Origin of the sequence: Limnohabitans parvus II-B4 (assembly GCF_003063455.1) — a bacterium.
In the GTDB taxonomy this organism is placed as follows: domain Bacteria; phylum Pseudomonadota; class Gammaproteobacteria; order Burkholderiales; family Burkholderiaceae_C; genus Limnohabitans_A; species Limnohabitans_A parvus.
On record NZ_NESN01000005.1, the window covers coordinates 116,476 to 228,894 of the forward strand.

Genomic DNA, 112,419 nt, shown 5'->3' on the forward strand with positions numbered 1-112,419 from the left:
TGTCCACACTGGTACGTGCATTGCGTGCCAGTGTCAGCAAGTCAATGCCTTGTCCGTAGAGCAAGCGAAACGTGATGCTTGAATGGCGTAGGCTGTACAAGCTGCGCTCTTGTCCATGCGCACCCAGCTTTAATCCAGTGCGTGCCAATACCCAGTTGAAATAAAAGCTCAGCACCCAGTGCGCATAGGCGCGGTCACGCAGGTGCGGTAGAAACAAGTAGTCGTCTGGTGCAGCAAGGTTCCGTGCGCTGTGGTGTTGGGTCAGCTGCTGGTAAATGCGAACAGCAGGTTGTAGCGTGACGATGGGACGAGTGTGGCTTTTGGTTTTGGGTAGGTTCAGGCGCAGGTAGGTATTGCCGTTACGCACCACTTCCACGTGTCTGTGCTTGAGTGTTTTGAGGTCGCTTGGGCGTATGAAGCTGTTGACCATAAAACCTATGACCCATGCAACATCTGGCGGCATGGTGTACTCAGCTGAGCGCAAGCGATAGCTTTTGCGCAGTGTGCTGTCGCTGTCAGGGTGTCGTGTGTTTTGCAGCTTGCGAGCAGTGCGCATGATCTGCCAGTACTCTGTGGGCGTGAATGCGCCGCGCGAGTTGGTTTGCACTCGAACTTTGGGAAACTCTGGCAACTTGTCCAGCGCATTCACTGCCACAGCCAGTGTCAATATTTTGCGCACTGCAACCAAGTACTGGCTGACGGTGATGGTGGAAAAGCTCTTGCTCAGGTACTGCGTGAATGCCAGCAGCTGTGCGTGGTCAATGTCCTCTGGTCGTTGTTTACCCCAGCGCGGCAAGATGTGTGCATCCAGTCTGTTGCGCAGAACTTTCAAGCTGCCTGAACTAAACTCGCCGCGCTCAACACGGGCATGCTCGTTTGTGAGCATCTGCGCTGCCATTGCAGCAAAGGTCAGCTGTGGTTTGACTGCGGTGATGTGAGAAACGACACAGGATGTTGATGTTGGTGTTGGCTCAGTGCGCAAACTGGCAGACTGCGCTAGCAATTGTTCATAAAAGTCACGTGCAAAGCTTTGTGCCATGCGCAGACTTTGCGTTTGTGTGCTGCGTCTGTGTGTACGTCCCGCAATCCAGCAGCGCACTTGCCAAAACTTGCTGGCAGCTATTTTGAACACTGATAGTTTGCGGGGATAACCTGGCACTGGTGTGATGGTTGTAGGAATGGGCACTGTGCGCTCACGTGCTTGAGTGCGCAGAACTGGGTCGTTGGCTGCGGCTGCGGTAAAAACGGTATGCATCACTCAAGCGTACTGTTGTACATCGCAAATGCAACCGCGCACAAAAACGGTTGATGCGTTTTACAGGCGCAGTCTTGCCGTGTCGTTGCCGTGCTGCACCGTTCGCATCCACATTGATAAAAAGACATGCAGCACACTTGCAAGTTGTACGCCAGCAGGTGTGCAACAAGCGTCACTTTTAGGTTGGAAAAACCTTGGCGTGCTCTTGCGAACTTTTCGGATGCTCTAAGGAAAAATTAAGCTTTTGTTGCTCTGGCTGTTTTGACAGCTTCTGGCATTTCTTTCGCTCAATCTTCCGTGAGCATTTACGGTCGCCTTGATGTTGGCATGAACAACCAAAAGACAACTGGTACCACCACTATTGGTAGTGCTTCAACTTCTACCTTTTACAAAGGCAACAACCTTGTGAATGAAGACGGTCTGTCGACAGGTCTCCTGGGCTTCAAGGGCACTGAAGACTTGGGCGGTGGCTTGAAGGCCAACTTCGTCCACGAAATGGACTTGGACTTGGACGTTGGCGCACTGGGCGTTGCCGCTGGTCGTGATTCAACTCTGGGCTTGTCTGGTGGTTTCGGCGAAATTCGCTTGGGCCGTTCATACACGCCTTTGTACTCCACCATTGGTGCCTCAGACGTTTTTGGCACAACAGGTGCTGGCACGGTCAACCAGTTCGGTATGGCAGCTAATGCAGTTCGTGCTTCCAATGCATTCTTCTATGCATCACCTTCATTCAGCGGTTTGACCGTTCGCTTGATGGCCCAGCAAAACAATGCACAAACAAACGCATCTGTTGGCGGAGCTGGTAAAACATCTGGCAACGGTTTTTCTGTGACCTACGCAGCAGGTCCTTTGATGTTGGCAGCAGCTACAGGCACTGAAAAAGGTTCTTCTATTGACCGCGCTGGAGCCTTGTTCGCAGCAACTGCTGCAGCTGCAACTACAGCAGGAACAGCAACAGCAAACGCTAATGCCAAGTACACAGGTTCTGCCATTTCTGGTCAGTACGACATGGGTGTTGCCAAGTTCTTTGTTGGTTACACAACCACCAAGGATGACAACGACACGTCCGTTGCTGGCGGCGAGTTGACTATGAAAGAAACCAACTTTGGTGTTGCCGTACCAATGGGTGCATTGACATTGATGGCTGCTGTTGGCAACAACAAAGGTTCTATGGCAGGTGAACCAGTCACTGCCAAAGGTACTGACATGGCTGTTGGTGCAACCTATGCTTTGAGCAAGCGCACCACTGCTTACTTCAAGACTGGTACTTACAACAAGTACAAAGCTTCTGATGTTGGTGGTTCTGAAGAAGTTAAGACAACCCGTACCAGCGTTGGCCTGCGTCACCTTTTCTAATCCCCTGCTGTCGTAAGACAGCTTGAGATTTCGAAGAAATAAAAAACCCACCGTGGCAACACGGTGGGTTTTTTTGTTGCACATGCTGGCGCAGTCGCCACGAAACAACTGCACACAAGGGCAAACACTGATGCAGTGCTTGTGTCGCAACTGATAAATTGACAGTATCAAACATCACAATCTGGAGTTGAATATGTCGGCAGAAAAACTTGATCCACGTGCAGCATTGGCAAAGATGGAAGCGGACGAAAAGTTGGCACGTGATGCTGCAGAAAATTTAAAAGTAGAAAATCAAAAGAAACGGAAAGAGTTGTTGGCGAGTTTGAAAGAAGCGGACTTGGCTGATGTGCGTGAGAAATGTAAATTGCACGGATTCAACGCAACAGACCTGCGCGGCTATTTGAAAGTAAAGGGGGCTAAAACTGCAACGCCTCGAAAAAGTACAGCAAAGAAAACCACAACTAAAAAAGCTTCATAACCAGTACGATGTTTTAGTTGAACAATACACTACGCAAAATCTCGTGCGTAGTGTGGTTGCGAGAATATTGGAACTTGAATACATCAACTACAGCATTCCACAACGCTTTGACACAGCAACTGACACGGTAGAAGACAGCAACGGGCTTCGTGTGTGGATTGATTTTGAAGCAGAGCAACGTGCTGCAGACAGCGAAGTAGCAGATGAAGTAGCCGCTGCTGCGCTGACATGGCAGTTCAAGGATGAACTAACTGCTGATGAGTACAACAGGCTCGCGCTGCTGAACAAACTGCTGACGCAGCAACTGAACGGCAAGACTGTAGGCAAAGCTACGATTGAACGAGCACTGATGGGAGGTGAGTTTGCTGACTACGAACACAGTTTGACGCAGCCAATTACATCAGCAGAGTTGCTCTACGCTGAAGGCGTGCCTGATGTGCTCAAACGCTACAACATCAAGTTGCGTGAAGCAGACTTCCAGTACAACAAGTACGAGCGGCTGGCAGACTTGAAAAGTGTTGGACGTGCGAATTACAAACGCGACACACTATCTAAAACGTACAACAAGTCAGAACACTTGTATGAACTCGCACTGGAATACTTGCAGGAGCAGATTGAGCTGTCGCAGCAAAATGGAGAAGGTGACAGGTTGACGCGATGGCTTGACCGTGACGTTGACTTTACTACGGCAGGAAATCTTGGTATTGATGTTGACGGAGTGCCGCGAGTTAAAGGCAGCACCAGTCACTACGCACTTGACGCTGGTTTGCCCAAGCTCAGTGTGCGCTTAAAGCGTGAACAATGTGTGCTGCAGAGCTTGCTGCGTGCCGCAGTAGCGTGTGCGTATGTGCCAGAAGTTGTTGCAGTGGTGCAGGTGCAGCCAAAGTTGAAGACGCTTGACATGAGCAAGCTACATCCAGAGCGTGATTAAACCAACTCAACAGCACGGCGTTTGACGTCATCGTTGACTGAAACATAACGCTGCGTTGTTGTGATGCTCTTATGCCCCGCCAGTGCAGCAAGTACGAACACTGACACGCCTTTGCCAGCCAATGAAGTCAGGAAAAATTTGCGACCACTGTGTGAACTTGCACCTTTGATGCCTGCATTCCTGTACATCCAGTAAAAATACTGTGTCAATGTGTTGGCACTGAATGGACGGCGTGGACCGCGATGTGTTGTGAACAAGGGCTGCTCAATGTCAATCCATTTGCGTGAGTGAATATACGCAGCAAGTTCAGTGCACAGCAGGTTGTTTAAGAACACAGTGCGAGCGTGTCCGTGTTTGACGCGATGTGCTGCCAGTAGAACTTCGCTGCGCAGCGTGCCATCGTTGTCCAGCACATCGCTCAGTTTCAAATCAGCAACTTCGCTCACACGCATGCCTGCGTTGGTTGTGAGTAAGAACATCATGCGATTGCGTACTGCGTTGGCGTTGACTGCGATGTACGCAAGTGCTCGTTCAATTTCTGCATGTGTCAATGATTTTGCTGCTGCCATGTTGTTCTCCAAATAATGTTGCTGATTTAAGTATGTTGTCTTTGGTGCTGGTTGGACAAGAAAAACCTGATGTATTGGCGGTGTATTGGTGATCTGTTGAATAACAAGCGGTTGTTGTGCCGTCCACACAGTTCATGCATTCTCTTATCTCGTGTATTTATTCATCGCACTGTGCAGTTGAGCAGCGTTTGACGTGCAAGCAGGTGCAGACTGCGTAAAACGCCCTACAGCGCACTGACAGCAGCGCCAGCATCGCAACGGGCAAGGCGCACCAAACGAACGCTTGTGCGTTGGATTTGACGTGCTGCTGCGTGTTGCTGCCCAAATCTCATCTGCTGCCACAAAAAATCTGCTGCGTAATTTCTGCGTGGTTGCGAGATCTCGATTGTTGGTGATTTGCTCTAACACTGGTGTTGAACAAGAGTGTGGTCATACTTTCGTATGACCTGTGTTGTTCTGTGCTGTGTAGAGCGAACTTGACGTTCGCTTGTGTGTCGCTTGTCGCTCACACAAGTTGCTTCGCATTCGTGTGTGATAACTGAACTGATGAATGAAAGCCGAACAGCACGAAGTGATGTGAGGGGTATTGGGTTGATTTAGATTGAACGAGCGCACGACGGCTATAGCACGAGAAAAAATCTTGGTGCTATTAGCCGCCGTTTCGCATAGTTTGATTTGAGTATCACTTCACTACACGACTGCAATAGAGTTTCTTGGAAGACTGATGTATTGAAACTTCCAGTTGCATCACGCAACTACTCTGTGGCATCACCTATGGATCACACGCTATTGCAACAACGTGTGTAGGGCAGGGTCATTAGCCGTCATATTCCCCCCTGCGTTTGTTCCCTTTGTTGGCAAGTGGATAATCTTGCGTTGAATGTGTGTGTGAATGCTGCTGTTAAACAGCTTGACGCTGGCGTCTGCGCTGTTTGTACAAGCCACGCTTGACACGTGCGCAGAGATTGAGAACGCTGTAGCACAGACCGTCCGTGATCTTGCCACGCTTGTTGTTGTCCGCGTAGCAACGCCTGAAGTGTTCCAGCAGCCGTTTGCTTGCGTTGTCCAGTTGCGCACTGTGTTGCTCAAGCAGGTGCGTTGCCGCTTGTTGTGCCTGTAGCGTTTTGGCGTTGGTGCTGGCGAATGTTTGTACGTTGATGCCGTTGTCACGCAGCCAGTCCGCTGTAAGTCCGTCATCTTTGAAGTTCTTGTAGTTGTTCATGCAGTTATTTAGCATCGACAAAAGAAATGCCTGCAAATAATGGCTGAATATTTGGAGAGAACAAGTTGCTGGTAAATACAGTATGCGGATCAATGAAATCATCAACACCATCAAGCCCAAGCCACCCATGACGCCAGCGCAGTCAAGACTAAACAGTTTGAAGCAAGGGGTGCAGCGCAGTCAACAACAACTGCAAGCAGAGCGTGAGCAGCAAAGGCAAAAGAAGGCGAGTGAAAAACAAGCGGATCTGACACGTCAAGCCGCAACACTGTAAGCATGATCGATGTTGAAACCAGCTAAAAGCGTGGCCAGATCATGAAAATATCATGCAAAAAATAAATGGTAGACAACACGCATGACAGGCATAGCAAAAATACATTGACCAATACACCGCCAAAAGATCGGTGCATTCAGCAGCGGTTGTCCAAGATGCAGTGTGAACATAAAGTTGTGGCTGTCAAACGCACACAAAGGAGAAAGCAATGACAGCGATCATGAGCACATTGAAGTTGACAGCGGCACGCAAAACACGAGCACTGCCAGATGTTGTGAAACGCAGAAATAAACTGCTGATGAAACTGGGTGAGCAGCGCATGTTGGCAGCTGCACAAGCGCAAGGCGAGCACTACACACCCACTCGACTGCGTTCGTACAAACATGCAGACACTGGAATACGGATCATGAAAGAAGTGCCTGTTCGCATCAAGCCGTGGTATTGGACAGGAGAAAAAGGTGAGATGTTGCTGGCCATCAACTACGGCAGCAAACAAATTGAGTTGCAAAAAGGCAAGACAGCGATTGATGTGGGTGAAGCTGCAAATCTGTGCAAAGTGTTGGACACCGTGATTGATGCGGTGCGTAATGGTGAATTAGACACGCAGATTGAAAGTGCCAGCGTCAAGTTGCGTGAAGGCTTTAAGAAATAACAACTTCAAGACGCGGGCAGCTGACGGCTGCGTCTGCTTTGCAGCATGCCAATGTTTTGCTCGCCAGTGACAGTGCTGGCGTAGTGCTGGTTGATCATGTCAACACTGGTTCGTGCGTTGCGTGCCAGTGTCAGCAAGTCAATGCCTTGTCCGTACAGCAAGCGAAACGTGATGCTGGAGTGACGCAGGCTGTACAAGCTGCGCTCTTGTCCGTGTGCACCCAGTTTAAGTCCTGTCTTGGCCAAAACCCAGTTGAAGTAAAACGCCAAGACCCAGTGTGCGTAGTGACGATCTTGTAAATGCGGCAAGAACAAGTAATCGTCTGGCTTGGTTAAATCTGTTGCGCTGTAGTGTTTGCACATCTGCTGGTAAATGCGAACAGCAGGTTGCAGCGTGACAATGGGTTTGGTGTGGCTTTTGGTTTTGGGCAAGTTAAGACGCAGGTAAGTGTTGTCGTTCCGTACCACTTCAACGTGTCTGTGTTTGAGCGTCTTTAAGTCGCTGGGTCGTATAAAGCTGTTGACCATGAAACCAATGCACCAAGCAACATCAGGTGGCATGGTGTTTTCTGCAGCACGTAGTCTAAAATTCTTACGCAGTGCAGTGTCACTGTCTGGATGTCTGGTGTTTTGCAGTTGACGTGCAGTGCGCATGATGCGCCAGTATTCTGTGGGTGTAAATGCGCCGCGACTGTTGGTTTGCACTTTGATCTTGGGAAACTCTGGCAGCTTGTGCAGTGTGTCAACTGCAACAGCCATGGTCAGTACCTTGCGAACTGCCACCAAGTACTGGCTGACAGTGATGGTGGAAAAACTCTTGCTCAAGTACTGCGTGAATGACAAAAGCTGTGCGTGATCTACGGCAGAAGCTGGCATCGTGCCCCAGCGCGGCAGTATGTGTGCATCCAAACGGTTGCGTAGCACTTTGAAACTTCCAGCACTGAATTCACCACGATCAACACGTGCTTGTTCATTGGCCATCATCTGCGCTGCCAGTGCTGCAAATGTGTGTTGTGGTTTGACAGTGCGTGGTGTGTGCTGCACATCTTCAAGTTTGTTGGTGACAGATGGCGGCAAACTGGCGGACTGCGCTAGCAGTTGTTCATAAAACGTTCGCGCATAACTTTGAGCCATACGCAGGCTTTGTGTTTGAGTGCTGCGCCTGTGTGTGCGTCCCGCAACCCAGCAGCGCACTTGCCAGAACTTGCTGGCAGCGATTTTGAATACTGACAATTTGCGGGGATAGCCTGGCACAGGTGTGATGGTGGCAGGAATGGGCACGGTGCGTTCGCGTTGTTTGCTGTGCATGAGCGTGTCGTTTGCGGCTTGTGCAGTAGAAAAGGTGTGCATTGCTCAAGCGTACTGTTGTACATCGCAAATGCAACCGCACACAGAAACGCTTGACAGGATTTACGGCTGCAGATTTGCCGTGTCGCTGCCGTGCTGTTCCGTTGCGTGCCGTACAGAAAAACAGTGCAGCTGATGCATGAAAAGTTGTACACCTGCTGATGTGCAACAAGGGTCAGTTGCAGTGTGGTTGTACCTTGGTGCGCCCTCGATAACCTTTCGGATACTTGATGGAAAAATAAAACATTGTTTGCTCTGGCTGCTGTTGCTGCCACTTCCGCTTTCGCTCAATCCACCGTGACTATGTACGGCGTGGTTGACGCTGGTATCACTAAAGGCGCTACTACAACCACCTTCACAGGCGGCGGTATCAACGCTACTCCACGTCTGGGTTTCAAAGGCGAAGAAGACCTGGGTGGCGGCTTGAAGGCTGTGTTTCAAGTCGAAACAGGTCTGAACAGCGGCAAAGAAGCTGCTTCTTCCATCGGTGACCGTGGCGCCTTCGTGGGCTTGACTGGTGCTTTCGGTACCGTGACCATGGGTTCCAGCGTCCTGACACCTTCGTTTTACGCTCGTGCTGCAACTGACCCATCTACAACCAACAACTACAGCATTGTCAAGTACGCTGGCGCTGCTCGTTTGGACAACAGCATCAACTACACCAGCCCAGTTTGGAATGGTTTGACTGTGCGTGCCTCGATGGTGCAGAAAAATGACAACACTGCAAACAGCGCAAGCAAAGGTGCTAACGACATTTCTGCTGTGTATGCAAACGGTCCTTTGACATTGGCTGCTTCTGCTTCTAACAGCGGTTACGACAAGGGCAACTTCGTTGGTGCTGCTTATGATCTGGGCATGGTTAAGCTGTTTGCCAACTCGGTAAAAGTTGCTGGTACTGCTGCTGTAGCTTACGTTGCCAGCAACATTGCTGACGACACAACAGCTAACACAGCTGGCTCCGAAGATGTGGCTGCCACAGCTTCTGCCAAGTACACCAGCTACGGCGTGTCCGCACCTTTCGGCGCTTGGACTCTGCAAGCCGACATGCGCACAAAGAAAGGCGCAGCTGATGACACATACGTTTTGTCCGCACAATACGCTCTGAGCAAGCGCACCAGCTTCACCGCCTACACAGCTAAGACTGAAGGCGCAAAAGCTGCACTGGGTGCTGGCGTTCGCCACAACTTCTAATTCCCCGCTGGCGCAAGCCAGTTGAGGTTTAAAAGACTAAAAACCCACCGTGGCAACACGGTGGGTTTTTTCTTGCCTGCATGCTGTGCTGCAGTCAGCAAAAAAGCTCATCGTCCTGTTGCTGGACGTTCAGTGTGTGAGCCGCATCAAACAGTGGCTGCCACTGCCCAGCAGCCACAGCCTCTTCCATGCGCTGCTGTTGAACTGAACGCCAGACCATGAGCTCAGTCATGGGCGGAACACTTGGGAATGTGCCCACAGCTGCATTTTGAGCAAGGTGGTTCGCCCGTACCAGCATTCGTGACACTGCCACCTTCATGCCATTCACACGCGGGAGGGTGTGTTGGGGGCCCTTCTCCGATGGCGGCTTCTCTCCCGATTACTGCAGGGGTATGCCCGCCCGTTGAATCACATCGCTCCAGCGTTTGATGTCACTGTCCAGCAACTGCGCCAATTGCGCAGGTGTGCTGGCTTTGGCTTCGACGTTGAAGCCTGCCAGACGCTGGACCATCTCAGGCTCTGACAGCACTTTGGCCATTTCGGTGCTCAGGCGGTCGACGATGGCTTTGGGGGTTTTGGCGGGCGCAGCCAATGCGTTCCACGACGATACGTTGAAATTGCTCAGCCCCGGCAGTTCTCGCACCACCGGCACTTGCGGCTGGTCTTTGGGCCGCGACGCGCCCATCACCCCCAGCAGGCGAACCGCTTTGGCGTTGATCTGCGGCTTGAGCGGTCCCAGAATTTCAACCACCGCATCGACTTGACCACCGCGCAAGGCATTGATCACTGCGGGCGTGCCGTTGTAGGGAATGATCTGAGTGATCAGATTGGCTTGGCTGCGAAAAAGCTCTGCCGCCAGGTGTTGGGTGCTGCCGATGTTGATGGTGCCGATGTTCAGCTTGCCCGGATTGCCCCGCCCAAAACTGACCAGCTCGGCCAGCGTTTTGTGCGGTGACGACTCGGGGACCACGATGGCGATGTCGAACAGGCCCAGCAAGGAAACGGGTGCAAAGTCGGTGCGCGGGTTGAAGGGCAGTGTCTTGAACAAGCCCGCACTCACTGCCGTGCCGTTGGACATCAGCAGCAAGGTGTGGCCGTCGGGTGCGGCTTTGGCCACCAGTTCGCCTGCCACGATGCCGCCCGCGCCAGGCCGGTTGTCAATCACCACAGCTTGCCCCAGGCTCTCGGACAGTTTTTGGGCCACGGCGCGTGCCGTCAGATCGGCCACGCCGCCAGCGCCAAAGGGCACCACGATTTTGAGCGGCTTGGAAGGGAAAGCTGATTGAGCCTGTGCCCAGCCTGCAGGCAGTGTGCTCAAAGCCAAGGATTGCAGCAAATGACGGCGGTTGAACATGGAGATGCTTCCAGAATGAATAAATTGAAAAATGAATGAAAATTGATATTCAATGCAAGACGCCATTGTCTTGCATCGGTGTTGAGGGAGCATTCATGGTTTTTACGGGGTCATGGGGCTGGAGTGCTGTAGGCGTGCTGTGCCTTGCTGTTCTGAGCGGATGCGCCAGCCATGGCGTAAGTGATAGAGCGTCTGTACCTGAGGCTTCGATGCCAGCGTCAGGCGGCTTGCATTTTCGCCCGCAAGACAAAGCGCAATGGGAGGCAGTGTCTTTGCCCGGCAAGTTGCGCACAGCGTTCAAGCTGGAAAAACATGGCCATCGCCACGCGCTGCAAGCCCATGCGCAATCCTCGGCCAGCTTGATGCGACAGCGCGTGAATGTGGCACCAGAGAAGTTGGGGCGTCTGCAGTTTGAGTGGCAAGTGGACAACCTGATGCCTGGCGCTGACATGGCCGAGTCGGGGCGTGGTGATTCCCCGGTGCGTTTGATTTTGGCCTTTGACGGCGACCGCAGCCGTTTTTCAGCCAAGAATGCCATGCTCAGTGACTTGACCGAAGCGCTCACAGGCGAGCCATTGCCCTACGCCACCTTGATGTATGTGTGGTCCAACCACCACCCGATAGATTCGGTCATCGTCAACCCGCGCACCGACCGTGTGCGGAAAATGGTGGTCGAGTCTGGCGGCGCCAGACTCAAACAGTGGCTGTTATACCAACGCGATGTAAAGGCTGATTTTGAAAAAGCGTTTGGCGAAGCGCCCGGCGCTTTGGTGGGGGTGGCCATCATGACCGACTCTGACAACACCCGCAGCAATGTGCGGGCTTGGTACGGCGACATCCGTTTCGACTGAAATCGCACCAGTCTTGTGCGCGACACCTGATTTGGGGGAATTCCCTCTCCCTGACGCGGGCGTGAATGTTGCATAGTGTTCACCTTTGAACAACACAATTCACGATCAAGGTGACTTTGATGAAGAATGCTTCAAGTTTGACGATTCGCACCAGTGCGCTGGTGCTGTCTTTGGGTTTGGCTGGCCTGATGGCGGCCACGGCGGTACAGGCCAAACCCTTCAAATGGTCCAGCGCCAGCGACATCCCGACGCTCGACATCCATTCGCAAAACAACGCATTGGGCAATGGCGTGCACGCGGCCATTTTTGACTCGCTGGTGTACTACAACAGCAAAACTTTCAAGGTCGAGCCGAAATTGGCCACATCCTGGAAAGAAATGTCGGGCACGCAGTACCGTTTCAATTTGCGCAAAGGCGTCAAGTTCAGCGACGGCTCGGCCCTGACGGCCGACGATGTGGTGTTTTCTCTGGAGCGTGCCCGCGCCAAGACTTCCAACTTCAACGTCTACACCCAAGGCTTCAGCAAAGTGGTGAAGGTGGACGCCAACACGGTCGACATCCTCTTGAGTGGCCCCAATCCGGTGCTGCTGAACCAGCTGACCGAGTTGCGCATCATGAGCAAGGCCTGGGCAGAAAAGAACAAGTCGGTTGAACCCAAAGACTCCAAGTCCAAGGAAGAAAACTTTGCCCACCGCAACGCCATGGGCAGCGGGGCGTATATGGTCAAAGAGTGGCAGCCCGACCAAAAGCTGGTGTTGGTGAAAAACCCCAACTGGTGGGGTTGGGCAGATGCTGCCACCAACGTGACCGAGGTGATCTACACGCCTATCAAAAACGAGGCCACACGCGCTGCGGCTTTGTTGTCGGGTGAAATCGATTTTGTGCTGGACCCCAGCCCTCAAGACCTGGGCCGCATGCGAACCAACGCCAATCTGAAGGTGATTGATGGGGTAGAGAACCGCACCATCTTTTTGGGCATGGACCAAAACCGTGCCGAGTTGCCCGGCTCCAACGTCAAGGGCAAAAACCCGCTCAAGGACGTGAAAGTGCGCAAAGCGCTTTACCAGGCGATCGACATTGACACCATCCACCGCGTGACCATGCGCGGCTTGTCACAAAACACGGGGGCACTGGTGGCACCTCAGGTCAATGGCTGGACCGAAGGGGTGAACAAGCGTTTCCCGTATTCGCAAGAAGATGCCAAAAAACTGTTGGCCGAAGCCGGTTACCCGCAAGGTTTTGAAGTCGACTTTGCTTGCCCCAACAACCGCTATATCAACGACGAAGAAATCTGCCAAGCCATCACCGCCATGTGGGCCAAAGTGGGTGTCAAAGCCAAGCTGCGCACGCTGCCGTTGGTGACTTATTTCCCCATGATTCAGCGCTACGAAGCCAGTATTTACATGCTGGGATGGGGCGTGCCCACTTTTGACGGCTTGTACAGCCTGCAATCGCTGGTGCGCACCGTGGGCACCGGGGGTGACGGCAACTACAACGTGGGCCGCTACACCAACCAGCGCATGGACTATGTGGTGGACCGCATCAAGACCGAAACCGATTTGCCCGTGCGCAACCGCCTGCTGACCGAAGGCCTGCAACTGCAAAATGACACGGTGGCGCACATCCCGCTGCACAACCAAGTGATCCCTTGGGCCATGAAGAAAAACGTCGAGGTGGTGCACCGCCCCGATAACCGCCTCGACTGGACGCTGATCAAGGTCAATTGATGTTTGCTTTTATTTTGCAGCGGCTGATCCAGGCCGTGGTCGTCATGGTCACGGTCGCCTTCATCGCCTTTTTGCTGTTTCAGTATGTGGGTGATCCGGTGGTGTTCTTGCTGGGGCAAGACGCGACGCCCGATCAGATCAAGGAATTGCGACAGGGCTTGGGCTTGGACCAGCCTTTCTTTGTGCAGTTCTGGCACTTTTTGTCCAATGCGGTGCAAGGTGAATTTGGCTTGAGCTTGCGTCAAGGCTCCAAGGTCTCGCGCCTGATCGCCGAGCGATTGCCTGCCACTTTGGAATTGGCCTTGGTGGCCGCCACGCTGGCGCTGGTCATTGGCATTCCCATGGGGGTGTATGCGGCCTTGCGCCGAGGCACTTGGGCCAGTCAGCTGCTCATGACGGTGTCGCTGCTGGGGGTGTCCTTGCCCACTTTCTTGATCGGCATTTTGCTGATCTTGGTGTTTGCGGTGATGCTCGGCTGGTTCCCTAGCTTTGGTCGGGGCGAGGTGGTGCAGATGGGGTGGTGGTCGAGCGGCTTGATGACGGCCAAGGGCTGGCACCACATCGTGCTGCCCGCCGTGACGCTGGCGATTTTTCAGCTCACGCTCATCATGCGTTTGGTGCGTGCCGAGATGCTGGAGGTGCTGCGCACCGACTACATCAAGTTCGCCCGCGCCCGCGGTTTGTCCAACCGTGCCATCCATTTTGGTCATGCCCTCAAAAACACCTTGGTGCCGGTGCTCACCATCACTGGTTTGCAATTGGGCGGCTTGATCGCATTTGCCATCATCACCGAGACGGTGTTCCAGTGGCCCGGCATGGGTCTGTTGTTCATTCAGGCGGTCACGTTTGCCGACATCCCGGTCATGGCCGCTTATTTGTGCCTGATCGCGCTGATCTTTGTGGTCATCAACCTGATCGTTGATTTGCTTTACTTTGTGGTTGATCCGCGCCTGCGTGTGGGCAAACCTGGGGGGCACTGAGCATGGGCGCTTCTTTGCAATCGGTCTTGGGGCGGGGTGCTGCGTTTGCCCGCATCGCCCAGTTCCACCCCGAGCTCACGGCGTTTCGGCGTGACCTGCACGCCCACCCCGAGCTGGGCTTTGAAGAGGTTTACACCTCGGCACGCGTGGCCGAAATGCTCAAGGTCTGCGGCGTGGACAGCATCCACGCCGGCATTGGCAAAACAGGTGTTGTCGCTTTGGTCCACGGACAAGGCCGCTCGGCCAGCAACCCGGGCCGCATGATCGGTTTGCGCGCTGACATGGACGCGTTGCCGCTGACCGAGTTCAACGAATGCACCTGGAAATCGGGCACACCCGGTCTCATGCATGGCTGCGGCCACGACGGCCATACCGCCATGCTGATGGGCGCGGCCCGTTACCTGGCCGAAACCCGGCGCTTTGACGGCACGGCGGTGTTGATTTTTCAGCCCGGTGAAGAAGGCTACGCGGGTGCCCGTGCCATGATGGAAGACGGCTTGTTTGAGCGCTTTCCGTGCGAGCAGGTCTATGCCCAGCACAACTCGCCAGAAACCCCCTTGGGGGTGATCGGCATCACCCCCGGCCCTATGCAGGCGGCGGTGGACCGGATCGAAATTTTGATTCGCGGCAAAGGCGGTCATGGCGCACGGCCTCACCAAGCCATCGACCCCGTGTTGGTGGCGGGGCACATCATCACGGCGGCACAGAGTGTGGTGTCACGCAGCTTGTCGGCGTTTGACCAAGCGGTGGTCAGCATTTGCTCCATGCAAGGCGGCAACCCCGGTGCGATGAGCGTGATCCCCGGAGAGGTGACTTTGGTGGGCACGGTGCGCACTTACAGCGAGACCGTGCAAGACCAGATCGAAGACCGATTGCGTTCTTTGTGTACCGGCATTGCGCAAGGCTTCGGCGCATCGGCCGAATTGACGTATGAGCGCACTTACCCCGCCACCGTCAACACGGTGCGCGAAGCTCAATTTGCCTGCGATGTGGCCGCTGGCCTGGTGGGCGAAGACAAGGTTTGGCGCAACATGCTGCCCAGCATGGGGGGTGAAGATTTTTCTTTCATGTTGCAGGCGATTCCCGGTGCATACATCCGCATTGGGCAAGGCTTGCCGCATGGCCCAGGGCCGCACCCTCTGCACAACAGCCGGTACGACTTCAACGACGATATCTTGCCGCTCGGGGCGGCATTGCACGCCAGTTTGGTGGAGCAGGCCTTGCCTCTTGCGGCATGATGTTTGGATGTATTTCAGTGAGTTCATTTAACAAGGAGATTTCCATGGCTTTCAAACTCAACCCTCTCGTGGCCACTTTGGCCGCCGCGCTGGCCTTGACGGCGGTGTCGGCTTCAGCCGTGACTTTGCGGGTAGGCAACCAAGGCGACGCCTTGTCCATGGACCCGCATTCGCTCAATGAGTCCTTGCAAATTTCTGTCGTTGAAAACGTCTACGAAACACTGGTTTCACGCGACGCCAACTACAAGCTCACCCCTTTGCTGGCCACCAGCTGGAAGCAGACCGCCCCCACGGTGTGGCGTTTTGAGTTGCGCAAAGGCGTCAAGTTCCATGACGGCACGCCTTTCACCGCCGATGACGTGATCTTCAGCTACGAGCGTGCCAAAGGCGACGGCTCCGACATGAAGAGCTATGTGGGTCAATTCAAAGAGATCAAGAAGATCAACGACCACACCATCGACATCATCACCAACGCTCCGTTCCCCATCGTGCCCGAGTTGATCACGCACTGGGCCATCATGAGCAAGAAGTGGTGTGAAGACAACCAAGCCACCAAGCCTGTGGATCGCCGCAAGGGCATTGAAAACGCCGCCTCTTTCCGTGCCAACGGTACAGGCCCTTTCCGTGTACGTGAGCGTCAGCCCAGTGTGCGCACCACTTTTTCGCGCAATGGCAACTACTGGGGCAAGATCCCAGGCAACGTGGAAGAGGTCATCTACAACGTGATTGGCAACGATGCCACCCGAGTGGCGGCCATGATGTCGGGTGAGCTCGATGTGATGGAGCCTGTGCCGGTGCAAGACGTTGATCGCATCAAAGCCAATGACAAACTCAAGGTGCTGCAAGGCCCTGAGTTGCGTGCCATCTTTTTGGGCATGGACCAAAAACGCGATGAGCTGCTGTTCTCCAACGTGAAGGGCAAGAACCCTTTCAAGGATGTGCGTGTTCGTAAGGCCTTCTACCAGGCCATCGACATCGAAACCATCCGCACTCGCGTGATGCGCGGTGCCGCCACACCGTTGGCACTGATGATGCCTCCTCAAATCAATGGTTTTCCTGCCGACTTGGCCAAGCGTTTGCCTTATGACGTTGAGGCCTCCAAAAAGCTGCTGGCCGAAGCGGGTTATCCCAATGGTTTTGAAGTCAAGATGAACTGCCCGAATGACCGTTATGTCAACGACGCAGAAATCTGCCAGGCCGTGGCCGCCAACTTGGCCAAGGTGGGTGTGAAGATCAACCTCGAAGCCGAGACCAAGGGCACTTACTTCCCCAAAATCTTGAGCCGCAACACCAGCTTTTACATGCTGGGCTGGACGGCCAGCACGGTGGATGCCCACAACGTGATGTACCCCATCTTGTCGACTCCAGGTGATGGCGGTCGTGGTCAGTTCAACTTGGGTGCTTACAGCAACCCCAAGGTGGATGAGTTGACCGCGAAAGTGGCCTCTGAAACCGACCAGAAAAAGCGCAACGAAATGATCCGCGAAGCCATGAAGATCCACCAAGACGATGTGGGTCACCTGCCTTTGCACCAGCAAGCGCTGAACTGGGCAGCCAAGAAAAACATCGAGTTGGTGCAGTTTCCGGATAACGGCATGGCTTGGAAATTCATCACGGTCAAATAAACCATGAACGCACTGAAACGTTGGCTGAACAGCGACGTCGGTTACAGCTTCCGCCAATCGCCCACGGCGATGGTGGCGGCTGGCATCGCCTTCGTGTGTCTTTTTTGTTCGGTCTTTGCCGGCTGGGTATCGCCGACCAATCCGTTTGACTTGGCCACGCTGGAGCTGAGCGACGCCCGCCTACCGCCTGCTTGGATGGAGGGGGGGACGACCAAGTTTCTGCTCGGCTCCGACGATCAGGGGCGCGACATTTTGTCGGCCCTGATCTACGGCTCGCGCATCTCTTTGATCGTGGGTTTGGCCTCGGTGGTCTTGTCGGTGGCGGTGGGCGTTGGCCTGGGTTTGCTGGCAGGCTTTAAAGGCGGTTGGATTGACGCCTTGCTCATGCGCTTGTGCGATGTGATGTTGTCCTTCCCTGCCATTTTGGTGGCCCTGTTGATCGCGGGGGTGGGGCGAGCCTTGTTCCCCAACGCCAACGAGTCACTGGCCTTTGGTGTGTTGATCATCTCGATTTCGCTCACTGGCTGGGTGCAATACGCACGCACCGTGCGCGGCACGACTTTGGTCGAACGCAACAAGGAATACGTGCAGGCCGCGCGTGTGACGGGGGTGGCCCCTCTGCGCATCATGGTCAAGCATGTCTTGCCCAACGTGATGGGTCCGGTCATGGTGCTGGCCACGATCCAGGTGGCCACGGCCATCATCACCGAGGCCACTTTGTCTTTCTTGGGCGTGGGTGCACCGCCTACCTCGCCTTCGCTGGGTACGCTGATTCGCGTGGGCAATGACTATTTGTTCTCGGGTGAGTGGTGGATCACGATTTTTCCGGGGCTGATGCTGGTGCTGATCGCCCTGTCGGTCAACTTGCTGGGTGACTGGTTGCGCGACGCGCTGAATCCGAGATTGCGATGAGTCTTTTACAAGTCAAAAACCTGGTGGTGGAGTTTCCCAACCGCCACGGCACCTTGCGTGCGCTGGACGATATTTCTTTCGACATCGCGCCTGGCGAAATCCTGGGCGTGGTGGGCGAGTCGGGTGCAGGCAAGTCGCTCACGGGCGCGGCCATCATCGGCTTGCTTGAGCCACCGGGCCGTGTGGCCAGCGGGCAAATTTTGCTGGAAGGTCAGCGCATCGATCACTTGAATGCCGACCAGATGCGCCACATCCGGGGCCGCAAGATTGGTGCGATTTTTCAGGACCCACTCACATCGCTCAATCCGCTGTACACCATTGGCAGGCAGCTGACTGAAACCATCTTGGCGCACCTGCCGGTGACGCCCCAAGAGGCCCGCCAACGTGCCATTGATTTGCTCAAGGACACCGGCATTTCGGCCGCCGAAGAGCGCATTGACCATTACCCGCACCAGTTTTCGGGCGGCATGCGTCAGCGTGTGGTGATTGCGCTGGCCTTGGCTGCCGAGCCGCAGCTCATCGTGGCCGACGAACCGACCACCGCGCTCGATGTGTCGATCCAGGCGCAGATCATCAGCTTGCTTAAAAAAGTCTGCAAAGACCGTGGTGCGGCCGTCATGCTGATCACGCACGACATGGGCGTGATCGCCGAAACCTGTGACCGCGTGGCGGTGCTGTACGCCGGGCGTGTCGCCGAAATCGGCCCGGTGCATCAGGTCATCAACCACCCCGCACACCCTTACACCGCAGGCCTGATGGCCTCGATCCCCGACATGGACAGTGACCGCGAACGCCTGAACCAAATTGACGGTGCCATGCCCCGCCTGAACGCCATTCCGCAAGGCTGCGCTTTCAACCCGCGCTGCCCGCAAGCCTTCGACCGCTGCCGCCAAGAGCGGCCCGAGCTGGTGCAAGCTGGCGTCAATCAGGCCGCTTGCTGGCTGCACGATGGGAGCGCAGCATGAGCGACCACAAGAAGCAGCCCTTGGTTGTTGCGCACGACTTGGCCAAAACCTTTGACGTGTCGGCCCCATGGCTCAACCGCGTGATCGAGCGCAAACCGCGCCAAATGCTCAATGCTGTTGACGGCGTGAGCTTTGAGATCGAGCGCGGCAAGACCTTGGCCTTGGTCGGCGAGTCCGGTTGTGGCAAAAGCACGGTGGCCCGTTTGCTGGTGGGCCTGTACGAGCCCACGCGCGGCGGCTTGACATTTGACGGGCAAGACGCCCATGCGGCCTTCAAATCGAACGATGCCAAGGCGATGCGCCAACGCATCCAGATGATTTTTCAAGACCCCTATGCCAGCCTGAACCCGCGCTGGACGGTGGACGACATCATTGGCGAGCCACTCAAAGAGCACGGTTTGATCAGCGACGCCGAAGAGCTCAAAGCCCGCGTGGCCGAATTGCTCCAATCGGTGGGCCTGTCGCCGCTCGACATGGTCAAGTACCCCCACCAGTTCTCAGGTGGCCAGCGCCAGCGCATCTCGATCGCGCGAGCACTTGCCACCGCGCCAGAGTTTTTGGTGTGCGACGAGCCGACGTCGGCGCTGGACGTGAGCGTGCAGGCGCAGGTGCTCAACATCATGAAAGACCTGCAGCGTGAGCGGGGCCTGACCTATCTGTTCATCAGCCACAACCTGGCCGTGGTGCGCCACGTGAGCGACCAAGTGGGCGTGATGTACTTGGGCAGACTGGTGGAGCTGGCCGACAAACACACCTTGTTTGCCAACCCGCAGCACCCGTACACCAAGATGCTGTTGGACGCGATTCCAAAAATGCACGACACCGGCCGCGCCCGCACGCCCGTGCAAGGCGAGGTGCCCAACCCGCTGAACCCCCCAAGCGGCTGCACCTTCCACCCGCGCTGCCCGCAGGCCACCGACATCTGCCGGTCAGAGCGCCCGCCGTTGCGCGATTTCAAAGGCATCAAGATCGCTTGTCACGCGGTGGTGTGATTCTGCGATATATTTTAATGCTTGAGATTTCAATCACTGCTCCAGTAAAATGGAGCAATGATGGAATTTTCGGACTTTAATTTCTCTTCGGCGGATGAAATATCACTGGCTTTGGCGCAGCGATTGAAACGCCTGCGGATTCAAAAAGAGATTGCCCAAGCCGAGATGGCCGAGCGCATGGGCGTGTCTCGCAGCACACTCAACACGCTCGAAAACACGGGCAAAGCTTCGGTGATCGCCTGGATCAAACTGGTCCAGTGCCTCGGTCAAGAGGGGCAATTGCAGCCCTTGTTCAAACCTGTTGTCGCGTCCATTGCGGACATGGCACAACAACAAAAACCGGCTCGCCAGCGTGTCTCTCGTACGCGCCGCATTCCGAAGGACAAGCCATGAAAAAGATCCAAGTCCGCTACGAGGGATGGGGCGAAAACTGGCTTTTGGGCACATTGGCCGACGATGGGCACCATCTGCTTTTTGAGTATTCGCCACAAGCCTTGGCCGAGGGGCTGGACTTGTCGCCAAGGTATTTACCCTTGCAAAAACAGGCCATTGGGAATTTCCCAAGCCACCTTTGGCGCTTACCCGGCTTGTTTGCAGATTCTCTGCCAGATGGTTGGGGCATGTTGCTCATGGACCGGCTCTTCAGAAAGCAAGGGCTTCGCCCGGAACAGTGTTCCCCGCTGGACCGCTTGAGCTTCATTGGTCATCGTGGGCTGGGGGCACTCACCTATGAGCCTGACACACAGGGCGATGTTGTGCCCGACGCGGTGGATCTGGTTGCCCTGGCCAACGAGACAGCGCTGGTTTTGCAAGGCGAAGACACTCAAACCCTTCAAAAACTGGCCATGCTGGGCGGCTCCCCGCAGGGGGCCAGGCCCAAAGTTTTGGTGTTCTATGATCCGGTCACGTCTCGCATCAGCACGACCCCCATGTCAGCAGGGTCAGGCTGGTTGGTCAAATTCCAAGCCTTGGGTGAGCACAAAGAAGTGTGTGCCATCGAGGCGTTTTACGCGCAACTGGCCAGCGCCTGTGGCCTGGATGTGCCCGCCACACGGGTGTTCGATTTGAGCACTCAACACGCGGCACTGGGCATTGAACGCTTCGATTTGGCGCAGGGCTTGCGTGTCCCGATCCATTCACTGGCCGGTTTTCTGCACGCGGACTTCAGAATCCCGTCGGCGGTGGACTACACCACTTTTTTGCGTGCCACACGCATGATCACGCGCGATGAGCGGGAGGTGCAAAAAGCGTTCGAGCGTGCGGTCTTTAACGTGCTGTTTCACAACCGGGATGACCATGCCAAAAACCTGGCCTACCGCATGGATGCGCAACGGCACTGGAAGCTGGCACCGTGCTTTGATCTGACTTACAGCGAAGGTCCCGGCGGTGAGCACCAAATGGACGTTTGTGGAGAAGGTCTGTACATCAAGCGAAGCCATTTCACGAAATTGGCACAGCAAGGCGGGCTCGATGCAAGGTGGGCCGCGCAAAGGCTGGATGCCATGCTCGAAGTGGTGGATCAGTGGCCCACACTGATTGAGTCATTTGATCTTCGGCGAGCCACACGCCAGAAAATGCATGAGGCTGTCATCCGTCAGCGCGAAGCATTGATGCACTGAGCCCATTGAACTTCATGGGTGTCATGGTCAGCGGCCGTCTGGTGGAATTGGCCGACAAGCACACTTTGTTCAGCAACCCGCAGCACCCCTACACCAAGATGCTGCTGGACGCGATTCCCAAAATGCACGACACGGGCCGAGCCCGCACCCCCGTGCAAGGCGAGGTGCCCAACCCGCTCAACCCACCGAGCGGCTGCACCTTCCACCCACGCTGCCCGCAGGCCACAGACATCTGCCGCGCCGAGCGTCCACCGTTGCGCGATTTCAAAGGCATCAAGATCGCTTGCCACGCGGTGGTGTGACGCAGACTCGAGCGCCATTGCTTTGCAGTGAGGGTGTCCTTATACTACCTAATATATTTTGGGAAGTATAAGAATGCAAAACGGGTATCAACACTTGCCGGCCTCTGCACAGGCAGCCTTTGCCAACTTGGTGCCCGCCGCTCAGTCCATCAGTCTGAACCGCACGGTGGCAGATTTGCCGGGCGGATTTACCCAAAAGAAGCTTGGGAAAATGACCTATTGGTATTATCAATTCAAGTCTTTAGATGGAAAAACCAGACAAATTTACCTGGGCAATGACTCGGAAAGCTTGAGGGGCTTGATGGCCGACTTTAAAAAGCAGCCCTCTCACACCGAAGCATTGGCACATCTGGGCCGTTTATGCCGCTCCGCCATTGAGCTTGGCGCAAACGCCATTGGCCGCACCCATTACCGGATCCTGCAAAGATTGGCTGACCATGGTTTTTTCCATGCCGGTGGCATCCTCATCGGAACGCATGCTTTTTTAGCGTATCAAAACCACTTTGGCATCCGTTGGACAGAAGGCAATCAAACGCTGGACATTGACTTTGCCCATCCTGGTAACAACCTCTCCATTGCGATGCCCGATGGGCTCAAGATGGATGCACGCAGTGTGATCGAGTCTTTGGAAATGGGTTTCATCCCCAACGTATCGCAAACGACATTCACCAAACAAGATGAGCCCGATTTGCAGCTGGATTTTGTGACGCCCAAGGTCAACACCACCGATGCCCCCATCCGTGTCCATGCCCTTAACTTGAGCATGCAGCCACTTCAATTCATGAATTTCTCAATGGACGCCACCATGCAGGCCGTCTTGATTTCACGCAATGGTCCTGTTGCCATCAATGTACCCAAAGCTGAACGTTATGCTTTGCACAAATTGATTGTTTTTGGAGAGCGCCCGCCCGAGCTGCAAGTCAAAGCCCAGAAAGACATCGCACAGGCAGCCAGCCTGATCGCTTACCTCCAGGAGAATGAACCCGACGCCTTGGAAGAGGCTTGGGAAATGATTCAGCGCAGCGGCAAAGGCTGGATCAGTCGGTGTATGCGCGGCGCAGAGTACCTGAAATCACGGTATCCAGACATCGAATTGGATTTCATCAAAACATGATGCTGTGGTGAGGGACAGTACATCAACCGCTGCCATCTGACTCAACTGGCGCAGCTAGGCGTGCCCTATGCAAGGTGGGTCGTGCAAAGGCTGGATGCCATGCTCGAAGTGGTGGATCAGTAGCCCACACTGGTCGAGTCATTTGACATTCGGCGAGTGACACGCCAGAAAATGCATCAGGACTTTATCCATCAACGCGAATCTTTGATGCGGTGAGTCAAGTTCTCCAACCTTGGGTGTACGCATGACTGGGCTTGTGCCGTCCATCGTGAATGTATGGCGTCATGGGTTCAGAAATCGACTGGGCTAGCAGATGTTGTTCGCTCATAAAAAAAACCCACCGTGTTGCCACGGTGGGTTTTTTAAGCTTTTAACTCTCAGCTGGCTTGCGCCAGCGTCAAATTAGAAGGAGTGGCGCATGCCCACGTTGAACAGTGTTGGGTCAGCTGGAATAGCACCCAACGCAACAGCGTTGCTGGTAGGTGCGGTAGCAGCCTGTTGCACAACACCTTTTGTCATGCCGTAGTTAGCATACACAGAGGTGCGCTTGCTCAAAGCATAGTTGGCAAACAATTCTGTTGCTTTTGTCTTGTTCTCTGTGTTTTCTCCGTATTGAACGCCCACGGTCAAAGCGCCCATGGGAGCCGATGCACCAATGCCCCAGCCCTTACCACCGATTGCGCCTGCTGCACTGTGCCAACCAGTTTTACCAACATAGCTGGCTGCAGTTGCACCTGTGTAAGCAACGATATTGCTACCGCCTTTGGCTGCGTTTTGGTTGTAGCTGGCAGAAACCTTGGCCACGCCGAGGTCATACGAAGCGCCCACAGCGTAGGCATCACGGACAGCTTGGGAATCAGAGTTCTTGGTTTCGTACACGGCGCCAATGCTCAGAGGACCTTGATCGTAGTTGGCACCAATGACGAAGCGGTCTTTGAAGTTGGCAATGGTTGGGGCTGCTGCACCAGCAGACAAAGTAGCTGCGGTACCACCAAAAGTGTGGTCAGTGCTGGCATCGCCTTTGGCGATGTAAGAAACACGAGCGGTCAAGCCATTGACGGCGGGTGCTGTGTACTCGATTTGATCGCTGCGACGTGAAGAGGCATACCAGTTCACAACGTTTGCACCCAACACGGCAGTTGGGGAAGCACCAGAAATACCGTTCAGGTCAAATTTACCCATCACGCTGGTGGCTGTGCTGACAGAGCGACCGAACTTGAAGTTACCAGCGCCAGTTTCCAGGCCCAGGTTGGCTTCACGGCTGAAAGCCAGAGCAGGGTTGCCGTTGGACAGATCCAAACCGCCAGTTTGCAGGTTGAAGGTGGCCTTCATGCCACCGCCCAGGTCTTCCACGCCGCGGAAGCCCAGCACGCTGGTAGACAAGAAGCTCTTGCCCACGGAGTTGGTCAAGCCTGTAGCAGCTTGCGAAGCTGGCACAGCGTAGTTGATGCCGTTGTTGACACCGAACTCACCGCCTTTGAGTTTGCCAGCGCTGACATCCAAATTACCGTAGATGGTCACGGAAGATTGAGCGAAAGCGGTGCCCGAAACGGCTGCCAATGTAGCCAGAGCAGCTACAATGAAATGATGATCTGCGTGGCGTCCATTACAGACAAATTTATCAGTCTGTCGTAACGTAGCCTCATGATTGCTAGATCTATAAATGCTAACCAAATGATTGGTTTGCGAGAATTTTTAACTGATTCCATGAATTTGGTGGATCAGTGTGGTGAATCGCCACTCTTGGTTTTGCACGACAACAAACCCGCTTTTTACGTTTTACCAGCCGATTGTTGGGATCTCATTTGCGCGAGCATGGGGCAGGGCCATTTGCCAGTCTTGAATGCGACTTTGCTGGCTGGCAGTCCAGAGCCAATTGAAGCAAGCCAGCCACAGCAGGTTCGCGCTGCGCCTGTCAAAAAGTACGTTGATCCCAACCCTGGCTTTGAAAAAAAGAACAACTTCCAATTCATCGCTGAAAAACTCTTGGATCAAGAGTGGGAACGTGTGGAGCGTGGGGAGTTGAGTGCAGGCTCTGTCGGCATACAAAAGAACAGGCTCGAGGCCCATGTCCTGCCCTTTTTCAGGTACGTCGCGCCGACACAGGTGACCCATGTCGATTTGGAGGGGTTTGTTTCGCGGTTGACACAGCATCAATTGAGTTCCACCACGGTGTCTCAATACCTTGTGCTGGTCAGGAAACTGCTGAAGGTGGCGGTGCGCAGTGGCTTGTTGAAAGAGGTGCCTGAGTTTCCGCGCATCAAAGTGTCTACACAACCACGGTCGATGTTGTCCTTGGACGAATACCGCCAGTTGGCACGCACGGCCCTGAAAATGTCTCGCTCAGGCATTCAGGCACCGCCACTCAAATCGACCGATGGCCATCGCGACCGGTTTTGGGTTGCGCCGAGAAACATGTTGCTGGCACCGGACATGTTTTGGGTGATCCGTTTCATGGTCAATGCATTTGTTCGGCCAGGTGACTTGCGGGAACTCAAAAACAAACACGTGACGGTTGTGCGGGGTGAATCCGTTTATTTGCGATTGAATTTGCCTGAAACCAAGAAGCACGATAAACCGATGGTCTCGATGCAAGCGGCCGTGCATGTGTATGAGTCGACCTTGCGCCATGCCCGGGCGCAAGGGTATGGTGGCCCCGAGGATTTTGTTTTTCTGCCTGCAGAAAAGGACCGCAATTACGCTTTGGCGGTGCTGGGGTTCTGGTTCAAATGGGTGATGCGTGAGGCCGGTTTGTCCACAACGGATGAGATGAACCGTCCACGAACGCTTTACTGCTTGCGCCACACTGCCATCATGTTCAGGCTGCTTTACGGACAAGGCATCGACATGTTGACGCTGGCCCGCAATGCCCGAACCTCTGTGCAAATGATTGAGCGCTTCTACGCTTCATCGCTCGATGGTGAAATGAATGTCGCCATGATTCAAAGCCGCCGTCCTGGGAAAGGGCGAAAAACATGAAAAAAGGCCTGTCCGCTGGACAGGCCTTTTGCTTTTTGAAAGCCCAGACTCAAGACCGCTTGAGCGTTTTGTAGAGTGGCGGCACGATCAAGAGCAGGGCCGCTACGGCCATCAAGCTGCCTGACAGCGGCCGCGTGAAGAAGGTTGACCATTCGCCTTGGCTGATGGTCAGGGCTTGGCGCATGGATTGTTCGCCCAGTGGGGCCAGGATCAAGCCAACGATCAGTGGGGCAGCGGGGAAGTCAAAGCGGCGCATGATGTAACCCAGCAAGCCGAAGACAAACAACAAGCCCACGTTGAACACCGAGTTGCCTGCGCCGTACACACCCGCTGTCGAGATGACGATGATGCCGGCATACAGCCAAGGCGGCGGGATCTTGAGCAGTTTGACCCACAGGCTCACCAAGGGCAGGTTGAGCACCAGCAAGATCACGTTGCCGATGTAGAGGCTGGCGATCAGGGTCCACACCAAGCTGCCTTGTTGGCTGAACAATTGTGGGCCCGTCTGGATGCCATAGCCTTCAAAGGCCGACAGCATGATGGCTGCCGTGGCCGAAGTAGGGATGCCCAAAGTGAGCAAGGGCATGAGCACACCCGCTGCGGCGGCGTTGTTGGCGGCTTCAGGTCCGGCTACGCCTTCGATGGCGCCGTGGCCAAATTCTTCGGGGTGTTTGGAGAGTTTTTTCTCGGTGTAATAAGACAAGAGGGTGGGCAATTCAGCCCCGCCTGCGGGCATGGCGCCGATGGGGAAACCAAAGAAAGCGCCACGGAACCAGGCTTTCCAAGAGCGGGCCCAGTCTTGTTTGCTCATCCACAGGCTGCCTGTCAATTTCATGACCTCGCCACCTTTGGACTCGCGGCCTTGCCAGGCCAGGTACAGCGCTTCGCCCACGGCAAACAGGCCTACGGCTGCCACCGTCACTTCAATGCCATCGAGCAGTTCCGGGCGGCCGAAGGTGAAGCGGGGTTGGCCGGTTTGCAGGTCCACCCCCACCATGCCCAAAAGCAAGCCCAGGCCGAGCGCCACCAGGCCGCGCAACATCGAGTTGCCCAGCACGGCTGACACCGCGACCACCGACAAAACCATGAGGCTGAAATATTCGGCAGGGCCAAAGGCCAGAGCCGCTTCGACCACCCAAGGGGCCACAAAGGTCAGGGCCAAGGTGCCAATGGTGCCGGCCACAAAGCTGCCGATGGCGGCGGTGGCCAGGGCTTGGCCAGCGCGACCTCGGCGAGCCATTTTGTTGCCTTCGAGCGCGGTGACGACCGCCGCAGACTCGCCCGGCGTGTTGAGCAAGATGGAGGTGGTGGAGCCCCCATAGGCCGCGCCGTAGTAAATGCCGGCAAACATGACGAACATGCTGGTCGCGGGCACATGGTAGGTCAGGGGCAGCAGCAGGGCGATGGTCAGCGCGGGGCCGATGCCGGGCAAAACGCCGACCAGCGTACCGACAAAGCAGCCCACGAAGCCCCACATCAAGGTGGTGGGTTGCAAGGCAATGGCAAAGCCACCCATCAGGGCGTCAAAAGCTTCCATGGGGTATCCGATCGAAAAACGTGAAAACTGGCGGGCACTGCGCGGACGAGGTCCGCGTCAGATCAACCAAGGCAGTGCCGGGCCCAAACCCACACCCAGCAATTGGGCAAACACAAACCAGAAGGTGCTGGCAATGGCACAGCAGATCAGTGCTGACTTGAGGTTCAGCGGGGCGTCAAAAGCCCTGGCCACGCCCATGCCGCACAACGTGCCGGGAATGACAAAACCCAGGGGGATCACCAGCGCGATGAAAGCCACACCGCCGCCCAGCAAGCTGAGCATGCGCGTGTTGGCACCAGGCAAAGCCGACTGGTCAGGTGCATGGCTTTCATCGGTTTGGCGACCACGCCAGGCACTGATGCCGTACAAGACGGCAAACAGGCTGAGCGCGGCCACGATCACGCCCGGAGCCAGCACAGGGCCCACGGTCATCTGCATCAAAGATTCAGGAATGACCGTGACCTGCCAAGCGGCCACCCCGCACAGGGTGACCAACAAGAGGGCGACACGCAGCGGTGTCATGCCAGACCCAGCTCTTTCATCAGGACGACTTTTTCTTCGATGTCCTTGGCCAGGTCGCGCTCAAATGGGCGTTCGGTCATGAAGGCGTCGGTCCACTTGCGTGTTTCCAGTTCTTGACGCCACTGGGCAGAAGCGTTGAGCTTGGTCACGAAGTCGATCATGGCTTCGCGCTGGGCGGCCGAGATGCCGGGGGGGGCAAACACACCGCGCCAGTTGGATTCGGAGACGTTCACGCCCAGTTCGGTCAGGGTGGGTACGCTCACGCCGGGAATGCGGCGTTTGCCCGAGACGGCCAGCGGGATCATGCGGCCGGCTTTGATTTGCTCTTCGAATTCGGAGTAGCCCGAAATGCCAGCGACGACTTGGCCACCCAAAATCGCGGCATTGGCTGGACCGCCGCCAGCAAACGCCACATAAGCGGCTTCGCGAGGGTTCTTGCCCAGGGCCTTGATCAGCATGCCCAAAATCAGGTGGTCTGTGCCGCCAGCGCTGCCGCCAGCGACCGACACGGCCTTGGGGTTGGCCTTGATGGCGGCTTCCAGTTCTTTCCAGGTTTTGATCTTGCCGTTGGCGGGTACCACGATCACACCCGCTTCTTCGGTCAGGCGTGCAATCGGGGTCACGTCCTTGATGGTGACGGGGCTCTTGTTGGCAATGCCGGCGCCGATCATGACCGATCCGCCCACCATGAGGGTGTTGCCTTGGCCTTTGCGTTGGTTCACAAAACGGGGCAGACCGACCATGCCACCCGCGCCGCCCACGTTTTCAAATTGCATGGTGCCCACCAGACCTGCGGCCTTGGCGGCACGCTCCATGGCACGGGCGGTGCCATCCCAGCCGCCGCCGGGGGCAGCAGGCACAAACATGTTCATGTTGGCAATCAGGGGTTTGGCCTGGGCCCATGCGGGCAGGGCCATGGATGCACCTGCGGCAGCGCCGAGGGCCAAAAAGTCGCGTTTGGACATTTGCATTTCAGTCTCCTGTGTAAAAATCAAAGCACCACTGCCAAGCAGGCTGGCAGACAGCCACCATTCTGAGCTTGGGCACGGCCCCAAGCTGTCAATCACCTGTCAATTTCGTTCAGTGAATACCCTAAAGCCCCGGATCCTGTTGGTCGAAGACACGCCAGACATCTCGTTGTGGCTGGGCACGGCTTTGCGCCAGGGCGGTATGGCAGTCAGTTTTGCCACCGATGGAGTGCAAGCTGACCAGTGTTTGCAGCCGGGGCATGGGTTTGATGCGGTGTTGCTCGATTTGCAGTTGCCCGGGCGAGACGGCTTGAGCGTGCTGCAAGCTTTGCGCGAGCGCGGGGACAGCGTGCCGGTCTTGATTTTGACGGCCCGGGCCAGCGTGCCAGACCGGGTGTTGGGCCTGAACATGGGCGCCGACGACTATTTGCCCAAACCGTTTGATTTGAGTGAATTGGAGGCTCGCCTACAGGTGTTGCTGCGCCGCCATGGCCGCGTCAAGCCTGCGGTGCTGCGTTGCGGACCGCTGGAAATGCAGGCGGAAAGCGGTGCTGTCCAGCTCAACGGCCAGCCCTTGGCCCTGACCAAACGCGAAGCCGCTGCGCTGCGGGTGTTGCTGGAGTCGCCGCAGCGCACGGTGAGCAAAGAGCAACTGCACACCGAGGTGTTTGCCGACGAGGCCACCGGGCTGGAGGCGGTGGAGGTGCTGATTTACCGTTTGCGCAAGAAATTCGAATCGGCCCTTGCAACGTCTGCTGAACCGCCGGAAGTCACCATCACCACGTTTCGCGGCATGGGCTACATGCTGACCCTGTCTGCTGGGCAACCCACTTGAGCCTGCACCCCACGCCCACCGGCCAGGCGCAGGCGGTCGCCTCTTTGCGCAGGCGCTTGCTCAGCTGGATCTTGTGGCCCTTGATGGGCTTGATCGGGGTGAACGCCTGGGTGGGCTATGGCAATGCGGTGCAGGCGGCCAATGAAGCCTATGACCGTTCTTTGTATTTGGCGGCCCGCACCTTGGCCGAAGAGCTGGAGTGGCGCGATGGCCGTCTGCAGCTGGACGTGCTCCGGGCAGCGGGCTATCTGTTTGAAAACCACACGGGCTCGCGTCTTTTTTACAAAGTCACCTCGGTGGGGGGGGCATGGTTGGCGGGCGACGCCGCACTGCCCAGTGCGCCTGTGCGTGAAAAATCTGCCGTCAAGTACTTTGCCTTGGTGCAGTTTGACGATGGCGTGTACCTGAACCAGCCCGTGCGCCTGGCCGAGCTGACGCACGTCATGGAAGATGCGGGGCCTGCCGATGCGCTCATCAAGATCACGGTGGCCGAAACCATGGAGGCGCGTCAGCAACTCATTCAGCACATTTTGTGGGACACCTTGGGCAGCCAAGGTTTGTTGCTGCTGGCCGCTGCGCTGTTGGTGGTCTGGGGGGTGCAGCGCGGCATTCGCCCGCTGGAGGCGTTTAGGCAGCAATTGGCGCACAAAGCCGATGACGATTTTTCGCCCATCCAGCCGCCGGATTTGCCGCGCGAGTTGCGGCCCCTGATCGAGACACTCAACAGTTACCTGGAGCGGCTGGGGCGCTTGATCGACATCCGCAAGCGCTTTTTGGACAACGCCGCGCACCAGTTGCGCACGCCCCTCACGGCCCTGAAAACCCAGCTGGCGCTGGCGCAGCGCAACGCCGAACCCGAGCAGGCGCAGGCCTTGCTGTCGGCGGCACGCCAAACCACCGATGACGCGGTGCGCTTGACCGAGCAACTGCTGGCCATGACCCGCGTGGAGCACGCCCGCGAAATGCACAGCCCACACACCGTGGATTTGGTTGACCTGGCCCGACGCGTGACCCAAGAGCATTTGTTGCGTGCGCACCAAGCGGGCGACGACTTGGGGCTGGAGGTGCAAGTGGCCCGCAGTGAGGTGCAGGGTGTGGCCTTGCTGTTGCATGAGGCGTTGAGCAACCTGATCGACAACGCCATGCACCATGGTCCGGTGGGCACCCACATCACGGTACGGGTGGGGGCCTCTTGGGTCGAGGTCGAAGATGACGGGCCAGGGATCGCGCCTGAGCACCAGGCGCATGTGTTCGAGCGCTTTTACCGCGCCGCGCCAGCCGGGCTTTCGGGCAGTGGTTTGGGCTTGGCCATCGTGAAAGAAATCGCCAGCCAGCACGGTGCCGAAGTCAGCGTGCGCAGCCCGGTGCACGGTGGCTGCGGCACAGCGATACGCCTCAGCTGGACATAACGCCCTCGCCGCGTATGGATACCCGGTCGAGCCGGGTAAGACAATTTGTCACCCCCGACCTGATCGGGGGTCTATGCCTTCGTCAGCCATGGATACCCGCGTGCGCGGGTATGACAAAACTCTCGTCACCCCCGACCTGATCGGGGGTCTATGCCTTCGTCAGCTATGGATACCCGCGTGCGCGGGTATGACAAACTCTCGTCACCCCCGACCTGATCGGGGGTCTATGCCTTCGTCAGCTATGGATACCCGCGTGCGCGGGTATGACAAACTCTCGTCACTCCCGACTTGATCGGGGGTCTATGCCTTTGTCAGCCATGGATACCCGCGTGCGCGGGTATGACAAATCGGTAGGGCTACGTCCAATGCCCGCTCAGGTGTAACGCTTGCTGCGCAGGTTGTTTTTCATGTCCCGCAGATTGGGCTGCAGTTCCTCGCCAATGCGCAGGGCCACGGTGGTGGCCAGGATGTCGATGATCAACAGGTGCAGCAATCGCGAGACCATGGGGCTGTATTTGTCGTAGCCCTCGGGGTGGTCGGCCGTCAGGTGGATGTGCCCGGCGCTGGCCAGCGGCGAGCCACTGGCGGTGATGACGATCGTGGTGGCGCCTTGTTTTTTAGCGATGTCGCAGGCGTCCATCAGGTCACGGGTGCGGCCGGAGTTGGAGATGATCACCGCACAGTCGCCCGGCTTGAGCATGGATGCGCTCATGACCTGCATGTGGCCGTCGCTGTAGGCGATGGCATTCACGCCCAGGCGGAAGAATTTGTGCTGAGCGTCCTGCGCCACGATGCCGGAGTTGCCCACGCCATAAAACTCGATGCGGCGGTTGGTTTTTTGGGTGGCCGCCAGCGCTTGCGCGGCGTGCTCCAGCGCGAACGAGCTGGCGTCGTTGCGGTACTTCAAAAACGCCGCCACGGTGTTGTCGATCACTTTGACCGCGATGTCGCTGGTCTTGTCGTCCACGTCCACGCTGCGGTGGATGAAGGGCACACCCTCGCTCACGCTGCCGGCCAGCTTGAGTTTGAAATCCGACAAGCCGTCGTAGCCCATGCTGCGACAAAAGCGCACCACGGTGGGCTTGCTCACATGCGAGCGGTCAGCCAATTCTGTGACCGGCAAGTTGGCAAAGGCTCTGGGGTCTGCCAGCACGAGCTTGCCCACGCGTTGCTCGGCCGGGGCCAGAGAGGGCAAAGAAGCCTTGATTCGTTCGAGCATGGTGTGCCTTTCGTGGAAATTAAGTTGCCATCCTCGGGTTTGAGCTGAGGATTTTTCAGGTTTGTCATCCGCGGGTTTGAGCTGAGGAATTTTCAGGTTTGTCATCCGCGGGTTTGAGCTGAAGATTTTTCAGGTTTGTCATCCTCGGGCTTGACCCGAGGATCCATGGATTCCCGATCAAGTCGGGAATGACATTTCTAGGGTGAGTCGGGAATGACATTTCTAGGGTGAGTCGGGAATGACATTTCTAGGGTGAGTCGGGAATGACGCTTCCTGCTGCAGGCCGGGGATGACACTTCTTGGGGCATGGCGGGGGTGGCATTCGGGCGAATCAGATCTCTTCACTCCAGCAAAACCCGTCGCGCGCAATCATGGCGCTCGATGCACTGGGGCCCCAGGTGCCAGCGGCATAAGGTCGGGGACCGATGCTGTCGTTTTTCCAGTGCTGCAGGATCGGCTCGACCCAGCGCCAGGCTTCTTCTTGTTCGTCGCTGCGCACGAACAGGTTCAGGCGGCCGTCGAGCACGTCCAGCAGCAGGCGCTCGTAAGCGCCCACGCGTTGGCTGCCAAAGCGCTTGTCAAAGTCCAGATCCAGGTGGACCGGGCTCAGGGTGGCGCCGCCGCTGCCTTCGCCGCGCTTGCTCTGGCCTTGCGCAAACAGGTGCAGCTCCAGGCCGTCTTTGGGTTGCAGGTGGATGACCAGTTTGTTGGCGTGGCCCACGGGGCTCTTGAAGATTTCGTGCGGTGTTTGTCGGAAGTTGATCTCGATGTGCGCCTCGCGCGAAGCCATGCGTTTGCCCGTGCGGATGTAAAACGGCACGCCTGCCCAGCGCCAGTTGGCGATCTCGGTGCGCAGCGCGACAAAGGTTTCGGTGCTGCTGCTGGGGCTAACGCCTTGTTCTTCACGGTAGCCTGGCACAGCGTGGCCGAACACATTGCCGGCGCTGTACTGGCCGCGAATCACGTGCTGGCTTAGGGTTTCGGGCGTCCAGCGTTTCAAGGCGCGCAGCACCTTGAGTTTTTCATCGCGGATCGCATCGGCGTGGGCGTTGATGGGGGGCTCCATGGCGATGGCGCACAGCAGTTGCAGGGCGTGGTTTTGCACCATGTCGCGCAGTGCGCCGGTGGTTTCGTAAAAGCCGCCGCGCTTTTCCACGCCCAGCTCTTCCGACATGGTGATCTGGATGTTGGCGATGTGTTCGCGCCGCCACAGCGGCTCAAACAAGGCGTTGCCAAAGCGCATGGCAAACAGGTTTTGCACCGCGGGCTTGCCCAGGTAGTGGTCGATGCGGAAGATTTGCTGCTCTTTGAAGACCTTGCCCACCGCCTCGTTGATGCTGCGGTTGGAGGCCAGGTCGTGGCCCAGCGGTTTTTCGAGCACGATGCGGGTCTTGGCGGTGTTCAAGCCGTTGGCCGCCAGTTGTTCGCAGACGGTGGTGAAGAGGCTGGGTGCGGTGGACAAATACATCACCACGGTGTCGGTTTCGCGTTCGGCCAGGCGGGCAGACAACGCGGCATACGACTCGGGTTTGGACAGGTCCATGCGCACGTAGCACAGCAAGCTGGCAAACCGGGCGAACTCTTCGGGGTTGGGGCGCTTGTCGCCTTCGACTTGTTCAAAGCGCGACTGGATTTGCTGGCGGTATTGTTCGTCCGTCAGGTCGTCGCGGCCCACGCCGATGATGCGGCCGCCCTCGGGCAGGGTGTCGTGACGGTAAGCCTGAAACAAAGCAGGCATGAGTTTGCGCCAGACCAGATCGCCCGTGCCGCCAAAGAAAACCAAATCAAAAGCCATGATGTTCTTGAGTTACATGAAAAATTGATTTGTAATGTAACTTTGTTTCACTGATAATTCAAGCCAGCTTTCAAATCGCGGGTAAATATTTCAGCCGAGGGAACGACGCGCTGCTGAAACGGCATCCACCCCAATGAATGCCTGCCAGCACAATGAATGCCTGCCAGCCCAATAAATGTCTGTCACCCTGATAAATGTCTGTCACCCTGATAAATGTCTGTCACCCCGGACTTGATCCGGGGTCCAGCTTGTTTCAAGCAGGGATGCCCGATCAGCTCGGGCATGACAGGCCAGGCCATCCGACTTTGTGACTACTTTTGCAACTTGTATAAAACGCCATGAACCAACTTGACGCCCTCAAACAATTCACCACCGTGGTCGCTGACACCGGCGATTTCAAGCAACTGGCCCAATTCCAGCCGCAAGACGCGACCACCAACCCGTCGCTGATCCTCAAAGCTGTGCAAAAGCCCGAATACGCGCCTTTGCTGGCCGAGACCGTGGCCGCCCACCGGGGGCAGCCGCTGGACGTGGTGATGGACCACCTGCTGGTGCGTTTTGGTTGTGAAATTTTGAAGACCATTCCGGGCCGCGTGTCGACCGAAGTGGACGCACGCCTGAGCTTTGACACCGCCGCCACCGTGGCGCGTGCGCGCCGCATCATGGGCCTGTACGAAGCGCAGGGCATCCCGCGTGAGCGCGTGCTGATCAAGATCGCCTCGACTTGGGAGGGCATTCAAGCCGCCGCCGAGCTGGAGCGCGAGGGTATCCGCTGCAACTTGACGCTGCTGTTCGCGTTTTGCCAGGCGGTGGCTTGCGGCCAAGCCAAGGTGCAACTCATCTCGCCATTCGTTGGCCGCATTTACGACTGGTACAAAAAGACCGCTGGCGCTGCCTGGGACGAAGCCGCCAAGGCCGGGGCCAATGACCCGGGTGTGCAGTCGGTGCGGGCCATCTTCAACCACTACAAAAAGCACGGCATTGCCACCGAAGTCATGGGCGCGTCGTTTCGCAACATCGGCCAGATCACCGCGCTGGCTGGCTGCGATTTACTGACCATCAGCCCCGAACTGCTGGCGCAGCTGGCCGCCACCGACGCGCCTTTGGTTTTGTCGCTGGACGCGACTGCTGCCCAAACCATGGACTTGCCTGCCGTGGCCTATGACGAAGCGGCGTTCCGCCTGGCGCTGAACGAAGACGCCATGGCCACCGAAAAGTTGGCAGAAGGTATCCGTGCCTTCTGTGCCGATGCCGTCAAGCTCGAAGACCTGATGCAGAAAGCCTGAAATCTGGGTGTGTCTTGGTAGGTCGGACCTTCAGGTCCGACGTGTGTGGACTTGGCACAGGTCCATGTCGGGGCTGAAGCCACCGACCTACCCCTCGCTCGCACTGGAATCAAGTCCTTCCCCGTGGCCTGATTCTTGTGTGAGCGAGCCCTTGCTCGCGAATGACAAAACCACCAGAAGCCTGTTTTAGATCAAATCCATTGAAAGATCCCCATGCGTTGTGACCAAACCCCGGCCTGGAAGGCCTTGACGGCCCATGCCGAACACACCACTGGTTTTGACTTGCGCACGGCCTTCGCTGCCGATGCCCAGCGTGCTTACACCCTGAGCCAGCAAGCCCCATACGTGTTCGCTGACCTGTCCAAAAACCATGTGGACACCGCGACAGAAGCCTTGCTGCAAGAGCTGGCCCGCCAGACCGGGCTTGAATCCCACCGCGACGCCATGTTTCGGGGTGAGGCCATCAATCACACCGAAGACCGAGCCGTGATGCATTGGCTGCTGCGCCAGCCCGAAGGCAGTCTGGGTGGTGCGCTGGCCGAGCCGCTGACGCTGGTGCATGGCACCTTGGCTCCCATGTTGGCCTATGCCGAGCAGATCCGGGCCGATGCGCAGATCACCGACGTGGTCAACATCGGCATCGGTGGCTCTGATTTGGGGCCGCAAATGGCCGTCCTAGCCTTGCAAGACGTCGTCATCCCGGGCAAGCGTTTTCACTTCGTGTCGAACGTGGACGGCCATGAGCTGGCAGGTGTGCTCAAGGGCCTGAAGGCCGAGAACACCCTGTTCTTGATCGCCTCCAAAACCTTCACGACCACAGAGACCATGACCAATGCCCGTTCGGCTTTGCAGTGGTTCAAGGCGCAAGGTGGCGTTGATGTGGCTCGCCACTTTGCGGCTCTCACCACCAACGTGGCTGCAGCCGCCGAGTTCGGTATCACCACCACCTTCGGTTTTTGGGACTGGGTGGGCGGGCGTTACTCCATGTGGTCGGCCATTGGTTTGCCGGTGGCGATCGCCATCGGCGCGCAGGGTTTCAAAGACCTGCTGGCCGGGGCGCACGCGATGGACCAGCACTTTCAGACCGCGCCGCTCGAAGCCAATTTGCCGGTGCGTCTGGGCCTGCTGGACGTCTGGTACCGCAACTTTTTGAATTACACCAGCCGCTCTATTGCGCCTTATCACAGCGCTTTGCGCAGATTGCCCGCGTATTTGCAGCAGCTCGAGATGGAGAGCAACGGCAAGCGCGTGGACCGCAACGGCCAGGCGCTGCCGTACGGCACCTCGCCCGTGCTGTGGGGCGAGCCGGGCACCAACGGCCAACATGCTTATTTTCAGATGCTGCACCAAGGCACCGACATCGTGCCGCTGGAGTTCATGGCCGTTAAAAAGCCCACGCACAATTTGGCCGACCACCACGAGCTGCTGCTGGCCAATGCGATCGCGCAGGCACAGGCGCTGATGCTGGGCCAGACTGACGCAGGCGGGCACAAGCACTTCACCGGCAACCGGCCCAGCACCTTCTTGCTGCTCGATGAGCTGACGCCCGCCAGTTTGGGGGCGCTCATCGCCTTGCAGGAACACCGCGTGTTTGTGAGTGGCTCGGTCTGGGGCATCAACAGCTTTGACCAGTGGGGGGTGGAGCTGGGCAAGGTGCTGGCCAAAGACATCCATGCCCGAATGGCCTCTGGCGATGTCACCGGGTTGGATGCTTCAAGTGCTGGACTGCTCGAGCGCATTCGTTGAAGCCCTGAAGACATCGCCCTGAGGGCAGGGCGCCCCAATAATGCAAGACAACACAGCCCAAGCAGGGCGGGCTCAATGCTTGTGCGCGCTGTGGTCGTGAGCCTCCTGGGCCGCCTGAACACTTACCGTTCCCCGCATGCCCGCCTCATAGTGACCCGGGATCAGGCAGGCCATTTGCAAGCGTGTGGCCTTCGAAAAGGTCACCACCAATTCGCCGGTTTCCCCGGCAGCCACGCTGATGGCTGCACCTGTGCTGTGGTGGTGAGCGCTGTCACTTGCTGCACCTTTTGCGGCAGCCTGTTTCATCGCCTCTGAGTGGGCGCTGATGTCCTCGTCGCTGCCCAGTACCATTTCGTGCGCTGTGCGTCCCGAGTTGCTGACCACAAAACGGATGGTTTCACCGGCTTGCACCTCGATTTGGCTGGGCGTGAAGCGCATTTGGTCGTCCATGTTCACTGCCATGCTGCGGGTGACCACTTGGGCCAGAACTGGGTCGTGTGGCCCGGTTGCGGCCAAGGCCCCTTGGTGCTCGTCTGCTGCAGCGGCCTCGCCGTGGCTGTGCCCACCCGTGGCGGCCCAGTCGGGGTGGCGTTCCAACCATTGCCAGGCGGCCCAGCTGCCCGCCGTCACGGCCGTGCCCAGCACCAGCACATACACCGTGGCAGCCCTTGGCCAATGGCCAGGTGCACTCAGCCCCAAAGCCAGGACCGAGATGAAAAAGCCCAGCGGCACCACCCATGCGCTGCGGGCGGGTGAGTCTGGAAAGTGCTGCAACCCACCCGTGAAAAACCCCAGGCCAATGGAGAGCAAAGTGCCCAGCACCAAGGTCTGCAGCAAACCTGTTCGTGGTGTGTCAGTGTCTGCTGGGCCCAGCCGGTGTTCCAGCCAAGCCCCCAGCACAAACAAAACGATGCCAATGGCCGCCGTCCAAAGGGAGCGTGTCCCGCTGAAAAAGCCGTGGTTCACGGCCCCTGAAATGAAGCTGATGCCCGAATACTTGAGCAGCATCGCCCCGTGCTGTTGTTGAAAAGAAGAAGTCATGCGTCCATCCATGCGCGGCCTTGGGCTGCGCGTTGAAAACCATCTGCCGCGCAGGACTTGGCCCGCGCAGAACGTGAAAAGAGGGGTAGCGCGTTCAGGCGATGGGTGGGCGCAAGACAGGGCGCAAACTGGCGCTTTGCCAGCCCCTTGGGGTAGGCATCGGGTGCGCGGATGGCGCTGTGTTCAGCGCCAAGCCTGTCCATTGGCCCAACCCCATGGCGCAGCACTGGTGACAGTCGGCATGGTCTGCACAGGGTGTATGGGGGTTGCCCGAGTTGGGACTGTCCAGGGTGGCAGGCTTATCCGCAGGATGGGCGGTATGACCGTGGCAGTCAGGCCCGGCCAGAAAGGCTTGTGGCGCTTGAGCAAGCGGATGGCCATGGCTGTGTTGCACGGCCTCCGCCTCAGGATGCGCTGTCGTCCAAGAGGCATGCATCGGGGTTGTTGGCGAATGCGTTTGCGAAGCCGATGAAACAGGCATGGCCATGGCCGAACCCAAGCTCAGCTTGAGCACCAGCAGCCAGATCCAGATCCACGAACAACTGCGCATGCCAAGATCTTATCGGTTCATGGGGTGCAAGCGCGAGCACGCAACAAAAAAGCCCCGCAAGGCTTTCACCTTGCGGGGCTTTGTGCTTGGCCGGGTGAGGGCCTAAACCCTCAGTCCAGACGGCGGGGCCATTACATGCCCATGCCGCCCATACCACCCATGCCGCCCATGTCAGGCATGCCGCCGCCCATGGGGGCGTCGTCTTTCGGGGCTTCCGAAACCATGCACTCGGTGGTCAGCATCAAAGAAGCCACAGAAGCGGCGTTCTGCAAAGCAGTACGGGTCACTTTTGTAGGATCCAGGATACCCATTTCGATCATGTCGCCGTAGGTGTCGTTGGCGGCGTTGAAGCCGTAGTTGCCTTTGCCAGCCAACACAGCGTTCACCACAACGGATGGCTCGCCACCAGCGTTGTAAACGATTTCGCGCAATGGGGCTTCGATGGCTTTCAACACCAGTTTGATACCAGCGTCTTGGTCAGCGTTGTCACCTTTGATGGTGCCAGCTGTTTGACGTGCACGCAGCAATGCCACGCCGCCACCAGCCACGATGCCTTCTTCCACAGCAGCGCGTGTAGCGTGCAGAGCGTCTTCAACGCGGGCTTTCTTTTCTTTCATTTCGACTTCGGTGGCAGCGCCGACCTTGATCACGGCCACACCGCCAGCCAACTTGGCCACGCGCTCTTGCAGCTTCTCGCGGTCGTAGTCAGAAGTGGCTTCTTCGATCTGCACGCGCACTTGCTTGACGCGGGCTTCGATGTCGCCAGCAGCACCTGCGCCGTCGATGATGATGGTGTTTTCTTTGCCCACTTCGATGCGCTTGGCTTGGCCCAGATCGGCCAAAGTCACTTTTTCGAGGGTCAAGCCCACTTCTTCAGCGATCACTTTGCCGCCGGTCAAGATGGCGATGTCTTCCAACATGGCTTTGCGACGATCGCCAAAGCCTGGAGCCTTGACAGCCACCACCTTCAAGATGCCACGGATGGTGTTCACCACCAAAGTAGCCAAGGCTTCGCCTTCAACTTCTTCGGCAATGATCAACAAAGGACGGCCAGCTTTTGCAACGGCTTCCAATGTAGGCAACAAGTCGCGGATGTTGCTGATTTTCTTGTCGAACAACAACACGAAGGGGTTGTCCAGCAAAGCAGCTTGCTTTTCGGGGTTGTTGATGAAGTAAGGCGACAGGTAGCCGCGGTCGAACTGCATGCCTTCAACGACGTCGAGTTCGTTGTTCAAAGACTTGCCGTCTTCCACAGTGATCACGCCTTCTTTGCCCACTTTGTCCATGGCGTTGGCGATGATTTCGCCGATGCTGGTGTCGCTGTTGGCAGAGATCGAACCGACTTGGGCGATTTCTTTGCTGGTGGTGGTGGCCTTGGTGGCCTTCTTCAGCTCTTCGATCAAAGCAGTCACTGCTTTGTCGATGCCGCGCTTCAGGTCCATCGGGTTCATGCCAGCGGCCACGTACTTCATGCCTTCGCGCACGATGGCTTGGGCCAACACGGTGGCAGTCGTTGTACCGTCGCCAGCGTTGTCAGAAGTCTTGGAAGCCACTTCCTTGACCATCTGCGCGCCCATGTTTTGCAACTTGTCTTTGAGTTCGATTTCCTTGGCCACGGACACACCGTCCTTGGTCACGGTGGGGGCGCCGAAAGAGCGCTCCAGAACCACGTTGCGACCCTTTGGGCCCAGAGTCACTTTGACCGCGTTGGCCAAAATGTTCACGCCTTCAACCATGCGTGCGCGGGCTTCGCCGCCGAAAATTACGTCTTTTGCTGCCATTTTTAAGCTCCTAATCTTGAATGTCATTCCCGTGAAGGCGGGAATCTACGGGTTGGCGGGTCTGCGCTTGCGCACGGAGGACCCACCAGGGGTCAATTACTCGACAACTGCGAACAGGTCTTCTTCTTTCATGACCAGCAGCTCGTCGCCACCGACCTTGACGGTCTGGCCGCTGTACTTGCCGAACAACACGCGGTCGCCGACTTTCACGCTCAGGGCTTTGGTCTCGCCTTTGTCGTTGGTCTTGCCTGGGCCGACGGCCAAGACTTCACCTTGATCAGGCTTTTCAGCAGCGGAATCGGGGATCACGATGCCCGAAGCTGTTTTGGTTTCGCTTTCGATACGCTTGACGATCACGCGATCGCCCAAAGGACGCAGTTTCATGGAATCTCCTGGATTTGAAACAAGGGTTGAAAAACAAAAGCACCTGAAAAAACGGGTGCTGCTGAAATCTGAGGGGGAATGACTGTTAGCACTCCCTGCCTTCGAGTGCTAATGATAAGGGCATTTGGCCTTGTTTCAAGTGCCCGGCACTTTTTACTGGCTGGTCGGGCGGTGTGTGGCGTCGTTGCTGACGTGGGCACTGCCCAGCATGTAGCCATAGACCAGATCGGTGCTGATGTCGCAGTCAAACAGGTTGAGTTTTTGGGCCAGATGCAGGGGGCTGCCCGAGGGCAGGTGTGTGCTGTTGTAGACCACGATGTGGGCGTTTTGCATCAATGTGTCTTGCAGGTGCAGCGGCGCATTGTGCAGCCAGGGAATCCGGGCATCGATGAAGAAAGTGCCCACATGTTGCTGAATGCCCATCAAATCCAGGGGGTGGGTGATGAGCTTGACATGGTCCCACTGCCCCAACTGCCCCAAAGCTGGCGGGACGTGTGCGCTGTCGTGCAGGATGCAGATCAGTGGTTTTTCGGGTGTGGCCTGCGGGCCTGAAAAGCCTTGTTGTTTGCAATACTGGGTGAGGGACGACGACAGGATTCGCCGGTGCCCGCCTTGGGTGACATAGGCCTTGAAGATGCCGTTTTCCACCATGCGCTGGACAGTGCCCACTGACAGGCCCAGCATCTTGGCAGTTTGGCTGGTGCTGAAGTAGGCTTGGTTGATGTTGCTGTTTTTCATCGCGAATTCCTCAAGAGGGGCACAGAAGATCGGGTTTGAATTTTTTGGGCTGTTTGGATGTTATGGCCCGTTTGCCAGCCGTGGCGGGGTGTGAACTGGTAGTTGGGTGAACAAAAACAGGTAGACCCGCCACGAGGGCCAGGGTGGCGGGGCGACATTTGTCTGGTGTCCCCCTCTTTCTTGTGCCTTGTTGCGGGGTCGTGTGCCAGTTCAGGGCAAAATCACCCCCCATGTTGAGTTGGTTCCGCTTTTTTTCCCGTTGGCCTTTGTGGGCTTTGCACGCTATGGGCAGCGTGGGGGGCTGGCTGGCCTGGTGTTTTTCGGGGCGTTACAGACGCAGGTTTCTTGACAACGTGCGTCAGGCCGGCCTGGGATGGCGCGCCGTGCTGGGTGCGGTTGGACAGGCAGGGCGCATGTCGGCCGAGCTGCCACGCTTGTGGCTGGGCCGCACGCCACACTTGGCGTGGGCCGATGACCGCGCTGCCGTGGAGGCTTATGCCAGCGGTCAAGGTGTGTTGTTCCTGACGCCGCACATGGGGTGTTTTGAGATCACAGCCCAGGCGCTGGCCTTGCGTTTTTCTGCACAACATGGACCTTTGACGGTGCTGTACCGTCCCGCCCGCCATGCCGGTTTGGGTGAAGTCATGAGCTTGGCGCGCCAGCGCCCGGGCCTGGAAGCGGTGCCCACCACCTTGGCGGGTGTGCGGCAAATGATCAAGGCCTTGCGTTCAGGCCGCGCTGTGGGGTTGTTGCCTGACCAGGTGCCGCCTGAGGGCATGGGGCAGTGGGCCCCCTTCTTTGGCCAACCGGCCTACACCATGACCTTGGCTGCCCGGCTGGCTTTGCAAACCGGTGCCCGGGTGGTGCTGATCTGGGGCGAACGCTTGTCTTGGGGGCGCGGTTACCGCTTGCACACCCAAGCGCTGGGCCATGCCCTTTCAGCCGATCTGGACACCGCCGTGGTGCAGATCAACCAGGCCATGGAGTCCTTGATCCTGCAGTGCCCATCGCAGTACATCTGGGGTTATGCCCGTTACAAACACCCCCGACCCGCATCGGACTGATCTGTTGAACACATGGTGAATTTGCTGATTGCTGTCATGCGCCTGTTTGCGCGGCTTCCTTTGTCTTGGGTCAGGGCGCTGGGGGCTGGGCTGGGCTGGTTGTTGTGGCATTTGGCGCGCAAACGCAGGCACATTGTCAGCGTCAATTTGCGCTTGTGCATGCCCGAGCTGACCGAGGCAGAGCGTCAGGCCCTGGCTTATCGGCACTTTTTGGCCTTTGGGCAGTCGGTGCTGGACCGTTCATGGCTGTGGGATGCGCCGGAGGCGGTGGCGCGGGGCCGGCTCAGGTATGTGGGCGATTTGACCGCCTTGACCGCCCCAGGTCCGCTGGTGGTTTTTGCCCCGCATTTTGTGGGACTCGATGCGGGGGGCTTGGCGGTGGGCTGGTGTGTGCCTCGCAACGTGGCCTTCATTTTTGTCAAACAGTCCAATCCCAAAGTGGAAGCATGGGTTCGGCATGGGCGAGAGCGCTCAGGCAACGCGCGACCTTATTTCAGGCACGAAGGGGTGCGACAGATTTTGGCGGGCCTCAAGAAGGGCGAGCCCTTGCATTTGTCACCCGATATGGACTTTGGTCGTGGCGAGTCGATTTTTGTGCCTTTCATGGGGGTCGAACAAGCGGCCACCGTGCCCTCTTTGTCGCGGTTTTCAAGGGTGGGTGGTGCGCGTGTCGTGCCGGTGGTCACGCGCATGACGCCGCAGGGCTATGACATTGAAGTCCATGCGCCGCTGGTCGACTTCCCGAGCGCCGACCTGGCGCAAGACACGGTCCGCATGAACGCCTTGCTGGCCGGCTGGGTGCGCACCATGCCCGAGCAGTATTACTGGGTGCACAAGCGCTTGAAGACCCGGCCCGAGGGTGAGCCTGGTGTTTACTGACCGGGGGGCGTCAGAAAACCGGTGATTTCGCGGATCACTCGCCCGGGCTTTTCATGCACCACCCAGTGGCTGGCTTTGGCAATGGGCACGAGTTTCAAATCAGGCACATGCAGCGCCAAACCTTCGGTCAGGCAGGGCAACAAAGCGACGTCGTCTTGCGCCCAGAGCACCAGTGTGGGCACGCCGATGTGCAAGGCTTCCGGCGGAATCTGAACCACCGATGCGCCCGGGTCTTGCGCCGTGGCGGGACGCAGGGGCGAAGCCCGGTAATAGTTGAGCCCGCCTTGCAGTCCGTGCCGCCAGACCTGGCGGTAGCGTTCTTTGACTTCGGGGGTGAGCCAGCGGGCGGGTTCAGGCGCGTGCGCAGCTTGCGGCTGCGTGAGTGAGGGCAGTTCGCTGTCATGACCATCCAGAAAGTCCAGCAATCGTTCATAGTCGTTGGCGGCCAGTTGCGCTGCGGCATCGGGCTGGACCAGGAAGTTCATGTAGGCGCTGGCGGCTTGTTGCGCCGGGTGGCTTTGCAATGCCTTGAGGAAGGGGCCAGGGTGGGGGGAGTTGACGATGACCAGCTGGCGCAGGCGTTCGGGGTGTTGGTTGGCCAGGCTCCAGGCCACAGCGCCGCCCCAGTCGTGGGCCACCAAAGCGGCCAATGGGGCTTCGCCTGATGCCACGTCGATCAAGGCCACGATGTCCTGCACCAGGTGCTTGGCCCGGTAGGCCTTGACGTCTTCTGGGGCGCTGGACCGTTCATAGCCACGCAAATGGGGGGCCACGCAGCGGTAGCCGCCGTTTTCGGGTTTTGAAAAGTGGACCAGCAATGGGTCCCAGACCCAAGCGGCTTCAGGAAAACCGTGCAGGAACATCATCACGGGTCGCCCTTTGTCGCCACATGCGCGGCAGCTCAGTGTGATGCCGTGAGGCAGATCTTGCTGCCAAGTTTCGATGGCGGGAGGAGCGTTTTGCACGGGCGGATCACTTCTTGTAAGGCGGTGATCCGGTGCCTTCAACGGCTCAGGCTCACTCGTCCAGGGCTTCGGGTTCTTCTTCGGGTGGTTCGGAGGAAACGGGTGCAGGCGCTGCGCCTTCGGCTGGGTGGGTCCAGTCCCACAGCAGCTTGGCCACCTCGTCCACGCCTTGTTTTTTCAAGGCCGAAAAGAGTTTCACCTCGCCGCCACCGGCTTGCAGTCGCGCAATCGACAAGGCTTTGGCCTGCTCGGCTCGGGTCAGTTTGTCGGCCTTGGTCAGGATGATCAAAAACTTCAAGCCTTCTTCGACCCGCGGGCGGATCACTTCGAGCAGGATGTCGTCGAGCTCAGTCAAGCCGTGGCGTGGGTCGCACATCATCACAATGCCCTTGAGGTTTTCGCGACTGACCAGGTAATTGGCCATGACTTGCTGCCAACGCAGTTTGTCCATCTTGGCCACAGCGGCATAGCCGTAGCCAGGCAAGTCAGCCAGCACGGCGTCGGTGATGCCTTGTTTGCCTAAAGCGAACAGGTTGATGTGTTGTGTGCGGCCGGGCTTTTTAGAGGCAAAGGCCAGCTGCTTTTTCTGGGTCAGGGTGTTGATGCAGGTGGATTTGCCCGCATTGGAGCGGCCCACAAAGGCGATTTCGGGGGTGTCCATCGCGGGCAAATGGTGCAGTTGCGCGGCGGTGGTCAGAAAGCGTGCGGTGTGCATCCAGCCCATGGGCGTGACCACTGGAGGGGTGGCGGGCGCGGGTTGGGGCGAGGGCTTGGAAACGCGGGGGCTGGAGCTCATAAATCAGGGGGCCTTGGGTCGTCAGGAAACTGACGCAGACCTCATTGTAGAATCCTTGAGTTTTGCGCCCATTCTTCCAACTTTTGGACGACGACCATGAAGTCAATTGTTTCTCTCCTGATGTCCGCCACCTTGTCCGCTTTTGTGGCGGGCTCTGCATTGGCCGCTGGCCCTGCGCCGGTGGTGGCCAAACCCGATTTGGCCAAAGGCGAAGCCGCTTTTGCCATGTGCGTGGCCTGCCATGCCGCCGACGGCAACTCGACCACCCCGGTCAACCCCAAACTGTCGCAGCAACACCCCGAATACCTGATCAAGCAGTTGCAAGAATTCAAATCGGGCAAACGCGCCAACGCCGTGATGAGTGGCATGGTGGCCGGTTTGAGCGACGACGACATGCGCAACATCAGCTACTGGCTCGCTTCCAAGCAAGCCAAGCCTGGTTTTGCCAAAGAAAAAGACACCGTGGCATTGGGTGAGCGCATCTACCGTGGTGGCATTCCAGACCGCCAGATCGCCGCTTGCGCCAGCTGCCACTCGCCCAACGGCGCTGGCATGCCTGCCCAATACCCCCGCATTTCAGGCCAGCACGCCGACTACACCGCCGCCCAGTTGGTGCAATTCCGTGATGGCGTTCGCAAGAACAGCATCCAGATGACCCAAGTGGCCGCCAAGATGAACGACCGCGAAATCAAGGCCGTGTCCGACTACATGGCCGGTCTGCGCTGAGCGCGGTTCAGACCTCGCCTAGGGGTTATCCCTTGGACGCATGAGGTCTTCATTCGGCCTTCAGCAGGCTGAGCCACAATCGGGTCCCCGGCTGTGACGTGACCCATCAAGGCCGGATATCCGGCCTTTTTTGTTTGTGGCGGGCTGTGGCCCGCTTTTGTTTGCCTGTGGACACTTCTGCACCATGACGTCTGTTGCTTCCAGCCCCGAATCCGAACGGGGCTCACCCCGCTGGCAAGCACTGCTGGAACTGTTGTCGTCCATGCGGTTTGCGATCTCGCTGCTGACGGTCATTTGCATTGCCTCGGTCATTGGCACGGTGCTCAAACAAAACGAACCCGCCTCGAATTACGTCAACCAATTCGGGCCATTCTGGGCCGAATTCTTTGCGGCCATGAAGCTCAACTCGGTGTACAGCGCCTGGTGGTTCTTGCTGATTTTGGCGTTCCTGGTGCTGAGCACCAGTTTGTGCATTGCCCGCAACACCCCCAAGATCTTGGCCGATCTCAAAACTTACAAAGAAAACATCCGTGAGCAAAGTCTCAAGGCTTTTCACCACAAGGCAGAAGGCACGCTGCACGAAACGCCCGAAGCGGCGGCGAATCGCCTGGGGGCTTTGTTGGCTACGGGCGGCTGGAAGGTGAAGCTGCAATCGCGCGAGACCCCACAAGGCACCGGCTGGATGCTGGCGGCCAAGGCGGGGGCGGCCAACAAGCTGGGCTACATTGCCGCGCACTCGGCCATTGTGCTGGTGTGCGTGGGCGGCTTACTCGATGGCGATTTGATCGTGCGTGCCCAGATGTGGTTTGGCGGCAAGGCTGTTTACAGTGGTGGTGGCCTGATTGCTGATGTGCCTGCGCAGCACCGCCTGTCGGAGCGCAACCCCGCGTTTCGGGGCAACCTGATGGTGGCCGAAGACACGGCCTCTGCCACTGCCATCCTGAGCCAGTCCAGTGGCATCTTGTTGCAAGAGCTGCCCTTTGCCATTGAACTCAAGAAGTTCATTGTCGAGTACTACTCGACGGGCATGCCCAAGTTGTTTGCCAGCGACATCGTGATCCACGACAAAGCCACGGGCGAGAAAAAGGAAGCCCGCGTCGAGGTCAACCACCCGGTCAGCTTCAAGGGCATCGAAATTTACCAATCCAGCTTCGATGACGGTGGCTCCAGCGTCAAGTTGCAGGCCGTCCCCATGACGGCAGCCACCCGCGCTTTTGATGTGGATGGCACGGTTGGCGGCAGCACCGAGCTGACCAATGGCCCCGAAAAAATGAGCTTGGAGTTCACAGGCCTTCGCGTCATCAATGTGGAGAACATGTCGGGCAACGGCCCACAAGGACAGGGCGTCGATGTGCGCAAAGTCGATTTGCGCAGCGCCATTGACCAGCGCATGGGCGCGGGGCATAAGACCACCCAAACCAAAGAACTGCGCAATGTGGGCCCAAGCGTGAGCTACAAACTGCGCGATGCCGCGGGCCAGGCCCGTGAATACAACAATTACATGCTGCCTGTGGATGCAGGCGATGGGGTGCCCGTGTTTTTGCTGGGCATGCGCGCGAGTCCCGCTGAGCCTTACCGTTACCTGCGCCCCCCAGCCGATGAAAACGACAAACTGGACGGTTTTGTGCGTTTGCGCGCCGCCTTGGCAGACCCCGCGCTGCGTGAGCGTGCGGTTCAGCGCTACGCCCGCAAGGCGGTTGACCCGAAGCGGCCAGAGTTGACGCAGCAATTGGCCGGTTCGGCGGCCCGTGCTTTGGGCCTGTTTGCCGGACAGGAAGAGGTCAAAGGCAAAAAAGTGGCCGGCTTGCAGGCCTTGGCTGACTTTTTGGAAGCCAATGTGCCTGAGGCCGAGCGAGCCCGTGCGGGCGAGATGTTTGTGCGCATTTTGAATGGGGCCTTGCTGGACCTGGACGCCGTGGCGCGTGAGCAAGCAGGGGCCAAGCCATTGCCAGCAGACAAGGTGCAGGGCTTCATGTCGCAGGCGGTGCTGGCGCTGTCCGATGCGCCTTTCTATCCCGCGCCCATGACGTTTTTGCTGAAAGACTTCAAGCAGGTCCAGGCCAGTGTGTTCCAGGTGGCCAGAGCCCCGGGCAAAAATGTGGTCTATCTGGGTTGCTTTTTCCTGATCCTGGGTGTTTTTGCGATGCTCTATGTGCGCGAGCGGCGCTTGTGGGTGTGGCTGGCTCCACAAGCCAAGCAGCCAAGCGAGGGCACGCAGGTCACCTTGGCCCTGTCGTCTAATCGCAAAACCATTGACATGGACCGTGAATTTGACCAACTGAGTGCCCGTTTGCTGGGACGTCCCGAGAAAAACCAATGACGACTACTGTGACTTTGAACCCCGGTTACTTCTCTCGCCGCAGTGCCCTTGACTGGGGCTTTGCGGTGCTGGCGCTGCTGGGCATGCTGTTTGCCTTCAGCCGTTACAGCCAGGCGATGGACGTGTACGAGCAAGGCATTTTGGTGGCCAGTGTGCCGGCTGCCGTGGCATTGGCCTGGTTCTGGCGTCCCTTGCGCACCCTGATGCTGGTGGTGGCGGGCTTGTCCTTGTTCGCCATCAACGCCTACCAAGGCGATTTGGCCCAGGCCGAGCAGGTGTTCTGGCTCAAGTATTTTCTGTCCAGCCAATCTGCCATTTTGTGGATGAGCATGGTGTTTTTCATCAGCACCGTGTTTTACTGGGCGGGCATGTTCATTCGTGGGCAGGGCGACACCCTTGAAACTTTGGGCAGCCGCATGGCCTGGGTCGGCGTGGCTCTGGCCTTGATCGGCACCATGGTGCGCTGGTACGAGAGTTACTTGATCGGGGCCGATGTGGGCCATATCCCGGTGAGCAACCTGTACGAAGTGTTCGTCATGTTTTGCTGGATGACGGCGGGCTTTTACCTGTACTACGAAGACCATTACCGCACCCGCGCTTTGGGCGCTTTTGTCATGCTGGTGGTCAGCGCGGCGGTTGGCTTTTTGCTTTGGTACACCCTGGTGCGAGAGGCGCATGCCATTCAGCCTTTGGTACCCGCTCTCAAGAGCTGGTGGATGAAGCTGCATGTGCCCGCCAACTTCATTGGTTATGGCACTTTTGCGCTGGCGGCGATGGTGGCGTTTGCCTACCTGATCAAGCAAACAGCGGGTGAAACCCGGTGGTACAAGCTCGCACCCCTTTGGCTCTTGGGCATCGTCTTGTGCTTTGAGCCTGTGGTGTTCCGCAAGTCACCCACCGAAGGTGGCAGCGGCTATTGGATGGTTTATTTCGGCATTTCGGCCTTGATCGTCGCAGGCATTTTGTTCGGTCGCCGCCGCATTGCCGAGCGTCTGCCGTCTTTTGAAATCCTGGACGATGTGATGTACAAATCCATCGCCGTGGGTTTTGCCTTCTTCACCATCGCCACAGTGCTGGGTGCCTTGTGGGCGGCCGAGGCCTGGGGTGGCTACTGGAGCTGGGACCCGAAAGAGACCTGGGCCCTGATCGTTTGGCTCAACTACGCAGCCTGGTTGCACATGCGGCTCATGAAGGGCTTGCGTGGCACGGTGGCTGCCTGGTGGGCGCTGATGGGTTTGGTGGTGACGACCTTTGCCTTCCTGGGCGTCAACATGTTTCTGAGCGGCCTGCACAGCTACGGCACGCTGTGATGCACCTGGCCGACACTGCGTCCTATTGCATCAGGGCGCTGGCTGGCCGGTCAGGGTTTGGTCAATCACCGTCAGCATCTCCTGGGTGTTGAAGGGCTTCCACAAAAAGTGCACTGCGCCCAAACTGTTGGCGGCTTGTGTTTCATGGGCTTGGCTCTCTCCGCTCATGAAGATGACAGGAATGTCGTTGCCGCTTTCCTTGAGCTTGGCGTGCAACTCAAGACCACTCATGCCCGGCATGCGCACATCCAGCAGCATCACATGCGGCGCGTCAGAAGGTGGCGAGGCCAAATAAGCCGCACCGCCGTCATGGAGGCAAACGGTGTAACCCTGGCTTTCGAGGACCAAGGCCAGCATTCGACGGATGTCCGTGTTGTCATCCACCACATGGACCAGACCTGGTTTGCGCATTTTGAAACTGTATAAATTGCCAATTGTAATTTTTGCCGTGCAGGTTTGCACGGGTGCTGCAGCGTTGTCTTGACTTTCAGGTCACGGGTTCTGAGGGCCTCAACCACAACTCAATCCATGCGCCAGTTCCTGTGGGGGGCGATAAATTCCGCATGGCTGTGTGTCCTCCCCAAAGCCGGATCATGCTTTGCGTGAGCAACAAACCCAGTCCGGAGCCTTGGGCTTTGCTGGAGGCCACGGGCCCCGTCAGTTGCCGTAGCAATTCGTCGGGCAGACCGGGGCCGTTGTCCTGAATTTGCAAAACCACCCAGTTCTTGCCGTCTTTGGCCTGCTGTTGAAGCTCGATGGCGATGCCAGGGCGCAGCGGCTTCAGTTCGCTCAAGGCATCCATGGCATTGGCGACCAGGTTGAAGACGATCCGCTGCAGCATCACTTCGTTGGCTTGCACCGAACGGGTTGGGGGCAAGTGGCTGGAGAGCCGAATGTCGATGTTTCGCTGAGTGGCTTCGCCTTGCAAAATCGGGAAAACAGCTTGGATGGCTTTGTGCAAATCCACATCGTCCATTTGGTCTTGCCCCCGGATCATGAGGCGCCGCAAGCTGCTGACCATCTCACTGGCTTTGCCAGACAGCACCATCAGCTCGTCAATGCGGGGTTTGAGTTGAGGGGCTTCCTGTAGGGGCAAGAGTCGGCCTTGCAGGTCGTACAAGCCCAATTCCAACGCTTGCAGTGGCTGGCTGATGTCATGCACCAGCATGGCCGAAAAAGAAGACAGGCTGCTCAAGGCCGACACCCGGGCGTTGAGCATCAACAACTGGTCACGCTCTTTGACCAGTGTGCGCATGGCCTCGCTTTCTGCCATCGCTTCACGTTGACCTTGCTGCGCGTATTTTTTCTCTGCATTCGATTTTTCGAGAGAAAACCCCCAGTAACCGAAACAAATCAAGGCCATGGCGAGGATGGTGGACAAGGTGACCAGATTGCTGACCCATGAAAAAGAAAAAACATTCAAATACTCCAACTGGCCAGTGGATGCATATTGGGCAAGGCGGTTGAGGTAGGCGGCTGCATGGATGGCAAAAGCCCCTTGAATCATGACCAAACTCCGGCTGGGGAAAGTGCGCCTGAGTTGCCAGACCAGGCGAGACAGCACCACATTCAAGCCCAAAAAAACAGCCGAATAGACCAATACACCGGTGGTGGTCACATCGCCGGTTTCATACAGCCAGACCAAAAAGCCCGACCACACGGTCGTGGGGACTGCCATGAACGGCCAACGCCAAGGCTTCAGATTCAACTCACGCCGAAACGTCTCGATCATCAGCAGCCAGGAGGCGCAGGCGCCGGTCCACGCCACGACATACGACAGGTATTCCGACACCAAAGGCCGCAAAGCAATGGAACACACGGAGAGGCTGTAGACCGAGATGCTGACGAACCACAGCCGTGTCGTGTCATTGCGACGACCAGACAACAGCAACCAGGTGCCCAAGGGCAGGGCAATGTGGATGGCAATCACCACTTGGATCAGCAGGCCGATCGCAGGATGCATGGGGGCTCCTTGAGTGACAGACGTTGCTCGGGCGAAGGTCTTGGAAAAAGTTCAGAATACACAGCTATTTTCAGTCCAAACCAGGATCGCCCATGATCATTCAGTCAGACAAGTCGGGATTTCAGCACAGCATCAACAGCGAAATCACCCCTGAATCGGTCTACCAGACACGGCGCGACGTCATTCGCAATTTGGCCAGTGGCTCAGCGGGTTTGGCCTTGGCCGCTTGGGGCGTTCGGGAGGCCCATGCGCAAACGCCGCGTGCAGGCCAGTTGTCTGCGCTGGCCTCGGTGCCGTCGGCTGTGCCCGGTGCCTTGACCATGGACAAACTCACGGCCTACAAAGACGCCACCACGTACAACAACTTCTACGAGTTTGGCACCGACAAATCCGACCCGGCCAAACGTGCCCACACGCTGGTCACTCAGCCCTGGACGGTGGAGATCGAAGGCCTGGTCAAAAAGCCTGGGCGCGTGAATTTGGAAGACTTGATGAAGTGGGGCGCGATGGAGGAGCGCATTTACCGCCTGCGCTGCGTGGAAGGTTGGTCGATGGTGATTCCGTGGATCGGCTATTCGCTGGCCGATTTGATCCGCAAGGTGGAACCCCAGCCGGGTGCCAAGTTTGTGGAGTTCATCACCCAGGCGGACCCCAAGACCATGCCGGGTGTGCGCGGTGGCGCCCTGGACTGGCCTTATGTCGAAGCCCTGCGCATGGATGAAGCCATGCACCCCCTGACCTTGCTGGCCTTTGGCATGTATGGCGAAGTCATGCCCAAGCAAAACGGTGCGCCTTTGCGCTTGGTGGTGCCTTGGAAATACGGTTTCAAGAGCGGGAAAAGCCTGGTCAAGATCCGTTTCACCGACAAGCAGCCTGTGTCGTCGTGGGAAAAAGCCGCACCGCAAGAATACGGGTTTTATTCCAATGTGAACCCGAATGTGGACCACCCGCGCTGGAGCCAGGCGACCGAGCGGCGCATTGGTGAAGACGGCTTGCTGGCCAAAAAACGCAAAACGCTGATGTTCAATGGCTATGAAGCGCAAGTTGGTCAGCTGTATGCGGGCATGGATTTGAAGAAGTTCTTCTGATGTGTGCGGCTCAAGTCACCCACAGCGCAGTGGTCCTGACACAGGCCACAGCTTTGACCCGATGAGAGCGTGGCTGCGGCACCCCGCTGCTTGGTGGGTGATGTTGGTCGTGGGTCTGCTGCCCTTGGTGAGCTTGGTCATACAAACCGTGCAAGACCAGCTGGGGGCCAACCCTGCTGAAACCCTGATCCGAGCCTTGGGTGACTGGACGCTGCGCGGTTTGTGCCTGACCTTGGCCGTGACGCCTGTGCGCACGGTGATGGGCTGGCCCGAATTGCTGCGTTATCGGCGCATGCTGGGGGTGCTGACTTTTGGTTATGCCAGCTTGCACCTGTTGGGCTACGCGTGGTTTGACATGGGTTTTGAGTGGGCCGATATCGCCCGTGACATCGCCAAGCGGCCTTTCATTCTGGTGGGCTTTACCGCCTTCGTGGTCATGTCAGCGCTGGCCGCCACATCTTTCAACCGCGCCATCCGCTGGATGGGTGCCCAACGCTGGAAAGCGTTGCACCGAGCTGTGTATGCCGTGGCGGTGCTGGCCATCGTGCATTTTTGGTGGATGCGCTCGGGCAAACAGAACTTTGCCGAGGTGCTGGTCTATGCGGGCGTGCTGGCGAGCTTGCTCGGGTGGCGGGTCTGGCGAGGTTCGAGGCGGTGGTCAAACCAGTGATTTATCTATCAACGATAAACCCTTGATTTTTGAAAATATGGTTGTTTGATAAGGGTTTGGGTTAAAGTATCTATTAATGAATGATGCTAATTTGCCCCTTCAAACGGCTGTGCACCAGCTGCTGGCGAGGACGCCAGAGCTGACCGCTGCCCAATTGCAGGTGGCCACAGGCAAGAGCCAGCCCAGCATTTCGCTGGCACTCAAGGCTTTGGGGCTGGGGCAGCCGAACGGGGCGGTGCACCGCCTAGGGGCTGCACGCAGCTCGCGTTATGCACTGACACAAAGCATTCAGGGCTTGCCCGCCCGTCACGCGCTGCTGTGCAACGGGCCTGACGGGGTGCCACAGCACTTTGGTGAGTTGACTTACCTGAGCGGTGACAGGGTGCATGTGCGCAGTGGCACGCACGAGTGGTTGACGCAAGGCGGCCTGCCCTGGTTCCTGACGCCGCTGCAGCCCCAGGGCTTTTTGGGCCGTGAACTGGCCCGTTTGCGGCCCGACTTTCCGGCCGATCCCGAGCGCTGGTCATTGGCGCAGCTGCTCTACTTTGTGGTCAACCATGTGCGCGACCCGAGCGGGGCATTCGGGGTGGATGGCCCCGCCCTGTCGGTGCCTGGCGCTGTGCGCAGCGAGGCGCCAACTCTGGCCGATGCGTGTGATCGGTTGGCGGCACAGGCCGGCATCAGCCTGCCCGCAGGATCATCGGCGGCGGGTGAACAGCCAAAGTTTTTGCTGCGTGAACCCGACGGCACACGCTGGATCGTCAAGTTCAGCCCGCCGCGTGGTACGCCTTTTGGTGAGCGTTGGCACGCCTTGCTCCACCTTGAAAAATTGGCTTTGGATGTGTTGCAGGGTCATGGTGTGGCCTGTGCCGACACCCGGATGGTGGAAACGGCCACACGCACTTTCTTGCTGTCGAAGCGTTTTGACCGCAGTGCACTGTTTGGCTACCGCCATCTGGTGGCCGCTGCGGCCGTGCATGACCACTTTGTCCGTGCGCCGCGCCAGCACTGGGTGGGCACCTGCCGTGCGCTACAGGGGCAAGCCTTGCTGAGTCCGCAAGGCGTGGACACTGCGGCGCAGGCTTTTCTGTTTGGTCAGTTCATCGGCAACACCGACATGCACTTTGGCAACCTGTCATTTTTCGTGGACAACGTGGCCCGCCCCCGTTTTGAAGTGGCCCCGATCTACGACATGCTGCCCATGATGTGGCGCCCCAGCATCCACAGCGGCAGTCTGGATGCTGACCCCTTGCGCCAGCCCCCGGTTTTGGCCGGTTTCGCCGCCCAGGCCGATGCAGCGCGGGACTGGGCGGTGGATTACTGGCAGCGTGCTGCGGTCATGGACACCTTGGGGTCTGCCTTGCAGGCTGTATGCGGAGGCAATGCGCAGCGTTTGAAAACCCGGTTTGCCGGGCTGTGATGCAGCCAGATCAGACCAGCTGTTCCAGCGCAAAGGTGTCGAATGCCGATTCGCGCTGGCGGATCAGGTGGGCTTTTGTGCCGTCTACCAAAATTTCGGCAGCGCGACCCCGGGTGTTGTAGTTGCTGGCCATGCTCATGCAATAAGCACCGGCCGACAGCACGGCGAGCACGTCACCTGCTGCTACCTGCAGCTGGCGGTCTTTGCCGATCCAGTCGCCGCTTTCGCACACCGGGCCGACGATGTCGTACACGGTGCCATCCGCAGTGACAGAACCTGCGCGAGGGGTGACAGGCACGATCTGGTGAAAAGCCTGGTACATGGCTGGGCGGGGCAAATCGTTCATGGCCGCATCGACGATGCAGAAGTTCTTTTGCTCACCGGGTTTGAGGTACAGCACCTCGGTCAGGCACACGCCGGCATTGCCCACCAGCGAGCGGCCTGGCTCGATCATGATCTGGCGCTGACCGTAGCCACGTGCATCCAGCTTGGCCAGCAACTGTGCCCACAGCGCATCGGCTTCGGGCGGCGTGTCGCCGTTGTAGTTGATGCCCAGGCCGCCGCCAAAGTCGATGTGCTGAATCGGGATGCCTGCCGCCTCAATCTCACCTACTAAATCCAGCACGCGGTCCATCGCGTCCAGATAGGGTGTGGTTTCGGTGATTTGTGAGCCGATGTGGCAGTCGATGCCGACCACCTGCAGGCCGGGCAAGCTGGCGGCATGGCGGTAGGCGCGCAGGGCGTCTTCGTGGGCGATGCCGAATTTGTTACCCTTGAGCCCGGTCGAGATGTAGGGGTGGGTCTTCGCGTCCACGTTGGGGTTCACGCGCAAGCTGACCGATGCTTTCAGATTCAAGCTGACCGCCACTTCACTGAGCACATCGAGTTCGGCTTCGCTTTCCACGTTGAAGCAGCCGATGCCCACTTGCAGGGCTTGTTTCATCTCAGCGCGTGTTTTGCCCACGCCCGAAAAAATCACCTTGGCTGGGTCAGCGCCTGCCGCCAGCACGCGGGCCAGTTCGCCACCTGAGACGGTGTCAAAACCGCAACCGGCATCGGCAAAGACCTGCAGCACTGCCAAGGTGGAGTTGGCCTTCATGGCGTAGCAAATTTGGGCCTTGCGCCCGGCAAAGCCGCGCTGGTAGGCGGCCAGTGCCGACAACATGGCCGCTTTGGAATAGACAAAAAGCGGGGTGCCGTGCTCGCGGGCCAGGTCGGACAAGCGCACGCATTCGACCATGAGCTGATCGCCTTGGTAAGCAATGTGAGGTTGGCCTGGCAGGCCTTGGGGGGTGGCAATAGCGTTCATTTTGGGGCGGCAGCGGGTGCCTCGGGTGCAGTCAGGGGGGCTGTGGCAGGTGCACCAGCCGGTGCAGCCACGGGGGCATTCGTTTCGGTTGTTGTGCTGGGCGACACCGTGGGTGCATTGGATCCCGGTGAGGCCGGCCACAGCTTCAAGGTTTGAGGCAAGGTCGCTCGCCCGACAGACTCGGGTGTGCTGGGCAAAACCAGGGGGCCTTTTTGGCCGCAAGCAGTCAACATCGCCGCACCGCCAACAAGGGCATGCGCCGTGACTAGAATCTTCAATACCTTCAACATGCAGCGATTGTAATGACCGACCTTGAATTTCTGGACCAAGCTGAACGCCTGCTCGCGGGCGTGGAGATCAGCAGCGATCGCCTGAACGACGACACCGACGCCGACATCGACAACCAGCGCACCGGTGGCATGGTCACGCTCACTTTTCCCAACCGCAGCCAGATTGTGATCAACCTGCAAAAGCCCTTGCACGAGGTGTGGTTGGCGGCCCGGTGTGGTGGGTTTCATTACAAGTTTGATGGCACGCACTGGATGGACACCAAGGGGCAGGGTGAGTTTTGGGAAAGTCTGTCGCGTTATGCCTCGGAACAAGCCGGGCAAAGTTTGTTGTTCAAGCCCTGAGAGCCGGTGGGGGCACAAGGCTGCTGCCTTGTGCCTGCGGTGGGCCATGGGCCCACCTTCAGTTTCTGAACAAATCCAGAATCCGGTTGCGCTCTTCAGTGGGTGGCGTTGCAGGCGGGGCTTTGCCCGAAGCCGCGTTGCCTGTGCCCAAGGTGCTGATGCCGCCACCCTTGGCGTACTCCTCGTACAGCCAGTCACCGCCGACGCTCACCAGGCCCTCCGGGACCGGTGGCTCTGAAACAGGAACGCCGCGCAGCGCCGTTTCCATGAAACTGATCCACACGGGCAGGCTCAAGCCGCCACCTGTTTCGCGGTCACCCAGTTTGCGTGGTGTGTCGTAGCCAATCCAGACCACGGCAGCCAATTGGTGCTGGTAGCCCGCAAACCATGCGTCCATCGCGTCGTTGGTGGTGCCGGTTTTGCCATAAATGTCAGGGCGTCGAAGCGTGGCTTGTGCGCGTGCAGCCGTGCCTGAACGCGTGACCTCTTGCAGCAGACTGGTCATGACAAAAGCATTGCGGGCCGGGATGGCCGAGGATGCCTCGTCCGGTTGGATGGGGGCAGGGCTTTCCACCAGCACCCGCTCTTTGAAGTCGGTGATGCGGGTGATCAAGTGGGGTTGAACCCGATAGCCGCCATTGGCAAACACCGAGTAACCGGTGGCCATTTGCATGGGGGTGACCGAGCCGGCACCCAGCGCCATCGTCAGGTAAGCGGGGTGCTTGTCTTCGTCAAAGCCAAACCGGGTGACCCACTCCTGTGCGGGGCGGGCACCGACCGCCTGCAAGACCCGGATCGAGATCATGTTTTTCGATTTGGCCAAACCGGTGCGCAGGCTCATGGGGCCGTCAAACTTGCCGTCGTAGTTTTTGGGCTCCCAAGGTTGCCCGCCAGTGACGCCACTGTCGAAGAACAAAGGTGAATCGTTGACCACGGTGGCCGGGGTGAATCCCTTCTCCAGCGCAGCTGAATAAATGAAGGGTTTGAAGCTGGAGCCCGGTTGACGCCAAGCCTGTGTCACGTGGTTGAACTTGTTTTTGGCAAAGTCAAAGCCGCCCACCAAGGCCCGGATGGCACCTGTTTGGGGGGTGAGTGCGACAAAGGCCCCTTCTACTTCGGGCAATTGGGTGATTTCCCAGGCCCCTTTGGGTGTCTGCGTGATGCGGATCAGGGCACCATTGCGAACCTGTTTGGCCGACGGTGTCTTGTCAGACAGACCCGATTGCGCTGGTTTGAGGCCGTCGCCCGTGATGCTGATTTGCTCACCGTTTTGACGAACCACCACCACTTTGCGGGGCGAGGCTTCCAGCACCACGGCAGACAGCACATCGCCGTTGTCCGGATGGTCTTCCAATGCGTCATCGATCGCGTCTTCCATTTTCTTGGGGTCGGCGGGCAGGTCGATGAATTTTTCGGGGCCACGGTAAATCTGGCGGCGCTCAAAATCCATGATGCCCTGGCGCAAGGCTTTATAGGCGGCCATTTGCTCGGTCGATTGCACGGTGGTGTACACGTTCAGGCCCCGGGTGTAGGTTTCCTGGCCATACTGGGCAAAGACCATCTGCCGGACGGTTTCGGCCACGTATTCGGCGTGCAGGATCTTCTTGTCGGCCGCAGACCTCAGTTTGAGGGGTTCGGCTTTGGCCTGTTTGGCTTGGGCGGTGGTGATGTAGCCGTTTTCCTCCATCCGCTCGATGATGTAGAGCTGACGTGAGCGGGCGCGTTTGGGGTTGCTGATCGGGTTGTAGGCCGAAGGCGCTTTGGGCAAGCCTGCCAGCATGGCCGCTTCGGCGATGGTGATTTCCTTGAGCGGTTTGCCAAAGTAGATTTCGCAGGCGGAGGCAAAGCCATAGGCCCGGTTGCCCAGGAAAATCTGGTTCATGTAGATCTCAAGGATCTGGTCCTTGCTCAACATGTGTTCGAGTTTGTAGGTCAGCAAAATTTCATAAATTTTGCGGGTGTATGTTTTCTCGGATGACAGGTAAACGTTGCGTGCCACCTGCATGGTGATGGTCGAAGCGCCCTGGCTTTTCATGCGGCCCACGTTGGCAACGCCTGCACGCAAGATGCCCAGATAGTCCACGCCACCGTGTTGGTAAAAGCGGTTGTCCTCGATGGACAGCACCGCGTCTTTCATCACTTTCGGGATGTCTTGGATCGGGGTCAGATTGCGACGCTCTTCGCCGAATTCGCCCATCAATTGGCCGTCTGCGGTGTAGACGCGCAAAGGCAGCTTGGGCTTGTAATCGGCCAAGTCTGAAATGTCGGGCAGGTTGGGGTAAGCGATGACCATGGCCACGCCCACCACCATGAGGATGGACAGCAGCCCGGCGGCCATGAGGCCCAGTGCCCACAAAGCCACTTTCACCAACCATGCGGTGGGGGTGGACGCTGGGGCAACCTCTCTGGGGCGTTGCTTTTCTGGAGAGGGGGTGTCTTTGGATGGCATAGGTGGGCTGGTGGTGCAGCCAACAAGGTGCGGGCTGCCAAGCATTATAAAAATCCTGGGCTGGGCCTACAGAGGTTTTAAAAGACTTTTTGAATTATTTGGTTTTCAAAAAATTGTCATCAACGCTGATTCATGTTACAAAACCGCTCTCGGAGGACCATTCAGGTCACTTCCCAGGGGAGGCACGGCATGCAGGAATTGGCGCATTGGTGGCGGCGGTTGACTTCCCGGTCGGCCCGTCAGGCCTGGGGTTTGGCCCCACATGGAATGGCCTGGGCTTTGGTGGGCTTGACCCGGCAAAGCCATGGCTTGGCCAAAGTGCATACCTCGGTGTCTTTGCAGGCACCCACTGGTTTTGGCTTTGCCGACCTGGCTTGGTTGAGCCAGGCCTTACGCCACAACGGGCGTTTGCGAGGCGGGGCTCGGCACCGTTTGAACATGGCCTTGCCTGCTGCCCATTTGCAGGAGGGGGTCATCGACTTCCCGGCGCAGATGCCGCAAGAAGACTGGGTTTATGAGGTGCAGTTGGAGGTTTCTCAGGCGCTTCAGCTGTCTCCCGATGAGGTGAATTTTGACTTTGAGCCCGCCCCGTTGACCGATGGCCTCGTGCAGCGGGTGCACTGGATCGGCTGCGCCCAAGCGCACATGGTGGATTTCAAGGACTGCACACGGGCTGCAGGTTGGCGCTTGGCTGCAGTCGAGTCTGAAGCCCAGGCTGCCCAGCGTGGCGTTCGCGCATTGCAAGGTGGCGTCTCCAGTTTGTTGACCCAGGCACCACAAGACTGGCAGTTCCGCTTGGCGACGCCGACTGGTTTGACGGGCGAAGGCTCACCCGATTCGGACGATGCGATCGATGAGGCCATCCGGCAAGTCCTGAGCACGCCGACAGGCTCCCGCTTGGTGGCATCCGGCCTGGCACTGAAGGCTTGGCAGTGATGCGTGCGCTCAACTTGCTCCATTACCCGAGTCTGGCTCGGCAGCAAAAGGTTTTTCATCGGTGGTGGAGCAGCTTGGCCGGGCTGCTCTTGGGAGGGGTCATGGCCTGGGGATGGCTGCAATGGCAAGACCTTCAGACCGCACGGCTTCAGCAAGAGCAAAGCCTTTTGCAGGCGAGCTTGGCCACACGAACGCAGCTGGCCAAAGAAGCCATGCGTCGCCAAACCCAATCGCGCTTGCTGACGGAGCAGATGGCGCATTTGAAGCAGGTCGTGCAACACCAGCAGGCATGGGCAGCTTTGCATGAGAGCTTGCAAGCAGAGGCCCAGCAAAGTGACTTGAGACTGGAGCGCTTGCAGGCCGAGGCCGAAAAAATCGAGCTTCACGGCACGAGCGCTCATGTGGACACGATCACCCATGCCCAGCAAAGACTGTCCGATCAGCTGGACCATCCTTTGGCGCTGGCGAGCATCACGACGGCACCGAATGAGGGGGTGAGCTTCGTCTGGCAGGCCGCGTGGCCAGCGGTGCACGGTGCTTCGGTGGCACCGTTGCCACGCGCACCAGGACCGAAACCATGAAGCCGGACAGCCACTCGGGATACCCTGTGGGCGAACTGTCGGGGGTCGCAGTGCGCTGGCCACACCTGCAGCGCTTGTTTGAGCGCTGGCTGCGCCGATGGGGTTTTGCGATCTCGGGTTGGGTGGTGGGTTTGTCGGGCGTCTGGCTGGTGCAGGCGCAGGTCAGCGAAGACCATGCAAGCGCCTTGCACTCGGTCGCGCAATTGCAGCAGCAACTGGCGGCTTTGCCTGCAGGCTTGTCGGGCAGCCCTGAAAAGCCATGGGCCACCGATCAGCAGAACATGCTCACGAGTCTGCCTGTGCAGGCGCGGCAAGGGCAAATTTGGATTGATTTGCAACAGGCCTTGACGGCGGGCGGCTTGCATCTGCTGTCTTTGCGCCCGCTGCCAACCACCTTGGCGGAGGGCCGCGCTGCACGCTTGGCCAGCCAGGCGGTGGCGGTGCGTTTGCAGGGTCGTTTTGAGGATTGGTCCCGTGTTTGGACCGCCTTCACCCAAGCCGGACCGGTGTGTTCGATCGACCGGATCAGCTTGGCTGCAACGGCCCACCCGGAAGAGGTCCAGATCGATGCGGTGTTGCGGGTTTGGCTGCGCCCTGGCGATGTGGGCCTGCAGGCACAAGCGCAGCCTGAGGGGGCTTGGGACCGGCTCACTTTGCCTGAGCCGCGCCAGTTGGTGCGTTCGGGGACGACCTTGTTTGCCCAGGCCAGGCCGGTGGGATCGCCCTTCGGTGGGGATGCCGTGCGCCTTGCCGAATCGACGGATACCAGTGCCACAGGCGCGTCGGGTGCGACTTCCGGAGCCGCTGTTGCCGAGATCGTGCAGGGTGCTGACTCTTTGCCTGAAGACCCTCGGCAGTGGCCTTTGGCCCGTGTGCGTCTGGCGGGGCTCTGGCAGCAAGGGGCCGATCGGCAAGCGATTTTGTCAGCGGGGCCGCATTGGGTCAGGGTGCGCCAGGGTCAACGGGTCACACAAGAAGGACACCGGGTCGCTGCCATCACCGATGCGGGCGTCAGCTTGCGCTTGGCGCAGGGGCCGATGTTGGCGCTGAGCTGGGGTGAACGGCGGGACGAACCAAAAGACGGGACCAGGCGATGATGAGCTTCCAAAAATGTGGGGTGTACGGGTGCGGGTGTCTGCTGGGCTTCGGCCTTGCGCTCTCGTCATGGGCGCAATCTGCCGACAAGCCTTCGCCACAAGCCCCCTTGGTGGGCGAGGCAGCGCTCAACGCAGGGCCAGGTTCGGGCCTGGTCGTTCCAACGCCGGACAACAAGCCGATCAGCTTGAACTTTCAGAACATCGATGTGAGAGCTTTGCTGCAGATGTTTGCTGATTTTTCTGGCTTGAATGTGGTGCCCACTGAGGGTGTGGTGGGGCCAGTGAGTGTGCGCCTGAACGAGGTGCCGTGGCAACAGGCCTTGGGCATCGTTTTGCAATCGAAAGGACTGGTCTCCCGCCAAGAGGGGCGTGTGCTCTGGGTCGCGCCGCAAGGTGAATGGGCCTTGCGCGAGAAAAAACAGCTGGATGCCCAGGCTGCTTTGGACGCGGTGAGTCCCCTGCACATGCTGTCCTTGCGCTTGCAATATGCCCGGGCCACCGAAGTGGCCCAGCGTTTGCAAGGCGGTGCAGCAGGCAGCACTGGGGGGCGTTGGTTGAGTGCGCGTGGCAGTGTGTTGGCCGAGCCCAGAACCAACCAACTCTTTGTTTCAGACTTGCCCGCACGTTTGTTGGACCTGGAGAAAATGTTGGCGCAGCTGGATGTGCCGGTGCGGCAGATCCTGATCGAGGCTCGCATTGTGGAGGCCGATGACCAGTTCGGCCAGTCCTTGGGTGTGCGCCTGGGGGCGGGTTTGGCCATTCCTCTGAAAGTGCAGGGTCGATCGAACACGCTGAGCGTGGGGGCGACCAACCAGTCTGCCGCAGCAGGTTCGGTGGTGGGCAATCAGGTCAACTTGCCTGCGGGCTCGGCCGGTCAAACGCTCAACACCCCGGCCACATTTGCCGTCTCACTGTTCAATGCTGCTGCTGACCGGTTCATCAATGTGGAGATTTCTGCCCTGGAGGCGGCGGGACTGGGCAAGGTGGTCTCGCGCCCCCGAGTGGTGACTGCTGACCAGACCAAGGCCTTGATCGAGCAGGGCACCGAGTTGCCCTATCAAACTGCCGCAGGCAACGGGGTGACCGTGATTTCATTCCGCAAAGCCAACCTCAAGCTGGAGGTGACCCCCCAAATCACCCCCGACGGTTCGGTTGTGCTTGATGTGGACGTGAACCGCGACAGTGTGGGCCAAATCACCCCGGCCGGTTACGCCATCAACACCAAGCATGTGAAGACCCAGGTGCGGGTGGAAGACGGTGGCACTGTGGTGCTGGGCGGCATCTACGAAGAAACCAACCGCAACGACGAAGCCAAAGTCCCCGGTTTGGGGGATGTGCCGGGTTTGGGCTGGTTGTTCAAGAACCGCGACCAGACCCGGCGCAAAAGCGAGTTGCTGATTTTTCTGACGCCCCGGGTGGTGGCCGATGGCACTGCCACCCTTCCTCCCTGAGGCCGGGTGCTCTTGAACCTTTGACCCACCTGTGAGCAAATGGCAGGGCGGGTCAAGCGGGTCGAATACACTTGCATGCTCTAAAGTGCTGGCCATTTACGTGTGTGGCCAAGCCGATATTTCCAGTGTGAGACTTCCTTGAGCATCATCTTCGTGGGCCTTCCGGGCTCGGGCAAAACCACCATCGGCAGGCAATTGGCACGCCGACTGGGGGTGCCGTTTGTCGATTCTGACCATGTGATTGAGCACCGTCTGGGCTGCTCGATCCGGGAATTCTTTGCCCGCGAAGGCGAAGGCAGCTTTCGCGATGTCGAGCAGCAGGTGCTGGATGACCTGACCCAAACCCATGAGGGCGTGATCGCGACCGGGGGCGGGTCTGTGTTGCGCGAAGCCAACCGCCGCCATTTGCACGAGCGTGGCCATGTGATTTACCTGCGCTCCACACCCGAAGACGTGTTTCGCCGTGTGCGTCACGACACGGCGCGGCCTTTGTTGCAGGTGGACGATCCGCTCAGCCGCTTGCGTGCGCTGTTTGAGGCACGAGACCCGCTGTACCGCAATGCCGCCCACTTTGTCATCGAAACCGGCCGCCCCTCGGTCGCCACGCTGGTCAACATGATCGTCATGCAGCTGGAGCTGGCCGGACATCTGCCTGCGCAAGCCCCAACGCCAGCACCCGCGCAGCCTGCCGCGAGCCCCTGAAATACGGGCCAAAGCCCCTACACTTGGGGGCTATGTCAGAGCACACCCCCACCCATGAACAAGTCGCCATTTCGCTGGACGACCGCAGTTACGACATCCACATTGGGCAAAGCCTGCTGAGCCGCCAGGGCGCCTGGGCAGGCTTGCCCAAGGCGCAGACGGCCATGATCGTGACCAACGACACAATTGCCCCGTTGTACGAGGCCGCTTTGCGCAGCGCCATCACACCGCACTACAAGCAGATCCACACCGTGGTGCTGCCCGACGGCGAGGCTCACAAAGACTGGCAGACCCTGAACCTGATTTTTGACGCGTTGCTGGCCAAAGGCTGCGACCGCAAAACCGTGTTGTTCGCTTTGGGCGGTGGCGTGATTGGCGACATGACCGGCTTTGCGGCGGCCAGCTACATGCGCGGCGTGCCCTTTGTGCAGGTGCCCACCACGCTTTTGTCGCAGGTCGATTCGTCGGTGGGCGGCAAAACCGCCATCAACCACCCGCTGGGCAAAAACATGATCGGCGCGTTTTACCAGCCGGTGCGCGTGGTTTGCGACCTGAACACCCTGCAAACTCTGCCCCCGCGTGAACTGAGCGCGGGTCTGGCCGAAGTCATCAAATACGGCCCGATCGCCGACATGGCGTTTCTGGACTGGATCGAGGCCAACATCGGTGCGTTGATGGCGCAAGACCCGAAAGCGCTGGCCCATGCCGTCAAGCGCAGCTGCGAGATCAAGGCCTGGGTGGTCGGGCAAGACGAGCGCGAAGCGGGCCTGCGCGCGATCCTCAACTTTGGCCACACCTTTGGCCACGCCATCGAAGCCGGTCTGGGCTTTGGCGTCTGGCTGCACGGCGAGGCCGTGGGCTGCGGCATGGTCATGGCGGCCGAACTGTCGCACCGTTTGGGCAAGGTCGATGCCGCTTTTGTGGCGCGCCTCAAGGCCCTGATCGCGAGTGCGGGCTTGCCCATGCGCGGCCCCGTGATCGACGCGGCCGACAACGCCGGGCACTACATTGAGCACATGCGCCTGGACAAAAAAGCCATTGGTGGCGATATCCAGTTTGTGGTGATTGACGGCCCCGGCCAGGCGGTGGTGTGCAGTGCCCCCGACGCCCTGGTGCGCGACGTGATCAATGCTTGCTGCGCCTGAACCCCATGCGTGAAACAGCTGTGGCAGATTTGAGCTTTTTGGGCGCTGAAGAGGGGCGCTTGTCTGCGTCGGTTTCGGTGGGTCTTGCAGGTGTGGCTTTGGGCAGCTTGTCGGCCTTGGCCTGCGACCCGGCACAAACCCGTGGCCGCCGCTTTGCCGAGCCCGCCGCGCCCACGCGCAACGCTTATCAAAGAGACCGTGACCGCATTGTTCATTCCACCGCGTTCCGGCGCTTGGTATACAAAACGCAGGTCTTCCTCAACCACGAAGGCGATTTGTTTCGCACGCGCCTCACGCACTCGCTCGAAGTCGCACAACTGGGCCGCTCCATCGCGCGCGCTCTGGGCCTGAACGAAGACTTGGTGGAGGCGGTGGCGCTGGCACACGACTTGGGCCACACGCCTTTTGGTCATGCAGGGCAAGACGCGCTGGACGAATGCATGACCGACCATGGCGGCTTTGAGCACAACCTGCAAAGTTTGCGGGTGGTGGACAAACTGGAAGAGCGTTACCCCGCGTTTGACGGCCTGAACCTGAGTTTTGAAACCCGCGAAGGCGTGCTCAAACACTGCTCACGGGCCAATGCCGAGCATCTGCAATTGACCGAGCCGGGCGGGGTGGGGCGGCGTTTCATTGACCGCACCCAGCCCAGTCTGGAGGCACAGCTGTGCAACCTGGCCGATGCGATTGCCTACAACGCGCACGACATCGACGATGGTGTGCGCTCGGGCCTCATCTGCACCCGTCAGTTGCTGGAAGTGGAATTGTTTGCGCATTACCACCAGCAAGCGCTGGACGAACACCCGGCGCTGGCGCACAAGCCTCGCCGCCTGCTGTACGAGACCATCCGCCGCATGCTGAGCGATCAGGTGTACGACGTGATCGACACCACCCGGCAGGCGGTGGCGCTTGCGGGCGTGCAGACCTCAGACGAAGCCCGGCTGGCCGGGCCGCTGGTGGGTTTCAGTCCGCAGATGAAAGTGCGTACGGGCGAGTTGAAGAAATTTTTGTTCGCCAGTCTGTACCGTCATCCGCAGGTGATGCAGACCACTGGCCAGGCCCAGCAAGCCGTGCGCGAGTTGTTTGCGGCCTACGTGGCACAGCCGGCCGAAATGCCCACCGATTTTGCCGTCAGCACCGATCTGCACCGCAGTGTGGCCGACTACATCGCCGGCATGACCGACCGCTTTGCCTTGCGCGAACACGAACGCCTGACCGGGCGCAAGCTGTTGTGAGCAGGCCTCTGGCCTTTTTTGCGGCCATGAGCTGCTCAGCCCCCTGTGGGAGCGAGCCCCTGCTCGCGAATGTGTGAACCACAAGGAGCGTCATGACCGCCCCGCGCACTGACCGCGCCGCCTGGCTGGTCGTGCTGGCCGGGGGCGTGGCCGCATTGCAGGTGGGCAAACTGCCGCCTGCTTTGCCCGCGCTGCAGGCCGAGCTTGGCCTGACGCTGGTGCAGTCTGGTTTCCTCTTGTCCGTTGTTCAGTTGGCGGGTTTGAGCTTGGCCGTCTTCATGGGTTTGTGGGCCGACGGCATGGGTCTCAAACGCAGCATGGTGCGCGGCTTGTGCCTGCTGGCGTTGGCCAGTGGTCTGGGTGGTTTTGCCACTTCGGTCACGGCCTTGCTGGCGCTGCGGGCCATCGAAGGCCTGGGCTTTTTGCTGGTGGCCCTGCCCGCACCTGCCTTGATTCGCCGTTTGGTGCCGCCTGCCCAACTGCCAGGCATGTTGGGCGTGTGGGGCGCCTACATGCCCACCGGCACTGCGCTGGCCTTGTTGGCGGGTCCGCTGTTCATTCCGGTCTGGGGGTGGAGCACTTGGTGGTGGCTGTTTGCAGCCGTGTCGTTGGGCATGGCCATGTGGCTTTGGCGCAGTGTGCCCGACGACCCGACTGCCCATGTCTCAGTAAACGGGCAGAGCGCTTGGCTGCGCCTGCGCCGCACCTTGAGTGTCCCCGGACCCTGGTGGGTGGCGCTCACCTTTGGCATGTATTCCGGCCAGTGGCTGGCGGTGGTGGGCTTTTTGCCATCGATTTATGCCGCAGCGGGCGTGGGTGGGGCGCTGCTGGGCGTGCTCACGGCTTTGGCCGCTGCCGTCAACATGGCGGGCAACATGGTGTCGGGCCGCTTGCTGCAGCGTGGCTGGGCACCCCGTGCCACGCTGTGGCTGGGCTTCGGTGCGATGGCGCTGGGCAGCACCGTGGCCTTTGCTTCACTCACCGAAACCCTGCCATGGCTGCGCTTTGCCGGTGTTCTGCTGTTCTCCGGTGTGGGCGGGCTGGTACCGGGCACGCTGTTCTCGCTGGCGGTGCGGCTGGCCCCGGGCGAGCAGCAAGTGGCCACCACGGTGGGTTGGTTGCAGCAACTCTCGGCTTTAGGCCAGTTTGTCGGCCCGCCCGTGGTGGCGGCCGTGGCCGCGCGTGCAGGCGGCTGGCAGCTCACGCCGCTGGTCACGGTGGGGTGTTGTGTGTGCGGGGTGGCATTGGCCTGGGGGTGCGGTCAGGCGCTGCAACGGCAAACGACACAGGCACAATCTCCCATATGAACGATATGACCCTTCCCGAAATTGCTGACACCGTGCGCTGGCTCGAACGCGCCGTGATTGGCCTGAACCTGTGCCCCTTTGCCAAAGCCCCACATGTGAAGGGCCAAATCCATTACGTGCTGAGCGAGGCCAAGGGCCTCGAAGGCTTGCGAGACGAGTTGATCGAGCAGTTGCAGGCGCTGGCCGCCACGCCTGCCGAAGAGCGGGAGACGGTGTTACTCATCGTGCCGCAGATGCTGCGGGACTTTCTGGAGTTCAACGACTTTCTGGACGAGGCCGATGCGGTGCTGCAAGAGCTGGACATGGAGGGCCTGTTCCAGGTGGCGAGTTTCCACCCCGAGTTCCAATTCGCCGATACCGAGCCGGACGACATCACCAATTTCACCAACCGCTCGCCTTACCCCACGCTGCACCTGCTGCGCGAGGAAAGCATTGACCGGGCGGTGGAGGCTTTCCCCGAGGCCGAGATGATTTACGAAACCAACATCGCCACGATGGAAAAGTTGGGTGCCGAGGGTTGGAAGGCGCTGGACGTCGGGCCGCACTGAAGTTGCTGCCAGTTGTCACACCCGATTCAGTCGACTTCCCCATTGACTCGGTTGTCATTTCCGTTGACTCGGTTGTCATTCGACTCGGTTGTCATTCCCGTTGCTTGAGTTTGACATTCCCGTTGCTTGAGTTTGTCATTCCCGCGAAGGCGGGAATCCACGCCCGCTTTACCGCTGATCTCTCCCATGAAAAAACCGCTTCGCACGCCCAAGTCACCCGTCGCCAGCCCTGACGCATTGCCACCCGAAGTTCGCCCCGGTCAATCGGTCGAGTTGCTCAAGCAACTGCACATCCTGACCCGCGACGGCAAGCTCAACCAGGACTCGCGCCGCAAGCTCAAGCAGGTCTACCACCTGTTCCAGTTCATCGAAAAGCTGCTGCTCGAATTGCCCGCCAGCGACACCGGCCCCACGCTGGCCGACCACGGTGCGGGCAAGTCGTATCTGGGCTTCATCATTTATGACCTGTTTTTCAAAGCGCTGGGCCATGGCAGCATCTACGGCATCGAGACGCGCAGCGAGTTGGTCGAATCGTCCAGAGCGCTGGCCGAGCGACTGGGCTTTGAGCGCATGCGATTTTTGAACGTGAGCGTGGCGGAATCCACCCAAAGCGATGCTCTGCCTGCGCAGATCGACGTGGTCACCGCGCTGCACGCCTGCGACACCGCCACCGACGATGCCATCGCCTTTGGCCTGCAAAAGAAAGCCCGCTTCATGGTGCTGGTGCCCTGCTGCCAGGCCGAGCTGGCCCGGGCCCTCAACCAGAACAAGGCACTCAATTTGCAGCGTACCCCCCTGGCCGAGCTGTGGCGTCACCCCCTGCACACCCGCGAAGTGGGCAGCCAACTGACCAACGTGTTGCGCTGTCTGTATCTGGAGTCGCAGGGTTACTCGGTCACCGTGACCGAGCTGGTGGGCTGGGAACATTCCATGAAAAACGAGCTGATTCTGGCCAAGTACACGGGGCAGAAAAAACGTGCTTCGGGCGAGCGCCTGCTGGCACTGCTCAAGGAATTCGGGGTGGAGGATCTGATGGGGGGGCGGTATCCGCTGGTGGTGGGTGCTGCTGAGGGTTAACCGTTAATCGGGGTCATTAATCGGGGTCAGATCCCCATTAAACTGACCTCACTTTCAGGGAGTCCCCGCATGGCCCGCCAACCCCGTCTTACTGTCGCCGCTTACCCGCACCACGTTATTCAGCGCGGCAATGACCGCCAGGCCATCGTGCGAGACGACGCAGACCGCGAGCGTTTGCTGGCGTTGTGGCAAGAGCACGCCAGGACCTTCAAGGTGGCCATTCATGCCTGGGTGATCATGGACAACCACTTTCATTTGCTGCTCACGCCCGAAACCGATGAGGGCCTGCCGCAGATGATGCAGGCGGTGGGACGGGCCTACGTGCGCTATTTCAATTTGCGGCACCAGCGCACCGGCACGCTGTGGGAAGGGCGCTACCGCAGCAACCTGATTGAGAGTGAGCGCTATCTTTTGGCCTGCATGGTTTACATCGACCTCAACCCGGTGCGGGCGGGTATGGTGGCGCAAGCTGCCGACTACAAATGGTCGAGCCACAGGCACTGTATTGGGCAGGTGAGCGACAAATGGGTGACCCCGCATGCCCTGTTTTGGGGCTTGGGCAACACCCCGTTTGCGCGTGAGGCGGCCTATGCCGAGCTGGTTCAGACCGGTTTGGCTCAGTCTGAAAAGGACAGGTTGACCCAAACGGCCTTGTCGGGCTGGGCGCTGGGTTCGGATGATTTTGTGGGGCAGTTGCAGCAGTCCACGGCGAGGCGACTTGTGCCTGGCAAGGCCGGGCGGCCGTTCAAAAAGACAGCCGGACCTGCATTGAATTGAATCTGTCCCCAATTAATTTGGAATTTGGAAAAAACAAAAATTAATTGGGATCTGACCCCAATTAATTTTCTTGGCATTGTTGTTGCAGTGCACTATCATCATCCCCCTGCGTATAAACCCTAGGAGTGCGCCATGTCCACGGCAGCCGATAAAGAACATTTCCAAACCACCGGTCTGTATGACCCTGCCAATGAGCACGATGCTTGCGGTGTGGGCTTTGTCGCCCACATCAAGGGTCACAAGACTCACGCCATCGTGACGCAGGCGCTCAAGATTCTTGAAAACCTGGACCACCGCGGTGCTGTGGGTGCCGATGCGCTCATGGGCGACGGTGCCGGTATCCTGATCCAGCTGCCCGATGCGCTGTACCGCGACGAGATGGCCAAGCAAGGCGTGGCCTTGCCACCGTTTGGCGAATACGGTGTGGGCATGGTCTTCCTGCCCAAAGAGCATGCTTCGCGCATGGCTTGCGAGCAAGAACTCGAACGCGCCGTGAAGGCCGAAGGCCAGGTGGTGCTCGGCTGGCGCGATGTGCCCGTCAACCGCGAGATGCCCATGTCGCCCCGCGTGCGCGAAAAAGAGCCGGTCATGCGACAGATCTTCATCGGTCGTGGTGCCGATGTGATCGTGCAAGATGCTTTGGAGCGCAAGCTGTACGTGATCCGCAAGACCGCCAGCGCCGCCATCCAGGCCCTGAATCTGACGCACAGCAACGAGTACTACATCCCCAGCATGTCCAGCCGCACCGCGGTGTACAAGGGCTTGCTGTTGGCTGATCAAGTGGGCACTTATTACCTGGACCTGCAAGACGAGCGCTGCGTGTCGGCCCTGGGCCTGGTGCACCAGCGTTTCTCCACCAACACCTTCCCCGAGTGGCCATTGGCTCACCCGTACCGCTATGTGGCGCACAACGGCGAGATCAACACCGTCAAGGGCAACTACAACTGGATGAAGGCCCGAGAAGGCGTGATGTCTTCGCCCGTGCTGGCTGCCGACCTGCAAAAGCTGTATCCCATCAGCTTCGCAGGTCAGTCGGACACAGCGACTTTCGACAACTGCTTGGAACTGCTGACGATGGCGGGCTACCCCATCAGCCAGGCCGTGATGATGATGATCCCCGAGCCATGGGAACAGCACACCACCATGGACGAGCGCCGCAAGGCCTTCTATGAATACCACGCGGCGATGTTGGAGCCATGGGATGGCCCCGCATCGATCGTGTTCACCGACGGCCGCCAGATCGGTGCCACGCTGGACCGCAACGGCCTGCGCCCTTCGCGCTACATCATCACCGACGACGACATGGTCATCATGGGTTCCGAGACCGGCGTCTTGCCGATCCCCGAAAGCAAGATCGTGCGCAAGTGGCGTCTGCAGCCCGGCAAGATGTTCCTGATCGATCTGGAACAAGGCCGCATGATCAACGACGAAGAGTTGAAAGCCGGTCTGGCCAGCGCCAAGCCTTACAAGCAGTGGATCGAAAACCTGCGCATCAAGCTCGACGACGTGGCGCAAGCCCCGGTAGCGCCCGCTTCTGATGTGGCCTTGCTCGACCTGCAACAAGCCTTTGGTACCACGCAAGAAGACATCAAGTTCCTGCTGGCCCCCATGGCTTCGGCCGGTGAAGAAGCCATTGGCTCCATGGGCAACGACAGCCCGTTGGCCGTGCTGTCCGACAAGAACAAGCCGCTGTACAACTACTTCAAGCAGTTGTTTGCGCAAGTGACCAACCCCCCGATCGACCCGATCCGCGAAGCGATCGTGATGTCGCTGGTGTCCTTCATCGGCCCCAAGCCCAACCTGCTGGACATCAACCAGGTCAACCCGCCGATGCGCCTCGAAGTGAGCCAGCCGATTCTGGACTTCGCCGACATGGCCAAGCTGCGCAACATCGAGCAAGCCACCAAGGGCAAGTTCAAGAGCGCGACGCTCGACATCACTTACCCTGCGTTGTGGGGCCGTGAAGGCGTGGAAGCCAAGCTGGCATCGCTGTGCGCTGAAGCCGTGGACGCCATCAAAGGCGGCCACAACATCCTGATCATCAGCGACCGTGGCGTGAACGCCACCCAAGTGGCTGTGCCTGCGCTGCTGGCGCTGTCGGCCATCCACCAGCATCTGGTGAGCGAAGGCCTTCGCACGACCGCCGGTCTGGTGGTCGAAACCGGTACCGCCCGCGAAGTGCACCACTTTGCCGTGCTGGCCGGTTACGGTGCAGAAGCCGTGCACCCCTACTTGGCGATGGAAACCCTGGCCGCTTTGCACAAAGAGCTGCCCGGTGACCTGTCGGCCGAGAAAGCCATCTACAACTACGTCAAGGCCATCGGCAAGGGCCTGTCCAAGATCATGTCCAAGATGGGCGTGAGCACCTACATGTCGTACTGCGGTGCGCAGTTGTTTGAAGCCATTGGCATCAACACCGAAACCATCAACAAGTATTTCACCGGCACCTCCAGCCGCGTGGGCGGGATTGGCGTGTTCGAGATCGCTGAAGAAGCTTTCCGCATGCACACCGCTGCGTTCAGCGACGATCCTATCTTGGCCACCATGCTTGACGCAGGCGGCGAATACGCCTGGCGCGCCCGTGGCGAAGAGCACATGTGGACGCCCGACGCGATTGCCAAGTTGCAGCATTCCACCCGTGCCAACAACTTCAGCACTTACAAAGAATACGCGCAGATCATCAACGACCAGAGCAAGCGCCACATGACGCTGCGCGGTTTGTTCGAATTCAAGATCGACCCCACCAAAGCCATCCCGCTGGAGCAGGTCGAGCCTGCGGCCGACATCGTCAAGCGTTTCGCCACCGGTGCGATGTCTCTGGGCTCGATCTCCACCGAAGCGCACGCCACCCTGGCTGTGGCCATGAACCGCATCGGCGGCAAGAGCAACACCGGTGAAGGCGGCGAAGACTCGGCGCGTTACCGCAACGAACTCAAGGGCATTCCGATCAAGGTCGGTGATTCCCTCAAGAGCGTGATCGGTGCCGAAAACGTCGAGGTCGACTTGCCTTTGCAAGCCGGTGATTCGCTGCGTTCGCGCATCAAACAAGTCGCGTCGGGCCGCTTCGGTGTCACCGCCGAATACCTGTCCAGCGCCGATCAGATCCAGATCAAGATGGCCCAGGGCGCCAAACCAGGCGAGGGCGGTCAGTTGCCCGGCGGCAAAGTGTCCGACTACATCGGCAAGCTGCGCCACTCGGTGCCAGGTGTGGGTTTGATCTCGCCACCGCCTCACCACGACATCTACTCGATCGAGGACTTGGCCCAGCTGATCCACGACCTGAAGAACGTGGCGCCACACAGCGACATCAGCGTGAAGCTCGTGTCTGAAATCGGCGTTGGCACCATCGCTGCCGGTGTGGCCAAGTGCAAGGCCGATCACGTGGTGATCGCTGGCCACGACGGCGGTACGGGCGCTTCGCCTTGGTCGTCGGTCAAGCATGCTGGCTCACCTTGGGAAATCGGTCTGGCCGAAACCCAGCAAACCTTGGTGCTCAACGGCCTGCGTGGTCGTATCCGTGTGCAGGCCGACGGTCAGATGAAGACCGGCCGCGACGTGGCGATTGGCGCCTTGCTGGGCGCAGACGAATTCGGCTTTGCCACCGCACCGCTGGTGGTTGAGGGCTGCATCATGATGCGCAAATGCCACCTGAACACCTGCCCGGTGGGTGTGGCCACACAAGACCCTGTCTTGCGCGCCAAGTTCACCGGCAAGCCTGAGCACGTCGTGAACTACTTCTTCTTCATCGCCGAAGAAGTGCGCCAGATCATGGCCCAGCTGGGCATTGCCAAGTTCGACGACCTGGTGGGCCGTGCCGACCTGCTCGACATGCGCGCTGGCGTGAGCCACTGGAAGGCCCGTGGTCTGGACTTCGGCCGCCTGCTGGCTGTGCCGCAAGTCACGATGGACGCCGACGTGCGTCACGTGCAAACCCAGGACCACGGTCTGGAAAAAGCCCTCGACAACGTGCTGATCGCCAAGAGCCGCGCCGCCATCGACAAGGGCGAGAAAGTTCAGTTCATGGAAGTGGCCCGCAACGTGAACCGCTCGGTCGGGGCCATGTTGTCTGGCGCTGTGACCAAGGTGCACCCCGAAGGTCTGCCTGACGATACCCTGCGCATCCAGCTCGAAGGTACCGGCGGTCAGTCGTTCGGCGCGTTCCTGGCCAAGGGCATCACGCTGTACCTGATCGGCGAAGCCAACGACTACACCGGCAAAGGTCTGTCGGGTGGCCGCGTGGTGGTGCGCCCCAGCCTGGAGTTCCGCGGCGTGGCCGCGCAAAACATCATCGTGGGCAACACCGTCATGTACGGTGCGACCACGGGTGAGGCCTTCTTTGCTGGCGTGGCTGGCGAGCGCTTTGCGGTGCGGTTGTCGGGTGCCACTGCGGTGGTCGAAGGCACAGGCGATCACGGTTGCGAATACATGACCGGCGGCACGGTCGCGGTCTTGGGTAAAACCGGCCGCAACTTTGGCGCAGGCATGAGCGGCGGTATCGCCTATGTGTACGACGAAGACGGCGAATTCGCTTCGCGCTGCAACACCGCCATGGTCAGCATGGAAAAGGTGTTGTCTGCCGCCGAGCAGGAAGCGCAAATTGACCGCAAGGTGTGGCACCGCGACCAGAGCGACGAAGCGCAGCTGAAGAAACTGCTGGAAGACCACCACAAGTGGACCGGCAGCCAGCGCGCCCGCGAGTTGCTGGACAACTGGTCCACGGCCCGTGCCAAGTTCGTGAAGGTGTTCCCGAACGAATACAAGCGTGCTCTGGGCGAGATCAACGCCAAGAAAGCAGCCAAGGCCGCCAAGCCCGTGGCCGCCTGAGCCCCAAGTCAAGAATCGAAGGAAACATCATGGGAAAAATCACCGGTTTCATGGAATTTGAGCGCATCGAAGAGGGCTACAAGCCCGTCGTCGAGCGCCTGAAAAACTACGGCGAATTCGTGATCGGTTTGACCGAAGAGCAGTCGAAAACACAAGCGGCGCGTTGCATGGATTGCGGCACACCGTTTTGCAACAACGGCTGCCCGGTCAACAACATCATTCCGGACTTCAACGACCTGGTCTACAAGGGCGACTGGCAAAGCGCCATCGAGGTGCTGCACAGCACCAACAACTTCCCCGAGTTCACCGGCCGCATCTGCCCCGCACCTTGCGAAGCCGCCTGCGTGGTCAACTTCAACGACGATGCTGTGGGCATCAAGTCGATTGAGCATGCCATCATCGACCGCGCTTGGGCAGAAGGCTGGGTCACACCCCGTCCTGCCAAGATCAAGACCGGCAAAAAAGTCGCGGTGATCGGTGCTGGCCCTGCGGGCTTGGCTGCTGCCCAGCAGCTGGCCCGCGTTGGCCACGACGTGACCCTGTTCGAAAAGAACGACCGCGTGGGTGGCTTGCTGCGCTACGGCATCCCTGACTTCAAGATGGAAAAGTCGCACATCGACCGCCGCGTCAAGCAGCTCGAAGCCGAAGGCGTGACCATCCGCACCAGCGTGCTGGTGGGTGAGTGGCCCAAGGACTCCAAGGTCACCAACTGGGCCAAGGAAACCGTCAGCGCCGAGCAGTTGAAAAAAGACTTTGACGCTGTGCTGCTCACAGGCGGCTCTGAGCAATCGCGTGACCTGCCGGTGCCCGGCCGCGAGCTGGACGGCATCCACTTTGCGATGGAATTCCTGCCTCAGCAAAACAAGGTCAATGCCGGTGACAAGATCAAAGGCCAGCTGCGCGCCGATGGCAAAAACGTCATCGTGATCGGTGGCGGTGACACCGGCAGCGATTGCGTGGGCACCAGCACACGCCATGGTGCTGTGAGCGTGACCCAGTTCGAGGTGATGCCCGAGCCGCCAGAAAAAGAAAACAAGCTGATGGTCTGGCCTTACTGGCCCATGAAGCTGCGCACCAGCTCCAGCCACGACGAAAGCGCCGAAAAAGGCCTGCTTAAGCGCGAATTTGCCATCTCCACCAAAGAGTTCATCGGTGAAAAAGGCAAAGTGACGGGCTTGAAGACCGTGCACGTTGAATTCAAAGACGGCAAGATGGTCGAGGTGCCTGGCACCGAGCAGGAATACAAAGCCGACATGGTCCTGCTGGCCATGGGTTTCACCAACCCGGTGGCCACCGTGCTCGACGCCTTTGGCATCGACAAGGACGCGCGCGGCAACGCCAAGGCCAGCACCGACTTCACCGGCGGCTATGCCACCAATGTGAACAAGGTGTTTGCCGCCGGTGACATGCGCCGTGGCCAGTCGCTCGTGGTTTGGGCGATCCGCGAAGGTCGTCAGGCCGCTCGCGCTGTGGACGAGTTCCTCATGGGCGAAAGCGATTTGCCTCGTTGAACGCCAAAGTTCTAGGTAAAATCCCGCAATTGCGTGCGTTAACCAACGCTTTACCTGAGAGCGATACCATCACAAGAGCCGGTTTGTCCGGCTCTTGTTTTTCATGAGCATTTCCACCCACACCGCACTCGTTGAACTGAAAGACCTGACCTTCGGGTACGGGGACCGTGTCATTTTGAAGAATCTCAGCTTCAATGTGCCGCGCGGGAAAGTCACGGCTTTGATGGGGGTGTCGGGTGGTGGCAAGACCACGGTGCTGCGCCTGATAGGGGGGCAAATCCGCGCCAGTCAAGGGCAGTTGCTGTTGGATGGTGAAGACATCACCACCATGCGCCAAACCGAGTTGTATGCCGCTCGCCGCCGCATGGGCATGCTGTTCCAGTTTGGCGCTTTGTTCACCGACATGAGCGTGTTCGACAACGTGGCATTTCCTTTGCGGGAGCACACGGGCTTGTCGGAAGACCTGATTCGCGACATTGTGCTGATGAAGCTGGATGCGGTGGGTCTGCGTGGTGCACGTGATCTGCGTCCGTCGGAAATTTCCGGGGGCATGAGCCGCCGTGTGGCCTTGGCCCGCGCCATTGCGCTCGACCCCGACCTGATCATGTACGACGAGCCTTTTGCCGGGCTGGACCCGATCTCTCTGGGCACGGCGGCGCGCCTGATTCGCCGCCTGAACGACAGTCTGGGCATCACCAGCGTGGTGGTGTCGCACGACGTGACCGAAACCTTTGAGATCGCTGACCACGTGGTGATTTTGGCCAATGGCGGCGTGGCCGCGCAAGGTACGCCCGCAGAGTTGCGTGTCAGCGCCGACCCTTTGATCCACCAGTTTGTGCATGCGCTCAGCGATGGGCCTGTGCCGTTTCATTACCCCGCGCCATTGGCTGCGCAGGACTATGACCGGAGGACGGCATGAACCCCATTCATCTGCTGGCTGCTTTGGGGGCCACCACCCGCCAGATGCTGGCCGATTGGGGCTTTGGCGCACGCCTCTTCTTTAAACTGGTGGGCATGTCCGGTGCTGCCCTCAAACGCTTTGGTTTGGTGCGCGACCAGGTGCACTTTCTGGGCAACTATTCGCTGGCCATCATCACCGTGTCGGGTCTGTTTGTGGGCTTTGTGCTGAGTTTGCAGGGCTACTACACCTTGCAGCGTTACGGCTCGGCCGAGGCGCTGGGCCTGTTGGTGGCGCTCAGCTTGGTGCGCGAGTTGGGCCCGGTGGTGGCCGCTTTGCTTTATGCCGGTCGCGCCGGGGCGTCCCTCACGGCCGAGATTGGCCTCATGCGGGCTGGTGAGCAGCTCACCGCGCTTGAAATGATGGCCGTCGATCCGGTGCAGCGCATTCTGGCGCCGCGTTTTTTGGGGGGCATCATCGCCTTGCCCTTGCTGGCGGCTGTGTTCAGCGCGGTGGGCATTTTGGGCGGTTATGTGGTGGGCGTTTTGCTCATTGGCGTCGACGCAGGCTCGTTCTGGAGTCAGATGCAAGGCGGCGTGGATGTCTTCAAAGACGTGGGCAACGGCATCATCAAAAGTGTGGTGTTTGCCGTTGCGGTGACTTTCATTGCCTTGCTGCAGGGCTATGTGGCCAAGCCCACACCTGAGGGTGTGGCCAGTGCCACCACCCGCAGTGTGGTGGTTTCTTCTTTGTCGGTATTGGGGCTGGATTTCATCCTGACCGCGATGATGTTCAGCATTTGAGGAGGACGGCATGCAACGTTCAAAAAATGATGTGTGGGTGGGGTTGTTTGTGTTGATCGGGGCCGCAGCGGTGCTGTTCCTGGCGCTCAAGTCGGCCAATTTATTGACCCTGAATTTCAGTTCGGACTACGCCGTCACGGCCAAATTCGACAACATTGGCGGCCTCAAGCCGGGCGCGGCGGTCAAAAGCGCGGGTGTCGTGGTAGGGCGCGTTAAAAAGATTGAATTCGACGGTGAGTCGTTTCAGGCCAAAGTGACCCTGGCTTTGCAAGAACAAACCGCCTTTCCGCAAGACAGCTCGCTCAAGATCCTGACCAGTGGTCTGCTGGGTGAGCAGTACCTGGACATCACGCCCGGTGCCGACGAGAAAAACCTGGTGGCAGGCGACAAAATCGGATCCACCCAGTCAGCGGTGATCCTGGAAAACCTGATCAGCCAATTCTTGTACAGCAAGGCTGAGAAGTCTACGACAGAAGGACAAAAGCCATGAGTTTCTTGATTCAACGAATTTGGATGTTGTGGGCTGCCTGCATTGTGTTGGCTCTGCAAGGCTGCGCAAGTGTTCCGCATACCGATGCACGTGACCCATGGGAGTCGATGAACCGAAGCGTTTACAACTTCAATGAGGTGCTGGACAACGTCGCCATCAAGCCTGCAGCCAAGGTTTACACCGCCGTGCTACCCAGTCCTGTGCGAACAGGCATACACAACTTTCTGGGCAACCTGGGTGATGTGTGGAGCATGGTCAACAGTGCTTTGCAATTGAAGGGCCAAGCCACGGTTGAAACATTCATGCGCATCAATGTGAACACGTTTTTGGGCTTGGGTGGTGTGCTGGATGTGGCGAGTGAAATGCGGCTTGAAAAGCGCAAGGAAGATTTTGGACAGACTTTGGGTCGTTGGGGCGTCAAACCCGGCCCTTATGTCGTGTTGCCCATTTTGGGGCCTTCCACCTTGCGTGACACCTTGGCCACGCCGTTGGACATGAAAGGTGACGTGGTTCAGCAGTTCAATGATCCTGCTACGCGCAACGTCTTGTCTGCCACCCGTGTGATGGACGTCCGTTCTGGTCTGCTTGAGTCGTTGGATGTCATCAAGGCAGCGGCTTTGGATCCATACACATTTGTGCGCGATGGGTACTTGCAAAAGCGTGAAAACGATGTGTACGACGGCAATCCGCCGTCGAATTTCGATTACTCCGAATCTGAAGCGCCTTAATTGAATCAAATGACATCAGCCTGCGCGCTCGTTACAGTTGTTGACAAAAGCGTGGTTGGTTGACCGTATAGTTGCCCCAATGAAAAACATGTCCGTATTGCCCTTGAACCGCCGCCATCTTTTGACTGTTGCCTCTGCGTTGGCGCTGTGCAGCGTCATGGTGCCTGCCTGGGCTGCCGACGAAGCCCCGGAGGCCTTCATCAAGCGCATCACCAATGAGACCTTGGACATCATCAAGGCCGACAGGACCTTGCGCAACGGCGATGTGACCAAAATCATTCAGTTGGTGGACACCAAGCTGATGCCGCATGTGAACTTCCGGCGCATGACCGCTTTGGCGACTGGACCTGCTTGGCGCAAAGCCACACCAGACCAGCAAAAGCGCTTGCAAGACGAATTCAAAATTTTGCTGGTGCGCACCTATGCGGGTGCGCTCACCCAGGTCAGCGATCAGGTGGTCGTGGTCAAGCCTTTGCGTGCAGGTCAGGAAGACAAAAATCTGGTGGTCAACACAGAGGTGCGGGGTAAGGGCGACCCAATCCAGCTGGACTACCGCCTTGAGAAAACACCCGGCGAGGGCGCTGGCTGGATGATCTTTGACCTGAATGTCCTCGGTGTCTGGTTGGTCGAAAACTACCGCACCCAGTTCACCAAGGAGATCAATGCCGGGGGCATTGATGCGCTGATCGCCAGCTTGGCCGCACGCAACAAGACCAACGCCAAGGCTTCTTGAACACCATCGACATGACAAGCCTGACATTGCCCGACACCTTGTTGCACGAACAGGCCAATGCCTGCCTTGCGCAGTGGGTGGTGCAATTGGCGCTGGAAACCAAGGTTGCGGTCGAGGTCGATGCATCGGCACTCGTCGAATTTGATTCCTCGGCTTTGGCGGTTTTGCTGGGTTTGCGGCGGGTCGTTGTGGCGCAAAAAGGCACATTGCAAGTGACCGGTATGCCCGCACGCTTGCGCCAATTGGCCAGCTTGTACGGCGTGCTTGAACTGCTTTCGCCTTCCTGAAAGTCTTATTTCAGGGTCTTTTTGCCCTGATTGCCCTGCCGCTGCCTGGTGCCTGCAGGCCAGCACTTAAAATAGACGTCTCCCATGTCTGCGCTCTCTTTTCAATCCGTCTCCAAAAGCTACCCTGCCAAGCAGGCTGGCGCAACCGCGTTCAAAGCACTTGACCAAGTCAGCTTTGATGTCCAGGAGGGGGAGTTTTTTGGCCTGCTGGGCCCGAACGGCGCAGGCAAAACCACCCTCATCAGCACCTTGGCAGGTTTGAGTCGCCCCACCAGTGGGCGCGTGCTGGTGCATGGCCACGATGTGCAGACCGACTACGCTGCTGCGCGGCGCCTTTTGGGCGTGGTGCCGCAAGAGCTGGTGTTTGACCCATTTTTCACCGTGCGCGAATCCTTGCGCATTCAATCGGGCTATTTCGGGGTCAAGAAAAACGACGCCTGGATCGACGAGTTGTTGGACAGCCTGGGCCTGGCCGACAAAGCCAACGCCAACATGCGTCAGCTGTCTGGCGGCATGAAACGCCGCGTGCTGGTCGCGCAGGCTTTGGTGCACAAGCCCCGCGTGATCGTGCTCGACGAGCCCACCGCTGGGGTCGATGTGGAGTTGCGCCAGACCTTGTGGGCCTTCATTGCCAAGCTCAACAAGCAAGGCCACACCGTCTTGCTGACCACCCACTACCTGGAAGAAGCCGAGGCCCTTTGCGGCCGCATCGCCATGCTCAAGCGCGGTCAGTTGCTGGCCCTTGAGCGCACATCCGATTTGCTGCGATCAGCCACCAGCCAGGTGCTGCGCTTCAAGCTCGACGGTGAGCTGCCCGCTGCCGTGGCGGCCATCGCCCGTGTGACGGGCCGTATCGTGCAATTGCCGGTGCACAACGCGGTGGAAATCGAACAGCACCTGGCCACCATCCGCACCGCAGGTCTGGTGGCCGAAGACGTGGAGATCCGTCAGGCCGATCTGGAGGATGTGTTCCTTGAAGTCATGAACCGCAAGCAACCCCAGACTGGAGCCTCGGCATGACCGGTTGGCAAACCCTGCTCTACAAGGAAGTCCTGCGTTTTTGGAAAGTGGCTTTCCAGACCGTGGCCGCGCCCGTGCTCACATCGGTGCTTTACATGCTGATCTTCGGTCACGTGCTCGAAGACCACGTCAAGGTGTATGACCAAGTGCCTTACACCTCGTTCTTGCTGCCCGGCCTGATCATGATGGGGGTGTTGCAAAACGCTTTCGCCAACAGCTCGTCGAGCCTGGTGCAAAGCAAGATCATGGGCAGTCTGGTGTTTTTGCTCCTCACGCCCTTGTCGCACCGCAGCTGGTTTGTGGCCTATGTGGGCTCGTCCATCGTGCGGGGTTTGGCCGTGGGCCTGGGCGTGTTCGTCATCACGGGCTGGATGGTCAACATCAGCTTTGTCTATCCGCTGTGGATTTTGGCCTTTGCCTTCATGGGTGCGGCCATGATGGGTGCGTTGGGCGTGATCGCCGGTCTGTGGGCTGAAAAGTTTGACCAGATGGCCGCCTTTCAGAACTTCATCATCATGCCGATGACCTTTTTGTCGGGTGTGTTCTATTCCATCCATTCGCTGCCGCCGTTTTGGCAAAAGCTCAGCCATCTGAATCCGTTTTTCTACATGATCGACGGGTTCCGTTATGGTTTCTTTGGCCAAAGCGATGTCTCTCCCTGGATCAGTCTGGCCGTGGTGGGCGCTGCTTTGGCGCTCATCAGCAGCCTGACCCTTTCCCTTTTACGCACCGGCTACAAAATCCGGAGCTGACTCCCATGAACGCAGAGCAACTTCAAGCCATCATCGCCGCAGGCCTCGACTGCACCCACCTCACTGTGGAGGGCGATGGCCGCCATTGGAGCGCGGTCGTGGTGTCCGAGGTGTTCGCGGGCATGCGCCCGATTGCGCGTCATCAGCGGGTGTACGCCACACTGGGCCAAAAAATGCACACCGACGAAGTGCATGCCTTGTCCATGAAAACCTACACGCCTGCTGAGTGGGCCGCGCAAGCGAACTGAAGCCCAACTTTGATCTCCTGCCAAAACGCACCTGAGCTGACCCATGGATAAACTGAAAATTCGCGGCGGCAAGCGCCTGCAAGGCACACTCGATGTCGCAGGTGCCAAAAACGCAGCCTTGCCCGAACTGTGTGCGGCTTTGCTGAGTGCAGAGCCCGTGACCCTGCACAATGTGCCCCGTCTACAAGACGTGTCCACCATGCTCAAGCTGATCCGCAACATGGGCGTGACGGCCGAGCACCACGAAGACGGCCGCGTCACCCTGGATGCCGGTGGCCTGAACAACCCTGAAGCGCCTTATGAATTGGTGAAAACCATGCGCGCCTCGGTGCTGGCACTGGGTCCTTTGCTGGCCCGCTTTGGCCAAGCCAAAGTCTCGCTGCCCGGTGGATGCGCCATCGGTTCCCGACCTGTAGACCAGCACATCAAAGGCCTGCAAGCCATGGGTGCTGAAATCACGGTGGACCACGGTTACATGCTGGCCAGTTTGCCAGCCGGCCGCACCCGCCTGAAGGGCGCACACATCACCACCGACATGGTCACGGTGACGGGCACCGAGAACTTCATGATGGCTGCTGCTTTGGCCGAGGGCGAGACCGTTCTGGAGAACGCAGCCCAAGAACCAGAGATCACCGATCTGGCCGAAATGCTCATCGCCATGGGTGCCAAGATCGAAGGCCATGGCACCAGCAAGATCCGCATCCAGGGCGTGGAGCGCCTGCACGGCGGCCAGCATCAGGTGGTGGCCGACCGAATCGAGGCTGGGACGTTCTTGTGTGCGGTGGCGGCCACGGGTGGCGACGTGGTGTTGCGCCACGGTCGCGCTGACCACTTGGATGCAGTCATCGACAAACTGCGCGAGGCCGGGGCCACGATCGAAGCCGGTGAAGGCTTCATCCGCGTGAAGTCCGAAGGGCGCCTGAAGGCCCAGAGCTTTCGCACCACCGAATACCCGGGCTTTCCGACCGACATGCAGGCGCAGTTCATGGCGCTCAACTGCATTGCGCAGGGAGCGAGTAAGGTGACCGAGACCATTTTTGAAAACCGCTTCATGCACGTCAACGAGCTGGTGCGCCTGGGCGCACACATCCAGATCGACGGCAAGGTGTCGGTGATCGAAGGCGTGGAAAAACTCTCGGGGGCGACCGTGATGGCGACGGACCTGCGCGCCTCGGCCAGTCTGGTGATTGCCGGCTTGGTGGCCGAAGGCGAAACCATCGTCGACCGCATTTACCACCTGGACCGCGGTTATGACCGCATGGAAGCCAAACTCCGCGCTGTGGGCGCTGACATTGAAAGAGTGAAATGATCACGCTGGCCCTGTCCAAAGGACGCATCTTTGACGAAACCCTGCCGCTGCTCAAGGCCGCTGGCATCGAGGTGCTGGAAGACCCCGAAAAATCCCGCAAGCTGATTTTGCCCACCAACCAGGCCAGCGTGCGCGTGGTGTTGGTGCGCGCCAGCGATGTGCCCACCTATGTGGAATACGGCGGGGCCGATCTGGGCGTGACCGGCCTAGACACCCTCATTGAGCACGGCGGCCAAGGCCTTTACCAGCCGTTGGACCTGAACATTGCCAAATGCCGCATGAGCGTGGCGGTGCGAGCCGATGACGACTACGCGGCGCTGGTGCGCACGGGTGCCCGTCTGAAAGTGGCCACCAAATACACCGCGATTGCCCGCGACTTTTTTGCCACCAAGGGTGTGCACGTCGACCTGATCAAGCTCTACGGCAGCATGGAGCTGGCCCCGCTCACGGGCCTGGCCGATGCGATTGTGGACTTGGTGTCCACAGGCAACACCCTCAAAGCCAACCACTTGGTCGAGGTTGAACGCATCATGGACATCAGCTCGCGTCTGGTGGTGAACCAAGCCGCGCTCAAGCTCAAACAAGCGCCCATCCGCGCCATCATCGACGCCTTCGCGGGCGCGGTGAAGAAAGACTGAACGTCATGGGACTCAAGGCCAAACCATTGCAACTGAACACGGCCGATGCCGGTTTTGAAGCGGCCTTCGCGGCCCGCCTGCATTGGTCTGCCGAGACCGACGCCGCCATCGAGCAGCGTGTGGCCGACATCCTGGCCGATGTGCAAAAGCGTGGCGATGCAGCCGTGCTCGACTACACCCAGCGCTTTGATGGCCTGCAAGCAGCCGATGTGAAAACGCTCGAAATCACCCAAGCCGAGCTGCAAGCGGCGCTGGACAGCTTGCCCGCTGCGCAGCGCGAAGCCCTGCAAGCCGCCGCTGCCCGTGTGCGCAAGTACCACGAAGCGCAAAAGAAAGCCTCTGGCGAGAGCTGGAGCTACCGCGACGAAGACGGCACACTGCTGGGCCAAAAGGTCACACCGCTCGACCGCGTGGGCATTTACGTGCCCGGTGGCAAAGCCGCTTACCCCTCTTCGGTGTTGATGAATGCCATCCCCGCCCATGTGGCCGGGGTGCAAGAGATCGTCATGGTGGTGCCCACGCCGCAAGGCGTGCGCAACCCACTGGTGCTGGCCGCCGCTTGTGTGGCCGGTGTGAGCCGCGCATTCACCGTGGGTGGCGCTCAGGCCGTTGGGGCACTGGCTTACGGCACCGCCACCATCCCCAAGGTCGACAAAATCACCGGCCCGGGCAACGCCTATGTGGCCAGCGCCAAAAAGCGCGTGTTCGGCACCGTGGGCATCGACATGATTGCAGGCCCCAGCGAAATTTTGGTGCTGGCCGACGGCACCACGCCCGCCGAATGGGTGGCGATGGACCTCTTCAGCCAGGCCGAGCACGACGAGTTGGCGCAAAGCATTTTGCTGTGCCCAGATGCGGCTTACATCGCCGAAGTGCAGGCCGCCATTGACCGCCTGCTGCCCGAGATGCCGCGTCGCGAGATCATCGCCAAGAGCTTGAGCGACCGGGGTGCGCTGATCCTCACGCGCAACATGGAAGAAGCCTGCGCCATCAGCAACCGCATCGCGCCCGAGCACCTGGAGGTGTCGAGCAGTGAGCCACACCGTTGGGAGCCATTGCTGCGCCACGCCGGGGCGATCTTTTTGGGCGCTTTCACCAGCGAGTCGCTGGGCGACTACTGCGCGGGCCCCAACCATGTGCTGCCCACCAGCGGCACGGCACGCTTCTCCTCGCCCCTGGGCGTGTACGACTTCCAGAAACGCTCCAGCCTGATCGAGGTCAGCGAAGCCGGTGCCCAGCCGCTGGGCCGCATTGCCGCCGAACTGGCTTACGGAGAAGGCCTGCAAGCGCACGCCCGCGCTGCCGAATTGCGTTTGAACCCTGTGCCCACGATGCGAGACTCCAAATGAGCAATGTCAGCCCCCAACTCATGCAACGCATCCGCCAGGACGTGCAGTCCATGCACGCTTACGCCATCCAGGACTCGGTCGGCATGGTTAAGCTCGACGCGATGGAGAATCCGCACCGCCTGCCCGCTGATTTGCAAAAGGCTTTGGGCGAGCGCCTGGGGGCTTTGGCCCTCAACCGCTACCCCGATGGCCGTGTGAACGACTTGCGCCATGCGTTGGCCCAGCACGCGGGCATGCCCGAAGGCTTCGACATCATGCTGGGCAACGGCTCAGACGAATTGATCTCGCTCTTGGCCATGGCCTGCGACGTGCCCGGCGCGTCCATCTTGGCGCCACTGCCCGGCTTTGTGATGTACGCCATGAGCGCCCAGCTGCAAGGCCTGGCCTTTCATGGTGTGCCGCTCACCGCCGACTTTGAACTCGACGAAGCCGCCATGCTGGCCGCTATTGATCAGCACAAGCCCTCCATCGTCTATTTGGCTTACCCGAACAACCCGACGGGCAGCCTGTGGAACGACGACACGATCGAAAAGATCGTGCTGGCACAAGGCGCTCAAGGCGGCTTGGTGGTCATGGATGAGGCCTACCAGCCCTTTGCCAGCAAGAGCTACATGGACCGCATCACACGCCACACGCATGTGCTCTTGATGCGCACGCTCAGCAAGTTTGGCCTGGCCGGTGTGCGTTTGGGCTACATGGTGGGCCCCAAGGCCTTGGTGGCCGAGATCGACAAAGTGCGCCCGCCCTACAACATCAGCGTGCTCAATTACGAATGCGCCCTGTTCGCTTTGGAGCATGCCGAGGTGTTTGCAGCCCAGGCCAAAGACCTGCGTGAGCAGCGTACCCGTTTGCTGCAAGCGCTGGCCGCCTTGCCCGGTGTGACCCCGTTCCCGAGTGAAGCCAACATGATTTTGGCCCGCGTGCCCGATGCGGCCCAGACCTTTGAGGGTATGAAAGCCCACAAAGTGCTGGTCAAGAACGTTTCTAAAATGCACCCATTGCTGTCCAATTGCCTTCGCCTGACGGTGGGCACCGCCACAGAAAATGACCAACTCCTCGCCGCTCTGAAAGCCTCTCTATGAACCGCACTGCTGACCGTACAGCCAATGTGACCCGCAAGACGGCCGAGACGAACATCCGCGTCGCCATCAACCTCGACGGCACGGGCCAAGCCAAGCTGGCTTCGGGCATCGGTTTTCTGGACCACATGCTGGACCAGATCGCCCGCCACGGCCTGATCGACCTGGACATCGCGTGTGAAGGCGACCTGCACATCGACGGCCACCACACCGTGGAAGACATCGGCATCACCTTGGGTCAAGCTTTCGCGCAGGCGATTGGCGATAAAAAAGGCATCCGCCGTTATGGCCACGCCTACGTGCCGCTCGACGAGGCTTTGAGCCGCGTGGTGGTGGACTTTTCGGGCCGTCCCGGTTTGCACATGGACGTGAACTTCACCTCCGGCTCGCTGGGCTCGCTCGACACCCAATTGGTTTACGAGTTCTTCCAAGGCTTTGTGAATCACGCGTTGTGCACGCTGCACATCGACAACCTCAAGGGTGTGAACGCGCACCACCAGTGCGAGACCATTTTCAAGGCCTTCGCCCGCGCCATGCGTGCCGCGCTCGAACTCGATCCCCGCTCGGCGGGCGTGATCCCATCGACCAAAGGCAGTCTCTGACATGAGCGTCAATCGCGTTGCAGTGGTGGACTACGGCATGGGCAACCTGCGCTCCGTGGCGCAGGCGGTGATCCATGCGGCCTCCAGCGTGGACCATGCCGAAGTCACCGTCACGTCGGACCCCCAGGTCGTGCGCAATGCACACCGTGTGGTCTTGCCGGGGCAGGGCGCCATGCCCGATTGCATGCGCGAACTGCGCGAGTCGGGCCTGATGGATGCCGTGCTCGAAGCCGCCGCCAGCAAACCGCTGTTTGGCGTGTGCGTGGGCATGCAAATGTTGCTGGACCACAGCGACGAAGGCGACACGCCCGGCTTGGGCCTGATCCCTGGCCGCGTGGTCAAGTTCGAGCTGGCTGGGCAAATTCAGCCCGATGGCACACGCTACAAAGTGCCACAAATGGGCTGGAACCAGGTTTGGCAAGATGCTCCCGCCCACCCCTTGTGGAGCGGCATTGCCGATGGCAGCTGGTACTATTTCGTGCACAGCTTCTACGCCCAAGTGGCCAACCCAGCGCACAGCGCTGCCCAGACCGACTACGGCGGCCGCTTTGCCTGCGCGATTGCACGCGACAATATTTTTGCCACCCAGTTTCACCCTGAAAAAAGCGCGGCCCAGGGCTTGGCCTTGTTCCGTAATTTCCTCCACTGGCAGCCTTGAGTGGTTTTCACTGCCGTTTTTTCCTTCACCTGCTTTTAATTCGCCATGATTCTGATCCCCGCCATTGACCTCAAAGACGGCCACTGCGTTCGCCTCAAGCAAGGCGATATGGACCAAGCCACGACCTTCGGTGAAGACCCGGCCGCCATGGCCCGCACTTGGCTCGAAAAAGGCGCACGCCGCCTGCACCTGGTGGATCTGAATGGCGCCTTCGCGGGCAAGCCGCAAAACTTCAGCGCCATCAAGTCCATCCTCAAGGCCGTGGGCGACGACATTCCAGTGCAATTGGGTGGCGGTATCCGCGATCTGGACACGATCGAAAAATACATCGACAGCGGCCTGCGCTACGTCATCATCGGCACCGCCGCCGTCAAGAACCCCGGCTTTTTGAAAGACGCCTGCACTGCCTTTGGCGGCCACATCATCGTCGGCCTGGACGCCAAAGATGGCAAAGTCGCCACCGACGGCTGGAGCAAGCTCACGGGTCACGAAGTGGTGGACTTGGCCAAGAAGTTCGAAGACTGGGGCGTCGAGTCCATCATCTACACCGACATCGGCCGCGACGGCATGCTCAGCGGCATCAACATTGACGCCACCGTCAAGCTGGCCCAAGCCCTCACCATCCCTGTGATCGCCTCGGGCGGCCTGTCCAACATGGCTGATATTGAGCAGCTGTGCGCTGTCGAAGACGAAGGCGTGGAAGGCGTGATCTGCGGTCGCGCCGTGTATTCGGGCGACCTCGATTTCGCGCTGGCGCAGCAACGCGCCGACGAACTCAACGGTTGAACCCCACAGGAAACGCCTCATGACTGCGCAGGCCATTTGTCGCGACACCGTGTTCGCAGGCCTGCCGGCTTGCGAGTTGTCGCTGCCAGCAGGCGACCGCCTGGTGGTGGCACTGCACGGCGCGCATGTGCTGTCTTGGGTATCGGGCGGGCAAGAGCGGCTGTACCTCAGCCCCCAAAGCGTGATGGACGGCCAAGCTGCCATCCGCGGCGGTGTCCCCGTGTGCTTTCCGCAGTTCAACCAACGCGGCCCCATGGCCGACCGTTTGCCCAAACACGGCTTTGCCCGCAACGTGGCCTGGCAAGCCGATGCGGCTGAACTGAGCGATGACCATGCCCGCCTCACACTGCGCCTGAAAGACAACGCCCAAACCCGCGCCTGGTGGCCCCAAGCCTTTGCCTTGGCGCTGCACATCGACCTGAGTCCGGGTGCCTTGCAACTGACGCTGGATGTGCACAACACAGACACCCAAGCGCTGGCGTTCTCTGGCGCACTGCACACCTATTTGGCCGTGCCCGACGTGACGCAGGCCACGCTGCAGGGCCTGGGCGGTCAGCCCGAGTGGGATTCACTCACCGACACCCATGCGCCCGCTGTCGACACGCTGCGGTTTGCTGCCGAATTTGACCGCGTGTACGAAGCGGCACCCAACACGGCCGCGTTGCCGATGACGCTGAACCAGTCCCTGCAGATCAGCCAAAGCCCAAGCTGGGCCAACACCGTGGTCTGGAACCCCGCGCAAGACCTGTGCAAGCGCCTGGCCGACATGCCCGAAGACGGCTGGCGGCACATGATGTGCGTCGAAGCCGCTCAGGTCTACACACCCATCACCTTGCCTGCGGGCGGGCGCTGGACGGGCTGGCAACGCTTGCAAGTGCTGAAACCCTAAAACCCTGAACCCATTCAACAAGAGAAGTCTCCATGCTCGCCAAACGCATCATCCCTTGCCTCGACGTGACCGGCGGTCGCGTGGTCAAGGGCGTCAACTTTGTCGAACTGCGCGACGCCGGAGACCCGGTTGAAATCGCGGCCCGTTACAACGAGCAAGGCGCTGACGAACTCACGTTTTTGGACATCACCGCCACCAGCGACGGGCGCGACGTGATCCTGCACATCATCGAAGCCGTGGCCAGCCAGGTCTTTATTCCGCTCACCGTAGGCGGTGGTGTGCGCACCGTCGAAGACGTGCGCCGCTTGCTCAACGCCGGGGCCGACAAGACCAGTTTCAACTCGGCGGCCATTGCCAACCCGCAAGTCATCCGCGAAGCCTCTGCCAAATACGGCGCGCAGTGCATCGTGGTCGCTATTGACGCCAAGCGCCGCACGCCCGAAGACGAGCAACGCATCGGCACCCACGGTCTGCCCATGGGCCCCGGCTGGGATGTGTACAGCCACGGCGGCCGCAAAAACGTGGGCCTGGACGCGGTGGCCTGGGCCACCCAAATGGCCGAATACGGCGCGGGCGAAATCCTGCTCACCAGCATGGACCGCGACGGCACCAAAAGCGGCTTTGACCTCCAACTGACCCGCGCAGTGAGCGACGCGGTCAGCGTGCCCGTGATCGCATCCGGCGGCGTGGGCAATCTCGACCACCTGGCCGACGGCGTGAGCATCGGTGGTGCGGACGCCGTGCTGGCGGCCAGCATCTTCCACTACGGTGAATACACCGTGCAACAAGCCAAAGAGCGCATGCGCGAACGAGGCATTCCGGTCAGGTTGTGAACATGAATTGGCTCGACTCCATCAAATGGGACGACAGAGGCCTGGTGCCTGTGATCGCCCAAGAAAAAGACACTGGTGATGTGCTGATGTTCGCTTGGATGAACCGCGAGGCGCTGCAAAAGACGGCCGAACTCAAGCGGGCGGTGTATTTCAGCCGTTCACGCAACAAGCTGTGGTTCAAGGGCGAAGAGTCGGGCCATGTGCAGACGGTGCATGACATCCGCATCGATTGCGACAACGATGTGGTGCTGCTCAAAATCACCCAGCTGGGGCACGAGCCGGGCATTGCCTGCCACACGGGCCGTCACAGCTGCTTTTTCCAGAGCCTGCAAGCCGACGAGTGGCAGGCGGCTGATCCGGTCCTGAAAGACCCCGAAACCATTTACAAGTGAGCGCCATGAGTAACCAGGACATCCTTGACCGCCTCGCAGCTGTGGTCGAAAGCCGCAAGGTCATCAACGGCGGCGACCCCGAAAAAAGTTATGTGGCCCGCCTGCTGCACAAAGGGCCTGACGCCTTTTTGAAGAAGATTGGCGAAGAAGCCACCGAGACCGTGATGGCCGCCAAAGACGTGGACCATGGCGGGGACAAAACCAAGCTGGTGGGTGAGGTTGCCGACCTGTGGTTCCACAGCATGATCGCGCTGGCGCACTACGGCCTGACGCCTGCCGACGTGGTCAATGAGCTGGCCCGCCGTGAGGGCCTGAGCGGCCTGGAAGAAAAAGCCCTGCGCAAAGTGCAAGAGCGTGAGCGTTTGGGCGAATAAACCATGACCGATCAGCCTGTGGACGACAGCACCCACACCATCAGTTGGGTCAGTTACATCCTGCACCTGATCGTGGCCGTGAGCGCCATCGTGCCGGGTGCACAGATGGGCCCGGCTTTGCTGGTGGTGGCGCTCATCATCGATTTGGTCAAAAAAGGCGACACCACAGGCTGGGAAGCCACACATTTCAGCTACCGCATCCGCACCGTCATCTGGGTGGCGGTGCTGTATCTGGTGACTTTGCCTCTGTGGCTGTTCTTTTTCTTCCCAGGCTGGCTGGCTTGGGTGGGCATCTCCATCTGGTTTTTGTACCGCATCGTGCGGGGCATGGTGCGCCTGAACACGCAGCAGCCCGTGACCGACTGAATTTTTGACTTTGAATCTCGCTCCAACCATGACCGACGCCAACTGCCTTTTTTGCAAAATCATCGCGGGCAAAATCCCGTCGCGCAAAGTGCACGAAGACGACCATGTGTTCGCCTTTCACGACATCGCACCTTGGGCACCCGTTCATTTCCTGATCATTCCCAAGCTGCACATCCCGTCAATGGCACATCTGGCCCCGGAGCATGCAGGTTTGATGGGGCACATGATGACCTTGGCCCCGAAGCTGGCCCAGCAGGAGGGCTGCAACCCCTATCCCGACGGAGGGTTCCGGATCGTGGTCAACAACGGGGCCGAGGGTGGGCAGGAAGTGCACCACCTGCACATGCACGTCATGGGTGGCCCGCGCCCTTGGCTCAGGGGTTAAACGGGCTCGCAAACAAGCACTTGGGCCTTAATTCCTTGTCGGCTCAAGGCAGATCCTATTCCGGGTGTGACACCCCTTAGAATCCAGCAACAACGTTAGGAGATATTCATGGGTTCCTTTTCCATTTGGCACTGGCTGATCGTGCTGTTGATCGTGGTCATGGTGTTTGGCACAAAAAAGCTCAAAAACATGGGCTCTGACCTGGGTGGTGCCGTCAAAGGTTTCAAAGACGGCATGAAAGACGGCGGCAAGTCCGATGAGGTCGCTCCCGCTGCGGGCCAAGTCGCTTCCTCTGCGCAGGCTGAAAAGACCACCATCGATGTCGAAGCCAAGACCAAGTCTTGAGCGTTTGAACGAACGAACGCTGTACTGTGCTTGATTTAGGTATTTCAAAAATGGCGCTGATCGGCGTCGTGGCGTTGATCGTCATCGGCCCCGAAAAGCTGCCCAAAGTGGCCCGGACCCTGGGCACTTTGCTGGGCAAGGCGCAGCGTTATGTGGCCGACGTCAAGGCCGAGGTCAACCGGTCCATGGACCTGGAAGAGCTCAAGAAAATGAAAGAGTCGATGGAGACGGCTGCACGCGATGTCGAGCAGACGGTCCAGACCACCGCTTCAGATTTTGAAAAAGACTGGGCCGACACCACGGCAGGCCTGACCCATGATCTGCCTGAACTCGAGACGCCGCCACCTGAGTACAAACGCCCGGACAAAAATTGGCGTCTCAAGCGTGGCGCGGTGCCTCAGTGGTACAAAGCGCGCTCGGGTGTCCGTACCAAGGCCCTTTCCGGGGCTGCGCGCGTAGCACGTTACCGGCCCAAGTCCCTCAACTCTCTGTGATGGCCGCGCACCTTGGGTGCAGGTCTTCCAACCCACTTCGCCATGTCTGACTCCCATCCCAAGCCCGAAGACGAACTTGCCGGTTCAGAGCAGCCGTTCGTGGCGCATTTGATTGAATTGCGTGACCGCTTGATCTGGGCGGTGGCGGCGGTGGCGATCGCGGCCGCTGCTTTGGCGATTTACCCAGGCCCTGGCGATCTGTATGACATCCTGGCTGCGCCCTTGATCGTCCATTTGCCCAAAGGCGCGACCTTGATTGCCACCTCGGTGATCTCGCCTTTCATGGTGCCGCTCAAGATTTTGTTGATGGCGGCGTTTCTGATCGCCTTGCCCGTGGTGCTTTATCAAGTTTGGGCCTTCATCGCGCCGGGGCTGTATGCCCATGAAAAAAAACTGGTGATGCCCCTGGTGGTGTCCAGTACCGTGCTCTTTTTCATTGGCGTGGCATTTTGCTATTTCTTTGTCTTTGGTCAGGTGTTCAGTTTCATTCAGAGCTTTGCCCCCAAAAGCATCACGGCTGCGCCTGACATTGAAGCGTATTTGAGCTTCGTGTTGACCATGTTCTTGGCCTTTGGTTTGGCGTTTGAGGTACCTGTGGCGGTGGTGGTGCTGGCCCGCATGGGCGTGGTCAGCATCCAAAAACTGAAGGATTTCAGGGGTTACTTCGTGGTACTGGCTTTTGTCATTGCCGCTGTGGTCACCCCACCCGATGTGGTGTCGCAGCTGGCGCTGGCCATTCCGATGTGCTTGCTGTACGAGTTGGGGATCTGGGCTGCACAGATTTTCATCAAGCACACGCAGGCACCCGCAGAGCCAGAAGACGCTGCTTGAAGGCATCAGACATCCAAAACAAAAGAGGCCGACAGGCCTCTTTTGCATGGAGCAGGGCATTGTTGCCACTATGGATTATTTGCGGAGCTTGCCGGCAGCAGGGCGTTCGGCAGGTGTCAGGCGCAGATTGATCTCGCCTTGGCGTCGCCAGACGTGTATCTCAGCCGGTGCACCGGGTTTCAAGCCGGCGACCTGTGTCAACAGCTCGGCCACGTTGTGCACGGGTTGCCCTGCCACTTTGACGATCACATCACCGGGTCGGATGCCCGCCGTGGCGGCTGGTCCGTTTTTGAGCACGCCGGTGATCACCACGCCCTCAGGCAGGGGTAGGCCCGATTTGGGCAGTTGGAAGCTCTCAGCCAGTTCGGGCGACATGTCTTGCGGCTCAACCCCGATCCAGCCTCGGATGACTTTGCCGTTTTTCAGCAAATCCTGCATGACTTGTTGGGCTGTGGAAATCGGGATCGCAAAGCCAATGCCCATGCTACCGCCTGAACGCGAGTAAATGGCTGTGTTGATGCCCATCAGGTGGCCATTCACATCGACCAATGCGCCGCCCGAATTGCCGGGGTTGATGGCGGCATCGGTCTGAATGAAGTTTTCGAAGGTGTTGATGCCCAGTTGGCTGCGGCCTAAGGCGCTGACGATGCCCGATGTCACGGTTTGTCCCACACCAAAAGGGTTGCCAATGGCCAGCACCACATCGCCCACCTGCAGGTTTTGGATTTGCCCCAGCACAATCACAGGCAATTTGTCGAGGGTGATTTTGAGCAGCGCTAGATCGGTGTCGGGGTCGGTGCCAATGACTTTGGCTGCAGCGCGTCGGCCATCGGCCAACACGACTTCGATGTCGTCAGCGTCTTCAATGACATGGTTGTTGGTCAGGATGTGGCCTTCGGGGCTGACGATGACGCCACTGCCCAACCCGGCCGGATTTTGTTCTTCTTGCTCACCGTTGAAAAACTTGAACCAAGGGTCTTGGCTTTGCGGGGGCAGGCTGTTGGCCTTGCTGGTGTTGATGCTGACCACCGCTGGAGACGCTTGCCGGGCTGGTGCGCTCAGGCTGCCCACCGGACGGCTCAGGGGTGAACCTGCGGGGGCTTGCAGCAAAGTCATGCCGTCGGTGGAACGCTGCGCGTTGCGCAGCCATTCGGGCTGGAGCGTGGCGACCACAAACCAGACCGCCAGCAAGACCGTCACCCATTGGGAAAAGAGAAGCCAATAACGTTTCATGGTGACAGATTGTCCTTGATTCGCAATAACCACAACCCCATGCGAATCAACTCACGAATGCCTTGCGCCACAATACCAACTCAAGACAGAAAGCTCCCTACGATGACCCATGCCAACATCCTGGGCCAGGCCTTTGATGCCTTGCTCCAACCCGACAAGTTCCGCGATTACGGCCCCAATGGCCTGCAGGTCGAAGGGGACCGCGACGTGAAATTGCTGGTCAGCGGCGTCACAGCCAGCCGTGCCCTGATCGAAGCCGCCATTGAAGCCGATGCCGATGCCATTTTGGTGCACCATGGCCTGTTCTGGCGTGGCCAGGATGGGCGCGTCACAGGCTGGATGCGGGAGCGGCTGCGCTTGTTGCTGACCCACGGCATTCACCTGTTTGCTTACCACTTGCCGCTCGATGCCCACCCCGAATTGGGCAACAACGCCCAATTGGCGCGCGTGCTGGGCTTGCAGATAGAGGGCCGTTTTGGCGAACAAGACTTGGGTTTTTTGGGGGCGGGCACACCCGACTGGTCTAGTTCTCAGGTTCTGGCCGATCATGTGGCGGCTGTTCTTGGGCATTCCGTGACCTGTGTTGGCGGCACCGACAGGCCTGTTCGCCGTGTGGCTTGGTGCACTGGCGGCGCGCAAGGCTATTTTGAGTCGGCCATTGCCCAAGGTGTGGATGCTTTCATCACGGGTGAAATTTCGGAGCCTCAAGCCCATCTGGCTAAAGAAACAGGCGTTGCCTTTCTGGCGTGTGGCCACCATGCAAGTGAACGCTATGGCGCTCCGGCTGTTGCAGCGCGGGTGGCGCAAGACCTGGGTTTGCAGCACCGATTCATTGAAATTGACAACCCGGCCTGAGGTGCACCTGCATGACATCCGAATCCGCCCTGCAGACCCCCTTGATCCGGCATCCCATCGCCATCACACCGGGCGACCCTTGCGGCATTGGTCCTGAAATCATTGCCCGTGCTTGGTGCCTAGCACCCGAGGTGACTCAGGCTTGTTTTGTGGCGGGCGATGTGGGCCTGATGCGCCGAGCGATGGCCTTGGTGCAAGCGGTGCCGACTTTTCCGGTTTGTGAAATCCAGACACCTGCAGAGGCCTTGTCCGTGCCGCCGCGCTGCCTGCCCGTGTTGCAGGTGGTGCCTGTTGCGCCTGTGCTGCCTTGGGGGCAGGTCGATGCCCGTGCGGGGCAATTGGCGGGTGATGCCGTGTTGTGGGCCACCCGTGCGGCTTTGCGGGGCGAGGTGGCCGCGCTGGTGACGGCCCCTTTGCACAAGGAGGCCTTGCATGAGGCTGGCGCGCCTTACAACCAATACCCCGGTCACACCGAATTGCTGCAAGCCGAGGCGGCCCGGCATGCGGGTGTGCCGGTCGAGCAAATGCCTGTGCGCATGATGCTGGCCAACGATGAGCTGCGGACGGTACTGGTGAGCATTCATGTGTCCTTGCGCGATGCGCTGGAGGCCATCACGGTCGAGCGTGTGTTGCAAACTTTGCGCATCACCGATGCGTCATTGGCAAAAATTTTGGGCCACAGACCGCGCATGGCTGTTGCAGGCGTCAATCCGCATGCAGGCGAGGGTGGTTTGTTTGGCCGTGAAGAAATCGAAATTCTGCAGCCCTGCCTGGCTCTGGCCATGCAGGAGGGGCTGGATGTGCATGGCCCTTATGCCCCCGACACCGTTTTCATGCGGGCTCGAAAACAGGCTGATGGCCGGCGTGAATTTGACGTGGTCATCGCGATGTACCACGACCAAGGCTTGATCCCGGTCAAGTACTTAGGGGTGGAGCAGGGGGTCAATGTGACCCTGGGCTTGCCTCTGGTCAGGACCAGTCCAGACCATGGCACGGCCATGGACTTGGCGGGCAAAGGCTTGGCCGATGCCCGCAGCATGATCGAGGCCATTCGCATGGCGCGGCAAATGGTCAGCGGCGCGCACTGAACTTTGGTGCGTGTTAGACCTTGTTTTTGAGGCTGTCGCGGATTTCGCGCAGCAGCAAAACGTCTTCGGGTGTGATGGGGGCTGCAGCGGGAGCCGTGGGTTCGGGCTTGGCGGCTGTCAAACGGTTCATCTGGCGGATCATGACGAAGATGATGAAAGCCAGGATGATGAAGTTCAGCGCCACGGTGATGAAGCTGCCGTAAGCGAAGACAGCCCCCAGTTTTTTGGCTTCGACCAGCGAGAGGTCTGCAGCCTGTCCTGCCAGTGCGATGTAGTAACTGGAAAAATCCAACCCGCCAAAGGCTTTGCTGACCAGCGGCATGATCAGGTCGCCCACCACCGAGTCGACGATTTTGCCAAATGCACCGCCAATGATCACACCAACGGCCAAGTCCATGACGTTGCCTTTTACGGCAAAAGATTTGAATTCCTGAGCAAATGACATCTCTATGGCTCCAAAAAATAATGCAATGCTGTGCATTGTGACCCAAGAATGATCACTGGTTTGGTCTTGTAAGTCGGTTGTTTGTTTCACTCCGCTACAATCCCGGGTTGACCCTGATAACGACTCGCTAGAGGATTCCCATGAGTGACACCCCAGTCGACAGCAGCAAACGGACCTGGCTGATTGCCTCCGGTTGCGCAGGTGCCGTAGGCGCTGGCTTTGTGGCCACCCCCTTCGTCAGCAGCTTTCAACCCTCCGAACGCGCCAAAGCGGCCGGCGCGGCTGTTGAAGTGGATATTTCCGCTTTGAACCCGGGCGAGAAGCTGACCGTCGAATGGCGCGGCAAGCCCGTATGGATCATGAAGCGCTCTCCTGAGCAGCTCGAATCCCTCAAAAAGATCGAAGGCCAGCTGGCCGATCCAGCCTCGGATCGCAACGCTTACCCGACCCCCGAATACGCCAAGAACGGACACCGTTCCATCAAGCCCGAAATCATGGTGGCTGTGGGCATTTGTACCCACTTGGGTTGCTCGCCAGGCGACAAGTTCGCCACAGGCGCCCAGCCATCTCTGCCCGATGATTGGGCGGGTGGTTTCTTGTGCGCTTGCCATGGCTCGACATTCGACCTGGCTGGCCGCGTGTTCAAGAACAAGCCTGCCCCTGACAACCTCGAAGTGCCTCCGCACATGTACCTGTCTGACACCAAATTGATCATTGGTGAAGACAAGAAGGCTTGATGGAGAACAACATGGCTGAATTCAAAGAAATCTCCCCCAACGCCCCCGTTGGTGAAAAACTGCTCAACTGGGTGGACAACCGTTTCCCGGCTTCCAAGCTGTACAAGGAACACCTGTCCGAGTACTACGCACCCAAAAACTTCAACTTCTGGTATTTCTTCGGCTCGCTGGCTTTGCTGGTGCTGGTGATTCAGATCGTGACCGGCATTTTCCTGGTCATGCACTACAAGCCTGATGCGGCTGTGGCTTTCGCCTCTGTCGAATACATCATGCGCGATGTGCCATGGGGATGGCTGATCCGCTACATGCACTCCACCGGCGCTTCTGCGTTCTTCATCGTGGTGTACCTGCACATGTTCCGTGGCCTGATTTACGGCAGCTACCGCAAGCCACGCGAGCTGGTCTGGATCTTCGGTTGCGCGATTTTCTTGTGCCTGATGGCAGAAGCCTTCATGGGTTATCTGTTGCCTTGGGGCCAGATGTCCTACTGGGGTGCTCAGGTGATCGTGAACTTGTTCTCTGCCATTCCTTTCATTGGTCCTGACTTGGCTTTGCTGATTCGTGGTGATTTCGTGGTCGGCGATGCCACCCTGAACCGATTCTTCAGCTTCCACGTGATTGCGGTGCCTTTGGTCTTGCTGGGGCTGGTCGTGGCGCACATCATTGCCTTGCACGAAGTCGGCTCCAACAACCCCGATGGTGTTGAAATCAAGGGTCCGAATGCCCCCAAAGATGCCCAAGGTCATCCTCTGGACGGTATTCCATTTCATCCTTACTACTCGGTGCACGACATCATGGGCGTGAGCGTCTTCCTGATGGCGTTCACTGCGATCGTGTTCTTCGCGCCTGAATTCGGTGGTTACTTCCTCGAATACAACAACTTCATTCCGGCCGATCCGCTGACCACACCTTTGCACATTGCCCCCGTGTGGTACTTCACACCGTTCTACTCGATGCTGCGTGCCATCACCAGCGAGATGATGTACGCCTTGATCGCTTGCGTCGTGATTGGTGCCGTGCTGGCTGTGGCCAAGGGCAAATTGCCTCAGCTGCTCAAGGGCGCTGTGATCGGTGCGGCCGTGGTGATCTCTGCCCTGATGCTGGCCATTGATGCCAAGTTCTGGGGTGTGGTCGTCATGGGTGGCGCTGTCGTGATCCTGTTCTTCCTGCCATGGCTCGACAACAGCCCTGTCAAGTCGATCCGCTACCGTCCAGACTGGCACAAGTATTTGTATGCCGTGTTCGTGATCAACTTCCTGATCCTGGGCTACCTCGGTGTTCAGCCACCATCGCCTATCGGTGAACGTGTCTCCCAAGTCGGTTCTTTGTTCTATTTCGGCTTCTTCCTGTTGATGCCTTGGTGGAGCAAGCTGGGCACGCCCAAGCAGGTTCCTGACCGCGTGACCTTCACGCCTCACTGAGATCACGGAGATTCAAGAACATGAAAAACCTCAAGAAACTCGCACTGGGCTTTGTGATGGCCCTCGGTCTGATGGCCGGTGCCCAAGCCTCTGGCGGTGGCGCCATTGCCTGGGACAAAGCACCCATCAAGACCAATGATCTGGCCTCTTTGCAAAACGGCGCCAAGCTGTTCGTCAACTACTGCCTGAATTGCCACTCGGCTGCTTTCATGCGCTACAACCGCCTGAAAGACATCGGTTTGACCGAGCAGCAGATCAAGGACAACCTCTTGTTTGCCACGACCAAAGTCGGCGACACCATGAAGTCGGCGATTGATCCCTTGCAAGCCAAAGAGTGGTTCGGTAAAAACCCACCCGACTTGACCTTGATGACGCGTTCGCGTTCGGGCCATGGCGGTACAGGTGCTGACTACCTCTACACCTACCTGCGCAGCTACCACCGTGATGCGACCAAGCCAACTGGCTGGAACAACATGGCTTTCCCGAACGTGGGCATGCCCAACGTGTTGTGGGAATTGCAAGGCGAGCGTGAACCCGTCTTCGAAGAAAAAGAAGAGCATGGTCACACCGTGCAAATTTTCAAAGGCTGGAAGCAAACCAAGCCCGGCACGATGACACCTTTGCAATACGACCAGGCTGTGGGTGACTTGGTCAACTACATGCAGTGGATGGCCGAGCCAGCGCAAAACACCCGTGTTCGCATTGGCGTCTGGGTCCTGATTTTCTTGTCGTTCTTCACCTTTATCGCCTGGCGTTTGAATGCCGCGTATTGGAAAGACATCAAGTAATTGATCTTTCACCCGGCCATGCGTCGGGTTCTGTGGAGTGGTGGGTTCAAAAGACCCCCCACTCTTTTTGATTTTTTGAGGAGCCTCTTGCCATGATGGTGCTTTATTCCGGAACCACTTGTCCTTTTTCCCATCGTTGCCGCTTTGTGCTGTTTGAAAAAGGCATGGACTTCGAAATCCGCGATGTGGACCTGTACAACAAGCCCGAAGACATCAATGTGATGAACCCGTACGGCCAGGTTCCCATTCTGGTTGAACGCGACCTGATCTTGTACGAATCGAACATCATCAATGAGTACATCGACGAGCGCTTCCCTCATCCGCAATTGATGCCTGGTGACCCGGTTGACCGTGCCCGCGTGCGCTTGTTCTTGCTCAACTTTGAGAAAGAACTGTTTGCACATGTGTTGACGCTTGAAAACCGTGCCCTCAAAGGCAACGACAAAGCCCTGGAAAAAGCCCGTTCGCACATCCGCGACCGCTTGACCCAGCTGGCTCCGGTGTTCCTGAAGAACAAGTTCATGTTGGGTGACAACTTCTCGATGCTCGACGTGGCGATTGCACCGCTGCTTTGGCGTCTGGACTACTACGGCATTGAACTCAGCAAAAACGCGGCGCCTTTGCTCAAGTACGCTGAGCGCATCTTCTCGCGTCCTGCCTACATCGAGGCGCTGACGCCGTCTGAAAAGGTCATGCGCAAGTAAGTTCGGCTGGAGCCTACGATGATCAGTGCTGCCGAATTGCCTTCCACGCGCCCTTATTTGATCCGCGCTTTGTACGAGTGGTGTTCCGAAAATGGGTTCACGCCTTACGTGGCCGTCAAGGTGGACAACTCCGTGCAGGTGCCGCGGGAGTACGTGCAAGGGGGCGAAATTGTGCTGAACGTCAGCATGGATGCCACCAGTTCGCTCAAGCTGGGCAATGAGTTCATTGAATTCAAAGCCCGGTTTGGCGGCAAGCCGCGTGACATCATGGTGCCAATCCATCGGGTCATGGCCATTTATGCCCGTGAAAATGGCCAGGGCATGGCATTTCCTGTGAGTGATGACGAGTCGCCTGCAGCGGGCTTGTCTGCTGTGGACGTGTCGGAAAGCGCTTCGGACCAGGGCGACGAGCCCACGCCGCCACCGACAACGTCTGCGCGTCCTGCACTCAAACGCATCAAGTAAAAAATTAACGAACCGAGTCCCTGATATGGGTCAGGATCAAGTTAGAATCTAGCCCGTGCCGCTTTAGCTCAGTTGGTAGAGCACCCGCCTTGTAAGCGGTAGGTCGTCAGTTCGAATCCGACAAGCGGCACCACAAACCTGAAAAGGCCCTGATCCACGATCAGGGCCTTTTTTTTGCTTTTGAAGTAAAGCGTCAAGCATGTTTCGCCCAAGCCACCGACGCTCAAAGGGTGCGGTTTTGCACCTTGATGCGGATCGAGCTCACGCCCAGGTCTTTTTGGTTCAGGTGCGCTTGGAAGGCCGGCACCAATTGGCGCAATTTGGCGGCCACTGCATTGGAGCTGACCAGCAAGCACCAGCAGCCGTCCTCAATGGGTCCAGCTTGCACGCTGGCCCGTAAAGGGGCGGGCAACAAGCTTCGAATGGCCGTGAGCCTGGCCGATGACTCGCGCACCAAACTCGCCAGTCGGGCAAAAGTGGGTGACTCTTGCGCAGCTTGCTGCAATGGAATGGCTTGGTGGCGTCTTTGCATGTTGGGCAGTCGGATGCGCCATTATCCGGCAGTGGGCAAGGCTTCGGTCAGGCCGGGGAAAACGGGCATGCCCAGAGGCTAAAATCATCAGGTTAGGCTGGCGCTTGTGGCGGCCGGCTGGTGGCACAGGGTTTCCCAACCCGCAGGCCCGGTTTTTCTGAACCCTTTAACTTGACAGGATAGACGGTCTGTTTCTCAGCCATTGGCTGAAGGTGGATCTTGTAGACATGGCCATCCCATTCCTCACTAAAATTTTCGGCAGCCGAAACGACCGCCTGCTCAAGCAATACCGCAAAACGGTGGAGCGCATCAACGCACTGGAAGCCGGACTGGAGTCTTTGAGCGACGACGAATTACGCGGCAAGACCCAGAGCTTCCGGGAGCGTTTTGCCGCAGGCGAAACACTGGATGCCTTGATGCCGGAAGCCTTTGCCGTGGTGCGTGAAGGCTCCAAGCGCGTCATGAAGATGCGGCACTTCGATGTGCAGCTGGCTGGTGGCATCGCGTTGCACAACGGCAAGATTGCCGAGATGCGCACGGGCGAAGGCAAAACCCTGACCTCGACGCTGCCCGCTTACCTGAATGCCTTGGCCAGCAAGGGTGTGCACGTGGTGACCGTGAACGATTACCTGGCCAGCCGCGATGCGAAATGGATGGGCAAGCTGTTCAATTTTCTGGGTTTGTCGGTGGGTATCAACTTGGCCCAGATGTCGCGTGAAGAAAAGCAAGCGGCTTACAACTCGGACATCACCTACGGCACCAACAACGAATACGGTTTTGACTACCTGCGCGACAACATGGTCTACGAAGCCCATGACCGCGTGCAGCGCCCCCTGAACTACGCCATCATCGACGAGGTCGACTCGATTCTCATCGACGAGGCCCGCACACCCCTGATCATCAGCGGTCAGGCCGAAGACCACACTGCCACTTACCTGTCGATGAAGCAGGTGGTGCCTTTGCTCACCCGCCAGGAAGGCGAAGCCGACCCCCGCACGGGCGAGGGCATCATCACCCCCGGTGACTTCACACTGGATGAAAAATCACACCAGATTTTTCTGACCGAGCAAGGCCATGAAAAAGCCGAAGCGGTGTTGGCGCAAATGGGCTTGATCCCTGAAGGCGCAAGCCTGTACGACCCCGCCAACATCACATTGATGCACCACCTGAACGCGGCCTTGCGTGCGCAGCACCTGTACCACCGCGACCAGCACTATGTGGTGCAAGAAGGTGAAATCGTCATCGTGGACGAGTTCACGGGCCGCTTGATGACAGGCCGCCGCTGGAGCGATGGCTTGCACCAGGCCGTGGAAGCCAAAGAGGGTGCGCAGATCCAGGCCGAAAACCAGACCTTGGCCTCCATCACGTTCCAGAACTATTTCCGCCTGTACAACAAGATCGGCGGCATGACCGGAACGGCCGACACCGAGGCGTATGAGTTTCAGGAAATCTACGGCCTGGAGACCGTGGTCATTCCGCCGCACCGCAAGAGCCAACGCGAAGACCAGTTGGACCGTGTCTACAAGACTTCGCAAGAGCGCTACACGGCTGCGATTGCCGACATTCGTGAATGTCACGAGCGTGGCCAGCCTGTTCTGGTGGGCACCACATCGATTGAAAACTCGGAGCTGATTGCCCAGCTGCTGACGCAAGAGAAGCTGCCCCACCAAGTGCTCAACGCCAAGCAGCACGCCCGTGAGGCCGACATCGTGGCGCAAGCAGGCCGCCCCGGCATGATCACGATCGCCACCAACATGGCCGGTCGCGGCACCGACATCGTGCTGGGTGGCAACATTGAAAAAGACATCCAAGCCGTTGAGACCGACGAAAGTTTGTCTGAAGATGCACGCCAAGCCCGCGTGGCCGAATTGCGTGAGCAATGGAAGCTTGTGCACGAACAGGTCAAGGCTTTGGGCGGCTTGCGCATCATCGCCACAGAGCGTCACGAGTCACGCCGCATTGACAACCAGCTGCGTGGCCGTTCGGGCCGTCAGGGTGATCCCGGCTCTTCGCGTTTCTACTTGAGCCTGGACGATCCGCTCATGCGCATTTTTGCGGGTGACCGCGTGCGCTCCATCATGGACCGCTTGAAGATGCCCGAAGGTGAAGCCATTGAAGCGGGCATCGTCACACGCAGCATTGAAAGTGCCCAGCGCAAGGTCGAGGGACGCAACTTCGATATCCGCAAGCAATTGCTGGAATACGACGATGTGTCCAACGACCAGCGCAAGGTGATTTACCAGCAGCGCAACGATATTCTGGATGCACAAGACTTGAATAGCCAGATTGCTTCGCTGCGTGAAGGCTGCTTCAACGATCTGGTGCGTCAATATGTGCCCGTGGAGTCGGTGGAAGAGCAATGGGACTTGGCCAGCCTTGAAAAAGCGCTGACCGATGAGTGGCTGCTCAATGTGCCCTTGCGTGACAAGGTGCAGGCTTCCAATGCCATCACCGATGAAGAAATTCTGGAAATGGTGGTGGCCGCCGCCAACGCGCATTTCCAAGCCAAGCTCGACAGCGTGGGTGCTGACAACTTCACCTCGTTTGAGCGCATGGTTTTGCTGCAAAGCATCGACACGCACTGGCGCGAGCACCTGAGTGCGCTCGACTATCTGCGCCAGGGCATCCACTTGCGTGGTTACGCCCAAAAGCAGCCCAAGCAGGAATACAAGCGCGAAGCGTTTGAGCTGTTTGGCCAGTTGCTCGATGCCGTCAAAAACGAAGTCACCCGCACCTTGATGACCGTGCGCATCGATTCGGGTGACCAGATCGACCAAGCGGCCCACGACATTGAAGAGCGTGCCGAACACATCAGCAATGTGACTTACAGTGCGCCGGACGAGTCGGGCCAGCCCCAAACCGTGGCGGCAGATCTGGCGGGTCTGCAGCAAGAGTGGGGCCCTGTGGGGCGAAATGAGCCATGCCCATGTGGCAGTGGCAAGAAGTTCAAACAATGCCACGGCAAACTCGCCTGAGTTTGCTGCGCGGATGAAACGGGCTTCGGCCCGTTTTGTTTGTGTACCGCCAAACCATCACCGTTATTTTGAAAGACCACCATGCCTGTGAATTTGCCACCACTGGATCCTGCACAACTGAAGCCCATTGCGGGCGTTCGCATTGGCATTGCCGAGGCCGGTGTGCGCAAGGCCAGCCGCAAGGACCTGACTGTGTTTTTGCTGGACGAGGGTGCCAGCGTGACCGGGGTGTTCACCAGCAACCGTTTTTGTGCTGCACCGGTGCAGGTGTGCCGTGAACATTTGGCGGCAGGCAGTGCTGTTCGTGCCTTGGTCATCAACACCGGCAACGCCAATGCGGGCACTGGCGCACCCGGCCTGGCCCATGCGCGGCAGACCTGTGATGCCTTGGCCGCTTTGCTGCAATGCACGCCCGCGCAGGTCTTGCCGTTTTCGACAGGCGTGATCATGGAGCCGCTGCCCGTGGACCGCATCGTGGCGGGCTTGCCCGCTGCTTTGGCCGACGCGCAAGCCGCCCATTGGGCCAAGGCCGCCGTGGGCATCATGACCACCGACACCGTGCCCAAAGCCGCCAGTGCGCAAGTGAAAGTGGGCGGTCAAACCGTCAGCATTACGGGCATCAGCAAAGGCGCAGGAATGATCCGTCCCAACATGGCCACCATGTTGGGCTTTGTGGCCACAGACGCTTGCATCGACCCCGCCTTGTTGCCCGTGCTGGCCAAGCAGCTGGCCGATGGCTCGTTCAACCGCATCACCATCGATGGCGACACCTCGACCAACGACTCGTTCATGCTGATCGCCACGCACAAGGCCGGTCATGCACCGGTCACCTCGCTCGACAGCGAAGACGGTCAGGCCTTGGTGCAGGGCCTGATGCAGGTGGCCCGCCAACTGGCGCATGCCATCGTGCGCGATGGTGAAGGCGCGACCAAGTTCATCACGGTGCAGGTCGAGGGTGGCCGCACAGGCGAAGAGTGCCGTCAGGTGGCATATGCCATCGCGCATTCGCCCTTGGTCAAAACCGCTTTTTTTGCCAGCGACCCCAACCTGGGCCGCATTTTGGCGGCGGTGGGCTATGCAGGTATCACCGATCTGGACCAGGGCCTGATCGAGCTGCATCTGGACGATGTGCATGTGGTCTCTCAGGGAGGACGCCGCGCTGAATACCGCGAAGAAGATGGTCAGCGCGTCATGAAGGGCAGCGAGATCACCGTGCGTGTGGGCCTGGGTCGTGGCACCGCCACCGACACCGTCTGGACTTGTGACCTGAGCCACGAATACGTCACCATCAACGCCGATTACCGTTCATGAATTCACCAGCCACCTCCGCCTTGGACCAACTGCTGGCCAAAGTCAGCCAGTTGGTGGACCGCATCGAATCGGTCTTGCCTCAACCTTTATCGGCACCCGACTGGACGCAGGCCATCGCCTGGCGCTACCGCAAGCGCTCGTCCGGTCACGGTGTCCTGGAGCCGGTACGCCATGTGGCGGCCATGACGCTTTCGGACCTGAAGGAAATCGACGACCAGAAAGAAAAGTTGCAGCGCAACACCGAGCAGTTTGTGCACGGCCATCCCGCCAACAACGTGCTGCTGACCGGCGCACGCGGCACCGGCAAGTCGTCGCTCATCAAGGCTTGCCTGAACACCTATGCGGCTCAAGGCTTGCGCCTGATCGAGGTGGACAAGGAAGACCTCACCGATTTGCCCGACATCATCGAGGTGGTGGCGGGCCGCGATGAAAAGTTCATTGTGTATTGCGATGACCTGAGCTTTGAGGACGGTGAGCCGGGCTACAAGGCCCTCAAATCCATCCTCGACGGCACCGTGGCGGCATCGACCCCCAATGTGCTGGTCTACGCCACCAGCAACCGCCGCCACTTGTTGCCCGAGTACATGAGCGAAAACCTCACTTACAAGCACACCGACGACGGCGAAGTGCACCCGGGCGAGGGCGTGGAGGAAAAAATTTCCTTGTCCGAGCGCTTTGGCCTGTGGATCAGTTTTTACCCCTTCTCGCAAGACGAGTACCTGACCATCGCTGGTCAGTGGCTCAGCGCCTTGGGGGCCACGCCTGCACAGATCGCTGCTGCACGCCCTGATGCACTGCTGTGGGCTTTGGAGCGCGGCTCGCGCAGCGGCCGTGTGGCCTACCAGTTTGCACGCGACATGATGGGTCGCCAATCGGACCAGGCATGAGCAACGGCCTGCTGGTGGCCGATGGCGAACGTGCGCGCGAGGACCTGCGCGCTGACCAAGCCCCGCGTTCAGTGGTCGATGTCGCGGTGGGCGTGCTGATGCAAGCCGATGGCCAGTTTTTGCTCACCTCGCGCCCCGAAGGCAAGGTGTATGCAGGCTACTGGGAATTCCCGGGCGGCAAGCTGGAAGCGGGTGAGTCGGTCGAACAAGCCCTGCGCCGTGAATTGCAAGAAGAGCTGGGCATCACGATCGGTGAGGCGCAGGCCTGGAAAACCCAGATGGTCGATTACCCGCACGCGCTGGTGCGGCTGCACTTTTGCAAGGTGTGGGATTGGCAAGGCGAGCTGCAAATGCGCGAAGCGCAGTCACATGCCTGGCAGACGCTGCCCGTAGCGGTCACGCCAGTGCTGCCGGGCACCATTCCTGTTTTGGCTTGGTTTGCCGAGGAGCGTCAGTTCACAGGGGCCACGCACGCCTGAGTCCGCTGGCGGGTTTTGCCAGGCGAACTCGGTGCTTATTGCAGGCGCGGATCGCCAAAAGGCTCGTCGGGCGGTGTTTCGTCGGGCAGTTTGAACTCTTCGCTGGCCCAGGCGCCCAGGTCGACCCCCTTGCAGCGTGCGCTGCAAAACGGGCGATAAGGGTTGGTGCTGCTGTAAAGGCTGGTGCCTGCGCAGGCAGGGCAGCGCACCTTGCGGGGCGCGAAGTCTTGAGGCTGGTTCGAATCGCTCATGCGCACAAAGACATTTCAAAAGGCACATCATCGGTGGTGGCCACCAATTTGCCATCGCCTTGCTGGTGCATCATGCGGATCACCACCAGCAAACGGTTGCAACTGATTTCGGGGGTGATGCCCAGTGCCGGGTTGATTTTGAGGCGCAGCAACTGAAAGGTGCGGCCTTGCGGCAGGTTTTGCTGCAATTGGCCAGCTGTCGCCATCACTTTTTGGCTGCTGCCCGATTCACGCAGCATTTGCAGCAACAACTGGATGGCTTGTGCCAAGGGGGCAAACGGTGCCACCCATTGCGCCAAATCGCTGGCGCGGCTTGGCGCATCGTGGTGTTGCCAAGCGTAATAGGCGGGTAAATCAAACTCGCAGGTACCGCCCGGGATGACCGCACGGCTGCGCAAAGCCATCAGGAAATCGTTGTCGTTGAGACTTTGGCCAATTTTTCCGCTGACCCGGTTGAGCGATTCAAAGTGCTCATCCAGCTGCGCGATCAGGCCGTCAAGGGCTTTTTCGGAAATGGCCGGGTTGCCACGGTAGCCGTTGTAGAGCTGCTTTTGGCGTTCCAGATCCTTCAGAACGTCAGATTTGAGTTCTGAGCGCGATGCCACTTCGATGATTTCAAACAAAGTGGTGAGCGCAAAGTGGTGGTCCAAGGCCTCTGTTCGGGCCATCAATTGGCCCAGGCGGTTGAACAGTTGTTGCAGGCGCAGGTAAGTGCGTATGCGTTCGTTAAAAGGGTATTCGTACAGTATCACGCGGCGTCTTCCAGTGCCGCCATCATAGCCCGAAGTCAGCAGCCACTTGGGCCACCTGGGCCTCTAATTCAGCCAGACTCAGCCCTTGGTTGAAGATCACCACATCGGCACTGGCCAAGCGTTGTGCCCGTGAGGCTTGCAAGGCGATGATGCGGTCAATTTCTTCGGCTGCCAGACCACTTCGGGTCATGACCCTTTGGCGCTGGGTTGCTGCATCGCAATCGACCACGATCACCCGGTCAACTTGCCTGCGCCAACGCTCGCCCGACTCCACCAGCAGGGGCACATCGAACACGAGGCAACGTTGGCCGTTTTGCAGGGCGGCCTGTGCCTGTTCTGCGGTGATCAGGCTGACCAGGGGGTGAATGATGGCTTCGAGCTTCTTTTTGGCATCGGCATTTTTGAAAATCTGTTCGCGCATGGCTTGCCGGTCCATCGCGCCGTGGGCATCGATCATCTCGGGGCCAAAGACTTGGGCAATCGGGGCGATTGCCCGCCCGCCCGGTGCCGTCACGCTGCGTGAAATCGCGTCAGCGTCGATCACGGCTGCGCCGCGGGCCGCCAGCAGGCTTGCCACCGTGCTTTTGCCGCTGCCAATGCCACCGGTCAGGCCGATGCGCCAAATACGCTGAGTGTTCATGGTTTAAACAGGCAAGACGGGCAGGGGGCCAAAGGCCATGACCCACAAACCCGCCAGGGCCAAAAAGGGACCAAACGGAATATAGCCGTCTTCGGGCAGGCGCTGGCGCACACGCAGCCAGATACCCACGGCCGCACCTGTGATGGACGCGATCAGCACCAGCGACAGCAAGGCGGGCCAGCCCAGCCAAGCACCCAGTGCGGCCAGCAGTTTGAAGTCACCTTGGCCCATGCCTTCTTTGCCGGTCACCCCTTTGAACAGCCAATAAACCGACCATAAAAAGAGGTAACCCGCCACAGCCCCCCACAAGGCCGTGGGCAAACTGACATCGCTCAGCCCCAGGCTGGCCGCCAACAAACCGGCCCACACCAAGGGTTGAGTGATGGCATCGGGCAGCAAAGTGGTGTCGGCGTCAATGGCTGCAAGGGTCAGCAAAGCGGCTGCAAAACCCGCCCAGGCCAAAGCAGCGCCGCTCAGGCCGTATCGGGAAAAGCTCCAGGCAAACAGGGCCGCGGTCAGCAGTTCCATGGCGGGGTAGCGCCAGCCAATCGGGGCATGGCATTGGCGACAGCGCCCTTGGAGCCAAACATAGCTGAGCACCGGGATTTTTTCGGCCCACGGCAAGACATGGCCGCAGTGGGGGCAGTGCGAGCCGGGCACGGCGATGTTGTAGGGCTTGGTTGCCGGCAGGGGGGGGGGATTGTCGGGGGCTTGTTCATGGCTCGCCTCAGCCCACTGTGCCTCCAGCATGCGGGGCAGGCGGTGAATGACCACGTTCAGGAAGCTGCCCACCACCAAGCCCAATAGCGCCGCAGCGCCCCATAGGAATTCATCGGCAGCCATCTCAGAACACCTGACCTAAGCGAAAAATGGGCAAATACATGGCCACAAGAATACCGCCAATCAAGCCGCCCAGCACCACAATGATCAAAGGTTCCAGCAAACTCGACAGGCCGTTGACCCGGTCATCCAGCTCGGTTTCCATCAAACCCCCTGCCCGCGCCAGCAAGTTGTCCATTGCACCCGTCTCTTCTCCTGTGGCGCACAGCTGAACGATCATGGGCGGAAAACGGCCCGTTTGGCCCATGGCTTCGCTCAAGCGGCTGCCTTGGGCCACTTGTCTTTGCAGTTGCAAAGTCACGCGCTCAAAAACAGCGTGGTCGCAGGCTTGGGCCACAGGCCCCAATGCTTCTGCCAAGGGTACGCCTGCTGCCAGCAAAGCCGACAAGGTTTGGGCCCAGCGTGCCACCACCGCCGTGCCGACCAGCGGCCCCAGCACGGGCAGCTTGAGCAACCAGCGGTCTCGGGTGGCGTTGAACCGGGTGCGTGCTGATGCTGGGCGATGCCACAACCAGAGGCACAACACAACGCCCAAAACCGCCACCGGACCAGAAGCGCTCACACCATCGCTCAGGGCCACCACCATTTGTGTCGCCCAGGGTAAGTCGGCGCCGAACGACTTGAACACATCCTCGAACACCGGCACGACAAAGACCAGGATCAGCACCAAGACTGCGATGGCCACCCCCATCACTGCCGTGGGGTACATCAGCGCGGAACGCACGCGTGAGCGCAAGGCTTCGTTTTTTTCGAGGGTCTGTGCCAAACGCTCCATCATGGTGTCCAAAATGCCCGCCGATTCACCCGCTTGAACCATGCTGGTATAGAGCCCTGTGAAATGCGCCGGGTGTTTGGCCAAAGCCTCGTGCAAAGCCATGCCGGACGCCACATCGTTGTGCACCTGTTGCACGATGTCCACCAGTGCTGCAGACGTCAGACTGCGCGACAGCATGTCCAGCGATTGCAAAAGCGGCACCCCTGCACGCAGCAGTGCAGCCAGTTGCCTGGTCAGGAGCGACAAATCGCGTGGGCGCACACGGCTTGGGCTGTCCCACCACAAGCGCTGCAGCCGCACTTGGTGCACGCCTTGCCTGCGCAGTTGGGCTCGGGCCAGTCCGGCCGTGTGTGCATTCAGCCGCCCTTGCAAGGCTCGGCCTTGGGCATCACGCCCTTGCCATGCAAAAACAGGGGGCTGCGCTTGTGTGTCGGGCTGGTTCATGCGCCGTACCGGGTATTGGCCAAAACCTCGTCGAGCGAGGTGATGCCTTTCAGCACTTTGCGCAGACCTGCCAGACGCAACGTCGCCACACCCTCACGTTGAGCCAGTTGAGTCATCTCCTGGTTACCCGCACCGGACAAAATCAGCGCCTGCATGTCGGCACTCACCGGCATGACTTGGAAAATGCCCGTTCGTCCTGCAAACCCCTTGTGGCAATGCGCACAACCCACAGGCTTGAATGCGTCGACCGCATCGCCAGACAGCAAATCAGGGGGCAGACCTGCTTTCAGCAACACATCCGAAGGCAGCGACACGCGTTCTTTGCACAGTGGGCACAGGCAACGCACCAGCCGCTGGGCCGTGATCAGCGTCACGCTGGCGGCGATGTTGTAAGAGGCCGTGCCCATGTTGCGCAAACGCACCAGCGTGCTGGGCGCGTCGTTGGTGTGCAAGGTGGACAGCACGAGATGGCCTGTTTGAGCTGCCTGGATGGCGATGTTGGCGGTTTCCAGATCGCGCACCTCACCCACCATCAGGACGTCCGGGTCTTGTCGCAAAAAGGCACGCAAAGCGATGGCAAATGTCAGGCCGGGCTTGTCCTGCACATTCACCTGGTTGATGCCTTGAAGCTGGATTTCGCAAGGGTCTTCCACCGTGGCGATGTTCACTTCGGCCGTGTTGAGCAGGTTGAGGCAAGCGTAAAGCGATTGCGTTTTGCCCGAGCCCGTGGGCCCTGTCACCAGCACCATGCCATGTGGCCGGTGAATCGCTTCCACCAGGCGTGCCAGGTCTTCGGGTTCATAACCGAGTTGGTTCAGGTCAAGTTGGGCCTGCGCCGAGTCCAGCACCCGAATCACCAGTTTTTCGCCAAACAAGGTCGGCAAGGTGCTCACCCGCAAGTCAAGCTCGCGCCCGTTTTGCAGCAGCAGCTTCATGCGACCGTCTTGTGGCAGGCGTTTTTCAGCGATGTCGAGTCGGGAAAG

At 58.9% G+C, this 112,419-nt stretch carries 112 protein-coding genes, 1 tRNA gene and 2 pseudogenes (2 of these 115 cut by a window edge); 82 read left to right on the forward strand and 33 right to left on the reverse strand.

The genetic code is table 11. The features are described from left to right. Positions 1-886 carry the 5' portion of a site-specific integrase gene (locus tag B9Z37_RS12900; protein WP_205872593.1) on the reverse strand. Its footprint begins 110 nt before the window's first position, so 886 of the gene's 996 nt are visible here — the first part of the coding sequence; its start codon is at positions 884-886; the stop codon falls past the left edge of the window. A 630-nt stretch (positions 887-1,516) separates the two neighbouring features. On the opposite strand from B9Z37_RS12900, the gene B9Z37_RS12905 reads away from it, so the two are divergent. The 3 genes from B9Z37_RS12905 (at position 1,517) to B9Z37_RS12915 (ending at position 4,020) form a co-directional block, all read left to right on the forward strand. Continuing rightward, the gene (locus tag B9Z37_RS12905) at positions 1,517-2,611 is read left to right on the forward strand and encodes a porin (RefSeq protein WP_167394389.1); all 1,095 of its coding nucleotides are present in this window, start codon (positions 1,517-1,519) and stop codon (positions 2,609-2,611) included. A gap of 193 nt (positions 2,612-2,804) precedes the next feature. Beyond that, the gene (locus B9Z37_RS12910) at positions 2,805-3,089 is read left to right on the forward strand and encodes a hypothetical protein (protein WP_108313438.1); all 285 of its coding nucleotides are present in this window, start codon (positions 2,805-2,807) and stop codon (positions 3,087-3,089) included. Positions 3,090-3,156: 67 nt separating this feature from the next. Next, the gene (locus B9Z37_RS12915) at positions 3,157-4,020 is read left to right on the forward strand and encodes a hypothetical protein (protein WP_146179738.1); all 864 of its coding nucleotides are present in this window, start codon (positions 3,157-3,159) and stop codon (positions 4,018-4,020) included. Here B9Z37_RS12915 and B9Z37_RS12920 read toward each other — a convergent pair. Further along, on the reverse strand, positions 4,017-4,589 hold the full coding sequence (locus B9Z37_RS12920) for a tyrosine-type recombinase/integrase (RefSeq protein WP_108313440.1): 573 nt from the start codon (positions 4,587-4,589) through the stop codon (positions 4,017-4,019). The genes B9Z37_RS12915 and B9Z37_RS12920 overlap by 4 nt on opposite strands. A gap of 901 nt (positions 4,590-5,490) precedes the next feature. Continuing rightward, positions 5,491-5,811: a hypothetical protein gene (locus B9Z37_RS12925; RefSeq protein ID WP_108313441.1), complete on the reverse strand. Its 321-nt coding sequence runs from the start codon at positions 5,809-5,811 to the stop codon at positions 5,491-5,493. Positions 5,812-5,893: 82 nt separating this feature from the next. On the opposite strand from B9Z37_RS12925, the gene B9Z37_RS12930 reads away from it, so the two are divergent. Both B9Z37_RS12930 and B9Z37_RS12935 read left to right on the forward strand, forming a co-directional pair. Further along, entirely contained in the window at positions 5,894-6,085 is a 192-nt protein-coding gene (locus B9Z37_RS12930) for a hypothetical protein (protein WP_108313442.1), read from the forward strand. 220 nt (positions 6,086-6,305) lie between these two features. Continuing rightward, positions 6,306-6,737 (forward strand): DUF6641 family protein, encoded by a 432-nt coding sequence (locus B9Z37_RS12935; protein WP_338066597.1) that lies wholly within the window; start codon positions 6,306-6,308, stop codon positions 6,735-6,737. Positions 6,738-6,742: 5 nt separating this feature from the next. Here the strand turns inward: B9Z37_RS12935 and B9Z37_RS12940 are convergent, their stop codons facing one another. Then, positions 6,743-8,044: a hypothetical protein gene (locus B9Z37_RS12940; RefSeq protein WP_205872594.1), complete on the reverse strand. Its 1,302-nt coding sequence runs from the start codon at positions 8,042-8,044 to the stop codon at positions 6,743-6,745. 285 nt (positions 8,045-8,329) lie between these two features. Between B9Z37_RS12940 and B9Z37_RS12945 the strand changes: the two genes are divergently transcribed. Next, positions 8,330-9,274 (forward strand): porin, encoded by a 945-nt coding sequence (locus B9Z37_RS12945; protein WP_108313445.1) that lies wholly within the window; start codon positions 8,330-8,332, stop codon positions 9,272-9,274. 94 nt (positions 9,275-9,368) lie between these two features. On the opposite strand, the gene B9Z37_RS14525 is transcribed toward B9Z37_RS12945, so the two are convergent. Both B9Z37_RS14525 and B9Z37_RS12950 read right to left on the reverse strand, forming a co-directional pair. After that, the gene (locus B9Z37_RS14525; RefSeq protein WP_167394390.1) at positions 9,369-9,506 is read right to left on the reverse strand and encodes a hypothetical protein; all 138 of its coding nucleotides are present in this window, start codon (positions 9,504-9,506) and stop codon (positions 9,369-9,371) included. Between the two features lie 147 nt (positions 9,507-9,653). Beyond that, positions 9,654-10,628, reverse strand: a complete 975-nt coding sequence (locus B9Z37_RS12950; protein WP_108313446.1) for a Bug family tripartite tricarboxylate transporter substrate binding protein — start codon at positions 10,626-10,628, stop codon at positions 9,654-9,656. A gap of 209 nt (positions 10,629-10,837) precedes the next feature. Here B9Z37_RS12950 and B9Z37_RS12955 point away from each other — a divergent pair, with 209 nt between their 5' ends. From B9Z37_RS12955 to B9Z37_RS13010, 12 genes and pseudogenes are all read left to right on the forward strand, one after another. After that, positions 10,838-11,479, forward strand: a complete 642-nt coding sequence (locus B9Z37_RS12955; protein ID WP_240606723.1) for a DUF3047 domain-containing protein — start codon at positions 10,838-10,840, stop codon at positions 11,477-11,479. Positions 11,480-11,598: 119 nt separating this feature from the next. Further along, a complete protein-coding gene (locus tag B9Z37_RS12960) occupies positions 11,599-13,206 on the forward strand; it encodes an ABC transporter substrate-binding protein (protein WP_205872595.1) in 1,608 nt (535 codons plus the stop codon). Beyond that, entirely contained in the window at positions 13,206-14,186 is a 981-nt protein-coding gene (locus B9Z37_RS12965; RefSeq protein ID WP_108313448.1) for an ABC transporter permease, read from the forward strand. The genes B9Z37_RS12960 and B9Z37_RS12965 overlap by 1 nt, the downstream gene beginning before the upstream one ends. Positions 14,187-14,188: 2 nt before the next feature. Next, positions 14,189-15,424 (forward strand): M20 aminoacylase family protein, encoded by a 1,236-nt coding sequence (locus tag B9Z37_RS12970; protein WP_108313449.1) that lies wholly within the window; start codon positions 14,189-14,191, stop codon positions 15,422-15,424. Between the two features lie 44 nt (positions 15,425-15,468). Beyond that, positions 15,469-17,049: an ABC transporter substrate-binding protein gene (locus B9Z37_RS12975; RefSeq protein WP_108313450.1), complete on the forward strand. Its 1,581-nt coding sequence runs from the start codon at positions 15,469-15,471 to the stop codon at positions 17,047-17,049. A 3-nt stretch (positions 17,050-17,052) separates the two neighbouring features. Then, positions 17,053-17,961, forward strand: a complete 909-nt coding sequence (locus B9Z37_RS12980) for an ABC transporter permease (protein WP_108313451.1) — start codon at positions 17,053-17,055, stop codon at positions 17,959-17,961. Further along, positions 17,958-18,926: an ABC transporter ATP-binding protein gene (locus B9Z37_RS12985; RefSeq protein WP_108313452.1), complete on the forward strand. Its 969-nt coding sequence runs from the start codon at positions 17,958-17,960 to the stop codon at positions 18,924-18,926. Before B9Z37_RS12980 ends, B9Z37_RS12985 begins: the two co-directional genes overlap by 4 nt. Continuing rightward, the gene (locus tag B9Z37_RS12990) at positions 18,923-19,918 is read left to right on the forward strand and encodes an ABC transporter ATP-binding protein (protein ID WP_108313453.1); all 996 of its coding nucleotides are present in this window, start codon (positions 18,923-18,925) and stop codon (positions 19,916-19,918) included. The genes B9Z37_RS12985 and B9Z37_RS12990 overlap by 4 nt, the downstream gene beginning before the upstream one ends. A 60-nt stretch (positions 19,919-19,978) precedes the next feature. Continuing rightward, a complete protein-coding gene (locus B9Z37_RS12995; RefSeq protein WP_167394391.1) occupies positions 19,979-20,311 on the forward strand; it encodes a helix-turn-helix transcriptional regulator in 333 nt (110 codons plus the stop codon). Further along, positions 20,308-21,537 carry a type II toxin-antitoxin system HipA family toxin gene (locus B9Z37_RS13000; RefSeq protein WP_108313455.1) on the forward strand — a complete coding sequence of 410 codons (1,230 nt, stop codon included), beginning with the start codon at positions 20,308-20,310 and terminating at the stop codon, positions 21,535-21,537. The genes B9Z37_RS12995 and B9Z37_RS13000 overlap by 4 nt, the downstream gene beginning before the upstream one ends. A 14-nt stretch (positions 21,538-21,551) precedes the next feature. Further along, positions 21,552-21,839 (forward strand): annotated as a pseudogene (locus B9Z37_RS13005) (oligopeptide/dipeptide ABC transporter ATP-binding protein); the annotation flags it as partial. 73 nt (positions 21,840-21,912) lie between these two features. Then, on the forward strand, positions 21,913-22,953 hold the full coding sequence (locus tag B9Z37_RS13010) for a GSU2403 family nucleotidyltransferase fold protein (RefSeq protein WP_108313456.1): 1,041 nt from the start codon (positions 21,913-21,915) through the stop codon (positions 22,951-22,953). Positions 22,954-23,355: 402 nt separating this feature from the next. Here the strand turns inward: B9Z37_RS13010 and B9Z37_RS13015 are convergent, their stop codons facing one another. Beyond that, complete coding sequence (locus B9Z37_RS13015; RefSeq protein ID WP_108313457.1) at positions 23,356-24,627, reverse strand: porin; 1,272 nt, start codon at positions 24,625-24,627, stop codon at positions 23,356-23,358. Here B9Z37_RS13015 and B9Z37_RS13020 point away from each other — a divergent pair. Then, the gene (locus tag B9Z37_RS13020) at positions 24,598-25,932 is read left to right on the forward strand and encodes a tyrosine-type recombinase/integrase (protein ID WP_240606725.1); all 1,335 of its coding nucleotides are present in this window, start codon (positions 24,598-24,600) and stop codon (positions 25,930-25,932) included. The two genes, B9Z37_RS13015 and B9Z37_RS13020, sit on opposite strands and share 30 nt — an antisense overlap. Positions 25,933-25,981: 49 nt before the next feature. On the opposite strand, the gene B9Z37_RS13025 is transcribed toward B9Z37_RS13020, so the two are convergent. From B9Z37_RS13025 to B9Z37_RS13035, 3 genes are read right to left on the reverse strand one after another with little or no spacing between them, the layout of a single operon-like run. After that, positions 25,982-27,469, reverse strand: coding sequence for a tripartite tricarboxylate transporter permease (locus B9Z37_RS13025; RefSeq protein ID WP_108313458.1), 1,488 nt, complete (start codon positions 27,467-27,469; stop codon positions 25,982-25,984). 57 nt (positions 27,470-27,526) lie between these two features. Then, on the reverse strand, positions 27,527-27,991 hold the full coding sequence (locus B9Z37_RS13030; protein WP_108313459.1) for a tripartite tricarboxylate transporter TctB family protein: 465 nt from the start codon (positions 27,989-27,991) through the stop codon (positions 27,527-27,529). Next, positions 27,988-28,962 (reverse strand): Bug family tripartite tricarboxylate transporter substrate binding protein, encoded by a 975-nt coding sequence (locus B9Z37_RS13035; protein ID WP_108313460.1) that lies wholly within the window; start codon positions 28,960-28,962, stop codon positions 27,988-27,990. The genes B9Z37_RS13030 and B9Z37_RS13035 overlap by 4 nt, the downstream gene beginning before the upstream one ends. 112 nt (positions 28,963-29,074) lie before the next feature. Here B9Z37_RS13035 and B9Z37_RS13040 point away from each other — a divergent pair, with 112 nt between their 5' ends. Together B9Z37_RS13040 and B9Z37_RS13045 are read left to right on the forward strand one after the other, a co-directional pair. After that, positions 29,075-29,794 carry a response regulator gene (locus tag B9Z37_RS13040; RefSeq protein ID WP_240606726.1) on the forward strand — a complete coding sequence of 240 codons (720 nt, stop codon included), beginning with the start codon at positions 29,075-29,077 and terminating at the stop codon, positions 29,792-29,794. Next, positions 29,791-31,203 (forward strand): sensor histidine kinase, encoded by a 1,413-nt coding sequence (locus B9Z37_RS13045; RefSeq protein WP_240606727.1) that lies wholly within the window; start codon positions 29,791-29,793, stop codon positions 31,201-31,203. Before B9Z37_RS13040 ends, B9Z37_RS13045 begins: the two co-directional genes overlap by 4 nt. Before the next feature lie 373 nt (positions 31,204-31,576). On the opposite strand, the gene B9Z37_RS13050 is transcribed toward B9Z37_RS13045, so the two are convergent. Further along, positions 31,577-32,422, reverse strand: a complete 846-nt coding sequence (locus B9Z37_RS13050; RefSeq protein WP_019429835.1) for a MurR/RpiR family transcriptional regulator — start codon at positions 32,420-32,422, stop codon at positions 31,577-31,579. A gap of 331 nt (positions 32,423-32,753) precedes the next feature. Next, entirely contained in the window at positions 32,754-34,217 is a 1,464-nt protein-coding gene (gene zwf, locus B9Z37_RS13055) for a glucose-6-phosphate dehydrogenase (protein ID WP_108313461.1), read from the reverse strand. Positions 34,218-34,555: 338 nt separating this feature from the next. Here zwf and tal point away from each other — a divergent pair, with 338 nt between their 5' ends. Both tal and pgi read left to right on the forward strand, forming a co-directional pair. Then, entirely contained in the window at positions 34,556-35,503 is a 948-nt protein-coding gene (gene tal / locus B9Z37_RS13060; RefSeq protein WP_108313462.1) for a transaldolase, read from the forward strand. A 213-nt stretch (positions 35,504-35,716) separates the two neighbouring features. Beyond that, a complete protein-coding gene (pgi, locus tag B9Z37_RS13065; protein WP_108313463.1) occupies positions 35,717-37,249 on the forward strand; it encodes a glucose-6-phosphate isomerase in 1,533 nt (510 codons plus the stop codon). Positions 37,250-37,321: 72 nt separating this feature from the next. Here the strand turns inward: pgi and B9Z37_RS13070 are convergent, their stop codons facing one another. From B9Z37_RS13070 to B9Z37_RS13085, 5 genes are all read right to left on the reverse strand, one after another. Next, positions 37,322-38,290 carry a cupredoxin family protein gene (locus B9Z37_RS13070; RefSeq protein ID WP_167394393.1) on the reverse strand — a complete coding sequence of 323 codons (969 nt, stop codon included), beginning with the start codon at positions 38,288-38,290 and terminating at the stop codon, positions 37,322-37,324. A gap of 94 nt (positions 38,291-38,384) precedes the next feature. After that, positions 38,385-38,840: a hypothetical protein gene (locus B9Z37_RS14370; protein ID WP_146179740.1), complete on the reverse strand. Its 456-nt coding sequence runs from the start codon at positions 38,838-38,840 to the stop codon at positions 38,385-38,387. Between the two features lie 131 nt (positions 38,841-38,971). Then, positions 38,972-40,621, reverse strand: coding sequence for a chaperonin GroEL (groL, locus tag B9Z37_RS13075; RefSeq protein WP_108313465.1), 1,650 nt, complete (start codon positions 40,619-40,621; stop codon positions 38,972-38,974). A 96-nt stretch (positions 40,622-40,717) separates the two neighbouring features. Further along, positions 40,718-41,005 (reverse strand): co-chaperone GroES, encoded by a 288-nt coding sequence (gene groES / locus B9Z37_RS13080; RefSeq protein ID WP_019426307.1) that lies wholly within the window; start codon positions 41,003-41,005, stop codon positions 40,718-40,720. 153 nt (positions 41,006-41,158) lie between these two features. Further along, positions 41,159-41,743 (reverse strand): helix-turn-helix domain-containing protein, encoded by a 585-nt coding sequence (locus B9Z37_RS13085; RefSeq protein ID WP_108313466.1) that lies wholly within the window; start codon positions 41,741-41,743, stop codon positions 41,159-41,161. Positions 41,744-41,973: 230 nt separating this feature from the next. Between B9Z37_RS13085 and B9Z37_RS13090 the strand changes: the two genes are divergently transcribed. After that, entirely contained in the window at positions 41,974-42,807 is an 834-nt protein-coding gene (locus B9Z37_RS13090; protein ID WP_108313467.1) for a lysophospholipid acyltransferase family protein, read from the forward strand. 12 nt (positions 42,808-42,819) lie between these two features. Then, on the forward strand, positions 42,820-43,686 hold the full coding sequence (locus B9Z37_RS13095; protein ID WP_108313468.1) for an LpxL/LpxP family acyltransferase: 867 nt from the start codon (positions 42,820-42,822) through the stop codon (positions 43,684-43,686). Here the strand turns inward: B9Z37_RS13095 and B9Z37_RS13100 are convergent. Together B9Z37_RS13100 and yihA are read right to left on the reverse strand one after the other, a co-directional pair. Then, a complete protein-coding gene (locus B9Z37_RS13100; RefSeq protein ID WP_407067238.1) occupies positions 43,680-44,651 on the reverse strand; it encodes an alpha/beta fold hydrolase in 972 nt (323 codons plus the stop codon). The genes B9Z37_RS13095 and B9Z37_RS13100 overlap by 7 nt on opposite strands. A 52-nt stretch (positions 44,652-44,703) precedes the next feature. After that, positions 44,704-45,447, reverse strand: coding sequence for a ribosome biogenesis GTP-binding protein YihA/YsxC (yihA, locus tag B9Z37_RS13105; RefSeq protein ID WP_407067239.1), 744 nt, complete (start codon positions 45,445-45,447; stop codon positions 44,704-44,706). A gap of 96 nt (positions 45,448-45,543) precedes the next feature. Between yihA and B9Z37_RS13110 the strand changes: the two genes are divergently transcribed. From B9Z37_RS13110 to ccsB, 3 genes are all read left to right on the forward strand, one after another. Next, entirely contained in the window at positions 45,544-46,173 is a 630-nt protein-coding gene (locus tag B9Z37_RS13110; protein ID WP_108313469.1) for a c-type cytochrome, read from the forward strand. 184 nt (positions 46,174-46,357) lie between these two features. Then, positions 46,358-48,493 (forward strand): cytochrome c biogenesis protein ResB, encoded by a 2,136-nt coding sequence (locus B9Z37_RS13115; protein ID WP_108313470.1) that lies wholly within the window; start codon positions 46,358-46,360, stop codon positions 48,491-48,493. Beyond that, complete coding sequence (ccsB, locus tag B9Z37_RS13120; RefSeq protein ID WP_108313471.1) at positions 48,490-49,803, forward strand: c-type cytochrome biogenesis protein CcsB; 1,314 nt, start codon at positions 48,490-48,492, stop codon at positions 49,801-49,803. Before B9Z37_RS13115 ends, ccsB begins: the two co-directional genes overlap by 4 nt. A gap of 30 nt (positions 49,804-49,833) precedes the next feature. On the opposite strand, the gene B9Z37_RS13125 is transcribed toward ccsB, so the two are convergent. Beyond that, on the reverse strand, positions 49,834-50,214 hold the full coding sequence (locus tag B9Z37_RS13125; RefSeq protein WP_108313472.1) for a response regulator transcription factor: 381 nt from the start codon (positions 50,212-50,214) through the stop codon (positions 49,834-49,836). A gap of 76 nt (positions 50,215-50,290) precedes the next feature. Continuing rightward, positions 50,291-51,766, reverse strand: a complete 1,476-nt coding sequence (locus B9Z37_RS13130; protein WP_108313473.1) for a sensor histidine kinase — start codon at positions 51,764-51,766, stop codon at positions 50,291-50,293. Between the two features lie 92 nt (positions 51,767-51,858). On the opposite strand from B9Z37_RS13130, the gene msrP reads away from it, so the two are divergent. From msrP to B9Z37_RS13145, 3 genes are all read left to right on the forward strand, one after another. Further along, a complete protein-coding gene (gene msrP, locus B9Z37_RS13135) occupies positions 51,859-52,854 on the forward strand; it encodes a protein-methionine-sulfoxide reductase catalytic subunit MsrP (protein ID WP_108313474.1) in 996 nt (331 codons plus the stop codon). Between the two features lie 61 nt (positions 52,855-52,915). Next, positions 52,916-53,524 carry a protein-methionine-sulfoxide reductase heme-binding subunit MsrQ gene (locus B9Z37_RS13140; protein ID WP_108313475.1) on the forward strand — a complete coding sequence of 203 codons (609 nt, stop codon included), beginning with the start codon at positions 52,916-52,918 and terminating at the stop codon, positions 53,522-53,524. 91 nt (positions 53,525-53,615) lie between these two features. Then, the gene (locus B9Z37_RS13145; RefSeq protein ID WP_205872596.1) at positions 53,616-54,944 is read left to right on the forward strand and encodes a HipA domain-containing protein; all 1,329 of its coding nucleotides are present in this window, start codon (positions 53,616-53,618) and stop codon (positions 54,942-54,944) included. Positions 54,945-54,954: 10 nt separating this feature from the next. On the opposite strand, the gene lysA is transcribed toward B9Z37_RS13145, so the two are convergent. Continuing rightward, positions 54,955-56,253, reverse strand: coding sequence for a diaminopimelate decarboxylase (gene lysA / locus B9Z37_RS13150; protein ID WP_108313477.1), 1,299 nt, complete (start codon positions 56,251-56,253; stop codon positions 54,955-54,957). Then, a complete protein-coding gene (lptM, locus tag B9Z37_RS14785; RefSeq protein WP_108313478.1) occupies positions 56,250-56,543 on the reverse strand; it encodes an LPS translocon maturation chaperone LptM in 294 nt (97 codons plus the stop codon). Before lptM ends, lysA begins: the two co-directional genes overlap by 4 nt. A 12-nt stretch (positions 56,544-56,555) precedes the next feature. Here lptM and cyaY point away from each other — a divergent pair, with 12 nt between their 5' ends. After that, positions 56,556-56,885, forward strand: coding sequence for an iron donor protein CyaY (gene cyaY, locus B9Z37_RS13160; protein WP_108313479.1), 330 nt, complete (start codon positions 56,556-56,558; stop codon positions 56,883-56,885). A gap of 58 nt (positions 56,886-56,943) precedes the next feature. Here cyaY and B9Z37_RS13165 read toward each other — a convergent pair whose 3' ends face one another. After that, a complete protein-coding gene (locus B9Z37_RS13165) occupies positions 56,944-59,334 on the reverse strand; it encodes a penicillin-binding protein 1A (RefSeq protein WP_407067240.1) in 2,391 nt (796 codons plus the stop codon). A 189-nt stretch (positions 59,335-59,523) separates the two neighbouring features. Between B9Z37_RS13165 and B9Z37_RS13170 the strand changes: the two genes are divergently transcribed. The 38 genes from B9Z37_RS13170 (at position 59,524) to tatC (ending at position 93,814) form a co-directional block, all read left to right on the forward strand. Next, positions 59,524-60,270: a hypothetical protein gene (locus B9Z37_RS13170; protein WP_146179741.1), complete on the forward strand. Its 747-nt coding sequence runs from the start codon at positions 59,524-59,526 to the stop codon at positions 60,268-60,270. Next, positions 60,270-60,851 carry a hypothetical protein gene (locus B9Z37_RS13175; protein ID WP_108313481.1) on the forward strand — a complete coding sequence of 194 codons (582 nt, stop codon included), beginning with the start codon at positions 60,270-60,272 and terminating at the stop codon, positions 60,849-60,851. The genes B9Z37_RS13170 and B9Z37_RS13175 overlap by 1 nt, the downstream gene beginning before the upstream one ends. Beyond that, positions 60,848-61,948 carry a hypothetical protein gene (locus B9Z37_RS13180; RefSeq protein WP_108313482.1) on the forward strand — a complete coding sequence of 367 codons (1,101 nt, stop codon included), beginning with the start codon at positions 60,848-60,850 and terminating at the stop codon, positions 61,946-61,948. The genes B9Z37_RS13175 and B9Z37_RS13180 overlap by 4 nt, the downstream gene beginning before the upstream one ends. Next, positions 61,948-63,399: a type IV pilus secretin PilQ gene (locus B9Z37_RS13185; protein WP_240606728.1), complete on the forward strand. Its 1,452-nt coding sequence runs from the start codon at positions 61,948-61,950 to the stop codon at positions 63,397-63,399. Before B9Z37_RS13180 ends, B9Z37_RS13185 begins: the two co-directional genes overlap by 1 nt. A gap of 138 nt (positions 63,400-63,537) precedes the next feature. Next, entirely contained in the window at positions 63,538-64,101 is a 564-nt protein-coding gene (locus B9Z37_RS13190) for a shikimate kinase (protein WP_108313484.1), read from the forward strand. 32 nt (positions 64,102-64,133) lie between these two features. Then, a complete protein-coding gene (gene aroB / locus B9Z37_RS13195; RefSeq protein ID WP_108313485.1) occupies positions 64,134-65,246 on the forward strand; it encodes a 3-dehydroquinate synthase in 1,113 nt (370 codons plus the stop codon). Positions 65,247-65,344: 98 nt separating this feature from the next. Beyond that, the gene (locus B9Z37_RS13200) at positions 65,345-66,481 is read left to right on the forward strand and encodes a deoxyguanosinetriphosphate triphosphohydrolase (protein ID WP_205872600.1); all 1,137 of its coding nucleotides are present in this window, start codon (positions 65,345-65,347) and stop codon (positions 66,479-66,481) included. 92 nt (positions 66,482-66,573) lie between these two features. Next, positions 66,574-67,788: an MFS transporter gene (locus tag B9Z37_RS13205; RefSeq protein ID WP_108313486.1), complete on the forward strand. Its 1,215-nt coding sequence runs from the start codon at positions 66,574-66,576 to the stop codon at positions 67,786-67,788. Next, positions 67,785-68,336, forward strand: coding sequence for a DUF1415 domain-containing protein (locus B9Z37_RS13210; protein WP_108313487.1), 552 nt, complete (start codon positions 67,785-67,787; stop codon positions 68,334-68,336). The genes B9Z37_RS13205 and B9Z37_RS13210 overlap by 4 nt, the downstream gene beginning before the upstream one ends. Before the next feature lie 186 nt (positions 68,337-68,522). Further along, complete coding sequence (locus B9Z37_RS13215; protein ID WP_108313488.1) at positions 68,523-69,413, forward strand: class I SAM-dependent methyltransferase; 891 nt, start codon at positions 68,523-68,525, stop codon at positions 69,411-69,413. Between the two features lie 69 nt (positions 69,414-69,482). Beyond that, a complete protein-coding gene (locus B9Z37_RS13220) occupies positions 69,483-70,190 on the forward strand; it encodes an REP-associated tyrosine transposase (protein WP_108313489.1) in 708 nt (235 codons plus the stop codon). Between the two features lie 132 nt (positions 70,191-70,322). After that, positions 70,323-75,014 carry a glutamate synthase-related protein gene (locus B9Z37_RS13225; protein WP_108313490.1) on the forward strand — a complete coding sequence of 1,564 codons (4,692 nt, stop codon included), beginning with the start codon at positions 70,323-70,325 and terminating at the stop codon, positions 75,012-75,014. A 29-nt stretch (positions 75,015-75,043) separates the two neighbouring features. Further along, on the forward strand, positions 75,044-76,525 hold the full coding sequence (locus B9Z37_RS13230) for a glutamate synthase subunit beta (protein WP_108313491.1): 1,482 nt from the start codon (positions 75,044-75,046) through the stop codon (positions 76,523-76,525). A 103-nt stretch (positions 76,526-76,628) separates the two neighbouring features. Continuing rightward, positions 76,629-77,444: an ABC transporter ATP-binding protein gene (locus B9Z37_RS13235; protein ID WP_108313492.1), complete on the forward strand. Its 816-nt coding sequence runs from the start codon at positions 76,629-76,631 to the stop codon at positions 77,442-77,444. Beyond that, positions 77,441-78,226, forward strand: coding sequence for a lipid asymmetry maintenance ABC transporter permease subunit MlaE (gene mlaE, locus B9Z37_RS13240; RefSeq protein ID WP_108313493.1), 786 nt, complete (start codon positions 77,441-77,443; stop codon positions 78,224-78,226). The genes B9Z37_RS13235 and mlaE overlap by 4 nt, the downstream gene beginning before the upstream one ends. Positions 78,227-78,236: 10 nt before the next feature. Next, complete coding sequence (gene mlaD / locus B9Z37_RS13245) at positions 78,237-78,716, forward strand: outer membrane lipid asymmetry maintenance protein MlaD (RefSeq protein ID WP_108313494.1); 480 nt, start codon at positions 78,237-78,239, stop codon at positions 78,714-78,716. Continuing rightward, positions 78,713-79,444 carry an MlaA family lipoprotein gene (locus B9Z37_RS13250; RefSeq protein WP_108313495.1) on the forward strand — a complete coding sequence of 244 codons (732 nt, stop codon included), beginning with the start codon at positions 78,713-78,715 and terminating at the stop codon, positions 79,442-79,444. The genes mlaD and B9Z37_RS13250 overlap by 4 nt, the downstream gene beginning before the upstream one ends. Positions 79,445-79,523: 79 nt before the next feature. Then, complete coding sequence (locus tag B9Z37_RS13255; RefSeq protein ID WP_108313496.1) at positions 79,524-80,177, forward strand: MlaC/ttg2D family ABC transporter substrate-binding protein; 654 nt, start codon at positions 79,524-79,526, stop codon at positions 80,175-80,177. A gap of 11 nt (positions 80,178-80,188) precedes the next feature. After that, complete coding sequence (locus B9Z37_RS13260; RefSeq protein ID WP_108313497.1) at positions 80,189-80,464, forward strand: STAS domain-containing protein; 276 nt, start codon at positions 80,189-80,191, stop codon at positions 80,462-80,464. Between the two features lie 84 nt (positions 80,465-80,548). Beyond that, positions 80,549-81,484, forward strand: a complete 936-nt coding sequence (locus B9Z37_RS13265) for an ABC transporter ATP-binding protein (protein WP_108313498.1) — start codon at positions 80,549-80,551, stop codon at positions 81,482-81,484. Beyond that, entirely contained in the window at positions 81,481-82,236 is a 756-nt protein-coding gene (locus tag B9Z37_RS13270) for an ABC transporter permease (RefSeq protein ID WP_108313499.1), read from the forward strand. Before B9Z37_RS13265 ends, B9Z37_RS13270 begins: the two co-directional genes overlap by 4 nt. Positions 82,237-82,241: 5 nt before the next feature. Next, on the forward strand, positions 82,242-82,484 hold the full coding sequence (locus tag B9Z37_RS13275; protein WP_108313500.1) for a BolA family protein: 243 nt from the start codon (positions 82,242-82,244) through the stop codon (positions 82,482-82,484). 43 nt (positions 82,485-82,527) lie between these two features. Continuing rightward, on the forward strand, positions 82,528-83,793 hold the full coding sequence (gene murA / locus B9Z37_RS13280) for a UDP-N-acetylglucosamine 1-carboxyvinyltransferase (RefSeq protein ID WP_108313501.1): 1,266 nt from the start codon (positions 82,528-82,530) through the stop codon (positions 83,791-83,793). Further along, positions 83,790-84,431, forward strand: a complete 642-nt coding sequence (gene hisG / locus B9Z37_RS13285; protein ID WP_108313502.1) for an ATP phosphoribosyltransferase — start codon at positions 83,790-83,792, stop codon at positions 84,429-84,431. The genes murA and hisG overlap by 4 nt, the downstream gene beginning before the upstream one ends. A 5-nt stretch (positions 84,432-84,436) precedes the next feature. Continuing rightward, entirely contained in the window at positions 84,437-85,780 is a 1,344-nt protein-coding gene (gene hisD, locus B9Z37_RS13290) for a histidinol dehydrogenase (RefSeq protein ID WP_108313503.1), read from the forward strand. Continuing rightward, complete coding sequence (gene hisC / locus B9Z37_RS13295; RefSeq protein WP_108313504.1) at positions 85,777-86,862, forward strand: histidinol-phosphate transaminase; 1,086 nt, start codon at positions 85,777-85,779, stop codon at positions 86,860-86,862. Before hisD ends, hisC begins: the two co-directional genes overlap by 4 nt. Further along, a complete protein-coding gene (gene hisB, locus B9Z37_RS13300; RefSeq protein WP_108313505.1) occupies positions 86,859-87,461 on the forward strand; it encodes an imidazoleglycerol-phosphate dehydratase HisB in 603 nt (200 codons plus the stop codon). Before hisC ends, hisB begins: the two co-directional genes overlap by 4 nt. A 1-nt stretch (position 87,462) precedes the next feature. Beyond that, positions 87,463-88,119 carry an imidazole glycerol phosphate synthase subunit HisH gene (gene hisH, locus B9Z37_RS13305; RefSeq protein WP_108313506.1) on the forward strand — a complete coding sequence of 219 codons (657 nt, stop codon included), beginning with the start codon at positions 87,463-87,465 and terminating at the stop codon, positions 88,117-88,119. Positions 88,120-88,164: 45 nt separating this feature from the next. Next, on the forward strand, positions 88,165-88,905 hold the full coding sequence (hisA, locus tag B9Z37_RS13310; protein ID WP_053172214.1) for a 1-(5-phosphoribosyl)-5-[(5-phosphoribosylamino)methylideneamino]imidazole-4-carboxamide isomerase: 741 nt from the start codon (positions 88,165-88,167) through the stop codon (positions 88,903-88,905). Positions 88,906-88,924: 19 nt separating this feature from the next. After that, positions 88,925-89,794 (forward strand): D-hexose-6-phosphate mutarotase, encoded by an 870-nt coding sequence (locus tag B9Z37_RS13315; RefSeq protein ID WP_108313507.1) that lies wholly within the window; start codon positions 88,925-88,927, stop codon positions 89,792-89,794. Between the two features lie 32 nt (positions 89,795-89,826). Continuing rightward, positions 89,827-90,627: an imidazole glycerol phosphate synthase subunit HisF gene (gene hisF, locus B9Z37_RS13320; protein WP_108313508.1), complete on the forward strand. Its 801-nt coding sequence runs from the start codon at positions 89,827-89,829 to the stop codon at positions 90,625-90,627. A gap of 2 nt (positions 90,628-90,629) precedes the next feature. Further along, positions 90,630-91,019, forward strand: coding sequence for a phosphoribosyl-AMP cyclohydrolase (gene hisI / locus B9Z37_RS13325; protein WP_108313509.1), 390 nt, complete (start codon positions 90,630-90,632; stop codon positions 91,017-91,019). Between the two features lie 5 nt (positions 91,020-91,024). Beyond that, on the forward strand, positions 91,025-91,393 hold the full coding sequence (locus B9Z37_RS13330) for a phosphoribosyl-ATP diphosphatase (protein WP_108313510.1): 369 nt from the start codon (positions 91,025-91,027) through the stop codon (positions 91,391-91,393). Between the two features lie 3 nt (positions 91,394-91,396). After that, positions 91,397-91,759: a DUF4870 family protein gene (locus B9Z37_RS13335; protein ID WP_108313511.1), complete on the forward strand. Its 363-nt coding sequence runs from the start codon at positions 91,397-91,399 to the stop codon at positions 91,757-91,759. Between the two features lie 28 nt (positions 91,760-91,787). Continuing rightward, entirely contained in the window at positions 91,788-92,144 is a 357-nt protein-coding gene (locus tag B9Z37_RS13340) for a histidine triad nucleotide-binding protein (RefSeq protein ID WP_108313512.1), read from the forward strand. Positions 92,145-92,252: 108 nt separating this feature from the next. After that, positions 92,253-92,489, forward strand: a complete 237-nt coding sequence (gene tatA, locus B9Z37_RS13345) for a Sec-independent protein translocase subunit TatA (protein WP_108313513.1) — start codon at positions 92,253-92,255, stop codon at positions 92,487-92,489. A gap of 26 nt (positions 92,490-92,515) precedes the next feature. Beyond that, the gene (tatB, locus tag B9Z37_RS13350) at positions 92,516-92,983 is read left to right on the forward strand and encodes a Sec-independent protein translocase protein TatB (protein ID WP_108313514.1); all 468 of its coding nucleotides are present in this window, start codon (positions 92,516-92,518) and stop codon (positions 92,981-92,983) included. Positions 92,984-93,025: 42 nt separating this feature from the next. Then, on the forward strand, positions 93,026-93,814 hold the full coding sequence (gene tatC, locus B9Z37_RS13355; protein WP_108313515.1) for a twin-arginine translocase subunit TatC: 789 nt from the start codon (positions 93,026-93,028) through the stop codon (positions 93,812-93,814). Between the two features lie 75 nt (positions 93,815-93,889). Here tatC and B9Z37_RS13360 read toward each other — a convergent pair whose 3' ends face one another. Beyond that, entirely contained in the window at positions 93,890-95,047 is a 1,158-nt protein-coding gene (locus tag B9Z37_RS13360) for a S1C family serine protease (RefSeq protein WP_108313516.1), read from the reverse strand. Between the two features lie 102 nt (positions 95,048-95,149). On the opposite strand from B9Z37_RS13360, the gene B9Z37_RS13365 reads away from it, so the two are divergent. Continuing rightward, positions 95,150-95,902 carry a Nif3-like dinuclear metal center hexameric protein gene (locus B9Z37_RS13365; protein WP_108313517.1) on the forward strand — a complete coding sequence of 251 codons (753 nt, stop codon included), beginning with the start codon at positions 95,150-95,152 and terminating at the stop codon, positions 95,900-95,902. A gap of 11 nt (positions 95,903-95,913) precedes the next feature. Next, positions 95,914-96,990 (forward strand): 4-hydroxythreonine-4-phosphate dehydrogenase PdxA, encoded by a 1,077-nt coding sequence (gene pdxA / locus B9Z37_RS13370; protein ID WP_108313518.1) that lies wholly within the window; start codon positions 95,914-95,916, stop codon positions 96,988-96,990. Between the two features lie 13 nt (positions 96,991-97,003). Here the strand turns inward: pdxA and mscL are convergent, their stop codons facing one another. Then, on the reverse strand, positions 97,004-97,435 hold the full coding sequence (mscL, locus tag B9Z37_RS13375) for a large conductance mechanosensitive channel protein MscL (protein WP_108313519.1): 432 nt from the start codon (positions 97,433-97,435) through the stop codon (positions 97,004-97,006). A 140-nt stretch (positions 97,436-97,575) separates the two neighbouring features. Here mscL and petA point away from each other — a divergent pair, with 140 nt between their 5' ends. From petA to B9Z37_RS13405, 6 genes are all read left to right on the forward strand, one after another. Next, on the forward strand, positions 97,576-98,172 hold the full coding sequence (petA, locus tag B9Z37_RS13380) for a ubiquinol-cytochrome c reductase iron-sulfur subunit (protein ID WP_108313520.1): 597 nt from the start codon (positions 97,576-97,578) through the stop codon (positions 98,170-98,172). Between the two features lie 11 nt (positions 98,173-98,183). Beyond that, the gene (locus tag B9Z37_RS13385; protein WP_108313654.1) at positions 98,184-99,593 is read left to right on the forward strand and encodes a cytochrome b; all 1,410 of its coding nucleotides are present in this window, start codon (positions 98,184-98,186) and stop codon (positions 99,591-99,593) included. 20 nt (positions 99,594-99,613) lie between these two features. Beyond that, positions 99,614-100,381, forward strand: a complete 768-nt coding sequence (locus B9Z37_RS13390) for a cytochrome c1 (protein ID WP_108313521.1) — start codon at positions 99,614-99,616, stop codon at positions 100,379-100,381. A gap of 92 nt (positions 100,382-100,473) precedes the next feature. Then, a complete protein-coding gene (locus tag B9Z37_RS13395; protein ID WP_019429763.1) occupies positions 100,474-101,085 on the forward strand; it encodes a glutathione S-transferase N-terminal domain-containing protein in 612 nt (203 codons plus the stop codon). An 18-nt stretch (positions 101,086-101,103) separates the two neighbouring features. After that, a complete protein-coding gene (locus B9Z37_RS13400; RefSeq protein ID WP_108313522.1) occupies positions 101,104-101,550 on the forward strand; it encodes a ClpXP protease specificity-enhancing factor in 447 nt (148 codons plus the stop codon). 57 nt (positions 101,551-101,607) lie between these two features. Further along, positions 101,608-101,683 (forward strand) — tRNA-Thr (locus B9Z37_RS13405). A gap of 90 nt (positions 101,684-101,773) precedes the next feature. Here the strand turns inward: B9Z37_RS13405 and B9Z37_RS13410 are convergent. Further along, on the reverse strand, positions 101,774-102,082 hold the full coding sequence (locus B9Z37_RS13410; protein ID WP_108313523.1) for a DciA family protein: 309 nt from the start codon (positions 102,080-102,082) through the stop codon (positions 101,774-101,776). A 227-nt stretch (positions 102,083-102,309) separates the two neighbouring features. On the opposite strand from B9Z37_RS13410, the gene secA reads away from it, so the two are divergent. The 4 genes from secA (at position 102,310) to B9Z37_RS13430 (ending at position 107,734) form a co-directional block, all read left to right on the forward strand. Then, positions 102,310-105,057, forward strand: a complete 2,748-nt coding sequence (gene secA / locus B9Z37_RS13415) for a preprotein translocase subunit SecA (protein ID WP_108313524.1) — start codon at positions 102,310-102,312, stop codon at positions 105,055-105,057. A gap of 81 nt (positions 105,058-105,138) precedes the next feature. After that, positions 105,139-106,368 carry a bifunctional glutamate N-acetyltransferase/amino-acid acetyltransferase ArgJ gene (gene argJ, locus B9Z37_RS13420; RefSeq protein WP_108313525.1) on the forward strand — a complete coding sequence of 410 codons (1,230 nt, stop codon included), beginning with the start codon at positions 105,139-105,141 and terminating at the stop codon, positions 106,366-106,368. Beyond that, on the forward strand, positions 106,365-107,255 hold the full coding sequence (locus B9Z37_RS13425; RefSeq protein ID WP_108313526.1) for an ATP-binding protein: 891 nt from the start codon (positions 106,365-106,367) through the stop codon (positions 107,253-107,255). Before argJ ends, B9Z37_RS13425 begins: the two co-directional genes overlap by 4 nt. After that, a complete protein-coding gene (locus B9Z37_RS13430; protein ID WP_108313527.1) occupies positions 107,252-107,734 on the forward strand; it encodes an NUDIX domain-containing protein in 483 nt (160 codons plus the stop codon). Before B9Z37_RS13425 ends, B9Z37_RS13430 begins: the two co-directional genes overlap by 4 nt. A 35-nt stretch (positions 107,735-107,769) precedes the next feature. On the opposite strand, the gene B9Z37_RS13435 is transcribed toward B9Z37_RS13430, so the two are convergent. The 6 genes and pseudogenes from B9Z37_RS13435 to B9Z37_RS13460 all read right to left on the reverse strand — a co-directional run. Beyond that, complete coding sequence (locus tag B9Z37_RS13435) at positions 107,770-107,985, reverse strand: DNA gyrase inhibitor YacG (RefSeq protein WP_108313528.1); 216 nt, start codon at positions 107,983-107,985, stop codon at positions 107,770-107,772. Next, positions 107,982-108,737, reverse strand: a complete 756-nt coding sequence (gene zapD, locus B9Z37_RS13440; protein WP_108313529.1) for a cell division protein ZapD — start codon at positions 108,735-108,737, stop codon at positions 107,982-107,984. Before zapD ends, B9Z37_RS13435 begins: the two co-directional genes overlap by 4 nt. A 22-nt stretch (positions 108,738-108,759) precedes the next feature. After that, positions 108,760-109,377 carry a dephospho-CoA kinase gene (coaE, locus tag B9Z37_RS13445; protein WP_108313530.1) on the reverse strand — a complete coding sequence of 206 codons (618 nt, stop codon included), beginning with the start codon at positions 109,375-109,377 and terminating at the stop codon, positions 108,760-108,762. Positions 109,378-109,380: 3 nt separating this feature from the next. Beyond that, the gene (locus B9Z37_RS13450) at positions 109,381-110,220 is read right to left on the reverse strand and encodes a prepilin peptidase (protein WP_108313531.1); all 840 of its coding nucleotides are present in this window, start codon (positions 110,218-110,220) and stop codon (positions 109,381-109,383) included. 1 nt (position 110,221) lies between these two features. After that, the gene (locus B9Z37_RS13455) at positions 110,222-111,436 is read right to left on the reverse strand and encodes a type II secretion system F family protein (protein ID WP_108313532.1); all 1,215 of its coding nucleotides are present in this window, start codon (positions 111,434-111,436) and stop codon (positions 110,222-110,224) included. Beyond that, a pseudogene (locus tag B9Z37_RS13460) lies at positions 111,433-112,419 on the reverse strand (GspE/PulE family protein) (its annotated part continues 270 nt past the right edge of the window); the annotation flags it as partial. The pseudogene B9Z37_RS13460 and the gene B9Z37_RS13455, both read right to left, overlap by 4 nt.

Excerpts from the sequence above, each read along its gene's own strand:
- B9Z37_RS12910 (WP_108313438.1), top strand. The coding sequence starts at position 2,805 with ATGTCGGCAGAAAAACTTGATCCACGTGCAGCATTGGCAAAGATGGAA.
- B9Z37_RS12920 (WP_108313440.1), bottom strand. The coding sequence starts at position 4,589 with ATGGCAGCAGCAAAATCATTGACACATGCAGAAATTGAACGAGCACTT.
- B9Z37_RS12925 (WP_108313441.1), bottom strand. The coding sequence starts at position 5,811 with ATGAACAACTACAAGAACTTCAAAGATGACGGACTTACAGCGGACTGG.
- B9Z37_RS12930 (WP_108313442.1), top strand. The coding sequence starts at position 5,894 with ATGCGGATCAATGAAATCATCAACACCATCAAGCCCAAGCCACCCATG.
- B9Z37_RS12935 (WP_338066597.1), top strand. The coding sequence starts at position 6,306 with ATGAGCACATTGAAGTTGACAGCGGCACGCAAAACACGAGCACTGCCA.
- B9Z37_RS12940 (WP_205872594.1), bottom strand. The coding sequence starts at position 8,044 with ATGCACAGCAAACAACGCGAACGCACCGTGCCCATTCCTGCCACCATC.
- B9Z37_RS14525 (WP_167394390.1), bottom strand. The coding sequence starts at position 9,506 with ATGACTGAGCTCATGGTCTGGCGTTCAGTTCAACAGCAGCGCATGGAA.
- B9Z37_RS12950 (WP_108313446.1), bottom strand. The coding sequence starts at position 10,628 with ATGTTCAACCGCCGTCATTTGCTGCAATCCTTGGCTTTGAGCACACTG.
- B9Z37_RS12955 (WP_240606723.1), top strand. The coding sequence starts at position 10,838 with ATGCCAGCGTCAGGCGGCTTGCATTTTCGCCCGCAAGACAAAGCGCAA.
- B9Z37_RS12960 (WP_205872595.1), top strand. The coding sequence starts at position 11,599 with ATGAAGAATGCTTCAAGTTTGACGATTCGCACCAGTGCGCTGGTGCTG.
- B9Z37_RS12965 (WP_108313448.1), top strand. The coding sequence starts at position 13,206 with ATGTTTGCTTTTATTTTGCAGCGGCTGATCCAGGCCGTGGTCGTCATG.
- B9Z37_RS12970 (WP_108313449.1), top strand. The coding sequence starts at position 14,189 with ATGGGCGCTTCTTTGCAATCGGTCTTGGGGCGGGGTGCTGCGTTTGCC.
- B9Z37_RS12975 (WP_108313450.1), top strand. The coding sequence starts at position 15,469 with ATGGCTTTCAAACTCAACCCTCTCGTGGCCACTTTGGCCGCCGCGCTG.
- B9Z37_RS12980 (WP_108313451.1), top strand. The coding sequence starts at position 17,053 with ATGAACGCACTGAAACGTTGGCTGAACAGCGACGTCGGTTACAGCTTC.
- B9Z37_RS12985 (WP_108313452.1), top strand. The coding sequence starts at position 17,958 with ATGAGTCTTTTACAAGTCAAAAACCTGGTGGTGGAGTTTCCCAACCGC.
- B9Z37_RS12990 (WP_108313453.1), top strand. The coding sequence starts at position 18,923 with ATGAGCGACCACAAGAAGCAGCCCTTGGTTGTTGCGCACGACTTGGCC.
- B9Z37_RS12995 (WP_167394391.1), top strand. The coding sequence starts at position 19,979 with ATGGAATTTTCGGACTTTAATTTCTCTTCGGCGGATGAAATATCACTG.
- B9Z37_RS13000 (WP_108313455.1), top strand. The coding sequence starts at position 20,308 with ATGAAAAAGATCCAAGTCCGCTACGAGGGATGGGGCGAAAACTGGCTT.
- B9Z37_RS13010 (WP_108313456.1), top strand. The coding sequence starts at position 21,913 with ATGCAAAACGGGTATCAACACTTGCCGGCCTCTGCACAGGCAGCCTTT.
- B9Z37_RS13020 (WP_240606725.1), top strand. The coding sequence starts at position 24,598 with ATGATTGCTAGATCTATAAATGCTAACCAAATGATTGGTTTGCGAGAA.
- B9Z37_RS13025 (WP_108313458.1), bottom strand. The coding sequence starts at position 27,469 with ATGGAAGCTTTTGACGCCCTGATGGGTGGCTTTGCCATTGCCTTGCAA.
- B9Z37_RS13030 (WP_108313459.1), bottom strand. The coding sequence starts at position 27,991 with ATGACACCGCTGCGTGTCGCCCTCTTGTTGGTCACCCTGTGCGGGGTG.
- B9Z37_RS13035 (WP_108313460.1), bottom strand. The coding sequence starts at position 28,962 with ATGCAAATGTCCAAACGCGACTTTTTGGCCCTCGGCGCTGCCGCAGGT.
- B9Z37_RS13050 (WP_019429835.1), bottom strand. The coding sequence starts at position 32,422 with ATGCTCGAACGAATCAAGGCTTCTTTGCCCTCTCTGGCCCCGGCCGAG.
- zwf (WP_108313461.1), bottom strand. The coding sequence starts at position 34,217 with ATGGCTTTTGATTTGGTTTTCTTTGGCGGCACGGGCGATCTGGTCTGG.
- tal (WP_108313462.1), top strand. The coding sequence starts at position 34,556 with ATGAACCAACTTGACGCCCTCAAACAATTCACCACCGTGGTCGCTGAC.
- pgi (WP_108313463.1), top strand. The coding sequence starts at position 35,717 with ATGCGTTGTGACCAAACCCCGGCCTGGAAGGCCTTGACGGCCCATGCC.
- B9Z37_RS13070 (WP_167394393.1), bottom strand. The coding sequence starts at position 38,290 with ATGACTTCTTCTTTTCAACAACAGCACGGGGCGATGCTGCTCAAGTAT.
- B9Z37_RS14370 (WP_146179740.1), bottom strand. The coding sequence starts at position 38,840 with ATGCGCAGTTGTTCGTGGATCTGGATCTGGCTGCTGGTGCTCAAGCTG.
- groL (WP_108313465.1), bottom strand. The coding sequence starts at position 40,621 with ATGGCAGCAAAAGACGTAATTTTCGGCGGCGAAGCCCGCGCACGCATG.
- groES (WP_019426307.1), bottom strand. The coding sequence starts at position 41,005 with ATGAAACTGCGTCCTTTGGGCGATCGCGTGATCGTCAAGCGTATCGAA.
- B9Z37_RS13085 (WP_108313466.1), bottom strand. The coding sequence starts at position 41,743 with ATGAAAAACAGCAACATCAACCAAGCCTACTTCAGCACCAGCCAAACT.
- B9Z37_RS13090 (WP_108313467.1), top strand. The coding sequence starts at position 41,974 with ATGTTGAGTTGGTTCCGCTTTTTTTCCCGTTGGCCTTTGTGGGCTTTG.
- B9Z37_RS13095 (WP_108313468.1), top strand. The coding sequence starts at position 42,820 with ATGGTGAATTTGCTGATTGCTGTCATGCGCCTGTTTGCGCGGCTTCCT.
- yihA (WP_407067239.1), bottom strand. The coding sequence starts at position 45,447 with ATGAGCTCCAGCCCCCGCGTTTCCAAGCCCTCGCCCCAACCCGCGCCC.
- B9Z37_RS13110 (WP_108313469.1), top strand. The coding sequence starts at position 45,544 with ATGAAGTCAATTGTTTCTCTCCTGATGTCCGCCACCTTGTCCGCTTTT.
- B9Z37_RS13115 (WP_108313470.1), top strand. The coding sequence starts at position 46,358 with ATGACGTCTGTTGCTTCCAGCCCCGAATCCGAACGGGGCTCACCCCGC.
- ccsB (WP_108313471.1), top strand. The coding sequence starts at position 48,490 with ATGACGACTACTGTGACTTTGAACCCCGGTTACTTCTCTCGCCGCAGT.
- B9Z37_RS13125 (WP_108313472.1), bottom strand. The coding sequence starts at position 50,214 with ATGCGCAAACCAGGTCTGGTCCATGTGGTGGATGACAACACGGACATC.
- B9Z37_RS13130 (WP_108313473.1), bottom strand. The coding sequence starts at position 51,766 with ATGCATCCTGCGATCGGCCTGCTGATCCAAGTGGTGATTGCCATCCAC.
- msrP (WP_108313474.1), top strand. The coding sequence starts at position 51,859 with ATGATCATTCAGTCAGACAAGTCGGGATTTCAGCACAGCATCAACAGC.
- B9Z37_RS13140 (WP_108313475.1), top strand. The coding sequence starts at position 52,916 with ATGAGAGCGTGGCTGCGGCACCCCGCTGCTTGGTGGGTGATGTTGGTC.
- lysA (WP_108313477.1), bottom strand. The coding sequence starts at position 56,253 with ATGAACGCTATTGCCACCCCCCAAGGCCTGCCAGGCCAACCTCACATT.
- lptM (WP_108313478.1), bottom strand. The coding sequence starts at position 56,543 with ATGTTGAAGGTATTGAAGATTCTAGTCACGGCGCATGCCCTTGTTGGC.
- cyaY (WP_108313479.1), top strand. The coding sequence starts at position 56,556 with ATGACCGACCTTGAATTTCTGGACCAAGCTGAACGCCTGCTCGCGGGC.
- B9Z37_RS13165 (WP_407067240.1), bottom strand. The coding sequence starts at position 59,334 with ATGCCATCCAAAGACACCCCCTCTCCAGAAAAGCAACGCCCCAGAGAG.
- B9Z37_RS13170 (WP_146179741.1), top strand. The coding sequence starts at position 59,524 with ATGCAGGAATTGGCGCATTGGTGGCGGCGGTTGACTTCCCGGTCGGCC.
- B9Z37_RS13175 (WP_108313481.1), top strand. The coding sequence starts at position 60,270 with ATGCGTGCGCTCAACTTGCTCCATTACCCGAGTCTGGCTCGGCAGCAA.
- B9Z37_RS13180 (WP_108313482.1), top strand. The coding sequence starts at position 60,848 with ATGAAGCCGGACAGCCACTCGGGATACCCTGTGGGCGAACTGTCGGGG.
- B9Z37_RS13185 (WP_240606728.1), top strand. The coding sequence starts at position 61,948 with ATGAGCTTCCAAAAATGTGGGGTGTACGGGTGCGGGTGTCTGCTGGGC.
- aroB (WP_108313485.1), top strand. The coding sequence starts at position 64,134 with ATGTCAGAGCACACCCCCACCCATGAACAAGTCGCCATTTCGCTGGAC.
- B9Z37_RS13205 (WP_108313486.1), top strand. The coding sequence starts at position 66,574 with ATGACCGCCCCGCGCACTGACCGCGCCGCCTGGCTGGTCGTGCTGGCC.
- B9Z37_RS13210 (WP_108313487.1), top strand. The coding sequence starts at position 67,785 with ATGAACGATATGACCCTTCCCGAAATTGCTGACACCGTGCGCTGGCTC.
- B9Z37_RS13215 (WP_108313488.1), top strand. The coding sequence starts at position 68,523 with ATGAAAAAACCGCTTCGCACGCCCAAGTCACCCGTCGCCAGCCCTGAC.
- B9Z37_RS13220 (WP_108313489.1), top strand. The coding sequence starts at position 69,483 with ATGGCCCGCCAACCCCGTCTTACTGTCGCCGCTTACCCGCACCACGTT.
- B9Z37_RS13225 (WP_108313490.1), top strand. The coding sequence starts at position 70,323 with ATGTCCACGGCAGCCGATAAAGAACATTTCCAAACCACCGGTCTGTAT.
- B9Z37_RS13230 (WP_108313491.1), top strand. The coding sequence starts at position 75,044 with ATGGGAAAAATCACCGGTTTCATGGAATTTGAGCGCATCGAAGAGGGC.
- B9Z37_RS13235 (WP_108313492.1), top strand. The coding sequence starts at position 76,629 with ATGAGCATTTCCACCCACACCGCACTCGTTGAACTGAAAGACCTGACC.
- mlaE (WP_108313493.1), top strand. The coding sequence starts at position 77,441 with ATGAACCCCATTCATCTGCTGGCTGCTTTGGGGGCCACCACCCGCCAG.
- mlaD (WP_108313494.1), top strand. The coding sequence starts at position 78,237 with ATGCAACGTTCAAAAAATGATGTGTGGGTGGGGTTGTTTGTGTTGATC.
- B9Z37_RS13250 (WP_108313495.1), top strand. The coding sequence starts at position 78,713 with ATGAGTTTCTTGATTCAACGAATTTGGATGTTGTGGGCTGCCTGCATT.
- B9Z37_RS13255 (WP_108313496.1), top strand. The coding sequence starts at position 79,524 with ATGAAAAACATGTCCGTATTGCCCTTGAACCGCCGCCATCTTTTGACT.
- B9Z37_RS13260 (WP_108313497.1), top strand. The coding sequence starts at position 80,189 with ATGACAAGCCTGACATTGCCCGACACCTTGTTGCACGAACAGGCCAAT.
- B9Z37_RS13265 (WP_108313498.1), top strand. The coding sequence starts at position 80,549 with ATGTCTGCGCTCTCTTTTCAATCCGTCTCCAAAAGCTACCCTGCCAAG.
- B9Z37_RS13270 (WP_108313499.1), top strand. The coding sequence starts at position 81,481 with ATGACCGGTTGGCAAACCCTGCTCTACAAGGAAGTCCTGCGTTTTTGG.
- B9Z37_RS13275 (WP_108313500.1), top strand. The coding sequence starts at position 82,242 with ATGAACGCAGAGCAACTTCAAGCCATCATCGCCGCAGGCCTCGACTGC.
- murA (WP_108313501.1), top strand. The coding sequence starts at position 82,528 with ATGGATAAACTGAAAATTCGCGGCGGCAAGCGCCTGCAAGGCACACTC.
- hisG (WP_108313502.1), top strand. The coding sequence starts at position 83,790 with ATGATCACGCTGGCCCTGTCCAAAGGACGCATCTTTGACGAAACCCTG.
- hisD (WP_108313503.1), top strand. The coding sequence starts at position 84,437 with ATGGGACTCAAGGCCAAACCATTGCAACTGAACACGGCCGATGCCGGT.
- hisC (WP_108313504.1), top strand. The coding sequence starts at position 85,777 with ATGAGCAATGTCAGCCCCCAACTCATGCAACGCATCCGCCAGGACGTG.
- hisB (WP_108313505.1), top strand. The coding sequence starts at position 86,859 with ATGAACCGCACTGCTGACCGTACAGCCAATGTGACCCGCAAGACGGCC.
- hisH (WP_108313506.1), top strand. The coding sequence starts at position 87,463 with ATGAGCGTCAATCGCGTTGCAGTGGTGGACTACGGCATGGGCAACCTG.
- hisA (WP_053172214.1), top strand. The coding sequence starts at position 88,165 with ATGATTCTGATCCCCGCCATTGACCTCAAAGACGGCCACTGCGTTCGC.
- B9Z37_RS13315 (WP_108313507.1), top strand. The coding sequence starts at position 88,925 with ATGACTGCGCAGGCCATTTGTCGCGACACCGTGTTCGCAGGCCTGCCG.
- hisF (WP_108313508.1), top strand. The coding sequence starts at position 89,827 with ATGCTCGCCAAACGCATCATCCCTTGCCTCGACGTGACCGGCGGTCGC.
- hisI (WP_108313509.1), top strand. The coding sequence starts at position 90,630 with ATGAATTGGCTCGACTCCATCAAATGGGACGACAGAGGCCTGGTGCCT.
- B9Z37_RS13330 (WP_108313510.1), top strand. The coding sequence starts at position 91,025 with ATGAGTAACCAGGACATCCTTGACCGCCTCGCAGCTGTGGTCGAAAGC.
- B9Z37_RS13335 (WP_108313511.1), top strand. The coding sequence starts at position 91,397 with ATGACCGATCAGCCTGTGGACGACAGCACCCACACCATCAGTTGGGTC.
- B9Z37_RS13340 (WP_108313512.1), top strand. The coding sequence starts at position 91,788 with ATGACCGACGCCAACTGCCTTTTTTGCAAAATCATCGCGGGCAAAATC.
- tatA (WP_108313513.1), top strand. The coding sequence starts at position 92,253 with ATGGGTTCCTTTTCCATTTGGCACTGGCTGATCGTGCTGTTGATCGTG.
- tatC (WP_108313515.1), top strand. The coding sequence starts at position 93,026 with ATGTCTGACTCCCATCCCAAGCCCGAAGACGAACTTGCCGGTTCAGAG.
- B9Z37_RS13360 (WP_108313516.1), bottom strand. The coding sequence starts at position 95,047 with ATGAAACGTTATTGGCTTCTCTTTTCCCAATGGGTGACGGTCTTGCTG.
- B9Z37_RS13365 (WP_108313517.1), top strand. The coding sequence starts at position 95,150 with ATGACCCATGCCAACATCCTGGGCCAGGCCTTTGATGCCTTGCTCCAA.
- pdxA (WP_108313518.1), top strand. The coding sequence starts at position 95,914 with ATGACATCCGAATCCGCCCTGCAGACCCCCTTGATCCGGCATCCCATC.
- mscL (WP_108313519.1), bottom strand. The coding sequence starts at position 97,435 with ATGTCATTTGCTCAGGAATTCAAATCTTTTGCCGTAAAAGGCAACGTC.
- petA (WP_108313520.1), top strand. The coding sequence starts at position 97,576 with ATGAGTGACACCCCAGTCGACAGCAGCAAACGGACCTGGCTGATTGCC.
- B9Z37_RS13385 (WP_108313654.1), top strand. The coding sequence starts at position 98,184 with ATGGCTGAATTCAAAGAAATCTCCCCCAACGCCCCCGTTGGTGAAAAA.
- B9Z37_RS13390 (WP_108313521.1), top strand. The coding sequence starts at position 99,614 with ATGAAAAACCTCAAGAAACTCGCACTGGGCTTTGTGATGGCCCTCGGT.
- B9Z37_RS13395 (WP_019429763.1), top strand. The coding sequence starts at position 100,474 with ATGATGGTGCTTTATTCCGGAACCACTTGTCCTTTTTCCCATCGTTGC.
- B9Z37_RS13400 (WP_108313522.1), top strand. The coding sequence starts at position 101,104 with ATGATCAGTGCTGCCGAATTGCCTTCCACGCGCCCTTATTTGATCCGC.
- B9Z37_RS13410 (WP_108313523.1), bottom strand. The coding sequence starts at position 102,082 with ATGCAAAGACGCCACCAAGCCATTCCATTGCAGCAAGCTGCGCAAGAG.
- secA (WP_108313524.1), top strand. The coding sequence starts at position 102,310 with ATGGCCATCCCATTCCTCACTAAAATTTTCGGCAGCCGAAACGACCGC.
- argJ (WP_108313525.1), top strand. The coding sequence starts at position 105,139 with ATGCCTGTGAATTTGCCACCACTGGATCCTGCACAACTGAAGCCCATT.
- B9Z37_RS13425 (WP_108313526.1), top strand. The coding sequence starts at position 106,365 with ATGAATTCACCAGCCACCTCCGCCTTGGACCAACTGCTGGCCAAAGTC.
- B9Z37_RS13430 (WP_108313527.1), top strand. The coding sequence starts at position 107,252 with ATGAGCAACGGCCTGCTGGTGGCCGATGGCGAACGTGCGCGCGAGGAC.
- B9Z37_RS13435 (WP_108313528.1), bottom strand. The coding sequence starts at position 107,985 with ATGAGCGATTCGAACCAGCCTCAAGACTTCGCGCCCCGCAAGGTGCGC.
- coaE (WP_108313530.1), bottom strand. The coding sequence starts at position 109,377 with ATGAACACTCAGCGTATTTGGCGCATCGGCCTGACCGGTGGCATTGGC.
- B9Z37_RS13450 (WP_108313531.1), bottom strand. The coding sequence starts at position 110,220 with ATGGCTGCCGATGAATTCCTATGGGGCGCTGCGGCGCTATTGGGCTTG.
- B9Z37_RS13455 (WP_108313532.1), bottom strand. The coding sequence starts at position 111,436 with ATGAACCAGCCCGACACACAAGCGCAGCCCCCTGTTTTTGCATGGCAA.